Genomic DNA, 115,343 nt, shown 5'->3' on the forward strand with positions numbered 1-115,343 from the left:
GCGGGTCATCAATGTCGTCAATCTGATGAAGCTTCAGCCCTCGAGCGAACATCCCCACGGGCTTTCGGATCGTGACTTCGATGCGTTCTTCACGAAGGACAAGCCGATCATCTTCGCATTCCACGGATATCCCTGGTTGATCCACCGGCTGACTTATCGGCGAACCAACCATAAAAACCTGCACGTCCGAGGATATAAGGAAGAAGGAACGACCACGACGCCGTTCGACATGGTCGTTCTGAACGAGCTCGATCGCTTTCATCTCGTCGAAGACGTCATCGATCGGCTGCCCCAACTTGGCGCGCGCGCGGCCTATTTCAAGCAGGCAATCCGCGGGAAACTGATCGAGCACCGCCAATATATCGAGGCGCATGGTGATGACATGCCCGAGATCAGCGGCTGGACGTGGGGGGTCAAGAGCACGGAAAAAATGAAGGCGGGGACTTCCACAGAGGGAGACAATGCCTAGCCGACGCGTTGCGCCTAAACGATCATACCGGCAGGCGTCCGACCAACGCCGCCTCCGGTTGTCCGACGAAACCATCTGATCTCCTCGGTTACCCTATCATGTCGGAATTACTGTCAACCGATCCTGAATTGAACCGAATGCCAACGGATGAGGACCTCGGTCGTCTTCAGTTCACGACATTGCTCTACTATCTGCAATGCACGAATCCGGACAATGGATTGGTTCGCGACAAGACACAGGCGGGCGCACCGGCGAGTATCGCCGCCATCGGCATGGCTCTTGCGACCATTCCTGTCATCGTAGAACGCGGCGTCGTCATTCGTGAGTTTGCCGCCAAGATCGCGCGACGTCGGCTGGAATTCCTGATGTCCTGCCACCAGGGGCCGGAACCTGACGCATCCGGCTACAAGGGTTTCTTCTACCATTTCCTCGACATTGAGACGGGGCGACGGGTCTGGCAGTGCGAATTGTCAACGATCGACTCGGCTTTCCTGTTCGCCGGTGCCTTGACCGTGGCAGCCTATTTCGATGCAGACACCGAGGACGAAGCGAAGGTTCGCGCACTTGCCAAATCGCTGTATGAGCGCGTTGACTGGAATTGGGCTCGCGACCACGGGGCTACGCTCACCCATGGCTGGCGACCGGAAAGCGGATTCATTCCGTATCGGTGGCGCGGCTATGACGAAGGCCTGCTTCTTTACATTCTCGGACTCGGCTCACCGAGCCACCCTCTGCCGCCTGAAAGCTTCACCGCCTATACGGAGAGTTACGAATGGCGGAATATCTTCGGACGTGAATTGCTCTATTCCGGTCCGCTCTTCACGCATCAGCTTTCACATATGTGGATCGATTTTCGTGAAATTCGCGATAAATTCATGCGCGAGCACGACAGCGACTATTTCCAGAACAGCCGGCACGCCACTTTCGTTCAGCAGGAATACGCCATTCGCAACCCGCTGGACTTAAAAGGCTACGGCGAACATTGCTGGGGTTTCACGGCAAGCGATGGGCCTGGCTGGATCAAGCGAAACATAGACGGCGTCGATAGGGAATTCTTCGACTACGTCGCCCGGGGCGCACCCTATGGGCCGGATGATGGAACGGTATCCCCCTGGGTTGTGGTTGCCTCGCTGCCGTTTGCGCCGGAAATCGTCATCCCGACCGTGCGAAACTTTGCCCGCATGAAACTGGGCATGACGCGACTTTACGGGTTTAGGCCGTCGTTCAACCAGACATATACGACTGGCGACAACAACGACGGATGGTGGGTCAGCCCCTACCATTTCGGGATCGACCAAGGTCCCGTCGTCCTGATGATCGAAAACTACCGGACCGGCTTACTGTGGAACATCATGCGTCGATGCGAGCCGGTTGTAGTCGGACTAAGACGAGCAGGGTTTTCAGGCGGCTGGTTATGATGGTCTTGCCGAATCCGCCCGAATTTCCTGAACCGGCTTGTGAACGAACGACGGACAGTGAACGCCGCAGACGACTTGGGTTTTCAAAGAACCAAGCTGCATAACAGTCAGGCTTTCTGTTTTTGATCGATCCACCTCCAGGAACCGTCCGAAGCATATTCCAGAACGGCATCATAGGATGAGCGCGGGGCACCCGGCTCGGCGAAGTTGACGCACGCGATCCTTCTTTCGGCTAAGAGCCCGAGGATCGCGGTCAGAAGTTCGTGACCGAAGATGGCGTCGGCTTTTTCCAGAATAATGTATGACGGAGTGGCTAAGATCGCGCTTGCAAGTGTGACGAGCTGTTGTTCGCGCGGCGACAGCAACGTAGACCAGTCTTGCTCGCTGTCCAGATCGTTGGGTGTCAAATCGCGTGCGAGGCCGAGATTCCTCAACAAAGCGAGAATTTGGTCATCCGTTTCCCCGATCGAGCGCTCCGGCGGCGCCAGAATCTGGCGCAGAGTTCCCGGACCCGAATAGGCCCGCTGACCGAGAAATCGCACATATTGGCGGGGTGGGATGACGATGCGCCCAGTGCCTGACGTATTAAGTTCTGCCGTGGCCCGGAACAAAGCGGTGGCCACGGCCTCACTTTCTCCGGCAACGATCACTCGCGTATCTGTCGGTATGAGAACCGACAAATCCTTCACCAACGCCTCTCCCGTCGGCGACGTCAGCGTCAGATGTTCATAGCCAAGACTCCCCTCAGCCTCGACGTGTTCGAGATTGATGTCTGCTGGGCTGCTGGGCTCCTCGATCGCTTCCAAAAGGGAACTGAGACGCGCCACGACGGTCGCGAAGTTCGAGATCGAGTTGAATTGTGCGACGATGAATGAGAACGCACCGACAAGCATGGCAAAGGCCGCCGCCGACTGCGTGATGACACCAAATTCCATGTCACCGCGCATGAACGCGGGCGCGATGATGACGACCGGAATGATCTGTATCATCCAATTGTAACCGGTGGTGAAGAAACCAACGTTGCGATTGATGCCAATTATCCGCCTGAAGTTTGCGGCGAGGCTATCAAACTGCTTGAGGAGCCGATCTGTGTGGCGTTGCTCGGAGCCCCCGATGATGATCGATTCTGTATTGTCGCGAACACGGATCAGTTCGGACCGGAAGGCCGCTTCGCGGTCGAGCTGGTTATAGTTCAGATTGATCAAAGGTCGTCCCAACATGATCGTCATAAACGACCCGAAGGCCGCGTAGATAACCGCAGTAAAGAAGAGAAGCGGACTGATCAGCCACAACACGCTCGAAAAGGTGAAGACCGTCAATACGCTGCTGAGCAGCATAAGCAGAAAGGAGAGTGTCGTCGTCGTGAACGCTTTGACATCCTCGGCGATCCGCTGATCAGGATAGGAAACTTTACCCTGAATGCCGAGCCGGTAGAACGTACCGTCGGTCATATAAACGCCGATTGCACGACGGGTGAGGTATTCTCGCCAAAGCAAAGCCAGTCGTTCTTCGGCGAAGCGGGCAATCACCGATACGACCGTCGAAGCAGCAAAAGCGCCAGCGTAGAGGATCGCCTGGCGAACAAATTCGGCAGTCTGCCTTTCAGCGATCGCAGTCATGAAGTGCCGGCCGACGAAGCTGTTGACGACATTCAGAGCGCTGATGCCGGCAAAAAGAGCGATCAGCGACACGAGAAGGAACCCGGCTCGTCCACCGACATCGGATGTCATGAACAATTTGATCGCGTGGATGAACCGCGTTGCCGTCAACTTGAGCGGAATTTGCTGCTGGCCCATAGTCGTCCCCCCAACTTGTGTTTGGACGAACTATAGCGCGAAAAACGTGCGACAGAGAATGGCGCGCGAGCGGATGAGCGAGCCTTCTCCTGGGGCTCCCAAACGGGATATGGCTCGTAGACAATCGATCCCGCGCAACACACGACGCGTTGCATCTATCTGCTATTTTCGTGGATCGAGCAGATCGCGCAGGCCGTCGCCGAGAATGTTGAAGCCGAGTACGGTGACCATGATCGCGAGGCCGGGAAAGAGTGACATGTAGATGTTGAGGCCGAGATAGTTGCGGCCGTCGCTCATCATCGCACCCCATTCGGGAAGCGGTGGCTGTGCACCAAGGCCGAGGAAGGAGAGGCTTGCAGCCGACAGTATGACGGTGCCTGCCGTGAGCGTCGACTGTACGATGATCGGGCCAATCGCGTTGCGCAGGATGTAATGCGTCATGATTCGGTGGCGCGACACGCCGAGCGAAATGGCCGCCTCCACATAATCCATTGCCTTGAGGCCGAGCGTCAGATTGCGGCTCAACCGCGCATAGACAGGCACCGAGAAGATCGCGATGGCGATGAGCAAGTTGACGAGGCTGGTGCCGAGCACGCTGACGATGAGAATGGCCAGAACGATCCCCGGGAAAGCGAAGAGGATATCCATACACCACATGATCGCCTGGTCGACATAACGCCCGGTCATGCCCGACAGAATGCCCAGCGGAACGCCGACGACGACAGCGAGCCCGACGCTGAGCACGACTTCAAGAAGCGAGATTCGTGCGCCATAGAGCACGCGGGCGAAAATATCCCGGCCGTTGTCGTCGGTGCCGAAAGGGTGCTCCCAGGAAGGCTCGAGCATGGTCGAGAGCAGGTCCTGCGAGTAGGGATCGGCCGAGGTGAAGAGCGGAGCAAAGACCGCCATCAGCACGATGATGCCGATCAGCCCACCACCTATGGTGATGCCCTTGTGCGTCGCAAGCCAGCGCAAAGTGCGGCGCAGGCCGCCGCTGCCGGTCGCAACCTTTTCCGCTTCGCTCATCGCCATCAGTCGAACCTTATCTTCGGATTGAGCGCCGCAATCGCCATTTCCGCCAGGAAGTTCATGACGACGACGCCGGTGACGGCAACAAGCGTCACGCCCTGGATGACCGGATAGTCACGGTAGCGAACCGAATCGACCAGCAGGCGGCCGATGCCTGGCCAGTTGAAGACCGATTCGGTGACGACGGCACCGCCGATCAGGCTGCCGAAATTCAGCCCGACGATAGTGACGATCGGGATCAGCGCATTGCGCAGCGCATGGCTCCAATAAATCGAGCCGGGCGCGACACCCTTGGCCCGCGCCGTGCGGATATAATCCTGTGCCAATACCTCGATCATGCTGGAACGCGTCATCCGGGCGATCACAGCCATCGGCAGCAGCGCAAGCGTGATCGACGGCAGAATGAAGCTCTTCCATGAGGTGGCGCCGAGAAGCGGCAGCCAGCCGAGACTGACGGAGAATGTGTTCATCGCCATCAGCGCCAACCAGAAATTGGCAATGGACGCGCCGGCGATCGCCAGCAGCATGACGGCCTGGTCCGGCCAGCCGTGCCGGTAGATCGCCCCGATCATGCCGGCCGGCACGCCGATCGCGATCGCCAGTAGATAGGCCGTGATCGCAAGACCGAGCGTAAACGGCATGCGCTCCGCGATCTCGTCGACGACGGGCAGCTTCGATTTGATGGACATGCCGAGATCGCCCCTGATCGCGCCATAGGCGAACTGCCCATATTGTTCGGCGATGTTACGGTCGAGGCCCAGACGGGTGCGCATATTGTCAACCGCTTCCTGCGTGGCTTCGGGGCCGGCCATCATGCGAGCCGGATCACCCGGAAGCGCGCGGATGGCGACAAAGATCAGCATCGATACGCCGATCAGGATCAGCGGCAAGGCGAGCAGCTTCTTGAGAATATAGGCTTTCATCGGACCGTCATCGTCAGTGAACCGGGCGAACGGCGCAATGCGCGGTCCGCCCGTTACGCATCAGTCCTTCGTGGCTTCCTTGACCACGACGAGGCCGCCGGGCACGATCCAGGTGCCCTTCACACTGTTACGGGCGGCATAGAGGTCCTGCGTCGTATAGAGGAGGACGTGCGGCGCCTGCTCGTTGACCTCCTTCTGGGCGTCGACATAGATCGCGTTGCGTGCCGTCTCGTCCAACGTCGAAGCTGCCTTGTCAATCAACTCGTCCAGCTTCGGATCGTTGAAGAAGCCGAGATTGGCGCTCGCCGGCGAAGCGCTGGCCGAATGGTAGAGCGGACGGAATTGCAGGTCGGCGCCATTGACGCCAGAGGACCAGGAGGCAATCACCGAACCCGTATTGGCAGTCGCCTTACCAGCCGGATCGGCAAAGGCCGCCTTCGACCAGACGCCGCTTTCCATGCGCTGCACGTCGAGCTTCACGCCGGCCTTCGCCCACATGGCCTGCAGCAGTTCGCCGATACGCGCCTCCGGCTCCTGCACGATCGTCGTCATCGAGAACCCGTCGGGATAACCGGCATCGGCGAGCAGCTTCTTCGCCTTATCGATATCATAAGTGTAGGGCGCAAGCGTCTTGTCATAGCCGGGTGTCACGGGCGCAAGCGGCGAATTCGCCGGCGTGGCATTGCCCTGCATGATCGCCTTGACGAGGCCATCGCGGTCGGTGGCATAGTTCAGTGCCTGGCGCACGCGCAAATCGTCGAGCGGTTTCAGCTTGGTGTTGAGCGACACCCAGAACACGGCCGAGCCGTCTGATTTGTAGACCTTCATGTCCTGGTTGGCTTCGAGTTGCTTGGCAAAGGCGGCCGGCAACGGATTGACGATATCGGCATCCCCCGTCTGCAGCGCCATGTTCATGACCGAGGGTTCTGCCGTCCAGGTCCACTTGATCTCATCGGCCCCCTTCGCGGCACCGCCCCACCAGTCCGCGTTCTTCGTTTCCAGCACATATTCGCCGGACTTGTATTCCTGCAGCTTGTAGGGTCCGGTGCCGACAGCCTTGCTGCCGATCGTACCGGCGGCATCCGCAACAGGGCTGACCATCAGGCAAGGGCCGGTCGTCAGAAGCGCGAGAAAGGCCGGATAGGGTTTTTTGAGCTTGAACTGCACGGTGGAAGGATCGACGGCGCTGACGCTTTCGATAAAGGTGCGAAGACGGCCACTGGCGGCAAGGCCGCGCTTTGTATCGAGATGGCGAGTAAAGTTCTTCACCACGGCATCAGCGTCGAACGCCGTGCCGTCATGGAATTTTACGCCCTGACGCAGCTTGAAGGTCCAGACGATACCGGCATCGTCGCTCGACCATTGCGTAGCAAGCGCCGGCTGGAGAGTAAGGTCCTTTGCGCGGGCGAGAAGCCCCTCATACATCGGATCCAGAACGGCGGCCGTAAACGTCGCGGTCTGATCGCCCGGATCCATCGAGCGCGGCGCTTCGGTCTGCATGACCGTCAGCGTAGAAGCGAAGGCCGAAAGCGGCGCAAACAGCGCTCCGGTAACGGTACAACCGAGTGCGAATTGGCGAGCGCTAATAAATTTCTTGCGAATGATATCCATTGGTTCACCTTCTTGTTGATTCTTGAACCGCCCTTTCGGTCGGCCTTGATCAATTTTTGCAATTTATTTTGATTGATTGGTTCATTTTGTGAACTTATTGTCAAGGCGAAATCACAAGCAGCAGGATCAGGGATTTTAATGTTCAACTCATCGCAGCGCGAGCTTCTGCGGGTCATAAGCGAGTCCGGCCCCCTCAGCCGGACCGATCTTGCGGCCGCTATCGGGCTGAGCAAAGCAGCGATGAGCGGCATTGCCCGCGAGTTGATCGATCGCGGCGTTCTACATGAAACGGAAATGGTCTACGGCCAGGGCCGCCCCTCCGTCCTGCTCGACCTGAAGCCGGAATGCGCCTTCTTCATCGGCATCTCTCTTCTGGAAGATCCCGCGCCAATGATCCTTAGCGATCTCAACGGCAATATCATCGCTCGTCAGCAGCTGCCCTATTCCCGCGATCCCAAGGTCATCGCCAATGCCATCACCTATGGCCTGCCGGAAATCCTGAAGGGCCACCCGCAGGCAAGCTCGAAGCTTGCCGGCATCGGCGTGGCGCTGTCGGGCTTCGTCGATGAAAAGCAGGCGACCTGCGTACAATCCACCCTCCTTGGCTGGCAGGACGTGCCGCTCGCCGAAATCATCCGCCAAGCAAGCGGCGTCGATACTTTCATCGAAAACGATGCCAAGGCCGTGGCCGTCAGCGAGAAGCTCTTCGGCATTGCCCGCGACACGCCGAATTTCTCGGTCGTTTCACTGGGAGACGGTATCGGCTGCGCCCATTTCATCGACGGCAAACTCTATCGCGGCAATCACGGCGGCGCCGGTGAAATCGCCCATGCGACGATCGAGCCCGGCGGCGCGCCCTGCCGCTGCGGCAAGCGCGGCTGTCTCGATACGATCGCCTCCATGAAAGCGATCAAGGAGATGACGCGGGCCGCCGGGCTAAAATGCACCTCGCTGTCGGAACTGGAAGAAGAAGCCTCGCACGGCACCGCCGAAGCGATCGCCATCATCCACAAGGCGGGCGCCGCTCTCGGGCTGGCGATCTCGCATCTGATCCAGATGAACGATCCCGGCATGATCCTCATCACCCACATCGAGGGCTCCTTCGACGGCCTGTTCGGCACGGTCGTGCAACAGGCGATCGAAGCCAATGTTCTTCCACGTTACGCTGGCGCAACACCGATCCGCACCCGCCGCGTCGACAGCGACGTCTGGGCACGGGGCGCTGCCAGCATCGCTGCCCATAATTTTCTGATTGGTCCCAATATAAGCTGAGGTTTCCCATGCGTATCGCCGTTGGTGGCATTCACATCGAATGCAGCACGTACAATCCCGTCCTGAACGAGGAGAAGGATTTCCGGGTGGTACGCGGCGAAGGGCTGCTGACCGCTCCCTATTTTTCGTTTTTGAAGGACTACGACGCCGAATTCCTGCCGACGATCCATGCCCGCGCCATAGCCGGCGGCCCTGTCGCGCGCCACACCTACGAGGCCTTCAAGGCCGAATTCCTGGAGCGCCTGAAGCCGCTTCTGCCGCTCGACGGCCTCTATCTCGCCATGCACGGCGCCATGTATGTCGAAGGCATGGAAGATGCGGAAGGCGACTGGATCACTGCTGCCCGCGCGCTCGTCGGCGACGATTGTACAGTTTCGGCAAGTTACGACCTGCACGGCAACGTCACCCAGCGCATTCTCGATGCGCTCGACATGTACTCCACCTACCGCACCGCGCCGCATATCGATGTCGAGGAAACGATGCGTCGTTCGGTTTCGATGCTGGTGAAGAGCCTGAAGAGTGGTGTGAAACCCACCCTGCTCTGGGCACCGATTCCTGTCGTCCTGCCGGGTGAACGCACCAGCACCGTGGATGAACCGGCAAAGAGCCTCTATGCCGAACTGCCCGGCATCGATGCACTCGATGGCGTCTGGGATGCCTCGCTGATGGTCGGTTATGTCTGGGCCGACGAGCCCCGCGCCACCGCCGCCGCCATCATGACCGGCACGGACCGTGCCGTGCTGGAGCGCGAGGCAAAGCGTATAGCAAAGGCGTATTGGGACGTACGCGAGGAATTCGTCTTCGGCTGCGAGACCGGCTCGATCGAGGAATGCGTCGCCAAGGCGATCGTTAGCCCGACCGGCCCCGTCGTGCTTGCCGAATCCGGCGACAACCCGACCGGCGGCGGTGTGGGCGATCGTGCCGACGTCCTTGCCGAACTGATCGCTAAGGGCGCCACCGGCGTTGTCTTCGCCGGCATTGCTGACAAGGCGGCAACGGAAGCCTGCTATGCGGCCAACGTCGGCGCTACGCTGGACCTGACCGTCGGCGCCTCGCTCGATACCAAGGGCAGCAAGCCGGTGACGGGACGCTTCGTGGTGAAGTTCCTGCACGAAACCGACCACGCAGCCGACCGGCAGGCCGTTGTTTCCATCGGCGGCATCGATCTGGTGCTCTCCGCCAAGCGCCGCCCCTATCACAACATCGTCGATTTTACCCGCCTCGGTCTTGATCCGCGCACGGCAAAGATCGTCGTCGTCAAGTCGGGTTATCTCTCGCCGGAACTCGCACCCATCGCCAATCCCAATCTCATGGCGCTCTCAGTCGGTGTCGTCGACCAGTTCGTCGAGCGCCTGCCGCGCCTGCGAAAACAGCACCCGACCTATCCTTTCGACAAGGATTTCGGCTTCGAGCCGCAAGCTTTCCTATCGGCACGCTCCGCGAACCGCTGAGGTTTGATAGGCGAACCAATTGACTTTTGGTACCGCACGATTGTCTAGCGTGCAGTTCTCATCAAAACGTGTGCGTACTTTTGGATCTGTCGCAAATCTAGGCCATACGATCAATAAACAGGCAGATATTTATTTGCATAAAAAAATGCTTGACGATCCGTTGGATTTGGTTTGCATTGAACCAATATTAAATTGGTTCAGCCAATCATGGACGAAACGCAAGGCAATTCGAACTATGCGCTGGAGAAGCTGAGGGCTCTCCTGCAGTCGGATAGTCTCGATGCCGATGGCAAGCTGCCAACCGAACGTACGCTCTCCGAAATCCTCGGCGTCAGCCGTCGCTCGATCCGCCGCGCGCTGGAAGTGCTGGAGGCCGAGGGCCGCATCTGGCGCCGGCAAGGCTCCGGCACCTTTGCCGGCAAGCGGCCGAACGGTTGGAGCAACCATGTCGATTCCATCGTCGCCGACACCGATCTCATGGAGATCATGGAAGTGCGCCTGCGCGTCGAGCCACAGCTTGCCCAGCTTGCAGCCATGCGCGCCAAGGTAGCCGATGTCGAGCGGATGTATGATCTGGTGAAGAAGATCTATGAAAGCACGGATGCCGACGGCCGCGAGCTCTGGGATGGTGCGCTGCATCGCCAGATCGCCCAATGCGCCGGCAACATATTCTTCCTCACGATCTTCGACGTCATCAACCGCGTGCGCCAGGACGAAGCCTGGCAGACGATCCGCGAGCGCGCCCGCAGCGTCAGCCGCACGCGCGAAGTCACCCATGGCCAGCACACAGCCATCGTCGATGCTATCGCCGCCCGCGATCCGGGAAAAGCCGGCGAAGCCATGCGCCAGCACCTGCTGACGCTGCAGGAAAGCCTCATCCGCATTACCTCTCTCGACCACAGCGAAACGGAGGTCGAGAAGGAGCCCACTTGAGCGGGGAAACGGCACGGCGGAGATAACCGACGGCTCGACACGACAAACGTGAAACAAAAACATAACAGAGGAGAATGATATGAAATTCGCCGGATTGCTGACCACCGCCGCAGCGGCAGCGCTTTTAGCGCTTCCCGCCGTCGCGACCGAACTGAAGATCGGCCTGCAGGACGATGCCGACGTGCTCGATCCCGCACAGTCGCGCACCTTCGTCGGCCGCATCGTCTATACCGCGATGTGCGACAAGCTCGTCGACGTCTCACCCGACCTGAAGATCGTGCCGCAGCTTGCGACGGAATGGAACTGGTCGGCCGATGGCAAGGCGCTCACCATGAGGCTTCGCCAGGGTGTTAAGTTCCAGGACGAGACCCCCTTCAATGCTGAAGCCGTCGTCGCCACCATCGAGCGCAATATGACCCTGCCCGAATCGCGCCGCAAGAGCGAGCTGAGTTCCGTCGAGAAGGTCGAAGCGTCAGGCGAATACGAAGTCAAGTTCACGCTGAAGAGCCCCGACGTCACCCTGCTGGCCCAACTTTCCGACCGCGCCGGCATGATCGTCTCGCCGAAGGCCGCGAAGGAACTCGGTGCGAAGTTCGGCGACCATCCCGTCTGCGCCGGCCCCTTCAAATTCGTCGAACGCGTCCAGCAGGACCGTATCGTGCTGGAGAAGTTCCAGGACTACTGGAACAAGGATAATGTCTTCATCGACAAGATCACCTACCTTCCGATCCCGGATTCGACCGTACGCCTGGCCAATCTGCGCTCCGGCGACCTCGACATGATCGAACGCTTGGCTGCCACCGACGCCGAGACGGTCAAGAGCGACCCGAACCTCGTTTACAAGGATGTCGTCAACACCGGTTGGCTCGGCATCTATGCCAATGTTGGCAATGGCGCGCGCGCCGACAACCCGATGGGCAAGGACAAGCGCCTGCGCCAGGCCTTCTCGTTGGCAATCGATCGCGATGCCGCCATGCAGATCGTCTTCGAAGGCACCGGCGTTGCTGGCAACCAGCCCTTCCCGCCGAGCAGCCCGTGGTTCGACAAGAATGTTCCGGTTCCGGCCCGCGACGTCGAAAAGGCCAAGGCCCTCGTCAAGGCGGCAGGCTTCGACCACATTCCGGTTGAAATGCAGGTTTCGAACAGCCCGGTGGTCATGCAGATGATGCAGATCATCCAGTCCATGGTCGCAGAAGCCGGCTTCGACCTGACCCTGAAGACAACGGAATTTGCCACCCTGCTCAACGAGCAGACAGCCGGCAACTATCAGCTCAGCCGCTCCGACTGGTCCGGCCGAGTCGACCCTGACGGCAATATCCAGCAGTTCGTCACCTGCGGTGCCGGCCTGAACGACAGCAAATATTGCAATGCCGATGTCGACAAGTTGCTGAACGAGGCTCGCCAGTCCCCTGACGATTCCGTGCGCAAGCAGAAATACGATGCAGCAACCGCAATCCTCAATGACGATTTGCCGATCATCTTCCTTGGCCACCAGTCCTGGATCTGGGCTCTGCACAAAAACATCACCGGCTTCGTTGCTTCACCCGATGGCATGATCCGCCTCGTCGGTGTGAAGAAGGAAGGCTGATAGCCACACGCTTCAGGAACGCGGCGACCCTCGCCGTGTTCCGCTGATGGTATCGGAGCGCCCATGTACAGGTTTATCGCCAAGCGGCTGCTGGTCGCCATTCCAACTCTGCTGATCATTTCGGTCTTCGTCTTCTCGCTGCAGAAACTTCTGCCGGGAGATCCGGTTCTGGCCATGGCCGGCGAAGAGCGCGATCCGCAGGTGCTGGAATTCCTGCGGGAGAAATATCACCTCAAGGACCCCGTTCCTTACCAGTATTTCTACTGGCTGGGCTCCGCACTGAAGGGTGATCTCGGCATTTCGCTGCGCACCAACCAGCCGGTCCTTGAACTGGTGGCCGAGAAACTGCCGGTTACCATCCAGCTCGCCATCATGTCGATGATCTTCGCCTTCGCCATCGGCGTGCCGATGGGCATCCTGGCGGCTGTCAAGAAGAATACGATCATCGATTATCTCGCCAACATCATCGCGTTATCCGGCCTGTCGATCCCGAATTTCTGGCTCGGCATCATGCTGATCCTGCTGATCTCGGTGAACCTCGGCTGGTTGCCAGCTTCAGGCTATGAGCCCTTCTTCTCCAATCCGCTGCGCTCGATCCAAACCATGCTGATGCCCTCCTTCGTGCTCGGCAACGCGCTCGCCGCCACGTTGATGCGCCACACGCGTTCGGCAATGCTGAGCGTCTTGAGCGCTGACTACATCCGTACCGCCCGCGCCAAGGGGCTTTCGGAAAGTTCCGTCGTGCTGGAACACAGCTTCCGCAACGCGGTCCTGCCGATCGTCACACTGACCGCTCTGCTTTTTGGCGAACTTCTCGCCGGCGCGGTTCTCACGGAGCAGATTTTCACCATCCCAGGCTTTGGAAAGCTCATCGTCGATGCCGTCTTCAATCGCGATTACGCCGTCGTCCAGGGCGTCGTCATCTGCACGGCGATCGGCTTTATCCTGATGAACCTCGTGGCCGACGTTCTCTACGTTCTCCTCAATCCGCGCATGAGGGCTTCGCTATGACCGCAATCGATCAAGCTGTTGCCACACCCATCGCCTCGACCGAGCAGCGTGCGCCGAGCCGCGCCTGGCGCAAGCTGAAAGCCAACAAGGGTGCGCTTGTCGGTCTCACCATCATTGCCTTCTTCGCAATCCTTGCCATCATCGCGCCGCTCCTGCCGCTCCCCGATCCCAACGCCACAAGCTGGTCGACGATCCGCAAGGCGCCGTCAGCGGCCCATTGGCTCGGCACCGACGACATCGGCCGCGATATTCTCTCCCGCATGATCTGGGGCGCGCAGGCCTCGCTGATGGCCGGCGTCTTTTCCGTGGCGATCGCCGTTCTCATCGGCGTGCCCTTCGGCCTGATCTCAGGCTATTTCGGCGGCTGGATCGACATGATCATCTCCCGCATCACCGAAGCCTTCCTGGCGATGCCTTTCCTGATCACCGCGATCGCACTTGCCGCCTTCCTTGGTCCTAGCCTCAGCAACGCGATGATCGCGATCGGTCTTTCGGCAATGCCTATCTTCGTGCGGCTGACGCGTGGCCAGGTACTGGCGGTCAAGACAGAGGAATATATCGAAGGCGCGCGATCCATCGGTCTTCGCCATTTCAGCATCATCACCCGCTACATCCTGCCGAATGTGTTCGCACCGATCCTCGTGCAGGCGACGCTGACGATCGCGACCGCCATCATCGCCGAAGCCAGCCTCTCCTTCCTCGGCCTCGGCCAACAACCGCCAGCGCCGAGCTGGGGCTCGATGCTGAACGTGGCCAAGAATTTTCTCAGCCAGGCGCCCTGGATGGCGATGTGGCCGGGCATTGCCATCTTCCTCGTCGTTATCGGTTTCAATCTCTTGGGCGACGGCCTGCGCGATGCGCTCGATCCGCGCGAAGCATGACTCTTCGAAAGGACATATGAAATGACCGTATTTACGACCCGCCCCGAAATTCTGGGTACGTTCGGCGTCGTCACCTCAACGCACTGGATCGCCTCGGCTGTCGGCATGAGCATTCTGGAAAAAGGCGGCAATGCCTTCGATGCAGCGGTTGCTACCGGCTTCACCCTGCAGATCTTGGAGCCGCACCTCGTCGGCCCTGGCGGCGATATGCCCGCAATCATCTATTCGAAGAAGAAGGGCAAGGTCGAGGTCATCTGCGCGCAGGGTCCTGCTCCCGCAGCAGCCACCATCGAGCACTATACGTCTGAGGGCCTGAAACTGATCCCGGGCGACGGCCTGCTTGCAACCGTCATTCCCGGTTCCTTCGATGGCTGGATGCTGATGCTGCGCGACTACGGCAGGATGAGTGTGCGCGACGTGCTCGAGCCAGCGATCTACTACGCCGAAAACGGCCATCCGCTGCTGCCCCGCGTTTCGGCCACCATCAAGGGGCTTGCTGAATTCTTCGAAAAGGAATGGCCGACCTCCTACGAGACCTGGGTGCCGGGAGGCTCTGTTCCGGAGCCGAATTCCAGCTTCAAGAACCCGGTTCTGGCCGAGACCTGGAAGCGCATCATCTCCGAGGCGGAAGCAAAGCAAAACCGCGAGGCGCAGATCGAAGCCGCCCGTGACGCCTTCTATCGCGGCTTCGTCGCCGAGAAGATCGCAGACTATCTAAAAAACGCGGAAGTGATGGATGCAAGCGGCAGCCGTCACAAAGCGGTGCTGACGGCTGACGACATGGCGAACTGGTCGGCAACAATCGAGGAGCCGCAGACCTATGACTATCACGGCTGGACGGTCGCCAAGATCGGCCCCTGGGGCCAAGGTCCGGTCTTCCTGCAGACCCTGTCGATCCTCAAGGGCATGGATATCGCTGCAATGGCGCCTGACGGAGCCGACTTCGTCCATACCGTGACCGAAGCCATGAAACTCGCCTTCGCCGATCGCGAGATCTACTACGGTGATCCCAAATTCGCCGACGTTCCGCTCGACCAGCTCCTGTCAGATACCTACGCCGCCGCCCGCCGCAAACTCATTACGGACGAAGCCTCCTTCGACCTGCGTCCCGGAAAGCTGGCCGGCTTCGAGCATCAATATGACGTGACAATGGAGATGCTCGGCGCCGATTCCAAGACAGGCGCAGTCTACGAGCCGACCATGGCGCATCTGACTGAAAAGCGCGGCGACACCGTCCATATCGACGTCATCGACCGCGAAGGCAATATGGTCTCCGTCACGCCCTCAGGCGGCTGGCTGCAGTCCTCGCCGATCATTCCGGGCCTCGGCTTCTGCCTGAATTCACGCGCCCAGATGTTCTGGCTGAAGCCCAACCTGCCGACATCGCTCGCTTCCGGCAAGCGCCCGCGCACGACGCTGACACCTTCGCTCGCCCTTTACGAAGGCCGCCCGACACTCGCCTTCGGCACGCCCGGCGGCGATCAGCAGGAACAGTGGCAGCTCTCTTTCTTCCTGCGTTATGTCCATCACAAGATGAACCTGCAGGCGGCGATCGACCAGCCGCTCTTCCACACCTCGCATTTCCCCGGCTCCTTCTATCCGCGCACGCGTGAGCCGGGCGGCCTGATGGTAGAAGGCAGTTTCAGTGCCGATGTGCTCGACAATCTGCGCGCCCGCGGCCACGCGCTCACCGTTTCCGAGCCCTGGACCATTGGTCGCCTGACGGCAGCCCGCCGCGATGCCGATGGGCTGTTGCGTGCCGCTGCCACGCCGCGCCTCATGCAGGCCTATGCGATCGGGAGATAGTCATGACTTGGTCCATCGTCGCCCGCGATCCCAAGACTGGTTATCTCGGCATCGCCGTCGCTACTCGCTTCTTTGCGGTCGGCGGTCTGGTCCCGCATGTCCGCGGGGGCATTGGCGCGGTCGCCACGCAGGCCTTCGTCAACCCGCTCTACGGCACGGACGGCGTTGCCCTGATTGCAGAAGGCAAGGCGCCGGATGAGATCATCGCGGAACTGACCGCCCGCGATGCCGGCCGTGACCAGCGCCAGCTTCACCTGATCGATGCCGCCGGCCGCAACGCTGCTTTCACCGGCACCAAATGCATCGACTGGGCCGGTCATCTGGTGGACGACAACGTCTCCGTCGCCGGCAACATGCTGGCTGGTCCCGAGGTCGTCGCTCAGACGCTTGCAGCCTACAAGAAGACGATGGACAAGCCCTTCATCGAGCGCCTGCTCGAAGCCATGCAGGCCGGCGAGGATGCCGGCGGCGACAAGCGTGGCAAGCAGTCTGCCGCTCTCCTCGTCCATCGCGATCAGGATTATCCCTGGCTCAGCATCCGCGCGGACGATCATCCCGATCCCCTCGCCGAACTGCGCCGGCTCTATGCGGTGGCGCAGGAGCGCTACATGCATGTCGCCGAAACGATGGCGACCAAAGCAAACCCGAACGGAATGATTGACAGGCGCGAGATCGATGAAAAGATCGCAGCGCTGGAAGCCGCGCGCATTGCGGAAGGGCGGCCGTCGGCCTCTTTCGCTACGCCTTTGAAGACCTGAAAGCCCGACCATCCGGCACAAAAGAGAATAAGGGAACGAAATGAGTGATCAGCCTGCAGCATCCGTCTCTCCGGTTCTTTCCGTCCGGAACCTGACGACCTCCTTCCTCGCCGATGGTGAATGGAAATCCGTCGTCCGCAATGTCTCCTTCGATGTCATGCCGGGGGAAACGGTCGCCATCGTCGGCGAGAGCGGTTCGGGCAAGAGCGTTACCTCGCTCTCCATAATGCGCCTGCTCGCCAAAGGCTCAAGCCGTGTCGAAGGCAGCATCACGCTCAACGGCCGTGACATTCTTTCGCTCTCCGACAGGGATATGCGCGCCGTCCGCGGCAAGGATGCAGCCATGATCTTCCAGGAGCCGATGACCAGCCTGAACCCGATCTTCACCATCGGCAGGCAGATTTCCGAAGCGCTCACCTGCCACGGTGATATCACCAAGGCTGACGCGCGGGCTGAAACCATCCGCCTTCTGGAGAAGGTGCGCATTCCCAATGCCGCCTCCCGCTTCGACGAATATCCGCACCAGTTTTCCGGCGGCATGCGCCAGCGCGTGATGATCGCCATGGCGCTCGCATCGCGGCCGAAGCTTTTGATCGCCGACGAGCCGACCACCGCGCTCGACGTGACCATCCAGGGTCAGATCCTCGATCTCATCAAGGTGCTGCAGGAAGAGGATGGCATGTCCGTTCTCTTCATCACCCATGACATGGGCGTGGTCGCCGAGATCGCCGATCGCACCATCGTCATGTATCGCGGCGAGGCGGTCGAAACCGGCATGACGGATGATATCTTCAACCGCGGTATGCACCCCTATACGCGTGCTCTGCTTTCCGCCGTGCCGCGTCTCGGCTCGATGGACGGGCAAAAATGGCCTTTGCGCTTTCCCGTTATAGATACGGCGACCGGCGAGCGCAGTGAACCAGTGGAGGTGGTCGACACCGTCGACCGTCGCAAAACGCCGATCCTTGAGGTGAAGAACCTCGTCACCCGCTTCGATATTCGCGGTGGCCTCCTGGGCCGCAGGACCGGCGCCATTCATGCCGTCGAGGATGTCTCCTTCAACCTCTTCCAAGGCGAGACACTGGCGCTCGTTGGCGAATCCGGCTGCGGCAAGTCCACGACCGGCCGTTCGATCACCCGCCTGGTGCAGCCGAATGGCGGCTCCGTCAACCTTGACGGCTATGACGTGCTGAACCTCGATGCGACCAGACTGCGCAACATGCGCCGCAGCATCCAGATGATCTTCCAGGATCCTTTCGCGAGCCTCAATCCGCGGATGACGGTGGGAGCAGCCGTTGCCGAGCCTTTCATCGAACACGGGCTTGGCACCCGCGCCCAGGCCCGCGACAAGGCTGCGGACCTGCTCGAACGCGTCGGCTTGAAGTCGGATATGATGAAGCGTTACCCGCATGAGTTTTCCGGCGGCCAGCGTCAGCGCATCTGCATCGCCCGCGCTCTTGCGCTCGACCCGAAAGTGATCGTTGCGGATGAAAGCGTCTCGGCTCTCGATGTCTCGATCAAGGCGCAGGTCTGCAATCTCCTTATGGACCTGCAGCAGAGCCTCAACCTCGCCTTCCTCTTCATCTCCCACGATATGGCCGTCGTCGAACGCGTCAGTCACCGCGTCGCGGTTATGTATCTGGGTGAAATCGTCGAAATCGGCCCGCGGGAAGAGCTCTTCCGCAACCCGCAGCATCCCTACACCAAGAAACTCATGGCGGCGGTTCCGGTACCGGATCCCGCCCGCCGCGGCATCCGCCGCAACCTCGGCACCGACGAACTGAAAAGCCCTGTCCGTCCCGTGGGTTACGTGCCTCCGAAGCGTCAGTTCCGCGAGGTGGTGACGGGCCATATGGTGCGGATGGAGGAAGCCGCCTGAGCCAGTCCAGCAGGTTCAACCGACAGCTTGAGAATGGTAGGTATTGCGCGAGACGGACCGCATCCGGGGAGGTGCGGTTTAATCCCTTTTGCTGCATCGCTTATATCATTTATTCCAGATATTATTTCACTGGGAATTATTAACGCCAATTGCCGGCGTTTGTGTTCTCTTATCCTTGCGAATCAAAAAGGTTTGATTTGCCTGGGGGCAGCCACCATGTTGAAGCATGGGGCGATATAACAGTTGGGCAGGAGCACATGCTGCAACGGATTGAAGACATTGATGCCGCGCTAGTCGACAGGCTGCAGCACTCAGCGTTCAAATATTTCCTGAAATATTCTAATCCAGAAAACGGGCTTGTGCCGGATACGTCGATCCCTGGCGTGCCGGCAAGCATTGCCGCGGTCGGCTTCGGACTTTCCTCCTATCCTGTTGGCGTCGAGCGCGGCTGGATCAGCCGCGCGGAAGCTGCCGAGCGCGTCTTCAACACGCTGCACTTTTTCGCCAACGCCAAACAGGGTACGGAACGCCACGCAACCGGACATCGCGGCTTCTTCTACCACTTCCTGCACGTCAATACCGGCAACCGCGCCTGGAACAGCGAGCTTTCGACCATAGATACCGCTCTGCTCGTCGCCGGCATTCTGACCGCCGCGCAATATTTCGACGGCGAGGATGAAACCGAGACCGAGATCCGCGCGCTCGCAAAATTCATCTACGAGCGCGTCGACTGGCGCTGGGCGCTGAACAAGGGCGACACTATCTCGATGGGCTGGAAACCTTCTTCCGGTTTCCTGCGCTGGCGCTACCATGGCTTCGATGAAGCGATCCTCCTCTACACGCTGGCGCTTGCGTCACCGACCTACCCGATCCCGCAATCGAGCTATGACGCCTTCACGGCAAGCTATTCGTGGATGATCTTCAACGAGCAGCCTTATCTCTATGCCGGCCCGCTCTTCATCCATCTCTTCTCCCATGCCTGGATCGATTTCCGCGGCATCAAGGACAAGCCGATGGCTGAGCGGAACTGGGATTATTTCCGTAACACACAGGTCGTCATCGACGTCCAGCGCGATTATGCGGAACGCAATCCCGGCCAGTTCGTTGGCTATAGCAAAGATATCTGGGGATTTACCGCTTGCGATGGCCCGCCGCCGACGCGGCGCATGCGCGGCGGCCGTAACCCGAAAGTGCTGGGTTATGCTGCCCGTGGCGCCCCGCTCGGTCCCGATGACGGCACGATCGCGCCCTGGGCAGCGCTCGCCTGCCTACCTTACGACCGGCAGGCCGCAATCGAGGGCACCAAGGCACTGCTGACCACCTATCCGAACCTACTTCTGGAAGGTGGCTTCCCTGGCGGCTTCAACCCGACCGTCCAGACCAAGCGGCCGGAAGGCTGGGTCGATGACCGCACCGTAGCCATCGACCAGGGTCTCGTCGTCATGACGGTCGAAAACGAACGTTCCGACTTCATCTGGAAACTGATGCGCGAGAACCCGGTGATCCGCCTCGGCCTCGAGCGCGCCGGCTTCACCGGCGGCTGGCTGGATGGCGAGGAAACGGAAGAGCTCGCTTTGAAAGCAGGCTAACTTAGCGCACGAAAACATGGGCCTTGCCGGCGATATCGAGGCGAACGAGATCGCCCCGCGCCGGCAATGCTACACTTGAGGTCTTGATCAGGATCGGCGGCAGGGCGACAGCAGCAAGCGACACCGCCACCGTGCAGGTCGCACCGCCGAATTCCACATCCACGACACGCCCGCCATATTTCGCATTCGCCTCATCGACGACGACGCGAATCTGCTCCGGCCGCAGCATGATTTCCGCTTTACCCTGGTGGGCTCCCTCAACCGGCACATTGCCGAGCGCACAATCGGCAAAACCATTCTTGATGATCGCCGGCAGCATCACCGCATCACCGAGGAATAGCGCCGTCTCTCGGTCACGCGGCTTGAGATAGAGCGTCTGCGGCGTGCCGGCCTGTACAAGCCTCCCCTCGCGCAAGACCGCAACCTGATCGGCAAATGAAAGGGCCTCGCCCTGATCGTGTGTCACGAGGATCGCGGTAATGCCTGCCGTCTGCAGCACGCGGGCGACAGCCTTGCGCATATTTTCCCTGAGGCCCGTATCGAGCGCCGAAAACGGTTCGTCGAGCAGCATGAGGCGCGGCCGGCGGCCAAGCGCACGAGCAAGCGCCACGCGCTGCTGCTGACCACCCGAAAGCTGGTGCGGACGACGCTCCAGCATGCCGCGGTCGAGCTCCACCATTTCGAGAAGGTCGAAGATGCGCTTTTCGCGATCCGGTGCACCGCGCTCGAATCCGAAACCGATATTCTCCGCCACGCTGAGATGAGGAAAGAGCGCGCCATCCTGCGAGACGATACCGATACCGCGCTTGTGGGCAGGCACGCAGGCCGGCCCGTCAGCCAGAACCTCGCCATCGAGTATCACCCGGCCGATGTCCGGCTGTTCGAAGCCGGCGATGATCCGCAGCAACGTCGTCTTGCCGGAGCCGGAGGGACCGACGACCGCCGTGCGGCTGCCCGCCTGCACTTCAAGCGAGATATCCTTCAAGGCTTGAACCGGTCCGTACCGCTTGCTGATAGTGTCGATCGTAAGCAGCGTCATTGGCCGGCAGTCCGTTTCGATTGGGCATAGAGCATGAGGGTAAGCGGCAGCGACAGCACGACCATCATGAAGGCATAGGGTGCCGCCGAGACATAATCGATCTCGCTGGTCAGCGACCAGAATTTCGTCGCCAGCGTGTCAACGCCGTTCGGCGAGAGCATCAGCGTCGCCGTCAGCTCGTTGGTGATGCCGAGCGCTGCAAGCGCCACACTGGCGGCGGCCCCTGGCGCAGCAAGACGCATGGTGATCTGCCGCGCTGCTTGTCCCGGCGTGCGGCCAAGGCCCATCGCCGCACGCTCCAGCTCGACAGGCGCCTGCGCGATGCTGGCGCGCAGGCCGACCATGGCACGCGGCAGGAAGAGCAGCACATAGGCGACAAGCAGCGTCGCAAACGTCTGGTAGAGCGGCAGTACGAGACGGACGGTAATGGAAATAAGCGCCAAGGCCACGACTACGCCCGGCAGCGAGCCGACATAATAGTGGCAGGCTTCGAGAATACGCTGGAAGCGGCCCGGCGCGCGCACCGAGAGCCAGGCCATGGGCGCTGCGGCGACCGTCGCCAGCACACCGCCTGCGATGGCGAGAACGATCGTCTGCGCAAAGGCGCTCACCACCTCGATACGCCAGATGCCGAGCCCACCGAGATAGAGCCAACGGCCGAGCGTGATCAGCGGCACGCCGAGCGCCAGCACTGCAAGGATGATCGGCAGAGTCACGGCCGGTACCACGAACCAGCCGAGCCGGCGTCGATCAGCCGGTCGCGCGGAGCCGGAGCCGACGCGCGCATAGCGCTCGTTGCCGCGCAGCAGAATCTCGAGACCGAGCAGGAACAGGCAGCAGCCGACGAGCACGCCGCCGAGCATGTTGGAAGCCGGGCTGTTATAGGAAGACTGGAACTGATCGACGATCGCAGTCGCGAACGTGTCGAAGCGGATCATCACGAACAGCCCGTATTCCGAAAGCAGATGCAGCGCGATCAGCAGCGAGCCGCCGCAGATCGCAAGGCGGAGCTGCGGCAGGATCGTCCGGAAGAAGACGCGCCACGGATCGAGGCCGAGAGAGGCAGCAGCATCCTCAATCGCCGGATCGAGCCGACGCAGTGCCGCCGCGACCGGCAGATACAGAAACGGATAATAGGCAAGCACCGAAACGAAGGCGCCGCTTTGCAACCCGCGCATGCCCGGAAGCAGGCTCACCCAGGCATAGGAATGCACGAAGGCCGGCACAGCGAGCGGGGCAATGGCGAGCCACGCCCAGAGCCGCGCAAGCGGGATATCCGTCCGCTCTGTCAGCCAGGCGAGCGTGACGGCAAGGACGATCGACAGCGGAATGGTGATCGATTCCAGCAGAACCGTATTGACGAGAAGCTCGCCGACGCGCGGGCGGATGACCAGCGTCTTCACCGTTTCCCAGCCGACGTCATAGGTCACCCAGGCGATGAAGCCGAGCGGCACGAGGCTGAAGATCGCCACGATGGATGCAAGGAGGACTACGGAAGCGTGCGGCATGCGTCCGCGCGGCAAAACCATTGGCCCGGCCCCCGACGCCACCGGCGTCTTATTGCCGGATGCGAGCAATCTGTTGTCCTGCAGCAAGGCCTATGCCTTCACACGCTGAAAAAGGAAGGCAACCGCCTTTGAAGAGCGGTTGCCGGATTTTGTCATGCCCTAAGGTTTTCTTGAGCCAAAAGCAATAGTTTTGACCGGAAGAAGACTGCGGCAGAAAGGCTTAGATCAGCCCTGCGGCCGTCATCAGCTCCACGACCTTCTTGCTGTCGAGGGTCGAAGCTTCGACCTTTGGTGCGTTGAGGTCGGCAAGCGGCACCAGCTTGTCGTTGGAAGCTGCATCCTTGCCGACGGCATATTCAAAGGAATCGCCATCCTTGAGCACCGCTTGACCGGCCTTGCTGGTGAGGTACTTGATGAAAGTCTGGGCTTCCTTCATATGCTGCGTGGACTTCAGGATACCGCCGCCCGAAACGCTGACGAAAGCGCCTGGATCCTGGTTCTTGAAATAGTGCAGGCCGACATTCTTGCTGTTCTCGCCGGTCTTCGCCTGATCGCCGAACCAGTAATAGTGATAGATGATCGCGCCTTCGACTTCACCGGCATTGACGGCCTTCATGGCGACGCTGTTGCCCTTGTAGGGGGTGGCGTTGTCCTTGAGACCCTTCAGCCAAGCCTTGGTGGCGTCTTCGCCCTTCAGCTGCAGGAAGGCCGCAACGATCGCCTGGAAGTCTGCGCCGGCAGGAGCTGCACCCCAACGTCCCTTCCAGGCCGGATCCTGGAGTTCGAGCATCGACTTCGGCAGCTTGTCTTCCGTCAGCTTCGTCTTGTCATAGGCAAAAACGGTGGTGCGGGCGGCAATGCCGGTCCACATGCCATCAGCCGGGCGGTACTGTTCCGGAACCTGATCCAGCGTATCCTTCTCGATCGGCGCGAACAGGCCGGCGCCGTCGACAAGCGACATCGCCGGCGAGTTTTCGGTCAGGAATACGTCGGCAGGCGATGCATCGCCTTCCTGGATGATCTGGTTGGCGAACTGCATGTCGCTGCCCTGGCGCATGGTGACCTTGATACCGGTCTCCTTGGTAAAGACATCGATCCATTCGCGGCCGAGGCTTTCGTGCTGGGCGTTGTAAACGACGATACCTTCGGACTCCTGCGCATTGGCGCTGCCGGCGAGTGCGGTGGCGGCTAGAAGCGAAAGAAGCGAAGCGGCAAGCACGAGCGCGCCGGAAAGACGGTTAAGAGCAGTTTTCATGATGACCTCCGTGGCGATGTCACCCGAGCTTCCAAGGGTGATGGCAGGCGTATATTTTTGTTGACTGATTACTTCAAGTTTCGGGGTCAAAAAAATCATCACAATATCTTGACTTAATTTTTCATATTACCGGGAATAAATCCGGGATTGATCAAAAAAAGGCGACGCTCAAGAGGCGTCGCCTTCCGATGCTTCAACAGCTTAAATTACTCGACGTCAAACTTGACGCCTTGCGCCAAGGGCAGGGTCTTGCCGTAGTTGACGGTATTGGTCGAGCGCCGCATGTAAGCCTTCCAGGCGTCCGAACCTGACTCACGGCCGCCGCCGGTTTCCTTCTCGCCACCGAAGGCGCCGCCGATTTCCGCACCTGACGGTCCGATATTGACGTTGGCGATGCCGCAATCCGAGCCACGCGAAGACAAGAACGTCTCGGCTTCACGCATATTGTTGGTGAAGATCGAGGATGACAGACCCTGCGGCACGGCATTGTGCAAGTCCAGCACCGTGTCGAAGTCGCTATATTTGATGACATAGAGGATCGGGGCGAAGGTTTCGTGCTCGACAGGGCCGGTCTGTTCCGGCATTTCCACGAGCGCAGGGCGAACATAAAAGGCTTCAGCCGAACCGTTCTCAACGCGCTCACCACCGACGACAGCGCCGCCGGCAGCCTTTGCCTGGCCGAGGGCCGACTGCATCTTTTCGAAGGCCTGACCATCAATAAGCGGGCCAACGAGCGTACCGGTTTCCAGCGGGTTGCCGATCGTTACCGAATCGTAGGCCTTTTTCAGACGCGGCACGAGTTGGTCGTAGACGCTCTCATGCACGAAGAGGCGGCGCAGGGTGGTGCAGCGCTGGCCGGCTGTACCCATGGCCGCGAAGGCGACGCCGCGGAGCGTCAGGTCGAGATCGGCCGTCGGGCAAACGATCGCAGCGTTGTTGCCGCCGAGTTCGAGGATCGCGCGGGCAAAACGCTGCGACAGGCGCGGACCGACCGCACGGCCCATGGCCGTGGAGCCGGTTGCCGAAACCAGCGGAATTTTCGGATGGTCGACCAGCACTTCGCCGATTTCGCGGCCGCCGATCAGCAGCGTGGAGAGATTTGCGGGAGCCTTGCCGCCTTCAGCGACGAAACGCTTCAGCGCCTTCTCGAACAGGGCCTGCACCGCAAGTCCCGTCAGCGGCGTCTTTTCCGAGGGCTTCCAGACGGTGGCATTGCCGCAGACGATGGCAAGCGCCGCATTCCACGACCAGACTGCAACCGGGAAGTTGAAAGCCGAGATGATGCCGATGGCGCCGAGCGGATGCCAGCTTTCCATCATGCGGTGCTCGGCACGTTCGGTGGCGATCGTCAGGCCATAAAGTTGGCGGGAAAGACCGACCGCGAAATCGCAGATATCGATCATCTCCTGCACTTCGCCGAGGCCTTCGGAAGTGATCTTGCCCACTTCGATCGAAACGAGCCGGCCGAGTGCTGCCTTGGAAGAGCGCAATTCTTCGCCGAGCAGACGGATCAGCTCACCGCGCTTCGGCGCCGGAACGGCCCGCCATTCGAGGAAGGCCTTGTGGGCCGCGTCGATCGCCGCCTTGGCATCCGCGACGGAATGCTCCTTCAGCTTGCCGATTTCCTTGCCTGTTATCGGCGAGGAAACGGAAAGTGTCCCGCCCGTATAGCTTTTGGCATCGACGCCGAGATCGGCGAGCAGCTTGGCGGTTTCGGTGGCGAGATCGAGGACGGCGATGTTCATTGTCTTGGTTCCAGTCTTGTTGTTCTCAGAAACGGGCATCCGCGAAATGGGCGACCTGAGCGCCGGCTTCGTACCATAGTTCCCTGAGCGCGCGGAAGCTCGGCTCACGCGGATCGGTCAGCGGCAGCGGCAGGTCCGCCTCGCCGACCCGGCCAAGGATATGTTCCGCCAACGTGCGGCCGAATATCGTGCCGGGCGCGATCCCACGGCCATTGTAGCCCGAAAAACCAATAACGTTGGGGGCGAATTTGTGGAAGCGCGGCAGCGCATTGTCGGTCATGCCGATCTGACCATACCACTCGCATTCGAACTCGACATCGCCGATTTCAGGGAAGAGCCGCTTCAACGAGCGTTTGGCCCAGCCCTTGTGAACGGAAAGGCCGGTATTGCGCAGCGCCCCGACACTGCCGAAGACCAGTCGCCCTGCCTGATCCATCCGGAAGGACGAGAGGATCTCCTTCGTATCCCAAACGCCTTCGCGATTGGGCAGGATCGACTGGCGCAAATTATGGCCGAGCGGCACGGTGGCGAAATTGAAATAGGGCAGAAACACTTGCTCGTTACGAACCTGCTCCCAGGGGCCGGTGCTATAGGCGTCGGTCGCGACGATGATCCAGTCGGCAGTGACCTGCCCCTGCGCCGTCTTCACCACCCAGCGGCTGCCCCGACGCTCCGTTGCGATGACCGGGCTCGCCGTGTGCAGCACGCCCCCCACCTTCTGCGCGGCATGGGCAAGCCCGCGCGCATAGGCAAGCGGCTGCAGTGTGCCGGCGCGCATGTCCAGAAGCGATCCGGCATAAGCATTCGTGCCGATACGTTTTGCCGTCTCGTCCGCGTCAAGCAGCATAACGGGCGCCCCGCGCGCCGACCATTGTCTGTAGCGGTCTTCGATTTCCTTCAAGCCGTCGGCACCGACGGCGCAATGCAGCGTGCCCTGCTTTTCGAGCTCGCAGGCGATCCCGTGCTTTTCGATCAACTCCATTACCAGTCGCGGCGCATTGCCGAGCAGATCGAGCAGCCGTTCGCCGTAGACAGGGCCGAGCACGCCGGGAAGATCATCCGGCATGACCCACATTCCCGCATTGATCAGGCCGACATTGCGTCCTGCCCCACCGAAGCCGATCTCCTTCGCTTCGAGCAGCACGACCCGCGACCCCGCCTCGGCCAGATGCAGACCGGAGGAAAGGCCGGTATAACCGCCGCCGACAATGACGACATCAGCCTCCACAGCACCCGACAGTGCAGACGTGACAGGTGGCTGAGGAGCAGTCTTTTCCCATAGGCCGTGGGAGCGCGGATCATTGAGCATCGGACAGTCCAATCAGGATCGAAATCAGCACTCTAGCGCCGCCTCAGCTCTCGCGGAAGCGGCCAAATATCAGACGACCGTCTTCAGCTTCAGACCGGAAAGGCCGAGCTTTTCCATAGCCATGTCCAGCGAAGCAGTCTGCCGCTCGGCATAAAGCGCGAGCTCATCCTGCACATCAGCGCCGAGCGCTTCCTCGAAGGCTGCCCGGTTCGAGCGCATCGCATAATTCTGCTGCTGATCGGTACCGAGGTTCGACTGGAATATACCGGCCGCACTCACGGGCAGGAAATCCTCGTAGATGATAGGATCAAAGCGAAGATAGCCCTTGGCGATGAGAATTTCCGGATCGGAGGGGAGTTTCCCCCTCGCCGCAATGCCTTCAGGGGACGCCGAATAGTGGAAGAAGGCTAGCCCTTCGCGCCGCAGTTCGTCCCAGCTGTCCGGCAGCGCTTTGAAGCGCTCGGTGAGCTCGGTATCGTAGTCCCCGGCCTTGGCGCCGGATGCCCCGACCTGCACTTCACTGCGCACCGAAGCAAGCAGCCGATCATAGAGCGCCCGGCCCTTGGCCGTCAGCGCCACGCCGCGCTGTTCGATCTCGCCGAAGCGAGCCGTATGCGTGCCTGATGTCGTCCCGGCCGCTCCGGTAAAGGCGATCGGTTCTTCCAGCGCCTTGAAGCTCGTCTGCCGCAGCAGGATATCGCAATTGCGCCGCGGCGGCCCCTCGATGACGGCCTTGGGCGTGATGCCACGTTCCGGCATGCGCCGCTGCACTTCGTCAATATCGAGCGTGCGCGGCGTCAGATGGTTGATATGCGGCCCTTTGAAGCTGACGACATCGGCAATAAGACGGTGCGCGTCATGCAGACGCTTGTAGGTCTCAGCGCCGACCGTCGCCTCGCCATGCCAGCGGAAGGTCTCCAGTGCCTCGGCGACGAATTCCGTCGCTTTCGCTTCCGTCAGCCCGCCAGCCCTCTCGTGCTGCTCGATAAGCGCGATGGCGCGTGGGGTATAAATTCGCCGTTTTGCGAGAATGGCCTCGGCTTCGACACGTAACTGCTCATCCTCGATGAGCTCCAGTCGCAGAAGCGAGGTGAAAACACGGAACGGATTGACGTTCAGCGCTGCTTCTTCGACCGGCCTGAAACAGGTGGAATGCACGGGAACGCCGGCGACCGAAAGATCGTAGTAGCCAACCGACCGCATGCCCATGACCGCAAAGAGCCGGCGGATCGTGAAGAGCTCCCCGGCAGTTCCGAGACGGATCGCACCGTGGCGCTCGACATCGATGCGCTCAAGTTCGCCTGCACGCCGAAGCCGCGCGCTCAATTCCCCGTCTTTTGCGAGAACTTCGGCGTTGACCTCCCCCACAAGCTCGATCAGCGTGCCGTATTGCGGAACCTCCGTCCGGTACATCTGCGACATGGCTTCGGTAAAAAGCGAACGGATACGGTCCGTGGAGACGAAAGCGCCGGGCATGAAGAACTCCGCGTTCATTCCGATTTTGCAGGATGAAGTTCTTTACAAGCCGGTCGGAGCGATGAATATCGACGCTTCGGAAACAGTTCATTCTGAAATGGAATGATTATGCTCACTCCTAGGCGCTTTTTGCCGTCAACGTCCCACCTCGCCGCCTTCGAAGCGGTCGCCCGTACCGGCAGTGTGACGGCAGCGGCCCGCGAGCTCGACTTGACGCAGAGCGCCGTCAGCCGTCAGATCAAGGCGCTGGAGGAACAGCTTGGCGTCGAACTCTTCCTGCGCGAGCGCCAGACGGTGCGCCTTACCCTTGCCGGCGATGCCTATGCGCGGGAAATCCGCGAGGCACTGCGGCGTATCTCCAGCGCTTCGCTGAATCTGCGCGCCAATCCGCACGGCGGCACGCTGAACCTCGCCATCCTGCCAACCTTCGGCACACGCTGGCTGGCGCCACGCCTTGGTCGATTCCTTTCTGCCAATCCGGGTGTCACGATCAACCTGGTCACCCGGCTTTCCTCTTTCGATTTCCGTCTCGATTCCATCGATGCCGCCATCCACTTCGGCCATCCGCACTGGCCGGGTGCGGAACTCGCCTTCCTCATGTCGGAACGCACGCTGCCCGCCTGTAGCCCGGACTTCCTCAAACGCAACGCAATTTCCCATCCGGAAGATCTGCTGACAGTACCCCTCCTGCATCTGACGACGCGACCCGATGCGTGGGAGCGTTGGTTCGCGGATAACGGTGTCGCCTTTGAAAGCGTGCACGGCATGCTGTTCGACCAGTTTGCGACGGCTGCACAAGCCGCAATCGCCGGCCTCGGCGTCGCTCTTCTGCCGACGTTCCTCATCCAGGAAGACCTGAAGCGCGGCGATCTCATCGCCGCCGTCAACCGCGAGATGGAAAGCCGCGAGCGCTATTATCTCGCTTTCCCCCCGGAGCGCGCCGACTACGCGCCGCTTGCTGCCTTTCGCGACTGGATTGTCTCTGAGGCCCGTTCGGATCAACAGGCATAAGGAACGGCTTGCATCGCGGCGGCGGTTTCGACCATTATGCGCGCCATCAGAATTCGATGCAGGAAATTCCCATGAAGCCGATCTTCGTCCAGCTCCAGTGCGCGCCCGGCAAGACCTATGAGGTCGCCGATGCCATCTACAAGACCGAACTGGTCTCGGAGCTCTACTCGACATCAGGCAATTACGATCTGTTGCTCAAGATCTATATCGAGGAAGGCCAGGATATCGGCAAGTTCATCAACGACAACATCGCCAATATCCCCGGCATCATTCGTTCGTTGACGACATTGACCTTCAAGGCGTTCTGAAGCGATTAACCCTTTTGCTAATAAAGGCTGCAGCGGCGCGCCTTCATAAACCACCCCTTAAGCACGGACATGGCTGATAATACCCACAAAAAACAGGTGGGAAATGTCCGTCTCCATGAAAGAGACTTTTGAGAACAGGGCGCAGCCGCAGGCCGCACCCCTTGTCGTGCACGTCGTTCGACAATTCCTGCCCAACCGTGGCGGGATGGAGGATGTGGTCGCCAATCTGGCTCGCCAGACGTTGAAACGCGGATATCGCGTTCGCGTCGTCACACTCGATTCGCTCTTCACCGCGCCCCAAGACAAGCTTCCGATATACGAAACCATCGACGGCATCGAGGTCGTCCGGATCCCCTGGTCCGGCACCAGCCGCTATCCGGTCGCGCCACAAGTCTTTCGCCATATCGGCGATGCCGACCTCATCCATGTCCATGCCATAGACTTCTTCTATGACGCACTCGCATGGGGCAGGTTCTTGCACCGCAAACCCATGGTCGTAACGACCCATGGCGGCTTCTTCCACACAAAGAAATACCTGATCATCAAGAAGATCTGGTTCGGTACGCTGACACGGCTTTCTGCAATGGCCTATCGACAGGTCGTTTGCTGCAGCGCGTCCGACCTCAGCCAGTTCATCCGGATCGTTCCTGACGGCATCACCATCGAAAACGGCGCCGATATCGGCAAATTTGCCGATATTGCCTCGCGCGCACCGAAACGGCGCATCGTTACGATTGGGCGTTTTTCTGTAAACAAACGGCTCGATCACCTGCTGGATGCTGGGGTCGCACTCACCAGACGCAATCCGGAGTGGCATCTCGACATTGTCGGTGCCGAATCTGATCTCAATGCCGCCGATCTCCGACGGGAGATCGCCGTAAGGTCGCTGGAGAAGTCCGTCACGCTCACTATCTCGCCGGACAACCAAGCGATCCGCGACATCATCGCCAAGGCTTCGCTCTTCGCTTCCGCTTCGGAATACGAAGGCTTCGGCCTCGTCGCACTGGAAGCGATGAGTGCCGGCCTGCTGCCGGTTCTGAACGCCAATGAGGCTTATCGTGCGCTTGCAGGGAGGCATGAGGCAATCGTGCTCGCTGACTTCACGAGACCGGAAGCGGCCGCAGATGCGATCGAAAGTGCTTACCTGAAAGTCGCTGCCGGAGGTACGATACTGCGGGGGAACCTCATCGATGCCGCCCACGCCTATTCGTGGGACGCCGTGGCGGAGCGCTACATCGACCTTTACCGGTCGATCGGCATTATCGCTTAGAGAAATTCCAGCAAAAGCGCGCAGCGGCTTGTGTCCGCAACTGTGGGAACACAGGGCGACAACGCATTTCCGCCATTCGAGGGAAACCGGAAATGCTCCAGAAAACCAGGAAATTCTCAGACCTTCGCCAGCCGGACAATCTCGTCCAGCACCAGCTTGCGTGATTCCGGCGGTGTCAGATTGTGGTCGGCATCCTGCAGCATCACCAGACGCACATTCGGGTGCCGGGCGAACTTGTGCCCGCGCGGACCGAAGTGGAAATACATATGGTCGAGGCCGACATCGCCTTCGCTGTAGATCAGCGTCAGCGGCACCTTGCGTTTGCCGAGCGTAGCAAAGGAGTGACGCACCTGCCGAGCGACATGGCGTCGTCCCGGGATAAGTTCGACAAGCGGCGCAACGCGCGGCGAAAGCCTGCGGCCGACCGCAATGAAGATATTCTGCAGGGCCGCGAAGACATCGACCTCGCCGCGGAACAGTCGCTTGAGCGTGTCGAGCCGCATCATCCGCTGGCCATAATCATCGACACTGCGCGGAACCGAGACGACATGCTCACGCCGCACCGGCATCTCGGGATCCCAGTAGTAGACGAAGGGATTGATGGAAACGATCGCCTTCAGCCGCTCATCCTCAATACCTGCCCGCAGCGCCACATAACCGCCGCTGCAGCGCCCGGCAACCATGATCGGACCGGAGACGAAGCTTTCCAGCAGATCGAGCGAGGCGAGTGCATCGTCCGTCTGCGTCGCCGAATAGAGAACCTGCTCCGGCGCATCCGGACGCGGAACGCTGTCGCCGACATTGGCAGAATCGAAGCGCAGCGAAACCACGCCCTGACGCGCCAGCGCGCGCGCCATATCGACCGTCGTACGGCCCCAACCGGCATGCCGGTCATAGGCCGTCGACATGAAAAGAACAGCATTGCCCTTGATCTCGCCCTGCGGCCGGCTGACGACACCGATGAGATGCTGGAAGGCGCCGAAACGTACCGGAACTTCCTCAAAGCCGTCGCCCACGAGCGCCTGATTTTCGATCACTTGCAATGAGTGCTCGGCTGATCTTGAGGGCGTAGTCGTTTCGCCGAGCCATTCGGAAAGCAGCTCGATGACCGCCATCGGCGTCTTGGCAAAGAGCGGGTTCGTGACCAGTTCGTCATAACCTTCGAAAACGCGTTGCTCGACATTGCCGCCGAGCGCCTTCAACGCGTCAGCGAAGGCCGTATCGTCGACGCGAACCGGGCGTTCCAGTATGAGATAATTCGGCGCCGCCAGGCCCTGTGGTGAACTGAGGTTGAGCTTGCCGATTTCCGCGGCAATCGCGTCCGGCAGGGTCAATCCGGCGATCTGGACCTGGGTGCTCGGCGCATGTTCCTTGCCGAGACCGAGGTCGGCATGGATGATCCGCGACCACATATTGATCTCGCGCAAATGCCCCCTGCCGCTCAGAACAGGTGCAAGCAGCACGACGTTGTCGACGCCCTCGATCGTATGGCCGGTCAGATGGACAAGCGTGCCGCCGAGACCCTGACCGACAAGAACGATCTGCGAGCAACCACTGAGTGCCTTCAGCTTCGCAGCAGCCGCGCGGATGGAATTCTTCCAGATTTCGAGGCTCGGTGTGTGATCACCGAAATCCAGCGCGTCGCCCGTGCCTGTATAGTCGAAACGCAAGCTCGGAACGCCGATATCGGAGAAGTGCTCTGCAGCCACGCGGTAGAATTTCCGTGTGCACATTTCCTCGAAACCCCAGGGACTGACGAAGAGAACGGCAGCCGAGCGTTTTACGACATCGGGCTTTTCCGGCATGAAGAGACCGATCGTCCCATCGAAGACAACAGGAAGGGCGGCGGCGCGGCCGGCGCCTTCTGCCAGCTCACGCGAAAATTCCTCGTTGACCGGCCTTTTCTCTTTCCCTTCGGGGGTCGGCGCGGTGATGAAATTGACCGCGCGCCTTGCCGTTCCCTGTAGCAGCGCTGGCATCTTATCAAGGATCGAACGCAGGACATGAATATCCTCGGCCGGAACGGCGCGGAAGACCTTTAGCGCAGCAAAATAGGTAAACGTGCCGGCGATGATCGCAACGATAAGACCAATCGGCCCCTGGAAGATCTCAAGCGCGGTAATGGCGCCGCAAGCGCAAAATACCGCCGCAAGAGTAATCTTCGCAAGGCTTAGATAAAGGCTCGAAAGCTGAGTTCCGAATCCCGTTTGTCTGACCATCATTACCGACATCGCAACAAATACGGCGATGCGCACAAGCGCGGCACCCTCAGCGGCCAGCGTAGGTACGATGAGTAAACAACCCACTACCATCAGGAGGCCACCTATCACACTGATTTTCAACCGTACGTTAGCTTTATCGATGGAAAGCAGGTATAGGCTGAGAACCTGCATGAAAGTGTAGGCCGGCGCGACAAGCGCAAGCAGGGCGACAACCCCACCGCTTCGATCGAAGGCTTCGCCGAAGACGACATGCACGAGTTCGCTGGAGATCGCGGCAAGCCCGAGGCTCATGGGCAGCACGATATAGGCCATGCTGCGGATGACAGCGGCAAAGGCCTCAACCGGGAATTTCGAATCGGCACTGGTATGCCGCCGTTCCGAATAATAGGGCAGAAGACTGCCGCTCATCTGGATGGGAAGCTGCAGCGCGATATTGGCGATCGACAGGCCGGCAGCATAGAAGCCGACCATTTCCACTGACCAGAACTGCTGCAGGAAAAGCAGCTCGATACGATTAAGAAAAATCGAATCGATAATGAACTGCATCGACAGGATGACCGAAGACGAAGCCAGATATTTCAGGGAGATGCCGCAGCGGTCACGGCGGGTAAAGAGGATCGGTAAGGTAGCGACGAAAAGCACGAACTGGCCGAGCGCATAACCGACGAGCACACCTTCCACCCCATAAAAGACGGCGCCGATCGCGACGCCTGCGAGTTGGAAGACCGAGACGATCAGCGTCAGCTGGAAGAAGGTGTCGAGCCGCTTTTCGCCGATGAGGTAGAATTTGACGAAGGAACCGATTGCCTGGATGAAGAAAAGGATACCGGTGACCAACGCCACCGACGGCGCGGTATCGGCCCAGTGCATCTCCTCCGACGTCAGGAAGAACATGGCGTAGAGCCCCAGCAGCACGAGCGTGGAGCAGACCATGAAAGTGACGAGGATCGAAGCAAATCCCTTGCGTTGCTCAAGGCCGTAGCCCTGCGCCGAGAGTTGCGGCAGCGTCTTCAGAAGCGTGATGCTGGAGCCGAGTTCGGCAATCGAGGCACCGGTGACGACGAGCCAGAGCGAGAAGGCGACGATGCCGTTGGCCTCGGGCCCGAGCAGGCGCGCGGTTATGATCGAGGACACGAACCCCGTCACCAGAAGCAGCATGCCCGCCGCCGCATTCATCATCGAATTTGCGATAATGCCCTTCGACATCTGTCCATCCGTTGCGCGCCGCATCGCGGCCGAAAAACAAGCCATCTCTAAATTGGAAATGTTAAAATAAAGGGGAGTACGCCCTCAGCTCAGCTTGCCTGCATTGCCGAAAGCCTTGAAAGCGCCTTGTCGTAGCTGTGCTCGGCAAGGTGGCGCATCAGATAGTCTCGAGCCCCCTCCGACTTCCGCCTCGCACCATCAGGATCGTAATAGATGCTCTTCAGATGCGCTGCCGCCGCCAGCGGCGACGGATCGGCCCAGACGGCATCCTTGAGATCGGCAAATTCCGGATGATCATCGATGACGGGAATGAGTGAGGGCGCGACCAGCCAGGTATTATCAGGGTCGCAAAAGTCTGCAGTACCCGACCATCCCGTCGAGACAACGGGCGTGCGGTGCATGATCGCTTCAGCCACCGTCAGACCGAACCCTTCCGAACGATGCAGCGAAAGATAGGCGTTGGAATTACGGATAATGCCGTTGATCTCTGAACTCGCCAGATTGTCGGTAACGATCCTGATGTTAGGGTCGCCCTCGACGGACTGCATGAGCATTCGAAGCGCTTCGTCCCTGCCCGGATTGCCGCTCGCCTTCATCAGCAGGAAGGCATTGGGGCACTCGATGCTGAACAGCCTGAAGGCCTCGATGGCAGCCTGCGGATTCTTGCGGTTGATCGAGGAACCGGCACTGAAAATGAAGGATACGAGGAAGGCATCCTCGGCAATCCCGAATTTCCGCCTGATACCGTCAGCCGCTGGCCGCTCGGTCACCGGATGCGGCACGACGATGACAGGTGCGGTCGTATGCGGCGCGATCGCCCGCCTGGTGAATTCAGAGGGAACGAGGACAGCGTTCATGTAATGCATGGCATTGCGCCATTCCGCCGGCACCACTTCGAGCTCCCAGGCCCAGTAGCCGATGTTGAAGGCGCGGGTGAAATTGCCAAGCCCTTTCTTCAGGATCGCGCGCGGCAGCATGGGCGGATTGAGATGCCATATACGGGTTCCTGGCTGACCCTGGGAAACCTGGGTAGATGCCCACTCCACCAGCTTGCCTTCATCCGGATGCGTGCTGACATCAGCAAGCATGATCTCACGGCCCGCCTGTGAGAGCGCGGCGGCGCAAAGCCGTGCGGATTCGCCGACACCTGCCGCCATCGACAGATAACCGACGACTTCCACTGGCCGGCGCGAGTTGAAAGCAAACCGCGATTTGACGATTAACCGCTGCAGAACATGTCCGCGCACGCTCCGATAGACGCCCCGCAAACCCTCTTCCGCCTGCACTCTGATCGTCATTGCCACTCCCAGCCCTTAAAGCGCGAAACGGCGCGAGGCGCCGACGCTCCTGATTTCGCCTGCCGGCAATGCATCGCCATCTGTACCCGCAGCGGCGATGAGCTTGACCCGCTTGGCAGGACCCGGCGCCAGATGGAACCAGTCTTCTTCCGCTCGATAACCTTCGACATCGATATGGACCGATTGGGCAAGCCTGTCGGTCGCAAGCGTGACGAACCAATCATCGCCCTCACGCATGAAGGATGCCTCGATCGTTGCGTCGTGGAACGCTTTGGTTCGCCCGCGCGGAAAATGGAACGCCTGCGCCAGCAACGCGCCGTCCATGGTCGATCGCAACCATGCGACGCTCACATCATGTGACGGCGCACCAAAACGGAAGGCATAGGCAGCATCGAAGAAGCCGCCGAAGAGATCGGTGCAGGCGATGCGCTCCACGCTTCTGGGATCGAGATTGAAAGCCTTGCTGCCACTCGCTACCTGCTGGCGCCCATCGCGCAGGCAGGCGACATCGAGTTCGACAGCGACCACCTTGTCCGTTTCATTGATAACATGAGCGTAGAGGCCGTTCGTCCCCTCATCGGTGAAGACGAGTTGGACAGGACGGAAGGCGCGGCGCATTGCGTGCCAGACGGGCTTCGGCTCGCCGGTGGAATCGATCACGCCCCAGCCAGCTCCCGGCAACAGATCCTGCAGCGTCCAGACGAGCGCGCCATTGCAAGAAGATCCCTTACGCCTCCATTCGGCAAAGGTCTCCTCCAGCACCTCGCCCGTCACGGCGCGCGAAAGATCGAGATAGCGCTCGGGGTCTTCACGGCGGAGCTTAGCCGGGTCGAGATCGTAGAGAAGCCCGAGATAGAAATCCCTTATATCCTCGAAATCCCAGGAAGCGCCACGGTCGCGCGGCACCCGCTCTTTCCAGAGCGGACTGTGAACCGAGGGCACGTCGAGATACCGCTGCAAGGTCTTTTGCTGCGGCACATGGGCGAAGGCCAGGCTTTCGGCCGCAAAACGGACCTCGGCACGGCGCGCATCCTCGAGCGGCCGCATATAGGCACCGACGCCGTAATAATGCGTGACGCCGGCATTGGGCGAAAAGGGCATGGTCCCGCTATAGGGCGAATTTGGCACATAAGGCACATCCGGCCGCATGCGCTGGCAGATCGCCGGGATGATCTCGTCGGCGATCGGCCCGCTCCAGAAATCCGCCGGGAGACCGAACATCGCCGCCTGCTGGTGGATCTCGCTGCCGCCGCAGAGCACGGCAAGCGAGGGCGAGAGCTGCGCGTCGTGCAGGAACTCCTCCACCTCGGCATGCACATGGCCGATAAAAGCCTTGTCGTTCTTCGGATAATCGAAATTGGCGAACATGAAGTCCTGCCAGACCATCAGCCCAAGTTCGTCGCAGAGCTCGAAGAATTCCGGCGTTTCATAGGCCATGGTCCCGCCGACGCGGATCATGTTCATGCCAGCCTCGGCAGCAAGCCGCAGGTAGGGCTCGTAATCGGCTCGCTCGCCAGGCAGCCGTACGATATCGGCCGTTGTCCAGACCGCGCCGCGGCAGAAGACCCGCTCGCCGTTGACGACCAGCGCGAAATCATTGCCATCAGCACCACCGTCTGCCTCGATACGGCGAAAACCGGTTTTGCCCAGCGAATGTTCTTCACCATCTATAACCAGCGTCACGTCATAGAGATGCGGCACACCATGCGTATGAGGCCACCATGCCTCGATGTCGGAAAGCTTGAGAATCGCCGAATAATGCCGATCGCCGATCTTCTCAAAACCTTGTTCGGCACCAGCGCAACGCAACAGCATCACCGGCTCCTCGCCAGCGGTATAAAGCGAAACGCTAAGCCGCCCCGCGCCATTTTCCTCCAACACCGCGCGCACCGAAACATTATCGACCGAGGCCGCACCCCGGCGCACGAGCGAGATCGGCCGCCACGGCCCGACCGCATGGATTTCCGGGCACCAGCCGGGCATATGCCCGAGCAGCGTCGTGCGGATGTTCTTCAGCCCTTGCGGTGTGATCATCTGCGGGCGCCAGCGGGCTCGCGGTCCGGGTTCGCCAAGGCGGGGGGCGAGCGCCCGGAAGCATAGGGCCAGTTCATCGCCACCTGCGAGCGTCACCGGTATCTCATGGGCGGTGAACATACTCTCGGAGAAAAGGATCTCCACGCCGTTCAGAAAAACATGGCAGACCGTCGCCAGCCCCAGAAAACGCAGGAGCGCCTCTCCCGGCTCCACATCGAAGAGGCGAGTCAGATACCAGGCATCCCTGGTGTTGAGCGCTTGGGCATTTTCCCGGTCGAAAAGCCCGGCTCTTTCCAGCGCAGCCGCGACAGTGCCCGGAACGGGTGCCGGAATGAACTGCGCCGACAGATGGATATCGTGCGGCGTCGCACAAGCGTCAGGCTCGGTCAGAACCAGATTCCATCCTTCGGAAAGCAAGCTTTCCTCAGCCCCGATGCTTGCTAACCGCCCCCGCATGGTCAGATCTCCGGCTTCAGAATCGCTCCGCGAGCGATGCCATCATCGAATCCCATGCATCGGCGGCCGGATCAAGTGCCGCCTTCAACGGCTCGAACTTGCGACGGGTAACAGCACGGGCAAGCTGGAACTGAACCGACTTCGCTACTTCCGAGATCCGGCGCGCCTCTTCGGCCGCAACACCAAACTCGCCGGCCGAAAGCCAGGTCAGATGATCGGCAGCAAGCTCGAAATTCGCACCAACCTGCCGCAGCGTGTTGAAGGCATATTTATGAAAGAAGCCGAAGGGCCGGTCGGCCACGGCTTCGACCTGCAGCGGGAAAACCTCTGCAAAGGCGCGTATCGGATTGGCGCTCGGACGACGTTTGAAATGGAAGCCGAGAAGCCCCCGCGACGCCTCGCGCAGATGTACCTCGCCGACCGGGCGTTCGGGGAACTTGACGAACTCCGTATACGGGAGGAACGGCGCATCCTCATCCGTCAGATGGGACTGGAAAAGCCCGTCGAAATCCTCTCCCTCGATACGGAAAAAGCCGGCATTGTGGAAGTAATCGACGCGCTTGCCGGCAAAATCCAGGCGGTTGATCGCGACCGTAGTCTTGCCGTGCTCCTGCCGGTAGGCGGTGCCGCGCGTGTCCGGCATGTAGAAGGAATCCATCTCGATGAGGCAAAGCCGCCCGCGGGCGATCTGCACCTCGACATGTCGCTCGACGCGGTCATAGATCGCAAGCTCGGTGGCGCGGATACCATAGAGCGCTTCGAGATCTTCCAGCGGCACCTTGAAGAAGGTGAACTGGTCGCCCTCGAAATCCTGCGTCAGCGTGAAGCCGAGCATGGCCTCCGGCGCAACGCCGAACGTCGATAGAACCTCGATCCAGAGATCGATGTAACAATTGGTCTCCGGCCACATGCGCTCGCCGGAATGCAGCGCATGTGGCTTGTAGGTATCGGGATCGATACCCGCAAAGACCGATATCATTGAGCCGCTCAGCCCCACAGGACTTTCCGTACGCTGGCCGGCCATTCCTTGACGTCAAGGCCGTGGTGATGGAAGAGCGCCAGCGCAATGCGTTCCAAGCCGAAGCCGACGCAGGCCGTGTGGGCGACACTGCCGTCTTCGAGGTTCAGGCCCCACTTCAGGCCGAACGAATCCTGGTGGTAGTTGAAGCTCATGCAGGCGGTTGGGTTCGCCGCCGAGGTGATCGGGATCAGCAGCTCGAACTTCAGGTTCTGGTCGCGCTGGTTGTTGACCATCATCTTGCCGGCGCGGCCGAAGAACGGGTCGTTGGCAACGTCGATGGTCACGTCGAGACCGACCTGCTTCATCATTTCGACGCCGCGGTCCATCCAGCTCTGGCGGAAATCAGTCACATGCTGCTCGGTGCCCATGCAGACATATTCGCGCATGCGGAACAGCTGCTGGCGAGCCGGGTCCTTCGAGGGCTCATGGCGGAAGCAATAGGACTGCAGATCGAAAAGGCCGCCCTTGGCAGGCAGATTGCCGCGCTTGGCGACCGTCGGATAGAGCGGATAGCAGGCGGCGGGCGTCAGCACGATATCAGTTGCTTTCTGGTCCTTGGTCCAGTCTTCGCCGACTTCCATGCATTGCAGCAGGCTCATATGATCGAGCTCGCTGCCGCAGAAGCTGTGCACCGTGCCGGCAAGCTGCGGGAAGCTCTTCATATAGCCGCTTTTTTCGAAGAGCGCGCGGTTCATGCCGGGCGGAAAACGCATCGCCTCGGCGCCGTCGGCACCGCCGAACGTGTCGATCAACCGTTCGAAGGCGGCAATGACGTCTTCAAACTGGCCGCTGCGGCCATAAAGGCCGTCAACGCCGGTATCGATCAGCAGGCCGGACTCGAAGAGCCGGTCCAGAAACGATGTCTGCATATCCATGGCTTTACCCCAGTAGGCTAGTGTCCTGCTTGTGGACGAGGAGCATGCTCGACGTATTGCCGAGGATGCGGTCGTTCGAGATCATGAGCTGTGCGGAATGGGCATCGCGCAGATGACGTCCGAGGCTGAAGGGCGTACCGTTCTTGTAGCCCATGATGCCGCAGATGAGCATGGTATGATTGACGATTTCCAGGATCGTTTCCGAGGAAGCGATCTTGACGTTGTTCATCGCTACCGCAAAGCCCATCGATGAGAGCTTGTCGCCGTCAGCCTTGGCATCTTCATAGGCCTTGAGGCCGGCAACGACGTTCGACTTCACCATCTGCAGGAGGTTGGAGACCTCCGCGAGGCGAAGTGCGCCGGGCGGCGTCGCATCTGGAGACTTGCGGGCAGCGGCACGTACGAAGGCCTGCGCGCGGGAAACGGCATCGACGGCAATGCCGTACCAGACACCGCTCCAGAGCAGGTGCGAGGAAGCGAGCATCGACTGCGCAGCGATTTCAGCAAAAGGCTTCGGCAGGATCTGTACAGCCGGCGCCTCGCCCTTGAACAGGAAGCCGTCGGAGCTCGTGCCACGCATGCCGAGCGTATTCCAGACATGCGTCTTTTCGATCGTGTACTGATCTTTCAAGAAAGCTGTCAGCACCTGATCGGAAGAGGCGGCCTGCGGATGGCTACGCGAGGTGATGAGAATGGCATCGGCATGCGAGCCGTAGGAAATGACGGTCGCATCTTTTTCCAGCCGGCAGATATCGCCATCGATTTCGATGGCGCAGATGCTGTTGCGCAGATTGCCGCCGATTCCGCCCTCGGTGGTCGCGGAGGCGATCAGAAGCTGTTCAGCGACGATGCGGCGCATGAAGGCGCAATGCCATTCGCTGTCGGCGCCATGTTCGACGAGGCTGGAAAGCTTGATCTGGTGCATGGCAAAGACCATAGCGCTTGCCGCGCAGGCCTGGCCGAGCATCGAGCACAATTCGGCAATATCGGTGGTGGAAGCAGCCTCGCCACCAAGATGGCGGGGAATCTGGATACCGAGCAGTCGCTCGGCTTTCATCGCATTGACGGCTTCCTGCGGAAACCGGCCTTCGATATCGACGGCATCCGCGTGTCTTGCCGCAATTTCGGCGACGCGGGCAGCCCTTGCGACCAGGCTGTCTTCCGTGATCTTGACCGGGAAGTTCATCAGGCGACCTTTCGGCTATCCCGGATGAGATCGACCGTTTTGGCGATCGCCGAGATGCTCGCGAAGGACTTGCGGTTCAGGAGATTATCGGGGAATTCGATGTCGAATGCCTCTTCGATGCCGAGCATGAGCTGCACCGAGGCGAAGGACGTCAGACCTGCAGAGTAAAGATCCGCATCGTCGGCAACCTGATCAACCGGAACAGGAAGCTTGCCGAACTTGGCTACGAGGTCGCGTATTGTCTTGTTCATCCCATCCACTCCAGATTTTCATGATCCTGAGCCGGCATTCATCGCCTTTTCATGGGAGTGCTTTTAGTACGGAAAACAGAACATTCCGCTAATATAATTAGTTAAATATGACTGTCACTCATACTTTGCATTTTACAAATCATGCCCGCCTCAGGCCTAATACTTAACTTCTATCAATAACTTGATGTAGTCCAAGCAGAGCGACGGCAAATGACACCGGCTATGTGGAGTGCAGAAATGGCACGCCGGGTGCGCGTTTTTGCGTTAACCGGCGGGCGGATAGGAATGCTCGTCGCCGCGATAATCCGAAACCGAATAGCAACCCTCACCGGTCGTCTGCACGGCGCCTTCTCCGATCACAGCCTTGCCGTAACCGCCGGGAATATCGAGAATATAGGTGGGCTGGCAGAGGCCGGAGATACGGCCGCGAAGCGAGGCGACGATCTTCTGCCCCTCCTCTATCGACAGCCGGAAATGACTGGTGCCGGGCGCAAGATCCGGATGGTGGAGATAATAGGGCTTCACGCGCGTCTCGACGAAGGCCCGCATCAGCTCCGCCAGGATATCGGGATTATCGTTGACGCCCCTCAAGAGCACGGACTGGCTGACCATGACGATGCCAGCATCGACGAGACGAGCGCAGGCAGAGCGTGCTTCCGCCGTCAGCTCACGCGGATGGTTGGCGTGAAGCGCGACATAGGTGGTCTTGCCGCTCGCTTTCAGCGCCGCGATCAGCGCCGCATCGATCTTCTGCGGTTCGACGACAGGTACGCGCGTATGGAAGCGCACGATTTTCACATGCTCGATCTCAGCAAGCTCGCTCAGAATCTCACCAAGCCGCCGCGGTGAAAGCACCAGCGGATCCCCACCGGTCAGGATGACCTCCCAGATTTCGCCATGCCCGCGGATATAGTCGAAGGCGGCCGCCAGCGCCGCCGGATCGAGCGTGCCAAGCCCCTGCGGCCCGACCATCTCGCGCCGGAAACAGAAGCGGCAATAGACGGGGCAAACATGTACCGCCTTCAGCAACACGCGGTCCGGATAGCGATGCACGATGCCTTCGACCGGACTGTGCGCCTGATCGCCGATGGGATCGGCCCGCTCTTCGGGCGTGGTGACGAGTTCGGCGGCATCAGGCACGAATTGCCGGGCAATCGGATCGACCGGATCGCCATGATCGATCAGCCTCGCCATGGCGGGCGTCAGCGCGATGGCGTAACGCATGGCGACCTCATCGAGCGCCGGCCGTTCGGCTGCCTCAAGCAGTCCAGCGCCGACGAGATCGTCGACGCTCTTGATCGGACGCATGACGTTCATCGGCCATACTCCGCCACCGGTGCCCAGAGGACCTGATCGATCCGCGACGCACCCGTCGCCAACATCACCAACCGGTCGAAGCCGAGCGCGATGCCGCTTGCTTCCGGCATGATGGCAAGCGCCGCCAGAAAATCCTCGTCGATCGGATAGGTCTCGCCATAGACCCGCATCTTCTCCGCCATTTCGATCTCGAAACGGCGCCTCTGCTCGGCAACATTGATCAGTTCGCCAAAACCATTGGCAAGCTCGACACCGCAGGCATAGAGCTCGAACCGCTCTGCCAAGCGCGGATCGCGTGCCGACGGCCGCGCAAGAGCGGCTTCAGAAACAGGATATTCATCGAGAATGGTGACGTGGCCGAAACCGAGATGCGGCTCAATCTTTTCCACCAGCACGCGGCTGAAAAGATCGCTCCAGTGATCGTCGTCGGCAACGCGCAAGCCGACCCGCCGCATTTCGGTGGCGAGATGCTCGCGATCCGTCGAGCCGTCGGCGGAAACAGACGCCAGAAGATCGATACCGGCATGGCGGCTGAACGCTTCTGCGACGCTCACCCGCTCCGGTCCTGCGAAAGGATCGCACGCGGTGCCGCGATAGGTGAGCTTTGCCGCCTTGACCGTTTCGGCGGCAAGCGCCAGCAGACGCACGCAGTCCATCATCAGGCTCTCATAGCTTTCGTCCACCCGATACCATTCCAGCATGGTGAATTCCGGATGATGCAGCGGCCCGCGCTCGCGATTGCGATAGACATGGGCAAAACAGGCGATGCGCTGCTCCCCGGCGGCAAGCAGCTTCTTGCAGGCAAATTCCGGCGACGTGTGCAGATAGAAGGGCGCCGCTTGACCGTCCGTCGTCAGCGCCTGTGTGGCAAAGGCATGCAGATGCGCCTCGTTGCCCGGTGACACCTGCAGCGTGGCGGTATCGACCTCTATGAAGTCCTCACGGGCGAAATAACCGCGCAGGGCTGCCTGGACCGCATTGCGCCTGACAAGAAACGGGCGGCGATCGGCATGCACTGATGGTGTCCACCAGGGAGACGCTTTGGCGCTCGTGGGGTTCATTCAACGTTTTCCTCGCCGGATTCGGCCGGGATGGGGTGGCTATTTCCGCGATTTTAGGTTAGTGCGCCCCCGAAGAAAAACATTTTGCGTCTTCGGGGCCATTCCGACAGTCCTCTACGACGCCGAAAGCCGACTTACAAGGAAGTCTTATGGTCAAGGTCATCGCCTCCTCGGTCCGCAAGGGCAACGTTCTCGATGTCGACGGCAAGCTCTACGTCGTTCTCACGGCTCAGAATTTCCATCCGGGCAAGGGCACGCCGGTCACTCAGGTCGACATGCGCCGCATCGTCGACGGCGTGAAGGTTTCCGAGCGCTGGCGCACCACCGAACAGGTCGAGCGCGCTTTTGTGGAAGACGTCAACTTCCAGTACCTCTACGAAGATGGCGAAGGTTTCCACTTCATGAACCCGGCGACGTACGACCAGGTCGTCGTCAGCGCGGAAACCATGGGCGACCAGAAGGCCTACCTGCAAGAAGGCATGACCTGCATCCTGTCGATCCACGAAGGTATCCCGCTGGCGCTGGAGCTGCCGCGCCACGTCACGCTTGAGATCGTCGAGACCGAACCGGTCGTCAAGGGTCAGACGGCATCTTCTTCCTACAAGCCGGCCATGCTCTCCAACGGCATCCGCACCTCGGTTCCGCCGCATATCGATGCCGGTACCCGCGTCGTCATCGCGACGGAAGACAATTCCTACGTCGAGCGCGCCAAGGACTGATCGCGCCCCGGTTTCCAGACATTCGAACGGCCTGAAGCACCCACTTCGGGCCGTTTTCGTTTGGCACGTTGATTTTGAGACGACGCGGTTGGATGGAGAAGGCCAGCAAAATCGGACCTCTCTTCCCCTAAAGATGCGGATTGCGCGGCCGGTACTTTTTCACCAGTTTCTGGTTGATCTCGGCAGCACCCGGCATGTTGGCACTGAGATAGACCGGTGCATCCCCGGATTTGGAAAGCTCGGAAGCGACCTCTGCGAAAATAGCGTTGATGACAGTCACGCCGACCGCCGTCGAAACCGGCCCGACCCGAAGGCCCGTGCCGTCGAGATCGAGAACGGCGTCACCCGGCGGCAGCCCGTTGTCAAGCACGACATCGGCGACATCGGCAAGCCGTCGCCGGCCATTGGCGATTGCCGCCGAATAGGCGATCGAGGTGATGGCGATCACCTTGACGCCGATCTCGCGCGCATAATCGGCTGCTTCGATCGGCGCGGCATTCACGCCGGAATTGGAAGCGATGATGATGACGTCACCCGGCTGCATGCCGTAGCGTTCCAGCATCGGTCGCACCAGGCCCTGCGTCCGCTCATAGACGGAGCTGATGACCGCGCCCTCATGCAGCATGGCCGAGCCGACGAGAACTGGCACCGTGAAGGCAAGCCCGCCGGCGCGGTAATGCACCTCTTCCGCCAACATATGCGAATGGCCGGTGCCGAAGACATAGACGCGCTTGTCGTCACGGGCGGCCTCGATGATCGCGGCCGCTGCCTGCGCCATCGGCTCGGCAAGCGCCTGCTTCAGTTCTTGCAGCCGGCCGATCAGATCGGAGAAATAGGCATCGGTGATGTCAGTCATCGGCCATTCTCCTTACGCTGCTTCGCCGCTGAGCCAGGTCGCCTTCACTTCGATCGTATCGGTGAAATGCACGAGATCGGCGAGTGCGCCCGGCGAAAGGTGGCCTCGATCGGCAAGCCGCAGGAAGCGCGCCGGATAGAGCGTCGCCATCCTGAGTGCCTCGGCAAGCGTCAGGTCTAGATAGGTGACGCCGTAGCGGATCGTTGAAGCCATATCGACATCCGAGCCTGCCAGCGTGCCGTCCGAAAGCACGAGTTTGGAACAGAAGCCGCCCCTTTCGCGCCGCACGGTGCGGCCATTCAGCGTGAAGGTGTCCATCTGCGAGCCGACGAGCGACATGGCGTCAGTCACGAAGAACAGCTTGCCCTCGCCGCGCTTGGCGCGCAGCGCCGTGCGCAGCGCCTTCGGATCGACGTGGTGGCCATCGGCGATGATGCCGCACCAGACAGCCGGATGGTCGATCGCCGCGCCGACGAGCCCCGGCGCGCGGTGCGCCAGTTGGCTCATGGCATTGAAGAGATGCGTGACACCCCGCGCGCCAGCGTCGAAACGGGCTTCCGCCGCCTCGCTGGTGCTATCGGAATGGCCGATACTGACGATGACGCCAGCTTCGCTGAGTTCGCGCACCTGCGCAACCGTCACCTGCTCCGCCGCTATCGTGACGAGCAGCGTGCCGATTGCCTCGCGCGCAGCGATGAAGGCCTTGATGTCCTTGTCCTTGACGGGGCGCATCAATTCGGCGAGATGCGCGCCTTTGCGCGCCGGCGCCAGATGCGGGCCTTCCAGGTGCAGGCCGGCAACACCGCGTTTGGTTTTCACCGCGACTTTCGCCGCTTCGATCGCAGCGGCCGTTGCTTCGGCCGTATCAGTGATCAGCGTCGGCAAAAGCGCCGTCGTGCCATAGGGGCGATGCCCATCGGCGATCATGTACATGGAGTCAGACGACGGCTCATCGTTCAGCATGCGGCCGCCACCGCCGTTGACCTGCGCATCGATAAAGCCGGCAGACAGCACGCCGCCATCAAGCGTCACGACTTCGCCTTCGGGCAGATCATTGCGGCCGACGATCGCCTCGACGCGTCCGTCCTTGACGATCAGCGCCCGCTCATCGTGGAAGCGTTCGCCGTCGAAGATACGGGCACCGGTGAAGATCTTGCGGGTCATCAGACAGTCTCCGTCACCTTGAGCAGGTTTGCCGGCTTGTCCGGATCGAAACCCTTGCGGCGGGTGACGGACTCGATCAGGCGATAATAGACGAGCAGCGAAACCAGGGGATCGATGAGGCCGTTGCCGGTCGTCGGAACCTGCAGATTGACGCCGGCGAGCGGTTTTGTCGAGAAGGGCACGGTGGTGGCGCCGAGCGTCTGCAGCCGCTCCAGTGCCTTCACATTGTTGTCGAAGGCGGCATCTTCCGGCACGAAACCGACAATCGGGAAGCCCGGCTGCACGAGGCGCATCGGCCCATGCATCAATTCGGCGAGCGAGAACGCCTCGGCGTGAAGGCCGGCCGTCTCCTTGGCCTTGAGCGCCGCTTCGAGAGCGATCGCGAAGGCAGTACCGCGGCCGCCTGTATAAAGCGATGCGGCGTCGAACAGAACACTCTCGGCAGCAGCCGTATCGATGCCCGATGTCGCAGACAAAGCGGCCGGCAGCTTCTCGATCGCGGCTTGCAGATCGGCCTTGCCGCCGATCGCAGCGGTGACGCCGGCAAGGGCGGCAACGGCTGCAATGAAGGACTTGGTCGCGGCAACGCTCTTTTCCGCACCCGCATTGAGGCCGAGAACGATATCGGCCTGCTTTGCGAGCGGGCTGTCGGTGACGTTGACGACGGCGATCGTCGTCGCTCCACCCTTCTTGGCCGCTTCCTGCAGCGCCACGATATCGGGGCTGGCGCCAGACTGGGAAACGGTGAAATGGATGCCACCCTTCAGATGCAGGGGCGCATTATAGACGGAAGCGATGGACGGACCGATCGAAGCGACTGGCACACCGCAGGTGATTTCGAAGAGATATTTGAAGAAGGTCGCGGCATGGTCGGAAGAGCCGCGCGCCGCTGTCGTCACGACACTTGGGCGGGTGGACGAGAATAGCCGGGCGATTTCGGCGAAGACCGGCTTTTCCTTTTCGAGCAGGGTAGCAACCACTTCGGGCGACTGGCCCGCCTCCTGCAGCATCAGCGACTGGTTCTCACTCATAGGTCATCTCCAATTCTCAGTTCGGCGACGAAATCATAGGCATCGCCACGATAATGCGAGCGGGTGTATTCGACGACGCGCTGGTCTTCCAGGCGTGAAACGCGTTCGATCAGAAGGGCCGGCGCGCCGGCCTTGACATCGAGAATAGCCGCCGATGACGGATCAAGCGTGACGGCCGTCAATCGCTGTATGGCGCGTACCGGCTTGTGGCCACTCTGGGCGAGCGCATCGTAGAGCGAGCCTTCACCGCCGGCGTCCTCGCCAAGAAACTTGACGGGTACGACGGCGCGCTCGATTGCGAGCGGCAGCCCGTCGGCCAGACGAAGGCGGTCGAGCCGCAGCACCGGTTCGTCGACGCCGAGGCCGAGTAGAAAGGATTCTTCCGGGGATGGATTGTTGACCGTGCGGGACAGGATCTTCGCTGCTGGCGAGCGCCCGCGCGAACGCATATCCGCAGAGAAGGAGGAAAGTCGCCAGAGCGACTGTTCCATGCGCTCTACCTTGCTGGAAACGAAAGTGCCACTGCCGTGACGCGATTCCAGCGCACCCGATGTCATGAGATCGCGATAGGCCGTCCGCACTGTGACGCGGCCGAGCTTCAGTGCTTCCGCCAGATCGCGCTCGCCGGGCAATGCCGTGCCGGGTTTCAAGAGGCCTTCCTGGATGAGGCCGGTCAACGCCTGCGCCAGCCGCTTGTAAAGCGGTCCTGCTGCTGCTTCGTCGTGCAGCGCGCGGCCCTTCAGTTCTGCGATCAGACTGGTTCTATCCATGAGTATTTAATAGAACCTATTTAGAACCAATCGGCAAGCGGATTCGTTCCGTCAAAGAAAAACCCTCGCAGGGCGCCGCGAGGGTTCATTGATCCAGATGAGACGACGAACTCAGTTCTTCGCGAAGATGTAATCCGTTTCCTGACGCAGCACTTCGCCTGGGCGCAGCACCGCATTGGGGAAGCCCTGGTGATTGATCGCGTCAGGCCAGATCTGTGTTTCCAGGCAGAAGCCGGCGAAGGGACCATATTTACGGCCGCCGAGACCCGGCACAGGCACGTTGAGCTTGAAACCGGCATAGAACTGCACGCCCGGCTCTGTCGTGCGCACTTCCAGCGACACACCGGAATGCAGGCTGCGGGCAAGCACGACGGAGCGCTTGGCCGTGCGCTCGCTCGATAAGCAGAAATTGTGGTCGTAGAGGGCCTGCTCCTGCCTGACGAAGCGCTTCATTGGCGCCATCTCGCGGAAATCGAACTCGCTCCCCGCAACAGGGCGGATCTCGCCGGTCGGTATCTGCTTCTCACTGGTCGGCAGATAGTGGTCGGCGGCGATCATGATGTCATGCGCCAGGGCATCTTCGCGGCCATCGAGATTGAAATAGGAATGCTGGCAGACGTTGGCGATCGTCGGCTGGTCCGTCGTCGTCTCGTAATTGACAGAAAGCTCGCCATTGCCGTGCACGCGATAGGTCGCCTGGATCATGCAGTTGCCGGGATAACCGGCGCGGCCATCGCGGTCGACGATCTTCAGCACCACGCGGTCGGCCTCATGTTCAACGATCGTCCAGACGAGCGTACCAATATTGTTGCTGCCGCCATGAAGATGCGTGACACCCTTCTCGTTGAGTTCGAGTTGGTAAGCCTTGCCGTCGAGCGTGAACTTGCCATCGCCGACGCGGTTGGCGCAGCGGCCCGGCGTTGCCCCGAAGAAGGGCGAATGGGCGAGGTAGCTGCTGAAATCCTCGAAGCCGAGCACCAGCGGCGCATCATGGCCCTCCAGCCGCGCGTCCTGGATAACCGCGCCCCAACTCAACACCTTGACCGTCAGTCCGCCACCGCGGATGACGACGCGATGGACGGTCTCCCCCTCCTTGGTCTGTCCGAAAACTTCCCGTTCCAATTTGTCCACCATGATCGACGCTCACTCCATCCCTACGATTCAGGAACCGGAACCTGCCCCCATTCGCTGCAAATCGCAACCGGGCGGACCCGGAAAACAAAACGCCGTCTCAGAAGTGCGACGGCGCCATTTCTAAACCCACCCTGTAACGCTCAGATGTCCGAGCCGATCTCTTCGATATCGTAGGGCGTCGTCTGGTAGATCTCATTGATCCAGTTGCCGAAAAGCAGATGCGCATGGCTGCGCCAGCGGTTCTGCGGCGCAAGTGCCGGATCGTTATGCGGGAAGTAATTGTGCGGCATTTTGATCGGCACGCCGGCATTCACGTCGCGGAAGTATTCGTCCGAGAGAGACGTGGAATCATATTCGACGTGATTGAAGATATAGAGCCGCCGACCCTTCGGCTCGTGGACGAGACAGACGCCCATCTCGCTCGATTCCATCAGGATCTCGAGGCCGTCGACCTTCTCGATGTCGGCCCGGCGCACCTCGGTCCAGCGCGACACCGGAACCTCGAAATTGTCGGAGAAACCGGTGAGATAGACGGAGGAGGGCTTGAGGTTGCTGTGGCGGTAGACGCCGAAGGCCTTTTCCTTCAGCTCATACTTCGGCACGCCGTGGAAATGGTAGATCCCTGCCATCGCGCCCCAGCAGACATTCATGGTCGAATGGACGTTTGTCTGGGTCCAGTCGAAAATCTGCTGCATTTCCTTCCAATAGGTAACATCCTCGTAGGGCAGCGTCTCGATCGGCGCGCCCGTGATGATGAAGCCGTCGAACTTGCGGTGCTTCACTTCCTCCCAGGTCTGGTAGAAGGCAAGCAGATGTTCTTCAGAGGTATTCTTGGCCTTGTGATTGCCGACGCGGATCAGCGAGAATTCCACCTGAAGCGGCGAAGCGCCCACAAGGCGCGCCATCTGCACCTCGGTCTTGATCTTGTTCGGCATGAGGTTCAGCAGCCCGATCTGCAGCGGGCGGATATCCTGACGGATGGCCACCGTTTCGGTCATCACCCGCACGCCCTCATTCACGAGGGTTTCGAAGGCGGGCAGCGTATCGGGGATCTTGATGGGCATTGCGGTCAACTCGATCAAAATAAAAAACCGGCGGCGAATGAATCGCTACCGGCCCGCACGCGGCCCTTTAGCGACTTATTTAACGTGGCTGCAAGCCGGCCGGCCAAATCACCACAGGGCATTCTAGATAGCGCCAGTCCGGCTTCGAATCAACTGTCAATGCAGATAGCTGCAAAAGCCATCACGCTTTCTTTATGGGTGGCGGAATCTGTTGATGGACCAGTGACGCCCCCATGTTATTAATATAAGGATGGGCGGATTTGGAAACTTGTAATGGCAAATAACATCGAAAGGGGGAGGGGCATCCAGAGTCAGGACCGGGTAGGGTATGATCTCAGCCTGACATATCGGCTTGGAGTGATGTTCTCCGCATTCTGGAATTCGCAGGTCCGCGGCAAGGTGGTGGGGCTTGCGGTCCTGCTTGTCGTCATCATCCTGGCGACAGCCTACGGACAGGTGATCCTCAACGAATGGAACGCCCCCTTCTACGATTCACTCGAACGCCGTGATCTTGGAGAGTTCTTCCACCAGCTCGAAATCTTCGCGATGATCGCCGGCGCGCTACTGCTGCTCAACGTGCTGCAGGCCTGGCTGAACCAGATGACTGCGCTCTATATGCGCGAAGGGCTTTCGCGCGATCTCGTCGATCAATGGCTGAAGCGCAAGCGCGCCCTCAAACTCTCCACCATCGGCATTCTCGGCGTCAATCCGGACCAGCGGCTGCATGAGGACTCCCGTAACCTGGCCGAAAGCACCACCGGTCTCGTGCTCGGCCTCCTGCAGTCGACCATCCTGCTTGTCAGCTTCATCGGCGTGTTGTGGGAGCTTTCGAGCGGCTTCATCTTCCATATCAGCGGCTACAGTTTTTCCATTCCCGGCTACATGGTCTGGGCGGCAATCTTCTATGCTGCATCGGCCTCGGTACTGAGCCAGGTCGTCGGCCGCAAGCTTGTCAAGCTCAATGCAGACCGCTTCTCCAAGGAAGCCGAATTGCGCTTCGCGCTGATGCACGCCAACGAGAACATGCCGGCGATTACAGTGGCGCACGGCGAGGAAAACGAGCGCAAGCGCATCAATATCGACATCAGCAACGTTCTCGCGGTTATCAAGCGTCTCGCCATGGCCAATACCAACCTCACCTGGGTTTCGGCAGGTTATGGCTGGCTGGTCATCGTCATTCCGATCATCGTTGCAGCACCTGCCTATTTCTCCGGTGGCCTCACCTTCGGCCAGCTGATGATGTCGGTCGGGGCCTTCAACCAGGTCAACACGGCACTGCGCTGGTATGTCGCCAACTTCGGCCCGATCGCCGAATGGCGCGCCACGCTGATGCGCGTCACCGATTTCCGCCAGGCACTGCAGGAGATGGACGACGACTTCGATCTGAAGGATGCCATCGTATATGAGGAAACCGCAGCGGATACGTTGACGCTGAAGGATGTCGTCATCGTCGCCAAGCTTGGCGAGGACATCGAGGATTGCGGCGGCTTCCGGATACGCGAAACGGATGTTACGATCAAGGCCGGCGAGAAGGTCATGATCAACGGCGATCACAGTGTGAATCGCCGCCTGCTCTTCCAGGCCATGGCCGGCCTCTGGCCGTGCGGCAAAGGTACGATTGGTCTGCCGCCGATTGCCGACATCCTGTTCATCCCGCAGGTCGCCTACGTCCCCGGCGGAACGCTGCGTGAGGCAATCTCCTTCCCCGAAAAACCCGAGGCCTATGACACCGCGACCATCGAAGCCGCGCTTGAGGCTGCCGGTCTGCATGCGCTGGTTGCCCGACTCGACAGCCGTGCGCGCTGGGACAAGCTTCTCGACGCCGACGAGCAAAAGGCAATCGGCTTTGCCCGCCTGCTTCTCGTCAAGCCTCGTTGGGTCGTTTTCGACGAAGTGCTCGAGGGCATGGAGCCGGAATGGCAGCATACGATGACAAAGCTGCTCGCCACTATGCCGGACACCGGCATGATCTATATCGGCCGCTCGGAGACCTATCTGGAAGCGCTGCAGCCGCGCACATTGCATCTGCTGGCGCTGCCCTCGAAATCCGAGGAAGAACCAGTAGTTTCGGTTCTCGGGTCAAGCGCCGCGGCGGCTCGCGCCCCGGCGCTTTAAGGCAATTCCCGTAAAATTGTGTAGCGGTTTTGCGTCCGGAACTGTGTGTCTTACATTGGCGGCATCACGCCGTGGACGCCGACGGTGACCTGCGCGGCCGAGATGCTGCCGTCGGCGGCCTTTTCCGCCATGACGATGACGCCGGCACCCGGCTTCAGGTCGTCCTTCGTCGCCGGCGCAAAGGTGACGATCGGCGTGCCATCGGCAATCGAGATGATCTTTTCCTTGCCTTGATAGGTGAGCGTGATCATGTGGCCGTCGACGGCCTTGACCGCATTGCTGACGGTCGCATTCGTCATCGAGCTGTTCGGCTGCACGTCCCACGGACGGTTGCCTTCGCCGGTACCCTTCATCGCTGCCGGGAAAATCAGCACCTCGATGGCACCATCGGGACCTGAGCCTTTCGGCAGGGAGGCGACGCCGACGAAATCGCCGACCTTGATGTCGTCAACCGACGCATTCCTGATGCCGGCGACCTTCCAGCCCGATTTGAGTGCCACCGTCGTCTCATTGCCCTCGCGGGTCTTGACGGTCAGTGTATCGCCGCTCAGGCTCTCGATCGTGCCACGCACGCGCATGTGCTGCGTTTCCTGCGCGCTCGCCGCCTGCGAAAGGCCGAGCACGACACAACTGCTGGCAGCAAGCGCCATGAATAGTCCGGTATAGGATTTGCGAGACATGTGACTCTTCCTTCTTGCCTCTGATCGGCACGGTCCCGGCTGCCGGGGCGGCACTCTATACCGCATGACGCAACACTGACGAATCAAGGAAAAGTGAGAGAAAATGGACTCCGGCAACTCGATCCCGGATACCGGAAGTCCACACCAGATCTTTGGAAATACCGGCTCAGCCGGCAGCAGACATATCCATATACATGATTTCCCAGACATGACCGTCGAGATCCTGGAAGCTGCATCCGTACATCGGACCCATGTCGAGGATCGGCTTCCAGGGCTTGCCGCCGGATGCCAGTGCCTTCTTCAGGTAGTCATCTACCTCGGCGCGGCTGCCGGCCGAAAGGCAGGTCAGTACTTCCTTGCCCTTGGACGTATCGGCGATATCGCCTTCGATGAACTGTTGGAAATGACCATGGGTCAGCAGCATCACGTAGATATTTTCCTCGACGATCATGCAGGCAGCGTCGTCGGTGGTAAAATTCGGATTGTAGGAAAAGCCGAGTGCCGAGAAGAACTCCTTCGACTTGACGAGGTCCTTAACCGGCAGGTTCACGAAAATCATGCGCATGAAAATCTCCCTTATGACGTGGCGGCACCATGCCGTCGATCACGCTCGGCCCAAGGACGGCGAATAACCACCCGATCCGACATTCAGGAAATTTTTATTCCGATCAACCTTCCAGCTCTTCCCGCAACATTTCGAGCTCCAGCCATTCCTCTTCCATCTTGGTCAGGTTTTCGCGTAGCTTCTCCATCTCCGATGCCAGTCGGTTGAACGTCGCCGGGTCTTTGGTGAAGAGGTTCGGATCAGCCATTTTCTCCTCGCGCTTGGCGATCTCGGCCTCCGCCTTCGCCATTTCCTTCGGCAGGTTTTCGAGCGCGAATTTCTGCTTGTACGAGAGCTTGCCCTTCGAGATGGAAGGAGCGGCAGCCGCAGCCTCCTGCGACTTCGGCTTCTCCGCCGCTTTCTCGGCCTTGCGGCGCTCTTCGGCGGCACCCTTGCGCTGGGCCAGCATATCGGAATAGCCGCCGGCATATTCGATCCAGCGTCCGTCCGGCGCTTCCGGATTGGCAGGCGCGATCGTCGAGGTCACCGTCCGGTCGAGAAAGTCACGATCATGGCTGACGAGGATGACGGTGCCGGGAAAACCTGTGACAATTTCCTGCAGCAGATCCAGAGTCTCGATGTCGAGGTCGTTGGTCGGTTCGTCCAGGATCAGCAGGTTGGTCGGCCGCGATAGTATGCGTGCTAACATCAACCGGGCACGCTCGCCGCCGGAGAGGTTCTTGATCGGTGTGCGCGCCTGCTCCGGCTGGAACAGGAATTCCTTCATGTAGCCGGTCACATGCCGCTGCTCGCCATTGACCAGTAGGTTTTCGCCACGCCCATCCGTCAAATAGTTGGCAAGCGTATCCTCGGGGTTCAGGTCTTCGCGCTTCTGGTCGAGAGTGGCAATTTCGAGATTGGTGCCAAGCTTCACCGTGCCGCTGTCAGGCGCAAGCTGGCCGGTCAGCATCTTCAGAAGCGTCGTCTTGCCGGCACCGTTGGGACCGACCAGACCGATGCAATCGCCTCGATGCACGCGGATCGAGAACGGCGTGACGATCGGCCTGTCGTCATAGCTCTTGGTGATCTTGTCGGCCTCGATCACCAGCTTGCCGGATTCCTGTGCGTCGGATGTGGTCGCCTGCACGGTTCCCTGCGGCCCCTTATGGCCACGATATTGTGAGCGCATGGTCTGCAACTCGCCGAGCCGTCGCATGTTGCGCTTGCGCCGTGCCGTCACGCCATAACGCAGCCAGTGCTCTTCGCGCTCGATCGCCTTGCCGAGCTTGTGCTGTTCCAGCTCTTCCGCCTCCAGCACCTGGTCGCGCCAGGCCTCGAAAAACGCAAAGCCCCTGTCGAGCCGACGCGACGTGCCGCGATCGAGCCAGACGGTCGCTGTCGAGACCTTCTCGAGGAAGCGGCGGTCGTGCGAGATCAGCACCACAGCGCTGCGCGTCTTCTGCAATTCGCCTTCCAGCCATTCGATGGTCGGCAGGTCGAGATGGTTGGTCGGCTCGTCGAGCAGCAGGATATCGGGCTCCGGCGCCAGCACACGGGCAAGTGCTGCGCGGCGCGCCTCGCCGCCGGAAAGGTTCTTCGGGTCCTCTTCGCCGGTCAGCCCTAAGTGCGACAGCAGGTATGTGATCCGGTAAGGATCGTCGCCCGGCCCGAGCCCCGCCTCGGCATAGGCCTGCACGGTCTTGAAGTCGGCAAAATCCGGTGCCTGTTCCAGATAACGCACCGTTGATGCCGGATGCCGGAAGACCTCACCAGACTGCGCATCGACGAGACCGGCAGCAATCTTCAGAAGCGTCGATTTACCCGAGCCGTTGCGGCCGACGAGGCAGATCTTGTCGCCGGCTTCCACCTGCAGGGCAGCCCCGGCCAAGAGCGGCGTGCCGCCGAAGCTCAGGAAAATATCGTCGAGTTTCAGAATGGGAGGCGCCAAGAATCAGACTCCGGAAAGATCATAGGGCCGCGCGAGCACGACGGCCCTGCCGCTGGCAAGCGAGAAGCGCACGGGGCCTTCCGCCACATTGGAAATGGTGCGCGACGACCCGAATGGCAAATGGAAATCGGCAAGCGGATAGCGGGCATTTTCGATGAAGAGCCCGGTCAGTTCGCTGAACCCCGGCACGGAAAACAGGCTACCCGGCGGCAGATCGATCTCCAACGAGCCGGGAAGCAAAGGCACTGCCTCCTCGCTGCCCGAGGTCAAGAGCACGTCGAAGCCTTTTTGCGCCAATTCGACACCATAGAGCAGATGTTGAAGCGCATGGTCGGAGCGTTCGCCACCCAATGCGCCGGCAAGGATCAGGCGTTTCGCGCCACGCTCGATTGCCTCGGAAACGGCGATCTCGCCGTCGGTCGCTGCCTTCGCGGCCGGATAGGGCTGGCGCGGCACATTGGGAAAGGCGCCGTCGAGATCGGGCGGCGTCGAATCGAAATCGCCAACCCACAATTCCGGCACCACGTCCAGCGCCGCTGCGTGGCGCATGCCGCCGTCGGCCGCGATGAACCGGCTGTCCCGCACGGCATCGCGCAGACGATCCGTCAGGCTGAGTACCCCGCCGAGCAGGATGGTGAAGGTGGATTGGCTCATGGGCATTGCCCATAGCGCAAACCGGGGGTGAAGGGGAAGAGGCGCCGAAGATCCGGCGCCTTTCTCTTAGAAGCGGTAGGTCACACCGGCGCCGATCAGCCAGGGATCGAGTTTTGCCTTGCCGCTGACATCGGCACCGCCGACGGTGGCATCGAAATCCGGGCGCAGGAAGATCTTCTTCACATCCAGGTTCGCACCCCAATGCTCATCGAACATGTAATCGAAACCCGCCTGCAGCGCGACGCCGAATGTATTCTTCACATCGAGGCTGTCGGCGCTCTTACCCGACTGATTGTAGAAGACCGTGTAATTCACGCCTGCACCGAGATACGGCTGGAAGGCACCAAAATCGGTGAAGTGATATTGCAATGTCAGCGTTGGCGGCAGCAGCCACGTCTTGCCTAAATCGCCGAGGCCGGCAATCGAGCCTTCGCCATGCACATTGGCATAGGTCGTGCCGAGGATGAGCTCCGCGGAAATATTGTCGGTGAAGAAATAGGAAATATCCGCTTCCGGAACCACTGTGTCCGAATAGGAAAGACCGGATCCGGGAATGCCATCAACCGAGCCGTTATCGCGCGTCACTACGCCTAGCGCGCGCAGACGCACCTGCCACGGACTTTGCGTGGCGACGGGTGAGCCCGCCGAAGGCGCCAGGTCGGCGGAAAGCGCCGCATGCCCGAAGGATGCGAAAACGATTGCGGCAAAAATACCCCTCAACCGAAGTGGATGAAGTTTCATGTGAATCTCTCCTGATGTCGTCGAACGGGGAGAGACTTAGGCCTGCCTTAGGCGGGTCGGCTTGAGCGAGATCAAACGCTCAGACTATTTTCTTCAGCCTGGCGTATCCTTGTCGCGGGACAGGAAGATCGCCTCGTAACCGCCGATGAATTTCTCGAACAAGACGGAGAAAGTGTCGATCTCTTCCTGCGGCCAGTCCCGCACGACCTCGGTAACGAAGGCGAGCTTCTGGGCCTGGATTTCCGCCAGCAGGTTCTGTCCAACCGGAGTCATGACGACGACGATACGCCGCGCATCCGCCTGCGATGCCTCGCGGCGCAGAACATTACGGCTGACCATATCGGAAACGACGCGGCTGGCCCGCGACGGATCGATTCGCAGCATCTCGGCAATGGCCCCGACGGTCACCTCGCCGTTTGCCTGCGCCCGCCTTACGGCATCCAGCACATCGAGATGCGAGAGTTCCAGATCCGGAGCCACGCTCTGGATCGCCAGCCGGCCAATCAGCCGGCGGCCCGTCATCATTCTCATGCGCGTCATGGAGCGGCCGATGCGCGGCACGCTGTCCATGGGAGGCTCATCAATCTCTGGCGTTCTTGTCTTGGTCAGCGTCTCGTTCATGACGGAACCATAACAGACCGGAATCAAAAATAAAATATGCCAATGTCAATAATGTGATATTGACAAATATATGCCATTAGCACATAAAGCATCGACATAACGAAATCGGCCCTCCCATGGATATGCAGCTTGCCCCCGCGCCGCTCGTGACGGATCCCCGTCGGCGGCTCATCCTCTTTTTCTTCCTGATGACCGCCATGTTCATGGCGACGCTGGATAATCAGATCGTCTCCACCGCCTTGCCGACCATCGTCGGCGAGTTCGGTCATCTGGACCGCTTCGGCTGGATCGGCTCGGCCTATCTGCTGGCGCTGAGTGCGGTCATGCCGCTTTATGGAAAGCTCGGCGATCTCTTCGGCCGCAAATATGTGATGATGACAGCGATCGCGATCTTCACGGTAGGCTCCGCCGTCTGCGGTCTCGCCGTCTCCATGAACACGCTGATCGCCGCCCGTGTGCTGCAGGGTTTCGGCGGCGGCGGTATCATGGTTTCGATCTTCGCCGTCAACGCCGACCTCTTCGAGCCGCGCGAACGCGCCCGCTACCAGAGCTATTCCAGCCTCGTGCTGATGGCCTCCGGCGCCATCGGCCCGGTCCTCGGCGGCACGATGAGCGATCTCTTCGGCTGGCGCTCGATCTTCCTCGTCAACGTGCCGATCGGCATCATCGTGCTTGCAGGCCTCGCCTTCATGCTGCCCTACCGCAAACCGCATCGTCGACCGAAGATCGATTATGCCGGCGCACTTCTGCTGGCGTTGACGACGACCAGCATCGTGCTTGCGACGGACAGCAGCGAACTTTTCGGTGCGTTGATCTCCCCGCAGAGCATCAGCATCGTCGCCTTCGGCGTGGTTTGCGCCATCGCCTGGGTTTTCGTCGAACGCCGGGCGCCGGAGCCGATCGTCCCGCTGCCACTTTTCCGCAATTCCACCTTCAGCCTGCTGCTAGTGGTCTCGATAATGAGCGGCGCGATCGCCATCGGCATGGTCAATTACCTCGCTCTGTTCCTGCAGACGACCACAGGCCTTTCGCCATCTGGCGCAGGCCTGCTCTTCATCCTGCTGACAGGCGGCCTCGTCTGCGGCTCCCTGAACGCCGGCCGCATCATTTCGAAGACCGGTCGCTACAAGCCCTTCGCCATCGCCAGCCTCACCTGCAGCGCCATTGCTTTCGCACTGATGTCGCGGGTCCATGCTGGCACGCCGATCGCCGTCATCGGCACGATCATGCTACTGCATGGTATCGGCATCGGCCTTGCCCAGCAGGTTCCGGTGATCGGCGTGCAGAACGCCGCGCCTGCCCGCGATGTGGGTGCGGCGACCGGCTCGGTCACGCTGTCGCGCATGGGCGGCGCTTCGATTGCCATCTCCATCTACGGTGCGATCATCGCATCGCAGCTCGGCAAGCTCGGTTCCTCGATCCCGGGCGTGGCCAATATCGAGGAGCTGACGCCGAAAGTGATGGCCGCCCTTCCCGAAACCAGCCGTCAGGCCGTCGCGGATGCTTATGCCGCCGCCTTCTCACCGCTGTTCATGACCTCTTGCGGCATTGCTTTGATCGGTCTGATAGCCGCCATCATGCTGAAGCCGGTGCAGCTGCCCCGTGCCGGCGAACCGAAAACCGGCCCGACTAGCACTGCCCCCGAAGCTGCGGAATAAGCATAGGCGCGCGACCCGCGCGCCTCTTCATTTCGATCATGCAGCAAACACTACCATTAATTGCATTCTTCGCGCGGACGTTATAGTTGCCCGCATCGGTCGCCGTGTTGACCTATTTTTTCCGCAGTGCAGCCGGAATCTGCACTTGTGATGGAACTTTCGCCATAATTTCATCGGAGCGAGAAAGTGCCTCGACAGGCGAGGCATTGCCGAAATGCAACGGCACCACATTTAGATAGAGTCTCGCTATGCAACCCACGCGGAAATCAGCTACAGCAAAGACTTGGATCGGCCGATTGTGCAGTGCGAGAACAGAGGCGGAAGCCTATTGAATTTTCCTGGCAGCGGCCGGCCCGAAGATGCGGCAGACCGGCGACTTAAGATGATGCGGAGAGACAGACTGGACAGCATGACGACGTGGAGATCGCCCGCGCTTTCCAGTGATGCCTTTCTTGCGCCGTGCCGTTGGGCGCGCCGTCTCCTGCTGCTTTCAGTCTGCGCCGTCGCGCTGAACGGCTGCGAGACGCTGATCGAACAATCCTATCAGCCGACCGTCGGCCCATCGTCCAAGCCACAGATCGTCGACGAAGTACAAAAAAATGACCCGCGCGCTGCCATGGGCGCTCGCGAGCATCCCCGCATCGTCGCGAGCTATGGCGGCGAATATAAGGACGCCAAGACCGAGCGCCTCGTCGCACGCATCACCGGCGCGCTGACGGCCGTGTCGGAAAATCCGAGCCAGTCCTATCGCATCACCATCCTGAATTCGCCCGCCATCAATGCCTTCGCGCTGCCGGGCGGTTATCTCTATGTCACCCGCGGCCTGTTGGCGCTCGCCAACGACGCCTCGGAAGTGGCGGCTGTACTGTCGCACGAGATGGGCCACGTCACCGCAAACCACGGCATCGAACGCCAGAAGCGCGAGGAAGCCGAAGTCATTGCCAGCCGCGTCGTGGCTGAGGTTCTGTCGAGCGACATAGCCGGCAAGCAGGCGCTTGCCCGCGGCAAGCTGCGCCTTGCCGCCTTCTCCCGCCAGCAGGAACTGCAGGCCGACGTCATCGGCGTGCGCATGCTCGGCGAAGCCGGCTACGATCCCTATGCCGCGGCCCGTTTTCTCGATTCCATGGCCGCCTACAGCCGCTTCATGTCGGTCGATCCCGAAGCCGACCAGAGCCTGGATTTCTTGTCGAGCCATCCGAATTCCGCCCAGCGCATCGAGCTTGCCCGCAGCCACGCCCGCGCCTTCGGCCAGGAAGGCTCGGTCGGAGACAAGGGCCGCGATTACTATCTCGATGGCATCGACGGTCTTCTCTATGGCGACAGCCCGGAAGAAGGCTATGTGCGCGGTCAGACCTTCCTGCATGGCGGCCTCGGCATACGCTTCGACGTACCGCCGGACTTCAGTATCGACAACAAGGTCGAAGCGGTCATGGCGACCGGCCCGAACGATACCGCCATCCGCTTCGATGGCGTCGCCGACAACCAGAACCAGAGCCTGACGAATTATATCTCCAGCGGCTGGGTTACCGGACTTGATCCCGCAAGCATCCGGCCGATCAACGTCAACGGTATGGAAGCTGCGACCGCCCGCGCAACGGCCGACCGCTGGGATTTCGATGTTACGGTCGTCAGAAACAACAACCAGATATTCCGCTTCCTGACGGCCGTGCCGAAAGGCAGCCCTTCGCTGGAGCCGACGGCAGACGTCCTGCGCGCCAGCTTCCGCCGTATGACACCGGACGAAGCCGCCTCGCTGAAGCCGCTGCGCGTCCGCGTCGTCACCGTTCGCTCTGGCGACAACATCACCACGCTCGCCTCCCGCATGATGGGTACCGATCGCAAGCTTGATCTCTTCAAGCTCATCAACGCCTTGCCGACGGGCGCTGCTGTTTCTCCCGGTGACCGCGTGAAGATCATCTCCGAATAAAAGAAAGCCCGGCTTTGCCGGGCCAGTCTGTGCTGCTGGGGAGTAATTCCTGGTCAGGCATAGGCTGCCATATGCGGATCGGCGCTGACGAGCGCCGTGCGAAGCTTTTCCATCGCCCGGCTTTCGATCTGACGCACGCGCTCCTTGGAAATGCCGAGGTCGGCGCCGAGCTCTTCGAGTGTCGCTCCGTCTTCTGCGAGCCGGCGCGCGCTGATGATCTTCATTTCGCGCTCGTTGAGATGCTTGAGGGCAGACGCAAGCCAGATGCGGCGACGTTCGCCGTCGATCATGTTGGAGACCTGCTCATCCGGCAGCGGCTCGTCGCTGACGAGAAAATCCATCTTCTCTGCACTATCGGCGTCGCCGGAAACGGAAGGCGCCTGCAGCGACGCATCATTGCCGGAAAGGCGCGCATCCATGGTCTGCACGTCGGCAAGGCTGACACCGAGGGCGGCGGCGATTTCCTGATGAATGGATTGCAGCGTCAGCTGCGTGTCGCCCTTGGCGAGCTTGGCGCGCAGGCGCCGCAGATTGAAGAACAGTGCCTTCTGGGCCGAACTCGTGCCGCCGCGCACGATCGACCAGTTGCGCAGGATATAGTCCTGGATCGAAGCACGGATCCACCAGCTTGCATAAGTGGAAAAGCGTACATCGCGCGCCGGTTCAAAGCGAGCGGCCGCCTCCAGAAGCCCGACATAGCCTTCCTGCACGAGATCGCTCATCGGCAGGCCGAAGTTGCGGAACTTTCCTGCCATGGAAATGACGAGGCGCATGTGCGCCATGGCGATCTGGTTGCGGGCGCCGCGGTCCTCGTGATCCTTCCAGCGGATAGCGAGATTATGTTCCTCTTCACGGGCGAGATAGGGAGCCGCCATTGCTATTTTGATCATGCGCCGATCTGCAGACATGTTCTTCATATCGCTCTCCTGAACAGGCCACGTGCCTAAAAATAAACAAGCAAACATCGTTTCCGGAACATCGCTGCGCCGGAGCAAACTAGGCTCTTGAATGCATAAAGGCCTCGCTCCTGGACTTTTCAGGAGGAGGCCCTATCTCTCTTCATATGCCGCTGACGCGGCTGGACTGGATCAGTTTCTTGAGATTGCCGGATAGGCAAATTCTGGAAATCATGATCCGCTCCTCATCGAACATTGACAGCTTTAGCGGAAGTCAAACCGAGCTTATGGGTTCGGGTGAACTCCGCATCACTGTATATGAACGTCGCAGCGGCGAAAAAGTTCCAATAAAAAACCCGGCACCAAGCCGGGTTTTTTCATCAGCAAAAACAATGCGCTATTAGGCTGCCTCGTCCTGCGAATCGTCTTCCTCGATTGCCTTGCCGCGCTTCGGACCCTTGTTGAGGTTGGTCTCGACGACGCGAACGGCTTCCGTTTCAGACATCTTGTTAACGGCAGCGATTTCGCGAGCCATCCGGTCGAGGGCAGCTTCATAAAGCTGACGTTCTGAATAGGACTGCTCCGGCTGGTTTTCAGCGCGATAGAGATCGCGAACGACTTCTGCGATCGAAATCAGGTCGCCGGAATTGATCTTGGCATCATATTCCTGGGCACGACGAGACCACATGGTACGCTTGACGCGAGCCTTGCCCTGCACGACCTTGAGGGCGCGCTCGACAAAGTCGGTTTCGGAAAGCTTACGCATGCCGATGCTCATGGCCTTTGCGACCGGAACCTTCAGACGCATCTTGTCCTTTTCGAAATCGATGACGAAAAGTTCAAGCTTCATGCCGGCGACTTCTTGCTCTTCGATAACCGTGATGGTACCGACGCCATGTGCGGGGTACACGATCGATTCACCAGTCTTGAAGCCGTGACGTGCGGTAGAAGGTTTTTTCTGCTGGATGGTCATTCTAATCAAAAACTCCCTGTTACGCTTCCGGCGGCAGCCGGAGCCGGGTCAGTCAGGCCCGGATGAGACGGTTATATCCGTCGGGTGACTTCACTCTGGTTCCGCCAGACAGAAGCAAATGATATCCTTGCGCGCGATCTTGGGATCCGACAGCTCAAGTTATTGATATGTCACGGAAACCGCGTGCGGATTTGCTTTTACTTTCGTGATGGTTTTGGGCATGCGTCATGCCACAAATGGAACAGTGTGGTGAACGTATCACAAAAATATGAGGAAATCAATAATTTGCTTAACGTGAGTCATGTGGGCAACACATAGCCCCCATGTGACTCACGCGTAATTTGAAACGTTTAACCTGAAGCTGAACCCAGTTTCAACAGCGCTGCACGTCGAAAATTTCAGTCGCCACTACCGGGCTTTTCCGAGAAGTATTTCTCGAATTTCCCGGTCTCGCCGTCCATCTCCTTGGCCTCCGGCATCGGCTCCTTCTTGACAGTGATATTCGGCCAGATGCTCGCATATTCTGCATTGATCTTCAGCCACTTGTCGAGACCCGGTTCGGTATCGGGCTTGATCGCCTCGGCCGGACATTCCGGCTCGCAGACACCGCAGTCGATGCACTCATCGGGATGGATGACGAGGAAATTCTCGCCTTCGTAGAAACAGTCGACGGGGCAGACTTCAACACAATCGGTGTATTTGCAGCGAATGCAATTGTCGGTCACGACATAGGTCATGAAGAACTCCAGGATTTTCCATGCGGGCGGGGCCGGGCAACCTGGAACGTCGCGCCTGTCCCCTGAGCCGGACAAAAAGCGTGAACAGGCTTGGGAGGCAAGCACACTACCCGGCAGGTTGTGTGTGACGTATCGACTTTACGGCAGGATTTCAAGGACAAACGATCTTCGAAAGGCTCATGGCAGGAAGAGTTTTCTAATCGTCGTCCGACATCAGCCTGTCGATTGCACGTCGTTCCTTTTTCGTCGGCCTGCCGGAACCAGTCGCCCGGATTGCCTGTTCGTATGGGGTGAGGCGTTTTGTCTCATCCGGAGGCGGCGACAGGTCCTCATAGAGCAGCCGCGCCTCCTCGTAGGGACCACGTCTGTCGCCGGGCAGCCGAACGACGAGAATGACGTCTCGCCGTTCCAGCTTCAGTTCGATGCGATCACCGACTTTAATCATTTGGCTAGGCTGCACACAGCGTGAGCCGTTGATGCTGACATGGCCTGACTGGATATGGCTTTGCGCCAGCGAGCGTGATTTCACCATGCGCGTGAAAAACAGCCATTTGTCGATGCGCTGGCGCGAACCGCTTCCTGGCTGTGTTTCTCCGCCCATGATTACTTCTTCATCTGCTCCTTGAGCGCTGCAAGCTTGGCAAAGGGCGAATCCGGATCGATCGGCTTCTCCTTGCGCGGCGGCTTGGCCTCGAAACGCAGCGGCTGCGAATTGCCGCGGTTGTTGTTACGGTCGTTGCGGTCGCCACGATCCTTTCGATCACCGCGGTCCTGACGGTCGCCGCGCTGCTCGTTGCGCGCCTGCTGCGGCCTGCCGCCATCACGATTCCCGCCTTCGCGGTTGCCGCCATCCCGGTTGCGGTTGTTGTGGCGGTTGCCATCACGGGCCTCACCGCCTTCACCGCCGCTAGGACGGCGATTACGGTCACCACGTTCCTGGCCTTGGCCATGACGTTCGCTCTGACCTTGCCCGCCGCGGCGGTCGCCATGGCCGCGCGCCTGGCGCTGGTTCTCGTTGCGGCCGCCGAGACGCCACAGAAGAACCGGCTTCGGCTCTGCGGCCTCAGCTTCAGCCTCACCGACTTCAACCGAACCTTCGGCTACCACAGGCGTCTCCGCAGCCGCAGGAGCGGCTTCGACAGCGGGCGTTTCTTCCGAAGCGCCATCTGCGTCGTCATGATCGGCCTTTTCAGCCGTTTCCTCTGCCACTGTCTCAATCGCCGCCACGGGAGCCGATGGCGCATCCTGCGTCGCAAGGAATGCTGCAGCCTCCTCGGCCTTTACGGCGTCTGCGCGATAACCGAGACCCTTGAGGATCTCTTCCATGTCTTCCAGCGTCGCGCCGAGAATGGACAGCATCGCTGTCGTCGTTGTGAAGCGGCGGCCGTCATAAGCGCCTTCCGGACGGCCGGCTTGACCCGGCTTCCACTGCAAGAGCGGACGGATGAGGTCGGCCAGACGCTCGAGGATATCGATCCGCACCGCGCGCTTGCCGAGGAAACGGAAGCCAGCGAGCTTATAGAACGTGCGCTCGAAACTCGGATCGGTGACGACGGAGGTACGGCCGGCGGCCAGCACCGGAATGAGGTCGCCATAACCTGGCTTGTCGAGCCCGTCATTCTTCAGTGCCCAGAGCAATGTGATGAGCTCTGCTGGCGCCGGCTTCAAAAGCGCCGGAACGAAAATGTGGTAGGCACCGAAGCGGATGCCGTAACGGCGCATGGAGGCGCGCGCATCCTGATCCAGAGACTTCACCTCTTCCGTCACGTCGCGACGAAAGAGCACGCCGAGATTCTCGACGAGCTGGAAGGCGAGCCCCTTGGCAAGGCCCTGCAGGTCCTCAGCGCGCGACAGATCGTCGAGCGGCTTCAGCACCGTGCTGATATGATGATTGACGAAACGTTCGATACGGGCGGCGACATGATCGCGCGCATTGCCCGTAAGCTGCTCGTCGGCAAGCAGGATGACTCGCGGACGCATCACGTGATCGCTACCGGATAGACGTCCGACCGGGTCGCCGAGCCAACGCACAAGACCGTCCGAGCCGATCGCCAGATCGGCGTTGCCTGCCGCATGCAGGCGCGCGGCACGGGCTTCGAATTCAAGCGCGAGCGCCTTCTGCGACGCAGACTGAACCGCCTTGGCGTCCGGCCCATCCGTTCCACCCACAGGCGTAAAACGGAACCCGGTCAACTGCCCCACATGATGTCCTTCAACAAAGACATCGCCATTCACACTGATTTCAGCTTCCAGCATCGCATTCTCTCTCAGGCGCTTCATGAGCACAGATGTCCTGCGATCAACAAAGCGTTTCGTCAACCTTTCATGCAACGCGTCGGACAATCGATCTTCGATTTCCCGCGTCTTTTCCTGCCAGTGTGTCGGATCGGCAAGCCAGCCGGGCCGATTCGAAACATAAGTCCAGGTTCTTATCTGCGCGATTCGCGCCGAAAGCGTGTCAATTTCTCCATCTGTCCGATCCGAGCGATGAACCTGTTCCGCGAGAAACTGCTCGTTTACCGTGCCATAGCGCACCAGATCGGAAAAGAGGGTAGAAATAAGATCGGCATGTTGCGCAGGCGTTATGCGCCGATAGTCCGGTAGAGCGCAAGCCTCCCAGAGCTTTTCGACGCGCGCCGGCGTGTTAGCGAGGTCGGTAATTTCCGGATAGCGCGATAAATGTTCGAGCGCCTGCTGGTCGACCGCCGGCAGCGCCCGCGTCAGACCCGGCACGCGGGGTCCGGTCTCAAGGCTTGCCCGCAGGGATTGTATCGAGGAGAAATCAAGATCCTTGGTCCGCCACTGCAGAACCTTGATATTATCAAATTCGTGGCCCTCGATGCGCTGCACCAGCTCCTCGTCGAACGGCGAGACCTGGCCGGTTACACCAAATGTCCCGTCGCGCACATGACGTCCCGCGCGCCCGGCAATCTGGCCGAGCTCACCAGGATTGAGATTGCGGAACTGATAGCCGTCGAACTTCCGATCCTGCGCGAAGGCCACATGATCGACATCGAGATTGAGACCCATGCCGATCGCATCGGTCGCAACCAGATATTCGACATCGCCCGCCTGATAGAGCGCCACTTGCGCATTGCGGGTGCGCGGGCTCAGCGCCCCGAGCACCACGGCAGCTCCACCACGCTGACGACGGATCAGTTCGGCGATTGCGTAAACCTCGTCCGCCGAGAAGGCGACGATAGCCGAACGCTGCGGCAGCCGGGTGATCTTCTTCTGTCCCGCATAGAGAAGGTGAGAAAGCCGCGGCCGCTCCGTGACGGTTATCCCCGGCAGAAGCTGCTGCAGGATCGGCCGCATGGTACCGGCGCCAAGCAGCAGCGTCTCGTCACGGCCGCGCAGATGCAGGATACGGTCTGTGAAGATATGGCCGCGCTCGAGGTCTCCCGCGAGTTGCACCTCATCGATAGCAACAAAGGCGGCTTTGGTTTCCCGCGGCATCGCCTCGACCGTGCAGACGGAGAAGCGCGCATTCGGCGGCGAGATCTTTTCTTCCCCGGTTACCAGCGCAACATTCTGGGCGCCGACTTTTTCCACCACCCGCGTATAGACTTCGCGCGCGAGCAAGCGGAGCGGCAGGCCGATAACACCTGTGCCATGCGCCACCATGCGTTCGATCGCATAATGGGTCTTGCCGGTATTGGTCGGCCCAAGCACCGCGGTCACGCCGCGCCCGCTCAGTATCATCGGCTGCGAAGTCAGGGTCATGGTCCATGCAAGTGAGGCGGGGACGCCCCGGGTCAAGTCGGCTCCTGCGGGTAAGGCAGAGAACACATGGACAGCCGAAGCTCCAAACGCAAGGGCAGATTTGAAATAGACTCTGGATTGAGCATGGAAGTCACAGTCCGCTAAGTCCTTGATTTAAGATTCGGAACAGCTTGAGAACGAATCGGAGACGAATCGCTGACTCCGGCTGATTCAGCTTTTGTTCACGGCTAAGTATTGATTTTGAATCGGTTTTTTACACTAGATGCTGAATCTGTAGACTCGCCTGAGAACAAATGCTGGCAACCGCGATTAACGCTTCTTGCCGCATCGTAAAGGCGCAAAGGTCAAGGCCGAAATTAACGCTTCGATCAAAGCCGGAACGAAGCGGAGACGAATCGCCGATATCGAGGTTTTCCCTTTTCGTTCACTGCGAGATCTTGTGGCGTTTTCGCCACCGATCCCCAGATACGGGTTCCGGGTTTGCCGCAGCCATCCCGAGCCGTTGGATCGCATTAATCATTTGCATGCCGAATTTACAGAGCCTTAAACAGGCCGGCGCCGGTAGGCCGATGAAAGTCATGGCTGATCAAAGCCGGAACGAATCGCCGACGAATCGGAGACATCTTCATTTTCCCGCTTTGTTCACCGCAACATATTGTATTTAAAGAGAATTTTAACCATACCCGGAAAATACCCCATAACATTTCGCCGACTTGCTTTCGAAAGAACCGGCTAAATTTGGCTTCTGTCGCAATGAGGGATAACGCCGCCGTGATATTCTGAGAGTTTAGCCGGGAACAAAAATCGCGGATGCGGGTTTCTAGTCCAGTCGAAATGAGAATGAGGCAGGACAAACACCATGCTTGGCACGATACTTCTTATTATCCTTATTCTATTATTGGTCGGCGCCTTGCCGAATTGGGGTTATAGCCGCGGCTGGGGCTATGGACCTTCGGGTGGTTTGGGGTTAGTTCTCGTCATCATTATCATTCTTGTACTGATGGGCCGAATTTAAAGGCCGGTAACCTGGGGAGTTAGACATGAAAAAGATTGTTCTTAGCTGCGCTCTCATTGGCGCTCTCGCCTCCTGCACCCCAACGGAGCAGGGCACGGCGATTGGTGCGGGCACGGGCGCCATCATCGGCGGCGCCGTCAGCAACAGCTGGGGTGGCGCGGCAGTTGGCGCAGTCGCCGGCGGTCTGACAGGCGCACTGATCGGCCAGTCGGTTGAACGCCGCGGCTACTGCATCTATCGCGACCGCTACGGTCGCCGCTACGAAGCTCGCTGCCGCTAACCAGCATCGCCCCATCGGAAATTTTGAACGGGCGCTTCGGCGTCCGTTTTTCTTGCGCGCGTTTATCGTCAACATGGCGTTGACGATTGGTCGCTGAAGTCAAATCTACCGCGCCGCCGACGCCAGGCGCATATTAGTTTCAAGATCGCAAGGGCAGAGCACCTGCCGCCTGCGAGTGGAAACGCCATCATGGCCCACATCCTGCTCAATTCCGCCGTCGCCGTCCTGATCGCCACGGCCTTTCTTACGACAGCAATTGCCGCTCTCCGCAGCCAAGACCGCGCTTTCCAGAAGGTGCCCGTCAAGGCCAACAGACGGTATCATCCAAACGCTGACACCATCAAAGAAACCGAAAACCGCGTGACGGTAAATATTTGAGCGCCGTCCGCGGGAGACACGGCCATCAACAGGATCATCGTGATCCCCGCCCTCATCACCATTGCCTTCGCGGGCTATGGCGCATCCGCCGGCCCCCTATGACGGCACCGGCAGCTTCCCGAGCAACTATGCCCACAATCAGAAAAAATAGGCTCAGACGAAGAACTGACCGCCATTGGCCGTCAGCGTCGAGCCGGTGATGAAACCGGCGTCGTCCGAAACGAGAAAAGTCACGCAACGCGCGATCTCCTCGGGTTCACCGAGGCGCCCGACCGGGATTTGCGGAATGATCTTCTCATTCAGCACCTTTTCCGGCACGGCCAGCACCATCTCCGTACCGATGTAACCGGGGCAGATGGCGTTGACGGTAATGTTCTTGACAGCGCCCTCCTGAGCGAGCGCCTTGGTGAAGCCGAGGTCACCGGCCTTGGCGGCGGAATAATTCGCTTGTCCCATCTGGCCCTTCTGGCCGTTGATGGAGGAGATATTGACGATGCGCCCGAAGCTGCGGTCGCGCATGCCGCTCCAGACATGATGCGTCATGTTGAAGAGGCCGGTGAGGTTGGTATTGATCACCTCGTGCCACTGCTGCGGCGTCATCTTGTGGAACATCGCATCACGCGTGATGCCGGCATTGTTGACGAGGATTTCGACCGGGCCGAGCTCGGCCTGAACCCTCGTGATACCCTCGCCGCAGGCGACATAGTCGGACACGTCCCACTTGAAGGCCGGAATGCCGGTAACATCGTGAAATGCCCTGGCCTTTTCATCATTGCCGGCATAGTTGGCGGCAACCTTATAGCCGGCATTCTTCAGCGCCATCGAAATTGCCGCGCCAATACCGCGCGTACCACCAGTGACCAGAGCCACCCTGCTCATGTTCCGCTCCCCTGTTGTTGTCAGCCTGCTCTCAGGCAGGCCTCAAGAAACATGCATCGTACGCTATTTATATTGCCTCAAAACACATCGCGACACCCATGCCGCCACCGATGCACAATGTAGCCAGTCCTTTTTTGGCGCCCCGACGCTTCATCTCGAAGAGCAGCGTATTGAGGACACGCGCACCTGAAGCGCCGATCGGATGACCGATCGCAATCGCGCCGCCATTGACGTTGACGATAGCAGGATCCCAGCCGAGATCCTTGTTGACGGCGCAGGCCTGGGCCGCGAAGGCCTCATTGGCCTCGACGAGGTCGAGATCGCCGACGGACCAGCCGGCCTTTTCCAGCGCCTTGCGGGAGGCGGGGATCGGGCCTGTGCCCATGACCTGCGGATCGACACCGGCCGTTGCCCAGGAAACGATGCGGGCAAGCGGCTGGATACCGCGTCGCGACGCTTCCGCTTCGCTCATCAGCACGGTCGCGGCAGCGCCGTCATTGAGACCGGAAGCATTTGCCGCCGTCACCGTGCCGTCCTTGTCGAAGGCGGGCCGCAGCTTGGCCATCGCCTCCATCGTGGCACCATGACGGATATATTCGTCGGCATCGACGGTCACATCGCCCTTGCGACCTTGAATGACGAAAGGAACGATTTCGTCCTTGAACCGGCCGCCCTTCTGCGCGGCCTCGGCCTTGTTCTGCGAACTGACGGCGAACTGGTCCTGGTCGTCGCGCGAAAGCTGCCACTGGCGCGCGATATTTTCCGCGGTAATGCCCATGTGGTAGCCATAGAAGGCGTCGGTCAGGCCATCCTTGATCATGGTGTCGATCATCTTCATGTCGCCCATCTTCACGCCCCCGCGCAAATGCGCTGCATGCGGCGCCATCGACATGGATTCCTGCCCGCCGGCGACGATGATCTTCGCATCGCCAAGCGCGATCTGCTGCATCCCGAGTGCAACGGCACGCAGGCCGGAACCACAGAGCTGGTTGACGCTCCAGGCTGTCGCTTCCTTGGGAACGCCGGCCTTCATTGCGGCCTGACGGGCCGGGTTCTGGCCTTCGCCAGCCTGCAGGACCTGGCCAAGGATGACCTCGTCCACGTCTTCAGGAGAAACACCTGCCCGCTCCAGCGCGCCCTTGACGGCCGCCGCACCGAGTTCGTGAGCGGGAATTGTGCCGAAAGCACCGTTGAAGGAACCGACAGCGGTGCGCGCTGCGCTGGCGATGACGACGGATGAACTGCTCATGGGATGTTTCCTCATTTCTCGTCACACATATAAGTGGAAACTGACAAAGCTGCAGGCGCAAGTCAAATGCCAAGACTGCCCCGGCATCTGCTGCAGCGCCCTCGAATGGATTTATCCGTACGGGGAAAGGGCTTGCCGCATCGCACAAAGAGATTGTCACCGCCCTTCTTTTGCGTCTACAGTCTCTGGTGGAGGAGTATACATACAATCAGATGGGGTTCGGAGACTGATATGGCAAAGACCGAGGGTCAGATCGTAATCAAGAAATATGCCAATCGCCGCTTATACAATACGGGCACCAGCACCTATGTGACGCTGGAAGACCTGGCGGAGATGGTGAAGAAGGGGGAGGACTTTGTCGTCCAGGACGCCAAAAGCGGTGACGACATCACGCATTCGGTATTGACCCAGATTATTTTCGAGCAGGAATCGAAGACCGGCAACACACTGCTTCCGATCTCCTTCCTGCGTCAGCTCATCACCTACTATGGTGACCAGATGCAGATGGTCGTTCCGAGCTTCCTGGAGCATTCCATGCGCGCTTTCACGGAACAGCAGTCGCAGATCCGCGAGCAGGTGAACCGCGCTTTCGGCGAAACGCCGCTCGGCAAAAACCTTCAGCTTCCCATGCAGATGGTCGAGGATCAGGTCCGCCGGAACACCGAGATGTTCCAGCAGGCTATGCAGATGTTCTCGCCCTTCATGACGCCGCCGCCCAAGGAAACCCGCAAGGCGGAGGCCAAGGACATCGACGAGCTGAAGGAACAGCTTCGCGCGCTGCAGAACAAGCTCGACAGCCTATAGACCGATCGAGACGTCCCGGCCGGCGCTGCGGATCGACACTGCAAAGCCGCCGATAACGTCGATCAGCGCAATGGTCATCAGAATGAAGAAGACCTGGGTCGCCGCGTCCTGGACGAGAAGAAACTCGACCAGGAAGGCGATGAAGACCAGCATCGACAGCATATGATTGATCAGGTTGCCGGAACCGTTCCGGGTCGCCTTCAGGATCTCCAAGAAGAGCACGACGAGCGCCACGACGATGAAGAGATCGCCGAGCGCCATGCTCCACATCGCGCCTGAGAGCATCGACAGCACGATCACGTCGTGCTGGAGCGAGGGAATTCCGCCACCACCCATCAGGCCCAGCATCGCCAGATTGTAAAGAATAAATGGAATAACCATCAGCGGCATTGCGGTAATCATGCAGAAAAATCTCCCTGACCTCTAGGGAATACTGCCTGACATCACCGTCTCACTTCAAGGCATCGAAGATTATAATATCTTGAAAAGAAAAAGGCCGGCGTCGAGCCGGCCTTCAAAACTTTCATCGGACATGCCGCGTAGAAATTATGCGTTTTCCTTCGGCGTCAGAACCTGACGGCCACGGTACATACCGGTCTTCAGATCGATATGGTGCGGGCGGCGCAGTTCGCCGGAGTTCTTGTCTTCAACGTAGGTCGGAGCCTTCAGCGCATCAGCCGAACGGCGCATGCCGCGCTTGGACGGGCTCGTTTTTCTCTTCGGTACAGCCATTTCTCATACTCCACTTGCGGGCAAAACACTCCCACGGCCAGACTGGCGGCCGAAACGGACATGTCGCGATTTCGGAAATTTTGCGCGCTTATACATGCAAGGGGCGGCCTTGACCAGTCCCCATATGGATTTTTTGCGATGCGGCTGATTCTCTCATTAGACCTCGTCTTCCGCCACGATCCACGGCTCGACGCGGGCCGCCTCTTCCCACCGCCGCCAGGCCGGGTGCGCCTTCATCGCACCCATGTAGGCCAGTGTATCCTTGTCGCTGACGAGATCATAGATCTCGAAGCGATTAACGACGGGCGCAAACATCGCGTCTACCCCGCTGAATTCACCGAAGAGGAACGGGCCACCGGATTTTTGCAGAAGATCGCGCCAGATCGTCTCGATACGGCTGATATCGGCGGAAACCCCGTCGGGAAGTGCGATCTTGCCTTTCGGCCGGCGGATATTCATCGGGCAGGCGCTGCGCAATGCCCGGAAACTCGAAAGCATCTCCATGGAAACCGAACGGGCAAGCGCCCGCTCGGCACGATCCCCAGGCAGCAATCCTGATTCGGGAAAAAGCTCGGCCACATATTCGATAATCGCGAAGGATTCCCAGATCTTCAGCGCACCATGCTGCAGCAGGGGCACATGGCCGCTCGGCGAGACCGCCTTGATGTTGGGGTTACCACCCGGATAGTCGAAGGGGATCAACACCTCCTCGAAATCGATGCCGACGCCCATCAGCGCCATCCACGGCCGGAACGACCAGGAAGAATAGTTCTTATTGGCGATGTAAAGCCTCAGCTTGTCCATGGTGTTCTCCTGTCAGGGTTCGAAATCGAAAATCAGCACTTCGTGGAAGTGGTTCATATCCTCGAACACGCAGAAGGCCGGCGGATTGAGTTCCAGCACAGGCGCCTTGGTGCGGATATACTCTGTCACCTCGTCAAGCATTGCCTGCCAGCGCGGCAGCGCCTCGTCTTCTAACCGCTCAATCGGGTAGGCAAAGGTCATGTGGAACTTGTAGTTCTCATGGTTGGGCTGACGATAACCCAGGAGATCTGCGAATGCATCGCGCCAGGCGCGCATCACCCTGCGGTCACCGTCTGTCGCGCCCTCGAGAAGCAGGCCGGACGGACGGGCTTCGACGATTGCCACGTTGAAGGGATCGAACATCGTGAAACCTTCGAGCCGTGCCGCCATGAGCTCCGTCATATCGTCGATCGGCGTCTCGAGCGGAATATTATCAGGCCAATGGTTCTCCTTGCGGCCGGTCTCGATCACACCTTCAAAGAGCGTCATATGGAGGCTGGTGATTGGCGTGAAGATGAATTGTGGTGCCTCGGGCATCGCCAGATATCTCTCACGCGCTTCGATCAGCACCTGCTGCGTTTTTGAGCCCCTCGGGGGATGGCAGACGATCGTGTTACCCTGCTCAGGCAAGAAGCCGTCGAGCTTGTGATAGCGGGAGCCCAGATGCCGCGGCGGAGCCGGATTATGGGTCTTCGAATACTGAAGCAGCTCGGGCGAAAGTGTCGTGGTGGTCATGGGCGGACTCGGGGCTTTGATTGCTGATGCATTCGCCCATATGGCAAGATCAAGAATGTCAGATGACACTTGCCGCTACCAACGACAAGTTCTGATATCAATCATAGATACACTTGATGTAATCGCCCGAGCCCTGCGCCCGCCGTTCGATGAGCGCTGCAAGCCTGCGCAGGCCTCGCCCGGGTTTTCCGGCATTGCGGTCGATCGGGTTCGGCAGGGAAACCGCAAGCAACGATGCCTGCCGGCGTGTAAGCTTCGAGGCAGGCACCTTGAAGTGATATTGCGCAGCCGCCTCGATACCGTAAATGCCTGGCCCCCATTCGGCGATATTGAGATAGATCTCCATCAGCCGCCGCTTCGACCAGACGAAGTCGGAACCAACCGCCAGTGGCAGTTCCAATCCCTTGCGGATGAAGGAGCGGCTGTTCCAGAGGAAGAGGTTCTTCGCTGTCTGCATGGGGATCGTGCTGCCGCCGCGCGTCTCCTGGCCCTTCAGCGTGTCTTCGACCAGCATGCGCATCTCGGCCCAGTCGACGCCCCCGTGGAAGCAATACTGTCCGTCTTCCGACATCATCACCGACTGCACGAGCACAGGCGCAACCTCGTCGATCGACACCCACTGCCGGTCGTAACCGCGCAGGAGCATGAGATCGCGCAGCATCAGCGTCGAAACCGGATGGATGAAGGGCAGCAGATAGAGAAGGATCAGCAAATAGGGAAAAAGCAGCACCGCCAGAACGGCAAGAACAATGCGTTTCAGCACCTGGCGGTCTCCAAGCCAACGCCGGTGAACCGGCGCCTCGACGCTTTCCTCTGTCTGCGGCGCTATATCCAATGTCCCAGTCCGATTTCGCCCTCGTCGCTGTCATACCGCCTGAAAACCCGCATTGCCAGAGTGCAGCGGAAATCTTGACGCGGTGATCGACAATTCCGTTGCCAGCAGCCATTCTGCCGTGCCAAAGAGCGCGCATGGACGCAAAGCGGGAAACATTCGAGACACGGTTGAAAAGCAGTGCCGCCGAGATCGAGGCGCTGCTCGATCTCCTGCTCTCTCCTACCGTGCTGTCCGACGAGATCGCCCGCCCCGACCTCTTGCGTAGCGCCATGCACTACGCCGTCCTGAATGGCGGCAAACGCCTGCGCCCCTTCCTTGTCGTGGAAAGCGCAGCACTTCTCGGCGGCAACAGACAGGCCGCGCTTCGCGTCGGCGCGGCACTCGAATGCATCCATTGCTATTCACTCGTTCACGACGATCTGCCGGCTATGGACGACGACGACCTACGCCGCGGCAAGCCGACCGTACACATCAAATTCGACGAAGCGACCGCCATTCTGGCCGGCGACAGCCTGCTGACCTACGCGTTCGACATCATCGCCGCGCCGGAAACCGACCTGCCGGACCGCAGCAAGACGGAACTTGTTCTGGCGATCGCCCGCGCCGCTGGCCTCGGCGGCATGGCCGGCGGACAGGCCCTTGATCTTGCGGCGGAAACTCAGGCGCCCGATGAAGCTGGCATCATTCGCCTGCAGGCGATGAAGACGGGCGCGCTGATTCGCTTCGCCTGCGAGGCCGGCGCCATCATTGCCGGCGCGTCTACCGAAGACCGGCGGCGCCTGCGCCGCTTCGGCGAAAAGATCGGCCTCGCCTTCCAGCTTGCCGATGATATTCTCGATCTGACTTCCGATATCAAGACGATGGGCAAAGCGACCGGCAAGGATGCTGCCCGCGGCAAGGGAACACTCGTGGGGCTTCATGGCATGGGATGGGCAGACAAACAGCTGCGCCGGCATGTCGAGGATGCAGAAGAACTGCTCGCCCCCTATGGTGAACGCGCCGCATTGTTGATCACTGCGGCCCACTTCGTGGCCGAACGCAAGAACTGAGACAGAGCAGGGGCACCATCCAGCCCTGCTGCAGCAGGCCACCGAAAGCGGAGCAGCTACTCCGCCGCCGTCTTCTGGCCGAATCGCTTCTCAATATAGTCGACGACCAACGCCTCGAAATCCGAGGCGATATTCGGGCCGCGTAACGTTAGGGCCTTCTTGCCGTCGATGAAGACGGGGGCAGCCGGCGTCTCGCCGGTGCCGGGGAGCGAAATGCCGATATCGGCATGCTTGCTTTCACCCGGTCCGTTGACGATACAGCCCATGACCGCGACATTGAGCGCTTCCACGCCCGGATACTTCTCGCGCCAGATCGGCATATTCTTGCGGATGTCACTCTGGATGTTCTGGGCGAGTTCCTGGAACACCGTCGAGGTCGTGCGCCCGCAGCCCGGACAGGCCGCAACGACAGGCACGAACTGGCGGAAACCCATGACCTGGAGCAATTCCTGCGCCACCTGCACCTCGCGGGTGCGGTCACCGTTCGGCTCCGGCGTCAGCGAAATGCGGATCGTATCGCCGATGCCGTTCTGCAGCACATAGCCCATGGCAGCCGAAGAGGCGACGATGCCTTTCGTGCCCATGCCGGCTTCGGTCAGGCCGAGATGCAGCGCGTGGTTGGAACGTTCGGCAAGCATCGAATTGACGGCAATCAGATCCTGAACCTGGCTGACCTTGGCCGAAAGGATGATGCGGTTGCGCGGCAAGCCGATCTCTTCGGCAAGTTGGGCAGACAGCAGCGCCGACTGCACGATCGCCTCATGCGTCACCTGCCGGGCAGAAAGCGGCGATCCCTCGGCCTGGTTCTTGTCCATCAGCTGCGTCAGCAGTTCCTGGTCCAGCGAACCCCAGTTGACGCCGATGCGCACCGGTTTGCTATAGCGAATTGCCATCTCGATGATTTCGGCGAACTGCTTGTCCTTCTTGTCCTTGAAACCGACGTTACCCGGATTGATGCGGTATTTCGCCAAAGCCTCGGCGCAGGCCGGATGATCGGCAAGCAGCTTATGGCCGATATAATGGAAGTCGCCGATCAGCGGCACATCCATGCCGAGGCGCAGCAGGCGCTCGCGGATCTTCGGCACGGCGGCAGCACTTTCGTCGCGGTCGACGGTGATGCGGACAAGCTCGGAACCGGCGCGATGGAGCGCGGCCACCTGGGCGACGGTGGAATCCACATCCGCCGTATCGGTGTTGGTCATGGATTGCACGACGACCGGCGCACCGCCGCCGACGATGACGCCGCCGACATCAACGGCAACGGAGGCGCGGCGCGGTTTCGGATCGAAATCGAAAGCAGACATGAAGAGCTCTTACACCCGGAAAACAGAGCCTTTCAGGTGGATCAAGCCCGCAGGCTTGTCAACCGCCCCGTATATCACTTTTGTTTGGAGGCGGCTCAGTGGCCGCCACCGGAGACCCCGTCAGCATAACGCGCCAGCTTGGAGAATGCGAGAACCACGAGTAGCAGCATCGGCAGCGCCATGAAGACAGCCGCAAAGCCGACATGTTCAGCCACGAAGCCGATCACCGAAGGCGCAACCAGCATGCCGGAATAGCCGATGGTTGTCACGACGGAGATACCGATGCCGGGCTTCAGGCCGGGGATGTTGCCCGCAGCCGAAAAGGCGATCGGCACCATGTTCGAAATGCCGATACCGCAAAGCGCGAAGCCGAGGATGGCAATTTCCGCATTTGGCGCAAGGCTCGCAAGCAGCATACCGGCAATCGCAAACAGCGTGCAGATACGCAGCGTCTTGACGCCACCGAGACGGTCGCGAACCAGGTCGCCGGCAAAGCGCAGGGTCGCCATGGTCGCCGAGAAGGCCGCAAAACCGAGGCCGGAGAGGGCGACCGACGCACCCATTTCCTGCCTGAGATAGAGCGCACCCCAGTCCAGGATCGCACCTTCCGGCACCATGCAGAGTAGCGCCATTATACCGAGCAGCCACGGCAGCGGCACCATCGGCAGCTTCGTCTTCTCCTTCTTGGTATCAGGATGCGGCGGGTCGGCCAGGATCATCGGCCAGGCGATGGCAAGGAAGATCGCGGCAAGCACGGTCGCCAGTTCCGCGTGGCCAAGAATACCGAGTTTGGAGATCACCAGGCCGCCGAGACCGGAACCGATCAAACCGCCGAGACTCCAGAAGGCATGGCAGGACGACATAATGGCACGGCGCATGGATTTTTCCACCGCCACGGCATTGGCATTCATTGCGACGTCCATCGCGCCGATGAAACCGCCGAACAGAAAGAGCGAGATCGCCCCTGTGATGACGTTGGGAGCCACCGTCAGCGCCAGAAGCATCGGCAACAGGCATACGGCCAGTACCTGCACGACAACCCGCGAGCCATGCTTGGCGATCTGCGCGCCGGCGATCGGCATCATGACGAGCGAACCGAGACCGAAGACCAGGATCATCAGCCCGAGTTCGAACTTGGTGAGATCAAGCCGTTCGGCAAAGTCAGGAATCTTTGGCGCCCAGCCGCCGATGACGAAACCGTTCATGAGAAAGAGCAGCGAGACCGCCGCCCTGCTCCTGGTGATAAAGCTGCTCCGCACCCTCGGAGCCGTGCTCACGTTATTATCCATTCCCTTGTCTTTCCTCTCATCGGGCTTGCCTGCCCGATCCCCATAAAAGGCCGGACGGCCTCACGCCGTCTTCTCCGCAACGATCGTCCGGCACCCGCGTGCACGGTATTCCTCGAGCATGAGAGCATCGGCGTCATGCTCTACGACAAGGCATTCACAATGCGCGACCGGCAAAATGCTGTGCGGCGCTGCTGTGCCGAATTTTTCCGATGTGGCCGCAACCATGATCCGCTTGCTCCTGGACGAGGCGAACCGCTTGAACTCCGCGTCCTCGAAGCCGAACGTCGTCAATCCTGCCTCGATATCGACGCCACAGGCGCCCACAATACAGAGGTCGGGCGAAAGCTGCTCCATGTCGCGCAAGGCCTTGGCGCCGAGCGAGCCACCGGTCTGACGGTCGACCAGGCCGCCGATCAGGATGACGTTGACTTCAGGTTTTTCGATCAGCGCCACAGCGATCGCCGGCGCATTCGTCGCTGCGGTCAGCGGCAAATCAGCCGGCAACGCATTGGCGATTGCCAGATTGGTGCTGCCGGCATCGAAGAAAACCGTCATGCCGGTGGTGATTTCGCCTGCAGCGGCGCGCGCCAGAGCCTGCTTCCGGTCGGCCCCAAAACTCATGCGCTGGGTCAGGCTCCCGCGCGCTGGCGAGACCGGCAATGCTCCGCCATAGACCCGTTCGCAGAGGCCTGCTGCAGCCATCTCGCGCAGGTCACGCCGCACCGTGTCTTCAGAGACCCCGAATTCGAGCGCAAGTTCCGCAGCCAGTACGCGGCCATGCGTCTTGAGCCGCTCGGAAATCACACTCTGACGTTCTCGCAACAGGAAATCCTGCATGTTCATACCAGATTAATCTATCAAAACCCACAATCATGCATAAACACTGACGATCGTGCATGCAACATGCACGGTCACACGTTTTCTGACGTTGTGAAACGAAGCTCCACCAGCAGGGCGAAATCTGTCCTATTGACCGGCTCCAAGGGTACGAATATCGATCAGGCATTCCCGATTCCTGCCGGCATGCCGGCCTCCGGTGTATTCCCGTGAAAAACTCCGTCAGCTTGGGCATCGTGCTCACGACAGCAGCCTATATGGCGTTCACCTTCCATGACGCGATCGTCAAGGTTTTGACATCAGCGATCCCCGTCTGGCAGATCCTGTTTTTCCGCAGCCTCACGATCCTTGTCGGCTGCCTCACCTATGGCCGCGGCAAACTTGTCCATCAGGCTGTCACCTCTCCGATCATCAAACCGATGATCGCCCGCAGCATCCTGCTGCTTTGCGCCTGGCTTTCTTACTATACCGCCGCAAGCCACCTGCAACTCGCCGAAGTCACCACCCTTTACTACGCCGCTCCCGTCGTCGGCACCGTGCTTGCTTGGTTCATCCTGAGAGAGGAAGTGACACCCGCACGTTGGCTTGCGGTCGGCGTCGGCTTCGTGGGCGTGCTCGTCGCCTGCAATCCGGCCGGCCTGACTATCTCCTGGTCAGTCTACCTGGCGCTGCAGGCAGCCGTGCTCTGGGCATCGGCCATGGTGCTACTGCGTAAGACCTCGTTGCATGAAAAGACCATAATTCAGCTAGCCGTCTCCAATGTCTTCTTCCTCATCATGACCGGAATCGCCGTCATCTATACTTGGCAGACGCCGACCCTCACACAACTCGGTCTGCTCATCGGCACCGGCGTTGTTGCCGGCTGCGCCCAGTTCGCCCTTTTCGAAGGCATGCGTCAGGCGCCGGTTTCGGTGCTCGCACCCTTCGAATATACCTCGCTCGTCTGGGCCTTCATCCTTGGCTACCTGATCTGGGCCGACATTCCGACGCACAATGTCGTTGTCGGCGCGGTCATGATCCTTGGAGCGGGTTTTATCATTATCGTCAGCGAGAGGCTGCGCCATCGAGCCGCGGCGTGATACCGGTTTCAGCCGGATTCGTAACCAGAATGGCGGCTTGAGAAAAATATTCGCAGTTGCCGCTTTTATTTGCAGTTTTCTACGCTTCCGATGCCGCAATTTTCTGCGATGTATCAGCCATCCGAACACACTTTTCCCAAGGATGGAAGAACAATGAACTGGTTGAAAACTGTCGCCGCTGCTGCCCTCATTCAGGCTGCGGCCCTTCTGCCTGCCCATGCCGGCGAAAACCTCAGCGCCATCAAGTCTGCCGGCGTGTTCAAGATCGGCACGGAAGGCACCTATGCCCCGTTCACCTATCATGACGAAAGCGGCAAGCTTGTCGGCTTCGACGTTGAGATCGGCGAAGCAGTCGCCACCAAGCTCGGCGTCAAGGCAGAGTTCGTTGAAGGCAAGTGGGACGGCCTGATCGCTGGCCTCGACGCCAAGCGCTATGACACGGTCATCAACCAGGTCGGCATCACCGATGCGCGCAAGCAGAAGTACGACTTCTCCGAACCCTATATCGCGTCGAAGGCCGTACTGATCGTTCGCGACGGCGACGACAGCATCAAGTCCTTTGCCGATCTCAAGGGCAAGAAGTCCGCTCAGTCGCTGACCAGCAACTTCGGCAAGCTCGCCACGGAGGCGGGTGCCGAACTCGTCGGCACCGACGGCTTCGATCAGTCGATCCAGCTCGTCCTGACGAAACGTGCCGATGCGACGATCAATGACAGCCTTTCCTTCCTGGACTTCAAGAAGCACAAGCCGGACGCTCCGGTGAAGATCGTCGCCCAGCAGGAAAATGCTGACTATTCCGGCATCATCATCCGCAAGGGCGAACCGGAACTGCTCGAAGCGATCAACAAGGCGCTCGCCGACATCAAGGCTGACGGCACCTACAAGAAGATCGCCGACAAGTATTTCGGCCAGGACGTTTCCAAGTAAGTCCTGACCGGCGGTTTCGCGCTGCCCCCATATCATTTATAGCTGCATGAGAAAGCGTCCGGCGAACCCTCGCCGGACGCGTCTTTTCTTGAGGACACGCCCTTGCCGCACTGGCTCCAACTGATGGCGGAATCACTTCCCTCGCTCCTCTGGGCGGGGCTGATCTTCACCATCCCCTTGACCCTGCTTTCCTTCGCCTTCGGATTGATCCTGGGCCTGATCACCGCGATCGCCCGTCTTTTCGGACCGGAGCCTGTTGCAGCCATTGCCCGTTTTTATGTCTGGGTCATCCGCGGCACGCCTCTGCTCGTCCAACTCTTCGTCATCTTCTACGGCCTGCCGAGCATCGGTATCTTGCTTGATGCCTTTCCGGCGGCCCTGATCGGCTTCACGCTGAATATCGGCGCCTACAGCTCCGAGATCATCCGCGCCGTCATCTCCTCCGTGCCCAAGGGCCAATGGGAAGCAGCCTATTCGATCGGCATGAACTGGCGCCAAGCCATGAGCCGCACCATTCTCCCGCAGGCCGCCCGCGTTGCGGTGCCGCCGCTGTCGAACACTTTCATCTCGCTGGTCAAGGATACCTCGCTCGCGGCCGCCATCACCGTGCCGGAGCTCTTCCAGGCCGCACAGCGCATCGTCGCCACCACCTATGAGCCGCTGATCCTCTATATTGAAGCGGCGCTGATCTATCTTGCCCTGAGCTCCGTGCTCTCAACGCTGCAGCAAAGGCTGGAACGCCGCTTCGCGCGTTATGGCGGCATGCTGGAGGCAAATGCATGATCGAGCTTTCCAATATCGAAAAGCGCTTCGGTGACGCCGTCATCCTGAAGGACATCAGCATCCGCATTCCGGAAGGCAGTGTCACGGCTCTCGTCGGCCCGTCCGGCGGCGGCAAGAGCACGCTGCTTCGCTGCATCAATCTCCTGGAAATCCCGACCGCAGGCGTAATCCACCTCGGCGAAGAAACGCTTTCCTTCGCACCCGGCAAGCGTGTCGGCTGGCAGGCGATCCAGAAGATCCGTCGCCAGACGGGTATGGTCTTTCAGAACTTCCAGCTCTTCCCGCATCAGACAGCGATCGAAAATGTCATGGAAGGCCTGGTCACAGTCCTGAAATGGCCGAAGGAAAAGGCCCGCGAACGCGCGATGGAACTGCTGACCAAGGTCGGCATGGCGCACAAGACCGATGCCTGGCCCTCGACGCTTTCGGGCGGCCAGCAGCAGCGTGTGGCGATTGCCCGCGCTCTTGCGCCTTCGCCGCGCGTCCTGCTCTGTGACGAACCGACATCGGCACTCGACCCCGAACTTTCGGCAGAAGTGATCGATGTGCTGGGCCAGCTCGCCCGCGAAGGCACGACGATGGTCATGGCGACCCATGATCTCCGCCTCGCCTCCAAGATCGCCAATGACGTGGTATTTCTGGAGGCCGGCAGCGTGGTCGAAACGGGCAGCGCCAGGGCGATCTTCAATACGCCGGAGAAGGAGCGCACCAAGCGCTTTATCTCCACCATCAATGCGGCGCACACTTACGATATCTGAGGCAATGCCGGGATGCGAACATCCCGGCACACGGAAATTCCAATTAAGCGGCCGTAACGACGGCGCGTGCCGCCTTCAGCGCATTGCCCCACCAGGTCAGCTGATCGAGCAGGTTCTTGGCGGCTTCGTTCAGATGCGCGTAGTCGCCGAGGTTTTTGCCTTCCTTGAGAACCGAGAGATATTCCCCGAACGAGATGTGAACGGCCGTCTTGACGGAAGCCGCGCTCATTTCGACGAAGACCAGGCGAAGATGTTCCACCGCACGTGCGCCCCCGACGCCGCCGTAACCGACGAAGCCGACCGGCTTCTGGATGAATTCGCCGAGATCGATCGCGTTCTTCAGAACGGCAGTCGGGGCGTGATTATACTCGGCGGCCGTAAAGATGAAGCCATCGAATTCGCGTAGCTTCTTCTTCCAACGCTCGGCGGTTTCGCTTTCCGCCGCGGTGGCGCGCGCTTCACCGAAGAAATGCATGGGGTAGTCGAGAAGATCGAGAATTTCGACTTCGAGTTCGGAACGCTGACCGACGAGTTCGGCGATCCACTTGGCCGGATGCTCGGCGAAACGGCCAATGCGCGTGCTGCCGACGATGACGGCAATCTTCAACTTGCTCATAGAGATGCTTTCCTGATTGGTCTTGGGGCTGGTGGTGAGAGCGGAATTCTATGAGAAAGCCTCCTCGCCCGGCAAGGCGAGAAGGCTGCTAACTCTCAGAAAAATCAGCTTTTTAGAGCGGGATGATTTTAAGTCCGTTCATATCCGGCTTCCTTGAAGTAGTTTTGGCATTCCTGTGGTGAAACTGTCTTGAGGATGGCTGCGATGGCCTCGTCGATCGCGTGGCGAGTTCTGGCCTGTGCCTCGCGTAGCCAGTGCTTGATCTTGGCAAAGAGCTTTTCGATGGGATTGAGGTCAGGGGAGTATTTGGGCAGGAAGAACAGTTTGGCCCCAGCCTTGCGGATCGCGGTGCGGATTGCTTTTGCCTTGTGTGAGCCCAGATTGTCCATCACGACGATATCGTCTGGCTTGAGTTCGGGGACCAGCACCTTTTCCACATAGATCAGGAACCGCTCGCCATTGATCGGGCCGTCGATGATCCATGGCGCGCTGACGCGGTCGGCGCGCAGGGCGGCAATGAACGTCATGGTGTTCCAATGGCCGAAGGGCGCCTGACCGGGCAACCGTTCGCCGCGCGGCGCCCAGCCCCGGAGCGGCGCCATATTCGTCTTCGTCCAGGTTTCATCGATGAAGACGAGGCGGGCCGGATCGACATGATAGCGATGCTTCAGCCAGCGGTTCCGTCGGGCGGCGACATCGGGCCGCTCGCGCTCGTCGGCGACCATTGTCTTTTTTTATAACTCAACCCTTCATCATGCACGAAGGTCCACACGGAGCGGTAATCGACCTTCAGGCCACGCTCGCCCAGTTCCGCGACCAGCCCGCGCAGGGTAAAAGCCCGTGTGCGGCAGCGCTCGAGCAGCCACTCCTGATGCTCACCGGCGATCGCCCGTGGCTTGTGCCCGCCCATCTGACCGGGGGCTGCGCTGCCCGTCTGGCGAAAGCGCCGCACCCAATCGATCGCGGTGCTGATGCCAATCCCGAAGCGCTTCGCCGCTGCCCGGCAGGACAATCCTTCGCGCGTCACCGCGCCGACAACGCGTTCCCGCAAATCATCGGAAAAAGGTTTTGCCATAAAGACCGGCCTCCTTTACCGGTCTCAATGGTGAAGCTGATTTGCGGGAAAAAGGGAATCCCCTTTTCGATTCCATCTAAAATCATCCCGCTCTAGCAAGCCAATCGGACACAATCGGTGATATCGGAGATAACGTCGCCTTCTGCTCAACCGGCATAGACGACGAGCAGATCCTTGGCATCGATCTGGTCTCCGGCCTTGACCAGCACTTCCGAGATCGTTCCGCCCTTCTCCGCATGCAGCGCCGTTTCCATCTTCATCGCCTCGATGGAGACGAGTACGTCGCCGGCACTGACCGCCTGTCCCGATGCGACGAAGACGCGCGAGATGACGCCCGGCATCGGCGCACCGACATGGACCGCATTGCCGGCTTCCGCCTTGCGGCGGACGGCGGCACCCGACGCACCATGCGCCCGGTCCGGCACCTTGATGCGGCGCGGCTGGCCGTTGAACTCGAAGAAGACGGTGACCATGCCCTGGCTGTCGGTCTGGCTTATCGCCTGATTGACGATGACGAGTGTCTTGCCCTTTTCGATATCGGCAAAGAGTTCCTCGCCATCCTTTAGGCCGTAGAAATAAGCGGGTGTCGGCAGCACCGAGACCGGGCCATAGGTATCCGAAGCCAGCGCAAAATCGGTGAAGACCTTTGGATACATGAGGTAGGAGGCGAACTCGAAATCGCTCACCTCACGCTCGAGCTTGGTTTCGATCGCCTTGCGCTCCGCATCGAGATCAGCATCGTCAAGCAGAGAACCGGGACGCACGGTATAGGGCTGCTCTCCCTTCAGCGCCTTCTTCTGCAGCGCTTCCGGCCATCCCGACGGAGGCTGGCCGAGATCGCCCTTCAGCATCGAAACCACCGATTCCGGGAAGGAAACCTCCCTGTCCGGGCTGACGACATCGGCAACCGTCAGATCTTGAGAGACCATCATCAGCGCCATGTCGCCGACAACCTTGGAGGACGGCGTCACCTTGACGATATCGCCGAACATCTGGTTGGCGTCGGCATAGGCCTGCGCCACCTGGTGCCACCGGGTTTCGAGACCGAGCGACCGCGCCTGTTCCTTGAGATTGGTGAACTGGCCGCCCGGCATTTCGTGCAGGTAGACTTCCGAAGCCGGACCCTTCAGATCGCTCTCGAAGGCCGCATACTGATTGCGAACCGCTTCCCAATAGAAGGAGATGCGGCGGATCCATTCCGGATCGAGGCCCGGATCGCGCTTGGAGCCGCGCAGCGCCTCGACGATCGAGCCGAGGCAGGGCTGCGAGGTGTTGCCCGAGAGCGCATCCATCGCCGCATCGACGGCATCGACGCCAGCATCCACGGCAGCAAGAACCGTGGCAGCAGCGATGCCCGACGTATCATGCGTATGGAAATGGATCGGCAGGCTAGTCGCTTCGCGCAGCGCCTTGAAGAGGACCTTGGCCGCGGCCGGCTTCAACAGGCCCGCCATGTCCTTCAGTGCGATGATATGCGCGCCGGCCTTTTCGAGCTGGACGGCAAGGTCCGTATAATATTTGAGGTCGTATTTCGGCCGGGCGGAATTGAGGATATCGCCCGTGTAGCAGATCGCCGCTTCGCAGAGCTTGTTTTCCTCGGCAACGGCGTCCATCGACACGCGCATGTTCTCCACCCAGTTCAGGCAGTCGAAGACGCGGAAGAGATCGATACCGCCTTTCGCAGCCTGGCGGACGAAATATTTCACGACATTGTCAGGGTAGTTCTTGTAGCCGACGCCATTCGCTCCGCGCAGCAGCATTTGCAGCAGCAAGTTGGGAGCAGCCTCGCGGATCAGCCCCAGACGCTCCCACGGATCTTCCGTCAGGAAGCGCATGGAAACGTCGAAGGTAGCCCCGCCCCAGCACTCCAGTGACAAGAGGTTCGGCAGCGCATGCGCATAAGTGCCGGCGATCCCGGCAATGTCATAGGTACGCATGCGGGTGGCGAGCAGCGACTGGTGTCCGTCGCGCATCGTCGTATCGGTCAGCAGCACCTGTTTCTGCTCGCGCATCCACTCGCCGAATTTCTTCGGGCCAAGCTGGTCGAGACGTTGCTTCGTACCATCGGGGATCTTGCCGCCATTGATATAGGGTACGACAGGCTTGGCGGCATCCTCTGATGGCCGCGGTCGATCCTTCGCTTCCGGGTGGCCGTTGACGGTGACGTCGGCGAGATAGGTGAGTAGCTTGGTGGCACGGTCCTGGCGCTTGACCTGCTGGAAGAGTTCCGGCGTCGTGTCGATGAAGCGCGTCGTGTAGGAATTATCCTTGAACTTCGGATGCGTAATGATCGCCTCGAGGAAGGTCAGGTTGGTGGCGACGCCGCGGATGCGGAATTCGCGCAGCGCGCGGTCCATACGGGAAATGGCTTCCAGCGGATTGGGTGCCCAGGCGGTCACCTTGACAAGCAAAGGGTCGTAGTAGCGAGTGATGATCGCGCCGGTATAAGACGTGCCGCCGTCGAGGCGAATACCGAAACCCGATGCCGAACGGTAGGCGGTGATGCGGCCGTAATCCGGAATGAAATTGTGCTCGGGGTCTTCTGTCGTGATGCGGCACTGCAGTGCATGGCCGTTGAGGCGGATTTCCGCCTGCTTTGGTACGCCGGATTCCTCAGTGCCGATCGCAAATCCGTCGAGAATGTGGATCTGCGCCTTGACGATATCGATGCCGGTGACGACTTCGGTGACCGTATGCTCCACCTGGATGCGTGGATTGACTTCGATGAAGTAGAATTTGCCGGTGTCGGCATCCATCAGGTACTCGACGGTGCCGGCACCGACATAGCTCGTTGCCTCCGCGATCTTCAGCGAATAGGCGGCGAGTTCCTGTCGCTGCGCTTCCGAAAGATACGGCGCGGGCGCGCGCTCGACGACTTTCTGGTTACGGCGCTGGATGGAGCAGTCGCGCTCGAAGAGATGCACGACATTGCCGTGCGTATCACCCAGGATCTGGCTTTCGACATGGCGAGCACGTTCCACCAGCTTTTCGAGATAGACCTCGTCCTTGCCGAAGGCAGCCATCGCTTCACGCTTGGCTTCCGTCACTTCGCGGGCGAGATCGGCTTCGGAGCGGATGACACGCATGCCACGACCGCCGCCGCCCCAGGAGGCCTTCAGCATGACGGGATAGCCGATCGTGGCCGCCATGCGGGCGACCTCCGCCATATCGTCCGGCAGCGGCTCGGTCGCCGGAACGACCGGAACGCCAACGGAAATGGCAAGGTTTCGCGCCGCAACCTTGTTGCCGAGTTGACGCATCGTATCGGCCCTCGGGCCGATGAAAGTGATGCCTGCGGCATTGCAGGCATCGACGAATTCAGGGCTTTCCGAAAGCAGGCCGTAGCCGGGATGAATGGCGTCGGCACCGGAAAGCTTGGCGACGCGGATCACTTCGTCGATCGAAAGATAGCTTTCGATCGGCCCAAGATCGCGGGCGAGATGCGGGCCGCGGCCGACTTGATAGCTCTCGTCGGCCTTGAAGCGATGCAGCGCCAGCTTGTCTTCCTCAGCCCATATCGCGACCGTTTTTATCCCGAGCTCGTTGGCCGCGCGGAAAACACGGATGGCGATTTCGGAACGGTTGGCGACAAGAATCTTCGATATGGGCAATGTACTCTCCTCAAAGCACGGAAACGGGCCATGCTGCACCCGCGAAGAGAATTCTTAACGCGCTGTTACAGAAAGTTCAATTTCCCTTGCCGTGACGAAATAGAATTTCTCTACATCTCAGGTGATCAGCCCGTGCCGGAAAGCCAGAGCCACCGCCTGCTGCCGATTCTTGGCCTTCAGCTTGTCCTGCAGGCCGTTCATGTACCAGTCGACGGTATGATTGGAGATCTTCAGATGCTTGCTGATCTCCATCGAGGTCATGCCCTCGGCAAGATAATGCAGGATTTCCATTTCGCGCCTGGTCAACTGCGTATCGCTGATCGGCACCGTTTCCAGCGTCGCAGCCTCGCCCTGCATATCGAGCAGCCGCCAGAAGGCCTTGCGGGCGATCGCCTCGAAAAGCGAGATCTCCGGCGGTGAAAGCTCAATCGGCCTGCCGCCGACGCTGAGGCTGCCGAGGATGCCGTTTCGCCCATAGATCGGGAAGATATAACCGTCTTCCAGCCCATGGCCGTAGGCATCGACCATCATCTGCTCCATGCGGCGTTGATGCGGGTCATCCCGGAAAGCCGCCATGCTGTCGCGCCAGCGGAAAGGCCGTTGCGCATGCGCAAGATACCGTACGGTCGGATCGACGAGCACGTATTTTTTCACCGCATAGATGTGCGACCATCTCTCCGGCCATCGGCTGGCCATAGTCACACCCCACGGGTTGTCTCCCTGCTTGGGATGACGAAGCAGACCGTAGAAATCGAATCCGCTCGCGCGGATCACCTTTTCGAGTTCGTCGAGCACACTTTGGCTATCGGAACTTTCCTCTAAAATGACAAGCAATTGAATTAAAGAATGAATTTGCACAAAATGCCCCTTGCCCGGACCAACGAGGCCGCCGGAGCAGGCCTGTTAACCCGCCGCTGAACGGTCTTTCCTAAAAATTGCAGTTCGCAAGTTGGATGGTGCGCTAGACGCTCCAGCGAATGCAAGCGCAAATTGTCGTGATGTATAGCTAAGCAACAATTTCAAAACCATGGTCACTTATCGCACTCTACGATCACAAATTTCGAAGCCGGATTCCAAACCCGAAGATCCCGTTAATCGTCGGTTCAGGTAGGTTTTTGTAGCATCGCACCATCCCGTTTTTCGCAGATGCAAAAAGAGGTTCCGACGTGTCGTTATTTAAGGTCTATGCAAGGGCTCTGCGCTATCTCGGCGCCTACAAGCTCCGCGTATCCCTCGTCGTTATCGCGAACATCGTATTGGCGGCCATCACCATCGCCGAGCCGATCCTGTTCGGCCGTATCATCGATGCGATTTCCGGCAAGGGTGAAGTCAAGCCAATCCTTATGATGTGGGCCGCCTTTGCGGTTTTCAATACCATCGCCTTCGTCCTTGTGGCACGCGAGGCAGACAGGCTGGCCCACGGCCGCCGCGCGACGCTTCTCACGGAGGCCTTCGGCCGCATCATCTCCATGCCGCTCGCCTGGCACCATCAGCGGGGTACGTCCAACGCGCTGCACACGCTGCTGCGCGCCTGCGAAACCCTGTTCGGCCTGTGGCTGGAGTTCATGCGCAACCATCTTTCGACAGTCATTGCGCTTGGCCTGCTCATCCCGACCGCGATATCCATGGACCTGCGTCTCTCCGCAGTCCTGATCGTACTCGGCATCGCCTACTGGATCATCGGCCGCGTGGTCATGAGCCGCACGAAGGATGGCCAGGCTTCGGTTGAGAACCACTATCATACCGTCTTCGGTCACGTCAGCGATTCCATCAGCAACGTCTCGGTGCTGCATAGCTATAACCGTATCGATGCCGAAACGCGTGCGCTGAAGTCCTTCGCCGATCGGCTGCTGCAGGCTCAGTATCCAGTGCTCGACTGGTGGGCGCTTGCGAGCGCGCTGAACCGCATGGCCTCCACGATCGCCATGATGATCGTGCTCGTCATCGGCACCGTGCTGGTCCAGAACGGCGAACTGCGTGTCGGCGACGTCATCGCCTTCATCGGCTTCGCTAACCTGCTGATCGCCCGCCTGGACCTGATGCGCCAGTTCGCCACGCAGATCTTCGAGGCCCGTTCGAAACTGGAAGACTTCTATAATCTGGAAGATTCCGTCCGCGAACGCGAGGAGCCGGCCGGCAACCGCGAGATCAAGGACGTCAAGGGCGACGTCGAATTCAACGACGTCTCCTTCGGCTTCGCCAACAGCTCGCAGGGCCTGCACAACGTCTCCTTCAAGGTGAAGGCCGGCCAGACGGTTGCGATCGTCGGTCCGACCGGCGCCGGCAAGACGACGCTCGTCAACCTGCTTCAGCGTGTCTACGATCCGCAGGGCGGCCAGATCCTCGTCGACGGCACCGATATCAGCAAGGTCACGCGCAAATCGCTGCGCCGCTATATCGCCACCGTCTTCCAGGATGCCGGCCTGCTCAATCGCTCGATCAGCGACAATATCCGCCTCGGCCGCGAGAACGCGTCGGAAGAGGATATGCGTCGCGCCGCCGAAGCCGCTGCCGCGTCCGACTTCATCGAGAACCGCGACGAGCAGTACGACACCCATGTCGGCGAACGTGGCAACAAGCTCTCCGGCGGTGAACGCCAGCGTATCGCGATCGCCCGTGCCATCCTCAAGGATGCGCCGATCCTGGTGCTGGACGAGGCGACTTCCGCGCTCGACGTCGAGACGGAAGCGCGCGTCAAGGCTGCGATCGACAACCTGCGCCAGAACCGCACCACCTTCATCATCGCTCACCGTCTCTCGACGGTCCGCGAAGCGGATATGGTGCTGTTCCTCGACAATGGCCGGATCGTCGAGCACGGCAGCTTCGATGAGCTCAGCCACTCCAACGGCCGCTTCGCTGCTCTGCTGCGCGCCAGCGGCATTCTGACGGACGATGAAGTCCGCAAGGCCCATACGACCGAAGCTGCCTGATCGGCTTCGCAAGGACACGACAAAAGGCCGGAAGGGCATCGCTCTTCCGGCCTTTTTGTTGCGTGGGATTCCCTGTGAATCGCTGTGGGCAGACCCGCTTGTCATCATCCTCGGGAAGGATTGATCCGTAGAACCTCTAAGCCGCTTCTGCATAGACCAGGTCAGGTGCAAGGATCCATTCGCCCTGTTTGAGCGACATGACATCGAGCCTGCCGCAGCCATCTCTGGCGGCGATGCCGACGAACCGATAGCGGCCGCCGTTCCGGTCGATGACCACGGCAGAAATCGGTTTGCCGCGAAGATGACCGACAACAGGGCCATCTGCCTTCTCGGCATCAAGCAGGAAATATTCGTGAGGAACATTGCGACTAACCATCACGCGCGACCCTCGCTCCGGACGGCCAGGCCGACAGCCATCTTTGTCCCTGCCTTCATTGCGGCATCCGGGCGATTGGCCTTGGCCGGAGCCGGCTTGCGGCAAAGCTGTTTCGTCTTCTCGATCTCGACAACGAATGGCTTTCGCTGCGGCCTCATAACTTGTCCTTTCGGTTTGAAATGCGCGTCACGCAAAGATGCATTCGACCTGTCCAAGCGGTCCGAAATCGGCAGCCAGATGCTGGCCGGGCCAGACCTGAAGGATGGTCGTGCATGATCCCGTCGCAACGATATCGTTGGCCTCAAGCTGCCTGCCGCTTACAGCGAGCTGATCTGCCAGCCAGACGACGGCATTGAGCGGATTGCCCATAACCGAAGCCGCCGTCCCGGCAAAGACCGTCTGCTTGAACAGGAAGGTCGTAATGTCGATGCCGGCAAGATCGGCTGCTGTCAGCGCCCCGGTATGATCACCGCAGAGGGTTGCGACATGCAGGCCTAAATCGGCGATCGCTGCATAATCTCCCGCAAAGACCCGCCGCGCGCGCCGCCCGAGAATACCGACGGCCGGGCGGCAATCGAGTACGGCTTCAGCAGCACTGTCTAGGTTGATCGGCTCTCCGATATCCGGATAGGACCGCAGCATCGTGAAAACCAGCTCGCATTGGACACCGATGGTGCCTGGCGGCAGCCGGAATTCCTTCGTGCCGGCAAACACTGCGGAAGCAGGAATTTCGGAATAGATCGGCTTTGCAAGACCGAGAGTGTGGCGTGATTCCTCGCTCGAGCCGACAAGCGCGTAGCCCTTGCGCTCGAAACCCAGCGCATCCTGCGCAATCGCCTGAATGTCACGGGCCTCACGTTCGGAGGAGATCAGGTCGAGCGGAAGATCGCAGAGTTCGTTATGCCGACGACCCCTGGCGAGGATGTCGGCTGTGGCGTCCTTGAGTTCGAAGTACATCTTCGTGCTCCCTTCATTGGCATTGCCTCAGGAAGCCAAAATGGAGCGAGGCGCGTAGCCGTTCCATTCGTGATGAACGGCTAAAAAATCAAAATTTTATAGTGATTCCCGAGGTCCCGCTTGCGGCTGTGCATTCCACCCGGAACAACTGCATCAAGGCCTAACCATCCACGCTCGGCGAAAAGAAAAAGCCGGTGGCCTCTTCGACCGCCGGCTCAGTATTTCCTCAAGGAGGCTGCCTATTTACGCTTGCCTTGACTATAGGTGTCCGCTCCACGGTTGACACGGACCGGCACCGGAATGGCACCGCCGGCAAGAGGCCGGGCCTTTTCCTGTTCGCGCTTGTATTCGAGATAATAGGCATAGGCGAACTGGGCGGCGATACCGGCAAGCACGAAGATCGGGCCGATGATCTGGTCTCGGTTGGTGATGTAGAGCAGCACCTGTCCGACCATCGCAAGGATGGTGCCGGCGACAAAGATGTTCAGCGAGTGACGGCCGAGGATCGTCAGCGGATGATCTGCCGGGCGACGAAACGCCTGCGATATCGCCGGCATATTGACCACCAGATAGGCGAGAGCCAGCACGTGCAGAAGGCGAGGCAGCGACAGGAAAGTCTTGTCAAAGCCGGTCAGCACCGCCGGCAGACCGAGCGCCGCAAGATAGTTTCCAAGATCCCAGAGATGGGCTGTCACCCAGATGAAGGAGAGCACGACATAGCCCAGTGCAAGCGCGAAAAGCAGCGGATGGCGGGGAAGCGTGCCGCCGCGCTTGACATGCATCATCGAGACGATGCCGATCGTGAAGAGGAACTGCCAGGAGAAGGGATTGAGGAACCAGTCTCCTTCGAACAGCATATTCTGCGGCGCAATCTGATAGATGCCCGCAAGCAGCCAGACGGTGCCGGAAACGGCTAGCGCCAGCAGCGTGCTCTTCTCGTTCAGAAGCAGGATTAGCGGCACCATCAACATCAGCGCGCCGTACATCGGCAGAATGTTGTTGTAGCCGATCTGGTGGCCGAGCAGCAGCAACGCCGGAATGCCCTCCTTCAGGTTCATCAGCACCGCAAGGATATTGATCTCGACCAGTAGCCCCGGCCGGTGGAACAACCAGGCGCCGCAGATGAAGAGCGCCAGCGTCACGAATGTGGTGATCATATGAGCGAGATAAAGCGTGAAGGCGCGCTTTGCCGCCTTGATCGCCATCTCCAGCCGCGTGCCCGCCTTGAAGCGCGAACCATAAGCAAGACCGACCGCAATGCCCGAGATCAGCACGAAGGCTTCGGCGGCATCGGAAAAGCCGAAATTCTTCGTCGTGATATATTCGAAGATTTGCCCCGGAACGTGATTGATGAAGATCGTCATGAGCGCAAGACCACGAATCACATCGAGCCTCGTATCACGCTTGGACGCCGCTACTGATATGGAACTTCGTTGGGCGCCAATGGCTTTGGTGGGCATACCTGCCATGGTGTCTCTCCTGTTATCCGTTTTGCAAACGCTACGCCGGCCAAAAGGGTTCCTCTTTGGCCCCGCGAATCGCCGGAAAATCAGCTTGGAGATTGCTGGGATCCGACCGGATATCCCTCGTGGGGATTGGCGACTTCGCTGCCGTTTATGGACAGAGTGTAGCCTTCAGCATTGGACGCTTTTGAGACCGAAATGCGGTATTTGCTTCCGCCGCGCTTGATCTCTGCCGTAAACCCGTCCCAATTGGAAGGCAACGACGGGTTCACAAAAAGTTGTCCACCCTTTAGCCGGATACCGAGGATGCCTTCTACCGCCGCGCGGTAGAGCCAGCCGGCCGAACCCGTGTACCAGGTCCAGCCGCCACGCCCGATATAGGGATCGTCCCCGTAGACATCGGCCGCTACGACGTAGGGCTCGACGCGGTACCGTTCGGCCGCCGCCTTATCAAGCGAATGGGTGATCGGATTGAGGATCTGGAAGCAACGCAGCGCGTCGTCCCCCCGTTTCAACTTTGCCAGTGCCATGACCACCCAAGTCGAGGCATGTGTGTATTGGCCACCGTTCTCGCGAACGCCGGGCGGATAGGCCTTGATATAGCCTGGATCCTTTGACGACTTCTCAAAAGGCGGCGTGAATAGGCGGATGACCCGCGCCTCCTCATCCACCAACTGGGCGAGCACCGCATCCATCGCTTTGGCGGCCCGCTCTGAATCGCCTTCGCCCGAAAGCACACTCCAGGACTGGGCGATTGAATCGATCTGGCATTCCAGGTTTTCCTTCGATCCGAGCGGCGTGCCGTCGTCGAATGTGCCGCGACGATAATAACCGCCATCCCACCCAGCGCTTTCGAGCGCCCTCTTGAGTTCGGTGAGGCGGGTCCTCCAGCGTTCGGCACGGACCCTGTCGCCTCGTTCTTCGGCATATGGGACGAAAGAGCGCAGTGTGCCGGCAAGGAACCAGCCGAGCCAGACACTCGTGCCCTGGCCGCCGATGCCGACTCGGTTCATGCCGTCATTCCAGTCGCCGCCGAGGAAGAGCGGCAGGCCGTTCGTGCCCTTGCGGGCAACGGCGAGATCGAGCGCTAGGGCCGCATGTTCGTAGACGCTCGCGGTATCCTCGGACTTCTCCGGCGTGGAGAAGGAGTCGTGCTGACCTTCCAGCAGCGCCGGGCCTTCAAGGAAGGGAAGCTGCTCGTCAAGCACGCTCCTGTCGCCACTGACGCTGCAATAGTGATCGATCGCATAAGCGAGCCATACAACGTCGTCGGAAATCATGGTGCGCACGCCGGCGCCCGTTCCCGGCAGCCACCAGTGCTGCACGTCGCCTTCGCGGAACTGACGCGAGGCGGCGTTGACGATCTGGCGCCGCGCAAGCACAGGTTCCTGCAGCACAAAGGCGAGCGTATCCTGCAATTGGTCGCGGAAGCCGAAGGCACCACTCGCCTGATAGAAGGCGGTGCGGGCCATGATGCGGCAGCCGAGGCTTTGATAGGGCAGCCAGGCATTGACGAGATTGTTCATGCCCTGATCCGGCGTCGAGATCTGCAGCTTGCCAGTGAATTCCTGCCAGAAGCCCTCGTTCGCCTGCACCGCCTCATCGAACGAGCGCTTTCGAACATCGGCAAGCAGCGCGCGCGCGGCCTCTTCCGTGGGCGCATCCCCCAGGAAGAAGGTGACGTCGCGCTCTTCGTCGGCGCCGAGCTCGATATCGATTGCAAGGATCGCTGCTGGATCGCCGTCCAGGTCCGTGGAGCCGGAGAGAGCCGCCGCTGCAGTCACGGCGAAAGGCGCCTCAATCGTCCCGGTTTTGCCAAGAAACTCACGACGACTTGCTGAGAAACTCGAAACCTTCTCGCTCGCGGCGAAGAAGGCGGTACGGCCTGAATAATCGATGCTGTAGGGGTTCGTAGCAAACAGCGCCCCTGTCTCCTCGTCGCGTTTCGACAGGATGAAGGAGGCGGTCTTCTGCGCATTATTCCCAAGGACCCATTCGACATAAGCGTAGAGCCGAAGCTTGCGGCTTTCCGAGCCTGTGTTGCGCAGCCGCAGGCGCTGCAGCTTCACCGGCTTCTCGCGACACACCGTCTGCGTCACTTCCAGCGCAATTTCATGCTGCATGCTGGAGAAAGTGGAATAGCCGAGACCATGCCGCGCCTCGAAGCGAATGTCGTTGCGACGGGAAAGCGCTGCAAAGGGCGTCATGACCACCCCGCTTTCAAGATCCACTATGTAGAGTGCTTCGCCGGAACGGTTGATGACTGCATCGTTCGACCAGGAGGTGAGCTGATAATCGCGCGAATTGACGCTCCAGGTGAAACCGGCACCTTCCGCCGACACATGGAAGCCGAACTGGTCGCTCGAGATGACGTTGATCCATGGCTGCGGCGTCGCCCGCCCACCTGGCAGGCGTATGACATATTCACGGCCGTCGCGGGCAAAGCCACCGATTCCGTTCCAGAAGTCGAGATCCCCTTCCTCCGCAATGGAGACGGTCTTGATAGCCGGGGCCGGCTGGGGCGGTATGCGCTTGACCGGCATCCCCGCGCGCTCGGTCTTTTCTGTCTCCTCAAGCTCTTCCTTGCCGAGCGCAAACAGCATGAGGGCTCGGTTGATCTGATCGACCACCTTGCCGTTCCTGGCATGCAGCGTCACACGCGAGGCAGCAATCAGTGCCTGATAGGTGCTCTCTTCCATCAGGTCCCTGCGGACCGCGAAGATGTGCTGGCGCAGACCGTCGGCCTGGCCCATGCGGCGCACGTTTTCGCACATCGCGTCGAGCGCATGCTGCATATCCTGCACATAGGAAGAGGCGCGTTCGTTCATGATGACGAGATCGGCGGTCACGCCGCGCGAGCGCAGATATTCCTGCGCCAGCAACGCCTCGCGGGCAATCTCGAGATCCATGTCGTCATCGATGCGTAGCATGAAGATCGGGAAATCGCCCGAAATTGCCAACGGCCAGAGCGCCGACTGCGACTGCATGCCGGTCCGGACGACCGTGTGATCGCCGCGAAGCTGCATGTCCGGATAGACAAGATAACGACCGAGATGCTGGAAGGCCGCCGCCTGCTGCGAGCTGACGCCGACATGGCGCATCTGCGCCTGTGTGCGCGTCCAGGCTTGAACGAGTTCGTGGTTGAAAGCATCCGGATGGCGATAGCGATCGACGGCCTTGTCCACCTCGACACGATCGGGCGCCGCGATTGTCCAGAAGATCACGCTGACCTTCTTTCCGGCCGGAACGCGGACCGTACGACGCAGCGACAGGACGGGATCCAGCGTGAAACCGTCAGTGCCTGAAAGCGCCGCACCCGGATCGAACGCGGCAGCGTTCGCCAGGCTGCGCCCGCGGCCGAGGAACTTGCGCCGCTCGGTTTCGAATTCGGTGTGGCGCGCATCGCCGGCGTTGTCGACGATCAGATGTGCGATGCTCATATTCGCTTCGTTCGGGTCGCGCTTGTTGCGCCAGGCGCGGATAACGTCGCCGCGCTTGTCGATCTCCGTCCTCACGAACATTCGGGCGAAAGCCGGATGTGCATTGTCCATGTCGTCCGATGCGATCACCGGTTCGAGATAGGAAGTCACTTCGATGAGGCGGTCTTCCGCGCCCATATTGAACAGCGTCAGGCGGCGGGCTTCCGCATCATGTTCGGTGGCGACGATGCATTCGACCTCGCTCGTGATCTCGCCAAGCACCTTGCTGAAGACGGCCTTCTCATCAGCAAATTCCACCCTGACCGTTTCGCCTTCAACGCTCTTCGGTTCCGCCGTCGCCGACCACCACTCATTGGTCGCCATGTCGCGCAGGAAGATGAAATTGCCCCAGCGATCCTCGGTCGGATCGGGTTTCCAGCGGGAGACGGAAAGACCGTTCCAGCGGGCATGACCCGCGCCCGTCGCCGTCAGCATTAGGGAATAATGGCCGTTCGACAGGAAGACGAGCTCGCGGTCGCGCGATGCTGGATCGGCAACCTTGCGGATGACCGGACGCATGAGTTCGTCCTGGATGGCGGCGGGGGTAACGGATTCGTCCTTGCCGCTTATGATCGGGATGTCGCGCGGCGCCTTTTCCTGCAGCAGCAGTTCGGCCGCTTCGATGACCGGATCCGAGTGGAAGAGCTCTCGCAGATGGCCGTCGAAGGCGACGTTGGCGACAGCCGCAATCGACATGCCGTGATGGTGCGCATAGTAGTTATAGACCACCACACATTTCTTGCCCTCAGGCACTCGTGTCGGCGTGAAATCGACGGCATCATGAAAACCGAACTTGCCGAGAGCGCCGAGCTTGCGAAGCCTCTGCAGGTTTTCGAGCGCCGCCGCCGGATAATACTGGCTGGCGAGCAGCGAGGCATAGGGCGCGATGACGGCATTGTGGCCGAGACCGCGCTTCAGGCCGAGCGTCGGCACACCGAAGTTCGTGTATTGATAGTTGAGGTTATGGTCGCGGGCATTGAAAGCCGATTCCGAGATGCCCCATGGGGTACCGAGCTTGCGGGCATGGTTCATCTGCTCGACGATGACGAGATTGTTGGTCTGGTTGAGAATTCCTCCGCCGCGCTCCTGCATGACGAGTGGGGCCATCAGATATTCGAACATCGAACCGGACCAGGAAACCAGCGCGCCACGCGAACCGACCGGCACGACCTGGCGGCCAAGCTTGTACCAATGCTCTGTCGGCAGGTCACCCTTGGCGATGCCGAAGAGTGAGGTCAGGCGGCATTCGGACGCGAGAAGGTCGTAGCAGGCAGCATCCAGTTCGCCGCTTTCAACACGGTAGCCGATCGACAGCAGGCGACGCTCCGAACGGAACAGGAAGCTGAAATCCATCGAAAAGGCGAGATCGCGCGCCTTGTCGCGAAGTGCGACGAGGCGCGGACGCAAGGCATCGATATTGGAAAGGTCGAAGGTACTATCGGAGATATGTGCCTCGCAGACCTTGACGAGCGACGCCGCCCACAACGTGACCTCTTCCGTCTGCTTCGACTTCACCTCATGATGCAGGTTTCCGGCGAGATTCTGAATGTCGCGCGCCAGGACCGCGAGGTTGATGACACGGATCGAGGCAAACTCGTGCTCGCGCTTGACCGCGGCAAGCGCGTTCTGGAAGCCGGCGATGCGCTCTTCCAGACGGCGGCGCAGCGGCCGCACGGTCTTGCGGTCGTCAGGCAGGTCGTCCAACACTTCACCGAGAATGCCGGCCGTATCACCGACGCCGTCGAGATTGCCTTGGACATGTGCCGAGGGCGCCTCCGCCCAGTCGCGGCAGGCTGAGGAAATGGCAATCAGGTGACCGGCGAGATTACCGCTGTCGACCGCCGAAACATAGCGAGGTCCCAGCGTCTGCAGCGTATCGGTGTGATACCAGTTGAAGAGATGGCCACGGAACTTTTCCATGCGGTCGACCGTGGCGATCGTCTGCTCCAGGCGCTCGATCGTCTCCTCGAAGGAGAACCAGCCGAAATGACGGCCGGAAATCACGGACAGGAGATAGACGCCGATATTTGTGGGCGAAGTGCGCGTCGCCACGATGACATGCGGCGTTTCCTGCACGTTGTCGGGCGGCAGATAGTTCTGCTCCTCCGTCGTGAAGGTTTCGAAGTATCGCCAGGTGCGACGCGCGACCTTTCGTAACTCGTCGGAGACGTCATCCGGCACATGGAGACGATCTTCCGTCTCGGCCGACTGGCTTACATACCAGGCGACGGCTGGTGACAGGATCCAGAGGAGCGCGAAGGGAATACCGACGAGGAAGGCGTCGTCGCCTGACAGCGCCGCGAAACCTATCGCCAGGACCGCGAGGACCGGCGCATGCCACATCGCTTCGTAATAGGAAAGAATGGTGCCCTGCTTGCCGGCCTGGACGCTGGCCGCGGTACGCCACTGGAGCATCAGCCTGTGGCTGACGAACAGGCGGTATAGCGAACGGCTGATTGCATCCGCCATCATGCAGACAGAGTCGGCGATGAAAATGATGCGCAGCGCCACCTGAGCATTGGCAGCCGTGATATCCGACCAGACGGTATGGAGATGAGCGCTGGCGACGATATCGCTGCTGCGCGGAATGATGCCGCTGATGAGCGACAGGGTGGGCGCCACGAACAGACAGGAGATCAGCAGGATCTGCCAGATCAGCGCGCCGAACGGCTCCATCAGATACCAGCCGAGCACGGAGGCGAAGAACCACGCGATCGGTGTCAGGGATCGGCGCAAATTATCGAACATCTTCCAGCGGCCGAGCGCGGTGACGCCGTATTTCGGGTTGAACATGTAGGGCAGGAGTTGCCAGTCGCCGCGAGCCCAGCGATGCTGCCGCGAGGCCTCGACCTCATAGCGGACCGGAAAATCTTCGACGAGTTCGAGATCGGTGACGAGCGCGCAGCGCGCCATCGACCCCTCGAGAAGGTCGTGGCTGAGCACTGAATTCTCGGCGATGCGGCCTTTCAGCGAAGCCTCGAAAGCATCGACATGATAGAGGCCCTTGCCGGTGAACGTGCCCTCGCCGGCAAGATCCTGATAGACATCCGAAACCGTGAAGACATAGGGGTCGAGACCGCGGTTGATCGAAAAGACGCGCTGGAAGACCGACGCATCCTTGCCGGTCGTCAGCGACGGCGTCACGCGCGGCTGCAGAATGCCATAACCGACTTCGACCCGACCAGTTTCCGAGTTGATGACCGGCCGGTTGATCGGGTGATGAAGCTTGCCGACGAGCTTGGTGACGGTATCACGCATAAGGCGGGTATCGGCATCGAGCGTCATGACGTACTTGATATCGGCAGGCACGGTATTGGCGCCTGGCAGGTAGGTCGTGTCGCGGTCGCCGCGCAGCAGCAGGTTCAGCTCGTGCAACTTGCCGCGCTTGCGCTCCCACCCCATCCATACACCCTCGGACGGATTGTAAAGGCGGCGGCGATGTAGGAGATGGAAGCGCGTCCAGCCGTCATAGGCATAACGAGCTGAGAGGTTGGCAATCTCACGGCGTGCATATTCCAGCACTTCCAGATCGTCGGAGCTTTCCTCCACATCGCTGTCTGGCCAGTCGCTGAGCAATGCAAAATGGATTTCGCCGCGCGGATTGGCGAGATAATGAACCTCGAGATTGCGCACCATCTCGTCAACGCTGTCACGATTGGAAATCAGACAAGGCACGACGACGAGCGTGCGTGCATCCTCCGGGATGCCCCGCTTGAACTCGTAACCGACGAGCCGCGCCGGCGTGACGAAGAAGGACAGCACGGTATTGAAGAAGCCGCTTGCACCTTCCGACGCCGGCAGCGAAAATAGGATGAGCAGCAGGGCGATTTCGATCGACGCCATGCCGGCATTGGCCATGAACCCGCCGACAACGGCCATGGCGATGATCGTGATCAGCACGACCGGAATGGCGATCGCCATCCAATTGAATTTGCGTACGGCGCGGAAGACGTGCTGCGCCAGCGTTGGACGGTAATCCGCGCGCGCTTCGAACTTCAGGCGTTGAGCGCCTGTAATGAAGCCGCCGATATCAGGCTCGTGTGGCTGCGCCTCGTCGGAATGCCTGACCTCAGCCACCATGTCGACGGCGAGCTGGGCGATTTGCACCTCGCTCAGCGGTGAGCGCCTGGCAAGCTTTTCGATCTGCCTGCGATAGCTGTTGCGCGAACCGGGATCGAGATCACCGTAGTCGGACTGGTCCCAGAGCAACCTGTCGACATGGCTGACCTGCTCGATCCAGACCGACCACTCCGTATCGTTGATCTCGCGCAGGCTGCGGATGATATTGCCAGTTGTGACATTGCCGGCAGAGAGGCGGCTATGCTCCGCCATCGTCACTTCTTCGCTGTCACGCCCGAGCCGCTCCAGCCGCTGGTCCAACCAGGAGATCGCCAGGCTCGAAGTCTGCGAACCATCACGCATGCGGTAGAGGAACTGCGTCGAGAAAGTGTTGTCCTCGGCAAGTTCCTCCAGCGTCCTCAGATAGGCGGCAGCCTTTGCGGTGTCGGCCAAGCGAACCAGTACGTCGGCGGCCTCATTGGCGCGGCGGCGCATGCCGCGGCTGCGCTCGACTCGGCTCGAAATACGGCGGAGGTTTTCGACCAGCACGTACCGCACCAGGGACGGCAGCGCCCAGAGCTCGCCAATTCTCAGTGTCTCATGCTGCTGGAAGCCATCGACGAGCGCCCCCAGGCTTTCCTGCGAGATGGTGCTGTGGGTATGGGCGACATAGAGCCAGGCCAGTACGAGCGTGCGCGGGATTTCGACGCCGCCGACTTTCATGAGCGGCAGCTGTTGATAGAACCGGCGCGGGAAGTCGCGGCGGACTTCCTGAATTGCCTCCTCGACGAGGTAGTGATTGTCCAGCAACCATTCGGCGGCCGGCGTGATCGCCTCCCCGGCGTCGGCATCGCTCGCAGTCGTTTGGTAAACGCGCAGGATTTCCTTCTCGTTTTCCTTGTGGCGCGCAAAAAAATCGAACGCCGCGAAGGCTGGCAACTCGCTCACCGTGCCGCAAGCGACACTTTCGCCCATGGCCCTGATGTCCTCGTTGGACAGATAGGTCGAGCGGATCGAATCGCTGTGGTCGATCTGCCTGTTCTCAGGCTCGTGCGGCGGGTCCGGAGATGGACTTGAAATAGCCATGGGTTCGGCCCTGGATCCAAACGGCGTTATGGTTTCGGCTTGGTTCTGCATTGCTCACGATGACTCTCGCATGAACGGGCCGGTCATCTTCGAAGTCGGGAAAAGCAGGAAAAACGGACGCTCGGCGCGCTTTGCAGCAACGGACAGACCGGCTTCGGACGTAACTTTGCCAATGGTCATGGCCGACTTATGCCCTCCCTGCGCAGCCACCCGGAAAAGTTGGACATTCTTGCGATAATTCAAGTCAAAGGACCTTTTTCTCGCTGCCCTTCCGCCGACGTGAAAAAAGCGCATGGACAACATCCGTGCGCCTGCACGACGTTCCCGGCACTGTCAGCGCCTCACGCCTACTTTCCGGAATGGGCTAAATTGGGTGGGATAGGTAAAACAGGATGAGGATGGGATCGGGATGCCGATCAGCCACAGCTGGATGCCTTTCACAACTATTCTCCCTAAACAACACCGAAGTGCCAGGAGAATGCCAGCGCATCCCAATTGTTCCGGATAGGCAAATATTCGATCAGACGGCGCGGTCAGCCAGCGCCTTGGACGCGTCGGTATCAGCCGACGACGCCGAAAACCATTGCGACGACGAAAAGGAATGCCGCCGTGAAAATCGTTGCATGGATCGCGGTCTGAATCTTGTGCCGCGTGGTGACCGGCTTCTTGGCCGATACGGATCCGTACTGGTTCACATGAGTATGCGAAATACCCAGATTTGCCATGTGTCGCCTCCGTGTGTTTGTTTTTGCGGCCGGACTACCAGCTCACATTTATTTTCTTACATTCTCTATAAGGTAGGTAGAGATAAATTTCCGTCCAGAGCAGACGAAAGAGAAAATCCACCCAGGCTTCAGCTCAGCAGAGCGTGCGCCATGCCCAAATCCAGGAACGCTCTGCAGCGTTGTCGCCCTGGGGTGCGTTGGGGGGTGTTTCGATCAACCGGCGATCCTTTTCCGCCGGGATAGTAACGGAGGCGGTTTCCCTCCGCTCGGCCTTAACAGGTGGATCGAGGTAACCCATGGTCATCCCACCGAGAAAGAACATGCCTCAACCTCCATCGATCACGAAAGCTAACGGTCGTTAACGCGATCATGACAGAACTAAGGCAGCTGTCAATAGTCTAGTCGAATGGTCGTGTTTTAGGTAACCATTATCCTTAACGCCGACACGGTGCGAGATTTTTCAAAGGTCTGAAAACATTGGCTTTCAAGCCTTCACGAAACCCTTGCTCGCGATCATCAAATTTCGCGTGTACTCTTCGTGAACGCTGCCGGCGGCAAGTTCAGCCGATGTCAGCCGTTCAACGACGGCACCGCCACGCATCACGGCAAGCCTCCCGCACATATGGGTGATGACGCCGAGATCATGGCTGACCATGACGAAGGTCAGGTTCCTGTCGCGGCGGATCTGTTCGAGAAGGTTGAGAACTTCGGCCTGCACGGAGGCATCAAGCGCCGATGTCGGCTCGTCGAGCAGCAGGATCGACGGTTCGACGATCAGTGCGCGGGCAATCGCCACACGCTGCCGCTGGCCGCCGGAAAGCTGATGCGGATAGCGGAAGCGGAAGCCATTGCCGAGCCCGACCTCGTCGAGCGCGCGGGCAATGCGCTTCTCGCTGTCACCTATGCCATGGATCGCCAGCGGTTCGAGAAGCAGCCGGTCGACGGTTTGGCGAGGATGCAGCGAGCCGTAGGGGTCTTGAAACACCATCTGGACGCTTCGGTAAAAGCTCCTGCTGCGCCTTGCACCCTTCAGAACCTCGCCGTGAACGTGGACGATACCCTCGCTGACGGGTGCAAGCCCGGCAACGGCACGCAGCAACGTCGACTTGCCCGAGCCGGACTCGCCGACGAGCCCGAAAGATTCGCCGCTTTCGATGGAGACACTCACATCCTTCAGCGCATAAAAATGGTCGTAGACGACACCGAGATGGTCTGCAGATAGCGCTGTACTCATGCAGCCCACTCCGGTTTGCGGTCAAGGACGGGCAGCGGATGCCTGTTTTCACCGATCTGCGGCATGCAGTTGAGCAGCCCCTGCGTATAGGGATGCTTCGCGTTGCGAAGCTCGGATGCGGCGATCTCTTCGACGATCCGGCCGGCATACATGACGATGACACGGTCGCAGAAGGAGGAGACCAGCCTCAGATCGTGGGAGATGAAGATCAACCCCATGCCGCGTTCAGACACCAGCCGGTCCATGATCCTGAGCACATCGAGCTGGACCGTAACGTCGAGAGCCGAGGTAGGCTCGTCGGCAATCAGCAATTCCGGCCCGGCGATCAGCATCATGGCGATCATCGCGCGCTGGCCCATGCCGCCCGAAACCTCATGCGGATAGAGATCGAAGACGCGATGGGGGTCACGGATCTGCACTGCTTCCAGCATGGAAAGCGCACGGTCGCGCGCCTCGCCTTTGCCAACCTTCTCATGTGTGCGCAGCGTTTCGCAGATCTGCTTGCCGATGGTCATGACCGGATCGAGCGAATATTTCGGATCCTGGAGGATCATGGCGATGCGCTTGCCGCGCAGCCTGCGCCGTTCGGCAGCCGATGCCTTCAGAAGATCGATGCCACTGAAATCCAAGGTGTCGGCGGTAACGATGCCATGCTTTGGCGTCAGGCCCATGATGGCGCGGCCGGTCTGCGATTTGCCGGAGCCGGATTCGCCGACGATACCGAGCCGCTCCTTGCCGAGCGTGAACGAAACGCCGCGTACGGCTTCGATCAAACCGGTGCGGGTCGGATAGCTGACGCGCAGGTTTTTCACAGTCAGAAGCGAACTCATTGGCCGGCCTCCTTCGGATCGAGCGCATCGCGCAGGCCATCACCCAGAAGGTTGAAGCCGAGGCTGACGACGAGGATGGCGATGCCAGGCATGGCCGCGACCCACCATTGATCGAGGATGAAACGGCGGCCGGAAGCGATCATCGCCCCCCATTCCGGCAGTGGCGGCTGAGCACCGAGACCGAGGAAACCAAGGCCGGCAGCGGTCAGGATGATGCCCGCCATGTCGAGCGTCACACGAACGATCAGCGAGGACATGCAGAGCGGCATGACGTGCCGCACGATGATCCGCAACGGCGAGGCGCCCATCAGTTTAACCGCCGATATGTAATCGGAACGGCGAACCGTCAGCGTCTCGGCGCGGGCGATGCGCGCATAGGGCGGCCAGGACGTGATGGCAATGGCGATGATAGCGTTCTGGATGCCCGGTCCAAGCGCTGCGACGAAGGCGAGCGCCAGAACCAGCTTCGGAAAGGCCAGGAAGATATCGGTGATGCGCATCAGCGTCGCATCCACCCATCCGCCGGCATAACCCGACACCGTACCGACAATGAGGCCGACCGGTGCCGAGATGATGGCGACCAGCACGACAACGAGTAGCGTCAGCCGCGAACCGTAGACAAGGCGCGAGAAGATATCGCGGCCCTGATCATCGGTGCCGAGCAGATAGCCGGCGCTGCCGGGCGGCAGTAAACGCGCATTCTTGAGATCGCCGACAACGGGATTGTGCGTGGCGATGACATTGGCAAAGGCCGCAATCAGCAGCAGCGCCACGATGATGATGAGGCCGACGACTGCGAGCCTGTTCGCGGTAAACTGCCGCCACGTGACATAGGCGCGGCCGAGCCGGGCCTGCATGCGCGACTGAGGCCGGTCGGACAGCAGCCACTCGCGGCGGCTGATCGGCGTGGAAGGAACCGTCATCGGTTGCGCGTCCTCGGGTCGAGTATCCGATACAGAAGATCGGAAATGAGATTGATGCCGACAAAGACCGTGCCGATGATGATCGTGCCGCCGAGCACGGCGTTCATATCGGCACTCTGCAGCGAATTGGTGATATAGAGGCCGATGCCGGGCCAGGAAAAGACCGTCTCCGTCAGCACCGAGCCTTCGAGCAGGCCGGCATAGGAGAGCGCGATGACGGTCACCAGCGGCACCGCCGCATTTCTGAGCGCATGGCCCCAGATCACCCGCGTTTCCGACAGGCCCTTGGCGCGGGCTGCCACGACATATTCCTGTGACAGCTCGTTCAGCATGAAGCTGCGGGTCATGCGGCTGATATAGGCGAGCGAAAAATAACCGAGCAGCGAGGCCGGCAGGATGATGTGGCGGAAGACATCATAAAAGACATCCCACTGCCCCTGCCACGCACTGTCGAAAAGATAGAAACCGGTGACCGGCGTGAAGCTGTATTCGTAGACGATATCGATGCGACCGGGGAAAGCCACCCAGCGCAGTTGCGCATAGAAAATGACGAGCGAGATCAATGCCAACCAGAAGATCGGCACCGAATAACCGACAAGGCCGATGACGCGGACGACCTGGTCGGCAATGCTGCCACGCCGCACAGCGGCCAGCACGCCGAGCGGCACGCCGATGACGGAACCGATGATCGTGCCGACGGTCGCAAGCTCCAGCGTCGCCGGAAAGACGCGGCGAATATCGACCATGACCGGATTGGTCGTCAGGACCGAAGCGCCGAAATCGCCGGAAAGGATGCCTTTCAGGTAAATATAGAACTGTTCGTAGAGCGGCAGGTCGAAGCCCATCTCGCGGCGCACGCGCTCCACGACATGGGTCGGTGCGCGGTCGCCGAGAATGGCGAGCACGGGATCGATCGGCACGACGCGGCCAATGAAGAAGGTGACGGCCAGAAGACCGAGATAGGTGGTGGCGGCAGCGAAGAGGAAACGCCCCAACGCCTTCGCAAAGGAGAGTGCACGGCCCTTACGGGGCCGCACCTCCTGTCTTGTTTCGACGATGCTCACTGGATCAGCCTAGCCGGCTCATCACTTCGCGATCGGGCCTACATAGTTCGTGTCGAAGCTCGGCCCCAGTTTGAAGTCCTTGAGGTTCTTGCGATAGCCGGCCACTTCGATCTGCTGGAAAATGATGACGAACGGGCTGTTGGCGAGGAACTTCTTCTGGACATCCTCGTACATGGCGGCGCGCTTGGCAGCGTCCCGTTCGAGCAAAGCAGCCTTCGTCTCCTTGTCGAGTTCGGGCGCTTCCCAGGTATTGCGCCACGCGAGCGTCTTCACCGTACCGGCGTCGGAATTATCAGGGTTGGAGGTGAAGGTATCGGCGTTGGAGTTCGGGTCGAAATAGTCCGAGCCCCATTGGCCGATATACATGTCGTGCGTACGGGCGCGGTACTTGGTCAGGGTCTGCTTGCCGTCGCCGGGAATGATTTCCATCTTCACGCCGGCCTGGGCGAGCGTCTGCTGCATGGATTCGGCAATGCCGGTGACGGGCTGCGTGTTACGCACATCCATGGTGACTGAGAAGCCATCCGGCAGGCCTGCCTTGGCGAGCAGTTCCTTCGCCTTGGCGACGTCGAGCTTGTAGGGGTTCTCGTTCAGCGCACCGAGCTGACCGGTCGGCAGGAAGGTCTGGTGGATCTCGCCGATGCCCTTGATGAGGGTCGCGCCGATCGCGTCGTAATCGACCAGATACTTGAAGGCCTCCTGGACTTCAGGCTTCTTCAGATTCTCGTTCTTGCTGTTGAGGCTGACGTAATAGACCGTGCTCTTCGGCGCATTGGTGGTCGCCAGATCCGCATTTTTGGAAACGGCATCGAGATCACCCGGCTCCAGGTTGCGGGCGATATCGATATCGCCGGCCTCGAGCGCCAGGCGCTGAGCCGAGCTTTCCTTCATGTAGCGGTAGATGACGCGATTAAGCTTTGCCTTCTCGCCGTAATAGTTGTCGTTGCGTTCCATGACGACGACTTCGTTGGCGCGCCATTCGCGCAGCTTATAGGCACCGGAACCGGCATAATTCGTCTTCAGCCACTCATTGCCGAAATCGTTGTCATACTTGTGGTCGGCATCGACGGTGACGGACTTCACATGATCCATGACCAGCTTCTTGTCGACGACGGAAGCGACGGTTGCCGTCAGGCAGTTCAGCACGAAGCTCGGCGCATAAGGCTTATCGACGGTGAAGGTGAAAGTGGTCGGATCGACAGCCTTTGCCTTTTCGGTGACGTTGTCGCCGGTCAGGCCGAACTGGGTGAGAATGAAGGCCGGGCTCTTGTCGAGCTTGACGGCGCGCTCGAAGGACCAGGCCACGTCCTCGGCAGTGATCGGGTTGCCGGAGGCGAACTTCAGATCCGGCTTCAGCTTGAATGTATAGGTCAGGCCGTCATCGGAAACGGTCCAGCTGTCGGCGAGATCGCCCTTGATCTTTGACGTGTCGTTCATGTCGAGGCGAACGAGCAGGCTGTAGGTATTGCTGGTGACTTCTGCCGTCGAAAGCTCGAAAGCCTCGCCCGGATCCATTGTGATGATGTCGTCGATGGCAAAACCTTCAACGAGCGTATCCTTCGGCGTCTCTGCGAAAGCAGCAGGCGCAGCTACCATCAGGAGCGAAAGGGCCGCTCCCGCGGAAAGAAGGCGGAAGCTGCGGTTGAGTTTGGTAATCATCGTGGTTTGTTCCCCTGTTTTGATTGATTACTAAGTATTATTTGGTTTCAGACGTCCTCTTCCCTCCACGCTGAAGCCAGAATGCGAAGCCAGTTTTCGCTGGCCATTTTTGTCAATTCTTCCGCACCATAGCCAGCTTGCCGGAGAGCGGCAATCAGCCTCTGGTTGCCGGCGGCATCGCCGATTTCTTCCGGAATGGTAGCACCATCGAAGTCCGAACCGAGTGCCACGCAATCGATTCCGACGCGGTTCACGAGGTAATCGATATGGCGGATCATGTCGGAGAGCGGCGTGTCTGCCTCAGAGCGGCCATCCGGCCGCAGCATGGCCGTGGCATAGTTCACGCCAACGAGGCCGCGCCGCTCACGGATCGCGTCGAGCTGCCTGTCGGTGAGGTTGCGGGCGACCGGCGTCAGCGCATGGACGTTGGAATGGCTGGCGACGAGCGGCTGGTCGCTCGTTTCCGCCACATCCCAGAAACCCTTTTCGGTGATATGGGCGAGATCGATCATGATGCCGAGACGGTTGCACTCGCGCACCAGCGCGAAGCCGGCTTCCGTCAGGCCCGGCGCCGTATCCGGCGAACTGGGGAAAGCGAAGGGCACGCCATGGCCGAAAATGTTGTGGCGGCTCCAGACCGGCCCCAGCGAACGCAGGCCAGCGGCATGGAAGACTTCGAGCGCGGCGAGATCGGCGGCGATCGCCTCGCAGCCTTCGATATGCATGACGGCGGCGAAAATGCCTGATGCCATCGCCTTGCGGATATCCTTGACCGAGCGGCAGAGCCGCCAGGTGCCGGCACGGTCGAGCCTGAGCGCGATCGCCGCCATTTCCGAGGCGATCGCGAGCGACGGCAGCGGATCGAGAGGGGCGGCAAGCGGCGTCGCGTAGTGACCGTTCGCATCGGGATCGGCAAAGACCAGATCGCCCGACGGAATATAGATGGCGCAGAGGCCGCCAGCCAGGCCGCCAGCCCTCGCCCGGGGAGCATCTATATGCCCCGCGGTCGTGCCATCAGCGAATTCCGCAACCGGATCGCTACCGTCTTTCGCATGGGTCCAGAGTCGAAGGAGAACGTCGTTATGGCCGTCGAATACGAGTTGCATCTGCTTTCCTGCGCTGCCCGAACGGGCGGATCGAAGCGGCAAGAATAGAAAAGCTGACAGAAAGCGCCACCTCTTTTTTACAAATGAGCAATGGGGAAACCGTACAATTTAGCGATGCAAAAAGGCGGCGTCGGAAATACCTTGGATGCGGTCCGCAGGCTCAATCACCGCGGAATGTCTTTTCTGCCAATGATCTGAAAGAATCCCATGACTGAGGAAATTTTCCAGACGCTTGTTCGACAATACCCGGATGCCAGGCTGACCGCTGTCGACCAGCCCTTGCCGGAAGCCGATTTTGAGGCACAGAAACATAGCACTATTCACGCCGGGCATTGGGTGGAGCGATCGGTATCATCCATAATGCCAGAGGCCAAATCGTCCTGGCGAAGAGAAGCGGCATGCATACCGGCTGGTCTCTGCCGGGCGGAACGGTCGAAGAAGGCGAGGATTTCTCCGCCGCATTTCGCTGGGAGATAATAGAAGAGATCGGCGTGTCTTTGGATCTGGTAGATCTGATCGAAGTCGAACGAAAGAAGTTTATTTCACCACAAGGCGAAAGCTTCGATTTTCTGCTCGCCGTCTTCGAGGCACGGATGCGTGAGGAAGAGCTGCCGGGACCAACAGATGACGCCATCGCAGAGGGACTGGAAATCGCTCTCTTCTACCTCGCCGATATTCCTTCCGAGATGATTTTGGGTGATCGTCAGAAACTCACGCACCATCTGAAGGCATCATAAGCCTGGAGCCTCGTCGTGATCGCAGCCATTCCCCATAAAACAATGAAGGGGCCGAACGCCCTTTTTCCGGTTCAGTACTTGGTTCGTTTCTTCTGCCTATGGACGTCGATGACGACGGCCGCGATGATGATGACGCCCTTGACGATTTCCTGGTAATAGGCGTCGGAGGCGCGAGGCCCGCTGCTGCGCTGAATGGTGGGTGATCAGCCTGTTGCAATCCGGCCATGATCGGCAAAGAACCGTCACAGGCACTTATTGTGAATGCCGTAGAGGTCCCCATTTAGTCGAGGCCCCAACAGCCTGCGCAGACCGGCTGTTTTTTGAAAATTTTGGAGACAGGACAGATGTCCATTTCGATGTATCGCCTTACCGTACCCATGTTTCAGCGCGGCATTGCCAGCCTGAAAACTTATCTCGACAAGGCGGAAGCCTATGCCGAGGAAAAGAAGATCGATCCGACCATTCTCGTAAACGCGCGTCTGGCACCGGACATGCTGCCACTTTCCGGTCAGTACCAGCGCGCCAGCGACAGCGCGAAATTTACGCTCGCCCGCCTGACGGCAACCGATGCGCCGAAATTCGAGGATAGTGAAACGACGATCGCCGAACTGCGCGAGCGTATTGCGAAGACCGAAGCCTATCTCGCCGGCTTCTCTTCGGAGGCTCTGGAAGGAAGCGACGTCAAGGATATCACGGTGCCGGGCCGCAACGGTCTGATCGTGCCGGGCCTCGAATATGTCACCCTCTTCGCGCTACCGAATTTCTATTTCCACGTGACGACGGCACACGCAATCCTGCGCAACCAGGGTGCGCCGGTCGGGAAGCGGGATTTCCTCGGAAACTTCTGATGCCGAGAGCATCGGCCCGAAAATCGGAACCGATTTTCGGAAAGTCTGATGGGTAGCTTTAAAGAGTTAGAGTATCCTTTGTGCGTCCGAATGGACGCACGGCGCTCTAGCACTACTTTGGCAGATTAACTGGCCATTTACGATGATGGGCTATCTTGGGCACTTTCACAGGGGTGCGAAGGATGGCAGAGCTGGATGTTGCACTGGCAGATTGGCTGAAGCCGTTCGTTGAGAAGCTTGGTCACAAGAAGCGGCGACAGATGTGCCCGGTGTATATTTCGGGCCTCATCGGACCTGGCGATCGCAAGAGTATCGAGCCCATGGCGGAGCGCCTGGCACCTGATCGCTACGACCGCCTGCATCATTTCATCTCGGATGGGATTTGGGATGCCGGTCCCCTTGAGGCGGAACTGGCGGTGCAGGCCGACAAGCTTGTCGGGGCTTCAGATGCTTTTCTGGTGATCGACGACACAGGTCTGCCGAAGAAGGGCGACCATTCTGTTGGGGTCGCGCCGCAGTATGCGTCGATGCTCGGCAAGCGCGCCAATTGCCAGACGCTGGTGTCGTTGACGCTGGCTCGCGACGAGGTTCCTGTTCCCGTTGGCCTGCGGTTGTTCCTGCCCGACAGTTGGACCAGTGATCAGGATCGGATGGCGAAGGCTGGTGTTCCCGAGGAGATGCGTCTACCCCGCACCAAACCGGAGATCGCGCTCGACGAGATCGATCGGCTGATTGCCGCAGGCGTGCGGTTTGGCACCGTGCTTGCGGATGCCGGCTATGGTCTGTCGGCTGCGTTTCGCCAGGGGCTCAGTGCACGCAATCTCACCTGGGCTGTCGGTATTCCCAAGCATCAGAAGGTTTATCCTCATGATGTCGCATTGGTCTTTCCTGTCGCCGGCCATGGACGGCCACGCAAGCATTCGATCCCCGATACGCTGTCGACCGCAGCCGAAACGATCTTGGAAGGAAACACCTGGAAGAAAGTCAGTTGGCGTCACGGCACAAAAGGTCGACTGACCGCACGCTTCGCTGCCCTGCGCATTCGGATTGCTGATGGCAACCCGCAACGCATCCTCGACAAGGGACAGCAGCATATGCCGGGCGAAGAGGCGTGGCTCGTTGGTGAATGGCGCTCAAACGACGAGCGCAAGTATTATCTCTCCAATCTACCGGCCGAGGCGACCCTGAAAGCTCTCGCGGCGGCCATCAAAGCGCGATGGGTCTGCGAGCAGGCCCATCAGCAGATGAAGGAAGAGCTCGGCCTCGATCACTTTGAAGGCCGATCATGGCAGGGTCTACACCGACACGCGTTGATGACGATGATTGCCTATGCCTTTCTTCAACATCAGCGCCTCAACAAGGCAAAGCGGGAAAAAAAGGAATAGGCACGGCCCGCCTAAGCCGACACTGCCAGCCATCCGGCGCGCGGTCATAGCCGCGCTCTCAAATCACCGTCCACCACAACGATGTCCTCACTGCCGTATCAGGTTCCAAATGACCTCAAATTCAATTCTGCCAAAGTAGTGCTAATCAGGGCCGGCGCGACACCGGCCCTTTTTCCGTCAGTTCGGTATAGGCAAGTGTCTGATCGAGGTGCCGTGCCCGGAGCGACAGCAGCCGTTCGGCATAGCCGAGCCGTACCGACGCATAGGCCGGATCGTCGGCAAGGTTGCGCAATTCCATCGGATCTTCCGAGAGATCGAAGAGCAGCGCCGGCAATGCGGTGAAATGCACATATTTGAACCTGTTGTCGCGGATGACGGCAAGGTTCAGTTCATTCGACCGAAGGCCGAAATGCCGTTCCGCCTCGCCATGGGCGATATCGCGGAAATCGAATTCCCAGAAAGCCGCATCCCGCCAGCCCGACGCCTCGATACCGTCGAGGAACGGCGCAAGCGAGCGCCCATCGATGCCATTGGCAGCCGCAATGCCGAGCCGTTCACAAAGCGTCGGAAACACATCGGCAGCACTGGTGAAATGATCAACGATACCACCGGCTGCGGCCGCGCCGGGATCGCGAATGACGAGCGGAATATGGTAGCTGCCGTCGAAATAGCCGCCCTTGCCGAGCGTCCAGTGATCCCCCGCCATCTCTGCATGATCGGAGGTGAAGACGATGATCGTGTTGTCCCACTCGCCGGCATCCTTCAGCGCCTGCCAGATACGCCCGAGCTGGTCGTCCACTTCGGCGATCATCCCGTAGTAGATCGACCGAATGGCATCGAAATCAGCAACGTTCCAGTCGCTGAGCGGCCCTTCCGCCCCGTGGATGAAACTGCCCTTGCCGGCACGCGGCATCGCATAGGCAAGATAGGGATGGCCCTGCTGTTCCGTCTCGCGGTCGGTTGCACGCGCAAAAGCCGGGCCTTCGCCCGGATTGAACATGCGATTGAACGGCTCCGGCACGGAGAAAGGCGGATGCGGCCGCAAAAAGGAAATATGCGCGAACCACGGTGCATCCTGCTCCCCCATCCAACGGATGAATTCGCCGGTCAGGAAGGCGGTCTGCGTTTCTTCACGCGAATAGGCAGGCGCCGCGTCGGAGATTTCCCCTGCTGCAGCGCCGACCGGAATGTGGATCTCACGGCTGACGGCATCCTTGCGACCG

General features: G+C 60.0%; 96 protein-coding genes, 1 pseudogene and 1 riboswitch (2 of these 98 cut by a window edge). Of the genes and pseudogenes, 32 read left to right on the forward strand and 65 right to left on the reverse strand.

The window, feature by feature from the left end; all coding sequences use genetic code 11:
* Window positions 1–469, forward strand: the 3' end of a protein-coding gene (locus KQ933_RS18735; RefSeq protein WP_216756250.1) for a phosphoketolase. 1,994 nt of this gene lie to the left of the window's left edge; the window shows 469 of its 2,463 coding nt (coding positions 1,995–2,463); its start codon lies beyond the left edge, outside the window; its stop codon occupies window positions 467–469.
* A 98-nt stretch (window positions 470–567) separates the two neighbouring features.
* Window positions 568–1,887, forward strand: coding sequence for a glucoamylase family protein (locus tag KQ933_RS18740; RefSeq protein ID WP_216756251.1), 1,320 nt, complete (start codon window positions 568–570; stop codon window positions 1,885–1,887).
* Between the two features lie 107 nt (window positions 1,888–1,994).
* Here KQ933_RS18740 and KQ933_RS18745 read toward each other — a convergent pair whose 3' ends face one another.
* The 4 genes from KQ933_RS18745 to KQ933_RS18760 form a co-directional block, all read right to left on the reverse strand.
* Window positions 1,995–3,683 carry an ABC transporter ATP-binding protein/permease gene (locus tag KQ933_RS18745; protein WP_216756252.1) on the reverse strand — a complete coding sequence of 563 codons (1,689 nt, stop codon included), beginning with the start codon at window positions 3,681–3,683 and terminating at the stop codon, window positions 1,995–1,997.
* A gap of 162 nt (window positions 3,684–3,845) precedes the next feature.
* Window positions 3,846–4,715 (reverse strand): ABC transporter permease, encoded by an 870-nt coding sequence (locus tag KQ933_RS18750; protein WP_216756253.1) that lies wholly within the window; start codon window positions 4,713–4,715, stop codon window positions 3,846–3,848.
* Window positions 4,715–5,635, reverse strand: coding sequence for an ABC transporter permease (locus KQ933_RS18755; RefSeq protein ID WP_216756254.1), 921 nt, complete (start codon window positions 5,633–5,635; stop codon window positions 4,715–4,717). The genes KQ933_RS18750 and KQ933_RS18755 overlap by 1 nt, the downstream gene beginning before the upstream one ends.
* A gap of 60 nt (window positions 5,636–5,695) precedes the next feature.
* A complete protein-coding gene (locus KQ933_RS18760; protein WP_216756255.1) occupies window positions 5,696–7,246 on the reverse strand; it encodes an ABC transporter substrate-binding protein in 1,551 nt (516 codons plus the stop codon).
* A gap of 138 nt (window positions 7,247–7,384) precedes the next feature.
* Here KQ933_RS18760 and KQ933_RS18765 point away from each other — a divergent pair, with 138 nt between their 5' ends.
* From KQ933_RS18765 to KQ933_RS18810, 10 genes are all read left to right on the forward strand, one after another.
* Window positions 7,385–8,518, forward strand: a complete 1,134-nt coding sequence (locus KQ933_RS18765; RefSeq protein ID WP_216756256.1) for an ROK family transcriptional regulator — start codon at window positions 7,385–7,387, stop codon at window positions 8,516–8,518.
* 8 nt (window positions 8,519–8,526) lie between these two features.
* A complete protein-coding gene (locus KQ933_RS18770) occupies window positions 8,527–9,969 on the forward strand; it encodes a M81 family metallopeptidase (RefSeq protein ID WP_216756257.1) in 1,443 nt (480 codons plus the stop codon).
* Window positions 9,970–10,176: 207 nt separating this feature from the next.
* On the forward strand, window positions 10,177–10,902 hold the full coding sequence (locus tag KQ933_RS18775; RefSeq protein ID WP_216756258.1) for a FadR/GntR family transcriptional regulator: 726 nt from the start codon (window positions 10,177–10,179) through the stop codon (window positions 10,900–10,902).
* A gap of 79 nt (window positions 10,903–10,981) precedes the next feature.
* Entirely contained in the window at window positions 10,982–12,490 is a 1,509-nt protein-coding gene (locus tag KQ933_RS18780) for an ABC transporter substrate-binding protein (protein WP_216756259.1), read from the forward strand.
* A gap of 63 nt (window positions 12,491–12,553) precedes the next feature.
* Complete coding sequence (locus tag KQ933_RS18785) at window positions 12,554–13,501, forward strand: ABC transporter permease (RefSeq protein WP_216756260.1); 948 nt, start codon at window positions 12,554–12,556, stop codon at window positions 13,499–13,501.
* Window positions 13,498–14,382, forward strand: a complete 885-nt coding sequence (locus KQ933_RS18790; RefSeq protein WP_216756261.1) for an ABC transporter permease — start codon at window positions 13,498–13,500, stop codon at window positions 14,380–14,382. The genes KQ933_RS18785 and KQ933_RS18790 overlap by 4 nt, the downstream gene beginning before the upstream one ends.
* A 21-nt stretch (window positions 14,383–14,403) precedes the next feature.
* Window positions 14,404–16,188 (forward strand): gamma-glutamyltransferase family protein, encoded by a 1,785-nt coding sequence (locus KQ933_RS18795; protein WP_216756262.1) that lies wholly within the window; start codon window positions 14,404–14,406, stop codon window positions 16,186–16,188.
* 2 nt (window positions 16,189–16,190) lie between these two features.
* On the forward strand, window positions 16,191–16,946 hold the full coding sequence (locus KQ933_RS18800; RefSeq protein WP_216756263.1) for a DUF1028 domain-containing protein: 756 nt from the start codon (window positions 16,191–16,193) through the stop codon (window positions 16,944–16,946).
* Window positions 16,947–16,986: 40 nt separating this feature from the next.
* Complete coding sequence (locus KQ933_RS18805) at window positions 16,987–18,825, forward strand: ABC transporter ATP-binding protein (protein ID WP_216756264.1); 1,839 nt, start codon at window positions 16,987–16,989, stop codon at window positions 18,823–18,825.
* Window positions 18,826–19,082: 257 nt separating this feature from the next.
* The gene (locus KQ933_RS18810) at window positions 19,083–20,414 is read left to right on the forward strand and encodes a glucoamylase family protein (RefSeq protein ID WP_216756265.1); all 1,332 of its coding nucleotides are present in this window, start codon (window positions 19,083–19,085) and stop codon (window positions 20,412–20,414) included.
* Window position 20,415: 1 nt separating this feature from the next.
* Here the strand turns inward: KQ933_RS18810 and KQ933_RS18815 are convergent, their stop codons facing one another.
* From KQ933_RS18815 to KQ933_RS18840, 6 genes are all read right to left on the reverse strand, one after another.
* Window positions 20,416–21,453, reverse strand: coding sequence for an ABC transporter ATP-binding protein (locus KQ933_RS18815; RefSeq protein WP_216756266.1), 1,038 nt, complete (start codon window positions 21,451–21,453; stop codon window positions 20,416–20,418).
* Window positions 21,450–23,048, reverse strand: a complete 1,599-nt coding sequence (locus KQ933_RS18820; protein ID WP_253958253.1) for an iron ABC transporter permease — start codon at window positions 23,046–23,048, stop codon at window positions 21,450–21,452. Before KQ933_RS18820 ends, KQ933_RS18815 begins: the two co-directional genes overlap by 4 nt.
* Before the next feature lie 133 nt (window positions 23,049–23,181).
* Complete coding sequence (locus KQ933_RS18825; RefSeq protein WP_216756268.1) at window positions 23,182–24,216, reverse strand: iron ABC transporter substrate-binding protein; 1,035 nt, start codon at window positions 24,214–24,216, stop codon at window positions 23,182–23,184.
* Between the two features lie 206 nt (window positions 24,217–24,422).
* The gene (locus KQ933_RS18830; RefSeq protein ID WP_216756269.1) at window positions 24,423–25,961 is read right to left on the reverse strand and encodes an aldehyde dehydrogenase family protein; all 1,539 of its coding nucleotides are present in this window, start codon (window positions 25,959–25,961) and stop codon (window positions 24,423–24,425) included.
* A 25-nt stretch (window positions 25,962–25,986) separates the two neighbouring features.
* Entirely contained in the window at window positions 25,987–27,270 is a 1,284-nt protein-coding gene (locus KQ933_RS18835; protein WP_216756270.1) for an FAD-binding oxidoreductase, read from the reverse strand.
* Window positions 27,271–27,339: 69 nt separating this feature from the next.
* Window positions 27,340–28,746 carry a VOC family protein gene (locus KQ933_RS18840; RefSeq protein WP_253958254.1) on the reverse strand — a complete coding sequence of 469 codons (1,407 nt, stop codon included), beginning with the start codon at window positions 28,744–28,746 and terminating at the stop codon, window positions 27,340–27,342.
* 102 nt (window positions 28,747–28,848) lie between these two features.
* Between KQ933_RS18840 and KQ933_RS18845 the strand changes: the two genes are divergently transcribed.
* The 3 genes from KQ933_RS18845 to KQ933_RS18855 all read left to right on the forward strand — a co-directional run bounded on the left by KQ933_RS18845 (window position 28,849) and on the right by KQ933_RS18855 (window position 31,335).
* Window positions 28,849–29,757 (forward strand): LysR family transcriptional regulator, encoded by a 909-nt coding sequence (locus KQ933_RS18845; RefSeq protein ID WP_216756272.1) that lies wholly within the window; start codon window positions 28,849–28,851, stop codon window positions 29,755–29,757.
* 71 nt (window positions 29,758–29,828) lie between these two features.
* The gene (locus tag KQ933_RS18850) at window positions 29,829–30,065 is read left to right on the forward strand and encodes an Lrp/AsnC ligand binding domain-containing protein (protein WP_216756273.1); all 237 of its coding nucleotides are present in this window, start codon (window positions 29,829–29,831) and stop codon (window positions 30,063–30,065) included.
* A 115-nt stretch (window positions 30,066–30,180) separates the two neighbouring features.
* Window positions 30,181–31,335 (forward strand): glycosyltransferase family 4 protein, encoded by a 1,155-nt coding sequence (locus KQ933_RS18855; RefSeq protein WP_253958255.1) that lies wholly within the window; start codon window positions 30,181–30,183, stop codon window positions 31,333–31,335.
* A 116-nt stretch (window positions 31,336–31,451) separates the two neighbouring features.
* On the opposite strand, the gene KQ933_RS18860 is transcribed toward KQ933_RS18855, so the two are convergent.
* From KQ933_RS18860 to epmA, 9 genes are all read right to left on the reverse strand, one after another.
* On the reverse strand, window positions 31,452–34,763 hold the full coding sequence (locus KQ933_RS18860; RefSeq protein ID WP_216756275.1) for an alpha/beta fold hydrolase: 3,312 nt from the start codon (window positions 34,761–34,763) through the stop codon (window positions 31,452–31,454).
* 89 nt (window positions 34,764–34,852) lie between these two features.
* Window positions 34,853–36,031 (reverse strand): glycosyltransferase family 4 protein, encoded by a 1,179-nt coding sequence (locus KQ933_RS18865; RefSeq protein ID WP_216758949.1) that lies wholly within the window; start codon window positions 36,029–36,031, stop codon window positions 34,853–34,855.
* A 45-nt stretch (window positions 36,032–36,076) separates the two neighbouring features.
* Window positions 36,077–38,551, reverse strand: coding sequence for a glycoside hydrolase family 2 protein (locus tag KQ933_RS18870; RefSeq protein ID WP_216756276.1), 2,475 nt, complete (start codon window positions 38,549–38,551; stop codon window positions 36,077–36,079).
* A gap of 16 nt (window positions 38,552–38,567) precedes the next feature.
* The gene (locus KQ933_RS18875; protein ID WP_253958256.1) at window positions 38,568–39,530 is read right to left on the reverse strand and encodes a DUF1839 family protein; all 963 of its coding nucleotides are present in this window, start codon (window positions 39,528–39,530) and stop codon (window positions 38,568–38,570) included.
* An 8-nt stretch (window positions 39,531–39,538) separates the two neighbouring features.
* Window positions 39,539–40,447 carry an amino acid--[acyl-carrier-protein] ligase gene (locus KQ933_RS18880; RefSeq protein ID WP_216756278.1) on the reverse strand — a complete coding sequence of 303 codons (909 nt, stop codon included), beginning with the start codon at window positions 40,445–40,447 and terminating at the stop codon, window positions 39,539–39,541.
* Window positions 40,448–40,451: 4 nt separating this feature from the next.
* Window positions 40,452–41,633 carry an acyl-CoA dehydrogenase family protein gene (locus KQ933_RS18885; RefSeq protein ID WP_216756279.1) on the reverse strand — a complete coding sequence of 394 codons (1,182 nt, stop codon included), beginning with the start codon at window positions 41,631–41,633 and terminating at the stop codon, window positions 40,452–40,454.
* Window positions 41,633–41,884 (reverse strand): acyl carrier protein, encoded by a 252-nt coding sequence (locus KQ933_RS18890; protein ID WP_216756280.1) that lies wholly within the window; start codon window positions 41,882–41,884, stop codon window positions 41,633–41,635. Before KQ933_RS18890 ends, KQ933_RS18885 begins: the two co-directional genes overlap by 1 nt.
* Window positions 41,885–42,148: 264 nt before the next feature.
* Window positions 42,149–43,201, reverse strand: coding sequence for a lysine-2,3-aminomutase-like protein (locus tag KQ933_RS18895; protein ID WP_216756281.1), 1,053 nt, complete (start codon window positions 43,199–43,201; stop codon window positions 42,149–42,151).
* Window positions 43,198–44,262: an EF-P lysine aminoacylase EpmA gene (epmA, locus tag KQ933_RS18900; protein WP_216756282.1), complete on the reverse strand. Its 1,065-nt coding sequence runs from the start codon at window positions 44,260–44,262 to the stop codon at window positions 43,198–43,200. Before epmA ends, KQ933_RS18895 begins: the two co-directional genes overlap by 4 nt.
* A 149-nt stretch (window positions 44,263–44,411) precedes the next feature.
* Between epmA and efp the strand changes: the two genes are divergently transcribed.
* Window positions 44,412–44,981: an elongation factor P gene (gene efp / locus KQ933_RS18905; RefSeq protein WP_064696465.1), complete on the forward strand. Its 570-nt coding sequence runs from the start codon at window positions 44,412–44,414 to the stop codon at window positions 44,979–44,981.
* Window positions 44,982–45,108: 127 nt separating this feature from the next.
* Here efp and KQ933_RS18910 read toward each other — a convergent pair whose 3' ends face one another.
* From KQ933_RS18910 to metA, 6 genes are all read right to left on the reverse strand, one after another.
* Entirely contained in the window at window positions 45,109–45,837 is a 729-nt protein-coding gene (locus tag KQ933_RS18910; RefSeq protein ID WP_216756283.1) for an SIS domain-containing protein, read from the reverse strand.
* A 12-nt stretch (window positions 45,838–45,849) separates the two neighbouring features.
* The gene (gene nagA, locus KQ933_RS18915; RefSeq protein ID WP_216756284.1) at window positions 45,850–47,001 is read right to left on the reverse strand and encodes an N-acetylglucosamine-6-phosphate deacetylase; all 1,152 of its coding nucleotides are present in this window, start codon (window positions 46,999–47,001) and stop codon (window positions 45,850–45,852) included.
* The gene (locus KQ933_RS18920; RefSeq protein WP_216756285.1) at window positions 47,001–48,032 is read right to left on the reverse strand and encodes an SIS domain-containing protein; all 1,032 of its coding nucleotides are present in this window, start codon (window positions 48,030–48,032) and stop codon (window positions 47,001–47,003) included. The genes nagA and KQ933_RS18920 overlap by 1 nt, the downstream gene beginning before the upstream one ends.
* Window positions 48,029–48,802, reverse strand: coding sequence for a GntR family transcriptional regulator (locus tag KQ933_RS18925; RefSeq protein WP_216756286.1), 774 nt, complete (start codon window positions 48,800–48,802; stop codon window positions 48,029–48,031). Before KQ933_RS18925 ends, KQ933_RS18920 begins: the two co-directional genes overlap by 4 nt.
* 111 nt (window positions 48,803–48,913) lie before the next feature.
* Window positions 48,914–49,936: an aldose epimerase family protein gene (locus tag KQ933_RS18930; RefSeq protein WP_216756287.1), complete on the reverse strand. Its 1,023-nt coding sequence runs from the start codon at window positions 49,934–49,936 to the stop codon at window positions 48,914–48,916.
* A 140-nt stretch (window positions 49,937–50,076) separates the two neighbouring features.
* A complete protein-coding gene (metA, locus tag KQ933_RS18935; RefSeq protein WP_216756288.1) occupies window positions 50,077–51,000 on the reverse strand; it encodes a homoserine O-succinyltransferase in 924 nt (307 codons plus the stop codon).
* A gap of 47 nt (window positions 51,001–51,047) precedes the next feature.
* Window positions 51,048–51,125, reverse strand: a riboswitch (SAM riboswitch).
* A 148-nt stretch (window positions 51,126–51,273) separates the two neighbouring features.
* Between metA and KQ933_RS18940 the strand changes: the two genes are divergently transcribed.
* Window positions 51,274–53,115: an ABC transporter ATP-binding protein/permease gene (locus KQ933_RS18940; protein ID WP_216756289.1), complete on the forward strand. Its 1,842-nt coding sequence runs from the start codon at window positions 51,274–51,276 to the stop codon at window positions 53,113–53,115.
* A gap of 50 nt (window positions 53,116–53,165) precedes the next feature.
* Here KQ933_RS18940 and KQ933_RS18945 read toward each other — a convergent pair whose 3' ends face one another.
* The 6 genes from KQ933_RS18945 to KQ933_RS18970 all read right to left on the reverse strand — a co-directional run bounded on the left by KQ933_RS18945 (window position 53,166) and on the right by KQ933_RS18970 (window position 58,303).
* Complete coding sequence (locus tag KQ933_RS18945; RefSeq protein ID WP_216756290.1) at window positions 53,166–53,795, reverse strand: DUF5666 domain-containing protein; 630 nt, start codon at window positions 53,793–53,795, stop codon at window positions 53,166–53,168.
* Window positions 53,796–53,961: 166 nt separating this feature from the next.
* Window positions 53,962–54,360, reverse strand: coding sequence for a VOC family protein (locus tag KQ933_RS18950; RefSeq protein ID WP_216756291.1), 399 nt, complete (start codon window positions 54,358–54,360; stop codon window positions 53,962–53,964).
* A 103-nt stretch (window positions 54,361–54,463) separates the two neighbouring features.
* Complete coding sequence (locus KQ933_RS18955) at window positions 54,464–56,287, reverse strand: ABC-F family ATP-binding cassette domain-containing protein (protein WP_216756292.1); 1,824 nt, start codon at window positions 56,285–56,287, stop codon at window positions 54,464–54,466.
* 3 nt (window positions 56,288–56,290) lie between these two features.
* Window positions 56,291–56,947, reverse strand: coding sequence for a thiamine diphosphokinase (locus KQ933_RS18960; protein WP_253958257.1), 657 nt, complete (start codon window positions 56,945–56,947; stop codon window positions 56,291–56,293).
* 60 nt (window positions 56,948–57,007) lie between these two features.
* The gene (locus KQ933_RS18965) at window positions 57,008–57,682 is read right to left on the reverse strand and encodes an OmpW family protein (protein ID WP_216756294.1); all 675 of its coding nucleotides are present in this window, start codon (window positions 57,680–57,682) and stop codon (window positions 57,008–57,010) included.
* Between the two features lie 93 nt (window positions 57,683–57,775).
* Window positions 57,776–58,303 carry a MarR family winged helix-turn-helix transcriptional regulator gene (locus KQ933_RS18970; RefSeq protein WP_216756295.1) on the reverse strand — a complete coding sequence of 176 codons (528 nt, stop codon included), beginning with the start codon at window positions 58,301–58,303 and terminating at the stop codon, window positions 57,776–57,778.
* A gap of 116 nt (window positions 58,304–58,419) precedes the next feature.
* Between KQ933_RS18970 and KQ933_RS18975 the strand changes: the two genes are divergently transcribed.
* Window positions 58,420–59,961 (forward strand): MDR family MFS transporter, encoded by a 1,542-nt coding sequence (locus tag KQ933_RS18975; RefSeq protein ID WP_216756296.1) that lies wholly within the window; start codon window positions 58,420–58,422, stop codon window positions 59,959–59,961.
* Between the two features lie 382 nt (window positions 59,962–60,343).
* On the forward strand, window positions 60,344–61,888 hold the full coding sequence (locus tag KQ933_RS18980; RefSeq protein WP_216756297.1) for a M48 family metalloprotease: 1,545 nt from the start codon (window positions 60,344–60,346) through the stop codon (window positions 61,886–61,888).
* Window positions 61,889–61,941: 53 nt separating this feature from the next.
* Here KQ933_RS18980 and KQ933_RS18985 read toward each other — a convergent pair whose 3' ends face one another.
* The 5 genes from KQ933_RS18985 to KQ933_RS19005 form a co-directional block, all read right to left on the reverse strand.
* Window positions 61,942–62,805 carry an RNA polymerase factor sigma-32 gene (locus KQ933_RS18985; RefSeq protein WP_029868975.1) on the reverse strand — a complete coding sequence of 288 codons (864 nt, stop codon included), beginning with the start codon at window positions 62,803–62,805 and terminating at the stop codon, window positions 61,942–61,944.
* Window positions 62,806–63,184: 379 nt separating this feature from the next.
* Window positions 63,185–63,757 (reverse strand): CarD family transcriptional regulator, encoded by a 573-nt coding sequence (locus KQ933_RS18990; protein WP_216756298.1) that lies wholly within the window; start codon window positions 63,755–63,757, stop codon window positions 63,185–63,187.
* Between the two features lie 398 nt (window positions 63,758–64,155).
* Window positions 64,156–64,494 (reverse strand): ferredoxin FdxA, encoded by a 339-nt coding sequence (gene fdxA / locus KQ933_RS18995; RefSeq protein ID WP_216756299.1) that lies wholly within the window; start codon window positions 64,492–64,494, stop codon window positions 64,156–64,158.
* A gap of 196 nt (window positions 64,495–64,690) precedes the next feature.
* A complete protein-coding gene (locus KQ933_RS19000) occupies window positions 64,691–65,095 on the reverse strand; it encodes an RNA-binding S4 domain-containing protein (protein ID WP_216756300.1) in 405 nt (134 codons plus the stop codon).
* Window positions 65,096–65,097: 2 nt separating this feature from the next.
* Entirely contained in the window at window positions 65,098–68,220 is a 3,123-nt protein-coding gene (locus tag KQ933_RS19005; protein WP_216756301.1) for a helicase-related protein, read from the reverse strand.
* A gap of 859 nt (window positions 68,221–69,079) precedes the next feature.
* Here KQ933_RS19005 and KQ933_RS19010 point away from each other — a divergent pair.
* The 3 genes from KQ933_RS19010 to KQ933_RS19020 all read left to right on the forward strand — a co-directional run bounded on the left by KQ933_RS19010 (window position 69,080) and on the right by KQ933_RS19020 (window position 69,893).
* Window positions 69,080–69,235 carry a DUF3309 family protein gene (locus tag KQ933_RS19010; RefSeq protein ID WP_007825451.1) on the forward strand — a complete coding sequence of 52 codons (156 nt, stop codon included), beginning with the start codon at window positions 69,080–69,082 and terminating at the stop codon, window positions 69,233–69,235.
* A 25-nt stretch (window positions 69,236–69,260) separates the two neighbouring features.
* Entirely contained in the window at window positions 69,261–69,515 is a 255-nt protein-coding gene (locus tag KQ933_RS19015; RefSeq protein WP_007825452.1) for a YMGG-like glycine zipper-containing protein, read from the forward strand.
* A 189-nt stretch (window positions 69,516–69,704) separates the two neighbouring features.
* A complete protein-coding gene (locus tag KQ933_RS19020) occupies window positions 69,705–69,893 on the forward strand; it encodes a hypothetical protein (protein ID WP_216756302.1) in 189 nt (62 codons plus the stop codon).
* Window positions 69,894–70,046: 153 nt separating this feature from the next.
* Here KQ933_RS19020 and KQ933_RS19025 read toward each other — a convergent pair whose 3' ends face one another.
* Window positions 70,047–70,772 (reverse strand): beta-ketoacyl-ACP reductase, encoded by a 726-nt coding sequence (locus tag KQ933_RS19025; RefSeq protein WP_216756303.1) that lies wholly within the window; start codon window positions 70,770–70,772, stop codon window positions 70,047–70,049.
* Window positions 70,773–70,839: 67 nt separating this feature from the next.
* Window positions 70,840–72,021, reverse strand: a complete 1,182-nt coding sequence (locus tag KQ933_RS19030) for an acetyl-CoA C-acetyltransferase (protein WP_216756304.1) — start codon at window positions 72,019–72,021, stop codon at window positions 70,840–70,842.
* A gap of 231 nt (window positions 72,022–72,252) precedes the next feature.
* On the opposite strand from KQ933_RS19030, the gene phaR reads away from it, so the two are divergent.
* Window positions 72,253–72,825, forward strand: a complete 573-nt coding sequence (gene phaR, locus KQ933_RS19035) for a polyhydroxyalkanoate synthesis repressor PhaR (protein ID WP_112544842.1) — start codon at window positions 72,253–72,255, stop codon at window positions 72,823–72,825.
* Here phaR and KQ933_RS19040 read toward each other — a convergent pair.
* The 5 genes from KQ933_RS19040 to mtgA all read right to left on the reverse strand — a co-directional run bounded on the left by KQ933_RS19040 (window position 72,820) and on the right by mtgA (window position 75,931).
* Window positions 72,820–73,227 carry a hypothetical protein gene (locus KQ933_RS19040; RefSeq protein ID WP_216756305.1) on the reverse strand — a complete coding sequence of 136 codons (408 nt, stop codon included), beginning with the start codon at window positions 73,225–73,227 and terminating at the stop codon, window positions 72,820–72,822. The two genes, phaR and KQ933_RS19040, sit on opposite strands and share 6 nt — an antisense overlap.
* Before the next feature lie 144 nt (window positions 73,228–73,371).
* The gene (gene rpmF / locus KQ933_RS19045; protein WP_026186748.1) at window positions 73,372–73,557 is read right to left on the reverse strand and encodes a 50S ribosomal protein L32; all 186 of its coding nucleotides are present in this window, start codon (window positions 73,555–73,557) and stop codon (window positions 73,372–73,374) included.
* A gap of 156 nt (window positions 73,558–73,713) precedes the next feature.
* Window positions 73,714–74,361 (reverse strand): glutathione S-transferase family protein, encoded by a 648-nt coding sequence (locus tag KQ933_RS19050; RefSeq protein ID WP_216756306.1) that lies wholly within the window; start codon window positions 74,359–74,361, stop codon window positions 73,714–73,716.
* A gap of 12 nt (window positions 74,362–74,373) precedes the next feature.
* Window positions 74,374–75,096 (reverse strand): DUF1868 domain-containing protein, encoded by a 723-nt coding sequence (locus KQ933_RS19055; protein WP_216756307.1) that lies wholly within the window; start codon window positions 75,094–75,096, stop codon window positions 74,374–74,376.
* Between the two features lie 97 nt (window positions 75,097–75,193).
* Window positions 75,194–75,931, reverse strand: coding sequence for a monofunctional biosynthetic peptidoglycan transglycosylase (mtgA, locus tag KQ933_RS19060; RefSeq protein ID WP_216756308.1), 738 nt, complete (start codon window positions 75,929–75,931; stop codon window positions 75,194–75,196).
* A 134-nt stretch (window positions 75,932–76,065) separates the two neighbouring features.
* Between mtgA and KQ933_RS19065 the strand changes: the two genes are divergently transcribed.
* Window positions 76,066–76,980, forward strand: a complete 915-nt coding sequence (locus KQ933_RS19065) for a polyprenyl synthetase family protein (protein WP_216756309.1) — start codon at window positions 76,066–76,068, stop codon at window positions 76,978–76,980.
* A gap of 56 nt (window positions 76,981–77,036) precedes the next feature.
* On the opposite strand, the gene ispG is transcribed toward KQ933_RS19065, so the two are convergent.
* The 3 genes from ispG to KQ933_RS19080 all read right to left on the reverse strand — a co-directional run bounded on the left by ispG (window position 77,037) and on the right by KQ933_RS19080 (window position 80,410).
* Window positions 77,037–78,284, reverse strand: a complete 1,248-nt coding sequence (gene ispG, locus KQ933_RS19070) for a flavodoxin-dependent (E)-4-hydroxy-3-methylbut-2-enyl-diphosphate synthase (RefSeq protein ID WP_216756310.1) — start codon at window positions 78,282–78,284, stop codon at window positions 77,037–77,039.
* Window positions 78,285–78,379: 95 nt separating this feature from the next.
* The gene (locus tag KQ933_RS19075; RefSeq protein ID WP_216756311.1) at window positions 78,380–79,573 is read right to left on the reverse strand and encodes an MFS transporter; all 1,194 of its coding nucleotides are present in this window, start codon (window positions 79,571–79,573) and stop codon (window positions 78,380–78,382) included.
* A gap of 60 nt (window positions 79,574–79,633) precedes the next feature.
* On the reverse strand, window positions 79,634–80,410 hold the full coding sequence (locus KQ933_RS19080; protein WP_216758950.1) for a DeoR/GlpR family DNA-binding transcription regulator: 777 nt from the start codon (window positions 80,408–80,410) through the stop codon (window positions 79,634–79,636).
* Window positions 80,411–80,619: 209 nt separating this feature from the next.
* Between KQ933_RS19080 and KQ933_RS19085 the strand changes: the two genes are divergently transcribed.
* The 4 genes from KQ933_RS19085 to KQ933_RS19100 all read left to right on the forward strand — a co-directional run bounded on the left by KQ933_RS19085 (window position 80,620) and on the right by KQ933_RS19100 (window position 83,957).
* Entirely contained in the window at window positions 80,620–81,489 is an 870-nt protein-coding gene (locus tag KQ933_RS19085; RefSeq protein WP_216756312.1) for a DMT family transporter, read from the forward strand.
* 153 nt (window positions 81,490–81,642) lie between these two features.
* Entirely contained in the window at window positions 81,643–82,416 is a 774-nt protein-coding gene (locus tag KQ933_RS19090; protein ID WP_216756313.1) for an amino acid ABC transporter substrate-binding protein, read from the forward strand.
* Window positions 82,417–82,518: 102 nt separating this feature from the next.
* Window positions 82,519–83,199 carry an amino acid ABC transporter permease gene (locus KQ933_RS19095; RefSeq protein ID WP_216756314.1) on the forward strand — a complete coding sequence of 227 codons (681 nt, stop codon included), beginning with the start codon at window positions 82,519–82,521 and terminating at the stop codon, window positions 83,197–83,199.
* Entirely contained in the window at window positions 83,196–83,957 is a 762-nt protein-coding gene (locus tag KQ933_RS19100) for an amino acid ABC transporter ATP-binding protein (protein WP_216756315.1), read from the forward strand. The genes KQ933_RS19095 and KQ933_RS19100 overlap by 4 nt, the downstream gene beginning before the upstream one ends.
* A gap of 43 nt (window positions 83,958–84,000) precedes the next feature.
* On the opposite strand, the gene KQ933_RS19105 is transcribed toward KQ933_RS19100, so the two are convergent.
* From KQ933_RS19105 to KQ933_RS19120, 4 genes are all read right to left on the reverse strand, one after another.
* On the reverse strand, window positions 84,001–84,573 hold the full coding sequence (locus tag KQ933_RS19105) for an NADPH-dependent FMN reductase (protein ID WP_183734505.1): 573 nt from the start codon (window positions 84,571–84,573) through the stop codon (window positions 84,001–84,003).
* Between the two features lie 128 nt (window positions 84,574–84,701).
* Window positions 84,702–85,648, reverse strand: a protein-coding gene (locus KQ933_RS19110; protein ID WP_216756194.1) for an IS630 family transposase whose coding sequence is annotated in 2 segments (ribosomal slippage) — window positions 84,702–85,307 and window positions 85,310–85,648 — 945 coding nt in all. Because the reading frame shifts where the segments join, the coding sequence is not laid out codon by codon here.
* 146 nt (window positions 85,649–85,794) lie between these two features.
* Window positions 85,795–89,259 carry a pyruvate carboxylase gene (gene pyc, locus KQ933_RS19115; protein WP_216756316.1) on the reverse strand — a complete coding sequence of 1,155 codons (3,465 nt, stop codon included), beginning with the start codon at window positions 89,257–89,259 and terminating at the stop codon, window positions 85,795–85,797.
* A 117-nt stretch (window positions 89,260–89,376) separates the two neighbouring features.
* Window positions 89,377–90,117: a LuxR family transcriptional regulator gene (locus tag KQ933_RS19120; RefSeq protein WP_216756317.1), complete on the reverse strand. Its 741-nt coding sequence runs from the start codon at window positions 90,115–90,117 to the stop codon at window positions 89,377–89,379.
* Window positions 90,118–90,425: 308 nt separating this feature from the next.
* On the opposite strand from KQ933_RS19120, the gene KQ933_RS19125 reads away from it, so the two are divergent.
* Window positions 90,426–92,189, forward strand: a complete 1,764-nt coding sequence (locus KQ933_RS19125; protein ID WP_216756318.1) for a glucan ABC transporter ATP-binding protein/ permease — start codon at window positions 90,426–90,428, stop codon at window positions 92,187–92,189.
* A 136-nt stretch (window positions 92,190–92,325) separates the two neighbouring features.
* Here the strand turns inward: KQ933_RS19125 and KQ933_RS19130 are convergent, their stop codons facing one another.
* The 14 genes from KQ933_RS19130 to KQ933_RS19195 form a co-directional block, all read right to left on the reverse strand.
* Window positions 92,326–92,565: a hypothetical protein gene (locus KQ933_RS19130; RefSeq protein WP_216758951.1), complete on the reverse strand. Its 240-nt coding sequence runs from the start codon at window positions 92,563–92,565 to the stop codon at window positions 92,326–92,328.
* Window positions 92,565–92,723, reverse strand: coding sequence for a hypothetical protein (locus KQ933_RS19135; RefSeq protein ID WP_216756319.1), 159 nt, complete (start codon window positions 92,721–92,723; stop codon window positions 92,565–92,567). The genes KQ933_RS19130 and KQ933_RS19135 overlap by 1 nt, the downstream gene beginning before the upstream one ends.
* Before the next feature lie 28 nt (window positions 92,724–92,751).
* Entirely contained in the window at window positions 92,752–93,522 is a 771-nt protein-coding gene (locus KQ933_RS19140; protein WP_216756320.1) for a 2-keto-4-pentenoate hydratase, read from the reverse strand.
* Between the two features lie 239 nt (window positions 93,523–93,761).
* Window positions 93,762–94,991, reverse strand: a complete 1,230-nt coding sequence (locus KQ933_RS19145) for an OpgC family protein (protein WP_216756321.1) — start codon at window positions 94,989–94,991, stop codon at window positions 93,762–93,764.
* Window positions 94,992–95,071: 80 nt separating this feature from the next.
* Window positions 95,072–103,609 (reverse strand): glucoamylase family protein, encoded by an 8,538-nt coding sequence (locus KQ933_RS19150; protein WP_216756322.1) that lies wholly within the window; start codon window positions 103,607–103,609, stop codon window positions 95,072–95,074.
* Window positions 103,610–104,169: 560 nt separating this feature from the next.
* On the reverse strand, window positions 104,170–104,334 hold the full coding sequence (locus KQ933_RS19155) for a hypothetical protein (RefSeq protein WP_183734514.1): 165 nt from the start codon (window positions 104,332–104,334) through the stop codon (window positions 104,170–104,172).
* Between the two features lie 133 nt (window positions 104,335–104,467).
* Window positions 104,468–104,656, reverse strand: a complete 189-nt coding sequence (locus tag KQ933_RS19160; RefSeq protein WP_216756323.1) for a hypothetical protein — start codon at window positions 104,654–104,656, stop codon at window positions 104,468–104,470.
* 162 nt (window positions 104,657–104,818) lie between these two features.
* Window positions 104,819–105,568: an ABC transporter ATP-binding protein gene (locus KQ933_RS19165; protein WP_216756324.1), complete on the reverse strand. Its 750-nt coding sequence runs from the start codon at window positions 105,566–105,568 to the stop codon at window positions 104,819–104,821.
* Window positions 105,565–106,398 carry an ABC transporter ATP-binding protein gene (locus tag KQ933_RS19170; RefSeq protein WP_216756325.1) on the reverse strand — a complete coding sequence of 278 codons (834 nt, stop codon included), beginning with the start codon at window positions 106,396–106,398 and terminating at the stop codon, window positions 105,565–105,567. Before KQ933_RS19170 ends, KQ933_RS19165 begins: the two co-directional genes overlap by 4 nt.
* Window positions 106,395–107,321, reverse strand: a complete 927-nt coding sequence (locus KQ933_RS19175) for an ABC transporter permease (protein WP_216756326.1) — start codon at window positions 107,319–107,321, stop codon at window positions 106,395–106,397. Before KQ933_RS19175 ends, KQ933_RS19170 begins: the two co-directional genes overlap by 4 nt.
* Complete coding sequence (locus tag KQ933_RS19180) at window positions 107,318–108,385, reverse strand: ABC transporter permease (protein ID WP_216756327.1); 1,068 nt, start codon at window positions 108,383–108,385, stop codon at window positions 107,318–107,320. Before KQ933_RS19180 ends, KQ933_RS19175 begins: the two co-directional genes overlap by 4 nt.
* Window positions 108,386–108,406: 21 nt before the next feature.
* A complete protein-coding gene (locus KQ933_RS19185) occupies window positions 108,407–110,044 on the reverse strand; it encodes an ABC transporter substrate-binding protein (protein WP_216756328.1) in 1,638 nt (545 codons plus the stop codon).
* Between the two features lie 47 nt (window positions 110,045–110,091).
* Window positions 110,092–111,150: a dipeptidase gene (locus tag KQ933_RS19190; RefSeq protein WP_216756329.1), complete on the reverse strand. Its 1,059-nt coding sequence runs from the start codon at window positions 111,148–111,150 to the stop codon at window positions 110,092–110,094.
* A gap of 108 nt (window positions 111,151–111,258) precedes the next feature.
* Window positions 111,259–111,462 carry a hypothetical protein gene (locus KQ933_RS19195; protein ID WP_216756330.1) on the reverse strand — a complete coding sequence of 68 codons (204 nt, stop codon included), beginning with the start codon at window positions 111,460–111,462 and terminating at the stop codon, window positions 111,259–111,261.
* Between the two features lie 86 nt (window positions 111,463–111,548).
* On the opposite strand from KQ933_RS19195, the gene KQ933_RS19200 reads away from it, so the two are divergent.
* The 3 genes and pseudogenes from KQ933_RS19200 to KQ933_RS19210 all read left to right on the forward strand — a co-directional run.
* On the forward strand, window positions 111,549–111,887 hold the full coding sequence (locus KQ933_RS19200) for an NUDIX hydrolase (RefSeq protein ID WP_253958258.1): 339 nt from the start codon (window positions 111,549–111,551) through the stop codon (window positions 111,885–111,887).
* Window positions 111,888–112,231: 344 nt separating this feature from the next.
* Window positions 112,232–112,735, forward strand: a complete 504-nt coding sequence (locus KQ933_RS19205) for a DUF1993 family protein (protein ID WP_216756332.1) — start codon at window positions 112,232–112,234, stop codon at window positions 112,733–112,735.
* 182 nt (window positions 112,736–112,917) lie between these two features.
* A pseudogene (locus KQ933_RS19210) lies at window positions 112,918–114,114 on the forward strand (IS701 family transposase); the annotation flags it as partial.
* A gap of 151 nt (window positions 114,115–114,265) precedes the next feature.
* Here KQ933_RS19210 and KQ933_RS19215 read toward each other — a convergent pair.
* Window positions 114,266–115,343, reverse strand: partial view of an alkaline phosphatase family protein gene (locus KQ933_RS19215; protein WP_216756334.1) — the 3' portion only. The gene runs 467 nt beyond the window's last position; 1,078 of the gene's 1,545 nt are visible here — the last part of the coding sequence; its start codon lies off the right edge, out of view; the stop codon is at window positions 114,266–114,268.

The sequence above is a fragment of the Rhizobium sp. WYJ-E13 genome, assembly GCF_018987265.1.
Lineage (GTDB): Bacteria > Pseudomonadota > Alphaproteobacteria > Rhizobiales > Rhizobiaceae > Rhizobium.

Coding starts and splice junctions, on each gene's coding strand:
- KQ933_RS18740 (WP_216756251.1), top strand. CDS start 568: ATGTCGGAATTACTGTCAACCGATCCTGAATTGAACCGAATGCCAACG.
- KQ933_RS18745 (WP_216756252.1), bottom strand. CDS start 3,683: ATGGGCCAGCAGCAAATTCCGCTCAAGTTGACGGCAACGCGGTTCATC.
- KQ933_RS18750 (WP_216756253.1), bottom strand. CDS start 4,715: ATGGCGATGAGCGAAGCGGAAAAGGTTGCGACCGGCAGCGGCGGCCTG.
- KQ933_RS18755 (WP_216756254.1), bottom strand. CDS start 5,635: ATGAAAGCCTATATTCTCAAGAAGCTGCTCGCCTTGCCGCTGATCCTG.
- KQ933_RS18760 (WP_216756255.1), bottom strand. CDS start 7,246: ATGGATATCATTCGCAAGAAATTTATTAGCGCTCGCCAATTCGCACTC.
- KQ933_RS18765 (WP_216756256.1), top strand. CDS start 7,385: ATGTTCAACTCATCGCAGCGCGAGCTTCTGCGGGTCATAAGCGAGTCC.
- KQ933_RS18770 (WP_216756257.1), top strand. CDS start 8,527: ATGCGTATCGCCGTTGGTGGCATTCACATCGAATGCAGCACGTACAAT.
- KQ933_RS18775 (WP_216756258.1), top strand. CDS start 10,177: ATGGACGAAACGCAAGGCAATTCGAACTATGCGCTGGAGAAGCTGAGG.
- KQ933_RS18780 (WP_216756259.1), top strand. CDS start 10,982: ATGAAATTCGCCGGATTGCTGACCACCGCCGCAGCGGCAGCGCTTTTA.
- KQ933_RS18785 (WP_216756260.1), top strand. CDS start 12,554: ATGTACAGGTTTATCGCCAAGCGGCTGCTGGTCGCCATTCCAACTCTG.
- KQ933_RS18790 (WP_216756261.1), top strand. CDS start 13,498: ATGACCGCAATCGATCAAGCTGTTGCCACACCCATCGCCTCGACCGAG.
- KQ933_RS18795 (WP_216756262.1), top strand. CDS start 14,404: ATGACCGTATTTACGACCCGCCCCGAAATTCTGGGTACGTTCGGCGTC.
- KQ933_RS18800 (WP_216756263.1), top strand. CDS start 16,191: ATGACTTGGTCCATCGTCGCCCGCGATCCCAAGACTGGTTATCTCGGC.
- KQ933_RS18805 (WP_216756264.1), top strand. CDS start 16,987: ATGAGTGATCAGCCTGCAGCATCCGTCTCTCCGGTTCTTTCCGTCCGG.
- KQ933_RS18810 (WP_216756265.1), top strand. CDS start 19,083: ATGCTGCAACGGATTGAAGACATTGATGCCGCGCTAGTCGACAGGCTG.
- KQ933_RS18815 (WP_216756266.1), bottom strand. CDS start 21,453: ATGACGCTGCTTACGATCGACACTATCAGCAAGCGGTACGGACCGGTT.
- KQ933_RS18825 (WP_216756268.1), bottom strand. CDS start 24,216: ATGAAAACTGCTCTTAACCGTCTTTCCGGCGCGCTCGTGCTTGCCGCT.
- KQ933_RS18830 (WP_216756269.1), bottom strand. CDS start 25,961: ATGAACATCGCCGTCCTCGATCTCGCCACCGAAACCGCCAAGCTGCTC.
- KQ933_RS18835 (WP_216756270.1), bottom strand. CDS start 27,270: ATGCTCAATGATCCGCGCTCCCACGGCCTATGGGAAAAGACTGCTCCT.
- KQ933_RS18840 (WP_253958254.1), bottom strand. CDS start 28,746: ATGCCCGGCGCTTTCGTCTCCACGGACCGTATCCGTTCGCTTTTTACC.
- KQ933_RS18845 (WP_216756272.1), top strand. CDS start 28,849: ATGATTATGCTCACTCCTAGGCGCTTTTTGCCGTCAACGTCCCACCTC.
- KQ933_RS18850 (WP_216756273.1), top strand. CDS start 29,829: ATGAAGCCGATCTTCGTCCAGCTCCAGTGCGCGCCCGGCAAGACCTAT.
- KQ933_RS18855 (WP_253958255.1), top strand. CDS start 30,181: ATGAAAGAGACTTTTGAGAACAGGGCGCAGCCGCAGGCCGCACCCCTT.
- KQ933_RS18860 (WP_216756275.1), bottom strand. CDS start 34,763: ATGTCGAAGGGCATTATCGCAAATTCGATGATGAATGCGGCGGCGGGC.
- KQ933_RS18870 (WP_216756276.1), bottom strand. CDS start 38,551: ATGCGGGGGCGGTTAGCAAGCATCGGGGCTGAGGAAAGCTTGCTTTCC.
- KQ933_RS18875 (WP_253958256.1), bottom strand. CDS start 39,530: ATGATATCGGTCTTTGCGGGTATCGATCCCGATACCTACAAGCCACAT.
- KQ933_RS18880 (WP_216756278.1), bottom strand. CDS start 40,447: ATGGATATGCAGACATCGTTTCTGGACCGGCTCTTCGAGTCCGGCCTG.
- KQ933_RS18885 (WP_216756279.1), bottom strand. CDS start 41,633: ATGAACTTCCCGGTCAAGATCACGGAAGACAGCCTGGTCGCAAGGGCT.
- KQ933_RS18890 (WP_216756280.1), bottom strand. CDS start 41,884: ATGAACAAGACAATACGCGACCTCGTAGCCAAGTTCGGCAAGCTTCCT.
- KQ933_RS18895 (WP_216756281.1), bottom strand. CDS start 43,201: ATGAACGTCATGCGTCCGATCAAGAGCGTCGACGATCTCGTCGGCGCT.
- epmA (WP_216756282.1), bottom strand. CDS start 44,262: ATGAACCCCACGAGCGCCAAAGCGTCTCCCTGGTGGACACCATCAGTG.
- efp (WP_064696465.1), top strand. CDS start 44,412: ATGGTCAAGGTCATCGCCTCCTCGGTCCGCAAGGGCAACGTTCTCGAT.
- KQ933_RS18910 (WP_216756283.1), bottom strand. CDS start 45,837: ATGACTGACATCACCGATGCCTATTTCTCCGATCTGATCGGCCGGCTG.
- nagA (WP_216756284.1), bottom strand. CDS start 47,001: ATGACCCGCAAGATCTTCACCGGTGCCCGTATCTTCGACGGCGAACGC.
- KQ933_RS18920 (WP_216756285.1), bottom strand. CDS start 48,032: ATGAGTGAGAACCAGTCGCTGATGCTGCAGGAGGCGGGCCAGTCGCCC.
- KQ933_RS18925 (WP_216756286.1), bottom strand. CDS start 48,802: ATGGATAGAACCAGTCTGATCGCAGAACTGAAGGGCCGCGCGCTGCAC.
- KQ933_RS18930 (WP_216756287.1), bottom strand. CDS start 49,936: ATGGTGGACAAATTGGAACGGGAAGTTTTCGGACAGACCAAGGAGGGG.
- metA (WP_216756288.1), bottom strand. CDS start 51,000: ATGCCCATCAAGATCCCCGATACGCTGCCCGCCTTCGAAACCCTCGTG.
- KQ933_RS18940 (WP_216756289.1), top strand. CDS start 51,274: ATGGCAAATAACATCGAAAGGGGGAGGGGCATCCAGAGTCAGGACCGG.
- KQ933_RS18945 (WP_216756290.1), bottom strand. CDS start 53,795: ATGTCTCGCAAATCCTATACCGGACTATTCATGGCGCTTGCTGCCAGC.
- KQ933_RS18950 (WP_216756291.1), bottom strand. CDS start 54,360: ATGCGCATGATTTTCGTGAACCTGCCGGTTAAGGACCTCGTCAAGTCG.
- KQ933_RS18960 (WP_253958257.1), bottom strand. CDS start 56,947: ATGCCCATGAGCCAATCCACCTTCACCATCCTGCTCGGCGGGGTACTC.
- KQ933_RS18965 (WP_216756294.1), bottom strand. CDS start 57,682: ATGAAACTTCATCCACTTCGGTTGAGGGGTATTTTTGCCGCAATCGTT.
- KQ933_RS18970 (WP_216756295.1), bottom strand. CDS start 58,303: ATGAACGAGACGCTGACCAAGACAAGAACGCCAGAGATTGATGAGCCT.
- KQ933_RS18975 (WP_216756296.1), top strand. CDS start 58,420: ATGGATATGCAGCTTGCCCCCGCGCCGCTCGTGACGGATCCCCGTCGG.
- KQ933_RS18980 (WP_216756297.1), top strand. CDS start 60,344: ATGATGCGGAGAGACAGACTGGACAGCATGACGACGTGGAGATCGCCC.
- KQ933_RS18985 (WP_029868975.1), bottom strand. CDS start 62,805: ATGAAGAACATGTCTGCAGATCGGCGCATGATCAAAATAGCAATGGCG.
- KQ933_RS18990 (WP_216756298.1), bottom strand. CDS start 63,757: ATGACCATCCAGCAGAAAAAACCTTCTACCGCACGTCACGGCTTCAAG.
- fdxA (WP_216756299.1), bottom strand. CDS start 64,494: ATGACCTATGTCGTGACCGACAATTGCATTCGCTGCAAATACACCGAT.
- KQ933_RS19000 (WP_216756300.1), bottom strand. CDS start 65,095: ATGGGCGGAGAAACACAGCCAGGAAGCGGTTCGCGCCAGCGCATCGAC.
- KQ933_RS19005 (WP_216756301.1), bottom strand. CDS start 68,220: ATGACCCTGACTTCGCAGCCGATGATACTGAGCGGGCGCGGCGTGACC.
- KQ933_RS19010 (WP_007825451.1), top strand. CDS start 69,080: ATGCTTGGCACGATACTTCTTATTATCCTTATTCTATTATTGGTCGGC.
- KQ933_RS19015 (WP_007825452.1), top strand. CDS start 69,261: ATGAAAAAGATTGTTCTTAGCTGCGCTCTCATTGGCGCTCTCGCCTCC.
- KQ933_RS19020 (WP_216756302.1), top strand. CDS start 69,705: ATGGCCCACATCCTGCTCAATTCCGCCGTCGCCGTCCTGATCGCCACG.
- KQ933_RS19025 (WP_216756303.1), bottom strand. CDS start 70,772: ATGAGCAGGGTGGCTCTGGTCACTGGTGGTACGCGCGGTATTGGCGCG.
- KQ933_RS19030 (WP_216756304.1), bottom strand. CDS start 72,021: ATGAGCAGTTCATCCGTCGTCATCGCCAGCGCAGCGCGCACCGCTGTC.
- phaR (WP_112544842.1), top strand. CDS start 72,253: ATGGCAAAGACCGAGGGTCAGATCGTAATCAAGAAATATGCCAATCGC.
- KQ933_RS19040 (WP_216756305.1), bottom strand. CDS start 73,227: ATGATTACCGCAATGCCGCTGATGGTTATTCCATTTATTCTTTACAAT.
- rpmF (WP_026186748.1), bottom strand. CDS start 73,557: ATGGCTGTACCGAAGAGAAAAACGAGCCCGTCCAAGCGCGGCATGCGC.
- KQ933_RS19050 (WP_216756306.1), bottom strand. CDS start 74,361: ATGGACAAGCTGAGGCTTTACATCGCCAATAAGAACTATTCTTCCTGG.
- KQ933_RS19055 (WP_216756307.1), bottom strand. CDS start 75,096: ATGACCACCACGACACTTTCGCCCGAGCTGCTTCAGTATTCGAAGACC.
- KQ933_RS19065 (WP_216756309.1), top strand. CDS start 76,066: ATGGACGCAAAGCGGGAAACATTCGAGACACGGTTGAAAAGCAGTGCC.
- ispG (WP_216756310.1), bottom strand. CDS start 78,284: ATGTCTGCTTTCGATTTCGATCCGAAACCGCGCCGCGCCTCCGTTGCC.
- KQ933_RS19075 (WP_216756311.1), bottom strand. CDS start 79,573: ATGGATAATAACGTGAGCACGGCTCCGAGGGTGCGGAGCAGCTTTATC.
- KQ933_RS19080 (WP_216758950.1), bottom strand. CDS start 80,410: ATGCAGGATTTCCTGTTGCGAGAACGTCAGAGTGTGATTTCCGAGCGG.
- KQ933_RS19090 (WP_216756313.1), top strand. CDS start 81,643: ATGAACTGGTTGAAAACTGTCGCCGCTGCTGCCCTCATTCAGGCTGCG.
- KQ933_RS19100 (WP_216756315.1), top strand. CDS start 83,196: ATGATCGAGCTTTCCAATATCGAAAAGCGCTTCGGTGACGCCGTCATC.
- KQ933_RS19105 (WP_183734505.1), bottom strand. CDS start 84,573: ATGAGCAAGTTGAAGATTGCCGTCATCGTCGGCAGCACGCGCATTGGC.
- KQ933_RS19130 (WP_216758951.1), bottom strand. CDS start 92,565: ATGGTTAGTCGCAATGTTCCTCACGAATATTTCCTGCTTGATGCCGAG.
- KQ933_RS19135 (WP_216756319.1), bottom strand. CDS start 92,723: ATGAGGCCGCAGCGAAAGCCATTCGTTGTCGAGATCGAGAAGACGAAA.
- KQ933_RS19140 (WP_216756320.1), bottom strand. CDS start 93,522: ATGTACTTCGAACTCAAGGACGCCACAGCCGACATCCTCGCCAGGGGT.
- KQ933_RS19145 (WP_216756321.1), bottom strand. CDS start 94,991: ATGGCAGGTATGCCCACCAAAGCCATTGGCGCCCAACGAAGTTCCATA.
- KQ933_RS19150 (WP_216756322.1), bottom strand. CDS start 103,609: ATGGCTATTTCAAGTCCATCTCCGGACCCGCCGCACGAGCCTGAGAAC.
- KQ933_RS19155 (WP_183734514.1), bottom strand. CDS start 104,334: ATGGCAAATCTGGGTATTTCGCATACTCATGTGAACCAGTACGGATCC.
- KQ933_RS19160 (WP_216756323.1), bottom strand. CDS start 104,656: ATGTTCTTTCTCGGTGGGATGACCATGGGTTACCTCGATCCACCTGTT.
- KQ933_RS19165 (WP_216756324.1), bottom strand. CDS start 105,568: ATGAGTACAGCGCTATCTGCAGACCATCTCGGTGTCGTCTACGACCAT.
- KQ933_RS19170 (WP_216756325.1), bottom strand. CDS start 106,398: ATGAGTTCGCTTCTGACTGTGAAAAACCTGCGCGTCAGCTATCCGACC.
- KQ933_RS19175 (WP_216756326.1), bottom strand. CDS start 107,321: ATGACGGTTCCTTCCACGCCGATCAGCCGCCGCGAGTGGCTGCTGTCC.
- KQ933_RS19185 (WP_216756328.1), bottom strand. CDS start 110,044: ATGATTACCAAACTCAACCGCAGCTTCCGCCTTCTTTCCGCGGGAGCG.
- KQ933_RS19190 (WP_216756329.1), bottom strand. CDS start 111,150: ATGCAACTCGTATTCGACGGCCATAACGACGTTCTCCTTCGACTCTGG.
- KQ933_RS19195 (WP_216756330.1), bottom strand. CDS start 111,462: ATGTTTCTGTGCCTCAAAATCGGCTTCCGGCAAGGGCTGGTCGACAGC.
- KQ933_RS19200 (WP_253958258.1), top strand. CDS start 111,549: ATGCATACCGGCTGGTCTCTGCCGGGCGGAACGGTCGAAGAAGGCGAG.
- KQ933_RS19205 (WP_216756332.1), top strand. CDS start 112,232: ATGTCCATTTCGATGTATCGCCTTACCGTACCCATGTTTCAGCGCGGC.